The organism is Rhizobium sp. ARZ01, assembly GCF_014851675.1.
GTDB lineage: Bacteria > Pseudomonadota > Alphaproteobacteria > Rhizobiales > Rhizobiaceae > Mycoplana.
Map to the genome: position 1 here is coordinate 225,868 of NZ_JACVAE010000002.1, position 115,343 is coordinate 341,210.

Annotated in this window: 101 protein-coding genes, 2 tRNA genes, 2 pseudogenes and 1 riboswitch (2 of these 106 only partly in view); of the genes and pseudogenes, 42 read left to right on the forward strand and 63 right to left on the reverse strand. The window is 61.3% G+C overall.

Annotation, left to right across the window (positions count from 1 at the left end; genetic code table 11):
* The 3 genes in view from IB238_RS15240 to IB238_RS15250 are tightly spaced (at most 16 nt apart) and all read left to right on the forward strand, a layout consistent with a single transcriptional unit that may run on beyond the window.
* On the forward strand, nt 1–108 hold the 3' end of the coding sequence (locus tag IB238_RS15240) for a helix-turn-helix transcriptional regulator (RefSeq protein WP_192248427.1). It extends 558 nt beyond the left edge of the window; 108 of the gene's 666 nt are visible here — the last part of the coding sequence; the start codon falls outside the window, past its left edge; it ends in the stop codon at nt 106–108.
* A gap of 16 nt (nt 109–124) precedes the next feature.
* Complete coding sequence (locus tag IB238_RS15245) at nt 125–919, forward strand: thermonuclease family protein (RefSeq protein ID WP_192248430.1); 795 nt, start codon at nt 125–127, stop codon at nt 917–919.
* A 9-nt stretch (nt 920–928) separates the two neighbouring features.
* Complete coding sequence (locus IB238_RS15250; protein ID WP_192248433.1) at nt 929–1,342, forward strand: tellurite resistance TerB family protein; 414 nt, start codon at nt 929–931, stop codon at nt 1,340–1,342.
* Between the two features lie 42 nt (nt 1,343–1,384).
* On the opposite strand, the gene IB238_RS15255 is transcribed toward IB238_RS15250, so the two are convergent.
* Complete coding sequence (locus tag IB238_RS15255) at nt 1,385–2,245, reverse strand: transporter substrate-binding domain-containing protein (RefSeq protein WP_348648263.1); 861 nt, start codon at nt 2,243–2,245, stop codon at nt 1,385–1,387.
* Between the two features lie 74 nt (nt 2,246–2,319).
* On the opposite strand from IB238_RS15255, the gene IB238_RS15260 reads away from it, so the two are divergent.
* The 3 genes from IB238_RS15260 (at nt 2,320) to IB238_RS15270 (ending at nt 9,713) form a co-directional block, all read left to right on the forward strand.
* Nucleotides 2,320–4,239, forward strand: a complete 1,920-nt coding sequence (locus IB238_RS15260) for a glycosyltransferase (RefSeq protein WP_192248438.1) — start codon at nt 2,320–2,322, stop codon at nt 4,237–4,239.
* 408 nt (nt 4,240–4,647) lie between these two features.
* The gene (locus IB238_RS15265; protein WP_192248441.1) at nt 4,648–8,295 is read left to right on the forward strand and encodes a CDP-glycerol glycerophosphotransferase family protein; all 3,648 of its coding nucleotides are present in this window, start codon (nt 4,648–4,650) and stop codon (nt 8,293–8,295) included.
* 428 nt (nt 8,296–8,723) lie between these two features.
* On the forward strand, nt 8,724–9,713 hold the full coding sequence (locus tag IB238_RS15270) for a GSCFA domain-containing protein (RefSeq protein ID WP_192248444.1): 990 nt from the start codon (nt 8,724–8,726) through the stop codon (nt 9,711–9,713).
* A gap of 125 nt (nt 9,714–9,838) precedes the next feature.
* Here IB238_RS15270 and IB238_RS25055 read toward each other — a convergent pair whose 3' ends face one another.
* The 3 genes from IB238_RS25055 to IB238_RS15285 all read right to left on the reverse strand — a co-directional run bounded on the left by IB238_RS25055 (nt 9,839) and on the right by IB238_RS15285 (nt 14,622).
* Nucleotides 9,839–12,046 carry an FkbM family methyltransferase gene (locus IB238_RS25055; RefSeq protein WP_192248447.1) on the reverse strand — a complete coding sequence of 736 codons (2,208 nt, stop codon included), beginning with the start codon at nt 12,044–12,046 and terminating at the stop codon, nt 9,839–9,841.
* 240 nt (nt 12,047–12,286) lie between these two features.
* A complete protein-coding gene (locus tag IB238_RS15280) occupies nt 12,287–13,591 on the reverse strand; it encodes a polysaccharide pyruvyl transferase family protein (RefSeq protein WP_192248451.1) in 1,305 nt (434 codons plus the stop codon).
* A gap of 957 nt (nt 13,592–14,548) precedes the next feature.
* Nucleotides 14,549–14,622 (reverse strand) — tRNA-Gly (locus tag IB238_RS15285).
* A 123-nt stretch (nt 14,623–14,745) separates the two neighbouring features.
* On the opposite strand from IB238_RS15285, the pseudogene IB238_RS15290 reads away from it, so the two are divergent.
* Together IB238_RS15290 and IB238_RS15300 are read left to right on the forward strand one after the other, a co-directional pair.
* Nucleotides 14,746–14,919 (forward strand): annotated as a pseudogene (locus IB238_RS15290) (integrase core domain-containing protein); the annotation flags it as partial.
* A gap of 874 nt (nt 14,920–15,793) precedes the next feature.
* Nucleotides 15,794–16,441, forward strand: a complete 648-nt coding sequence (locus tag IB238_RS15300) for a hypothetical protein (protein ID WP_192248457.1) — start codon at nt 15,794–15,796, stop codon at nt 16,439–16,441.
* A gap of 820 nt (nt 16,442–17,261) precedes the next feature.
* On the opposite strand, the gene IB238_RS24980 is transcribed toward IB238_RS15300, so the two are convergent.
* The 3 genes from IB238_RS24980 to IB238_RS15315 all read right to left on the reverse strand — a co-directional run bounded on the left by IB238_RS24980 (nt 17,262) and on the right by IB238_RS15315 (nt 24,037).
* Entirely contained in the window at nt 17,262–19,664 is a 2,403-nt protein-coding gene (locus IB238_RS24980) for a methyl-accepting chemotaxis protein (protein WP_281414470.1), read from the reverse strand.
* A gap of 879 nt (nt 19,665–20,543) precedes the next feature.
* Nucleotides 20,544–22,739 (reverse strand): calcium-binding protein, encoded by a 2,196-nt coding sequence (locus IB238_RS15310; protein ID WP_192248460.1) that lies wholly within the window; start codon nt 22,737–22,739, stop codon nt 20,544–20,546.
* Nucleotides 22,740–22,939: 200 nt separating this feature from the next.
* Nucleotides 22,940–24,037, reverse strand: coding sequence for a 2'-deoxycytidine 5'-triphosphate deaminase (locus IB238_RS15315; protein WP_192248463.1), 1,098 nt, complete (start codon nt 24,035–24,037; stop codon nt 22,940–22,942).
* Nucleotides 24,038–24,110: 73 nt separating this feature from the next.
* A riboswitch (SAM riboswitch) is annotated at nt 24,111–24,189 on the forward strand.
* Between the two features lie 43 nt (nt 24,190–24,232).
* Between IB238_RS15315 and IB238_RS15320 the strand changes: the two genes are divergently transcribed.
* Together IB238_RS15320 and apaG are read left to right on the forward strand one after the other, a co-directional pair.
* Complete coding sequence (locus tag IB238_RS15320; protein ID WP_192248466.1) at nt 24,233–25,417, forward strand: O-succinylhomoserine sulfhydrylase; 1,185 nt, start codon at nt 24,233–24,235, stop codon at nt 25,415–25,417.
* Between the two features lie 267 nt (nt 25,418–25,684).
* Nucleotides 25,685–26,077, forward strand: a complete 393-nt coding sequence (apaG, locus tag IB238_RS15325; RefSeq protein ID WP_192248469.1) for a Co2+/Mg2+ efflux protein ApaG — start codon at nt 25,685–25,687, stop codon at nt 26,075–26,077.
* Nucleotides 26,078–26,134: 57 nt separating this feature from the next.
* On the opposite strand, the gene IB238_RS15330 is transcribed toward apaG, so the two are convergent.
* The 4 genes from IB238_RS15330 to IB238_RS15345 all read right to left on the reverse strand — a co-directional run bounded on the left by IB238_RS15330 (nt 26,135) and on the right by IB238_RS15345 (nt 30,062).
* A complete protein-coding gene (locus tag IB238_RS15330; RefSeq protein ID WP_192248489.1) occupies nt 26,135–26,596 on the reverse strand; it encodes an SgcJ/EcaC family oxidoreductase in 462 nt (153 codons plus the stop codon).
* Nucleotides 26,597–26,729: 133 nt separating this feature from the next.
* On the reverse strand, nt 26,730–27,719 hold the full coding sequence (locus IB238_RS15335; RefSeq protein WP_192248492.1) for an Hsp33 family molecular chaperone: 990 nt from the start codon (nt 27,717–27,719) through the stop codon (nt 26,730–26,732).
* A 202-nt stretch (nt 27,720–27,921) separates the two neighbouring features.
* The gene (gene argF / locus IB238_RS15340; RefSeq protein WP_192248495.1) at nt 27,922–28,833 is read right to left on the reverse strand and encodes an ornithine carbamoyltransferase; all 912 of its coding nucleotides are present in this window, start codon (nt 28,831–28,833) and stop codon (nt 27,922–27,924) included.
* Nucleotides 28,834–28,868: 35 nt separating this feature from the next.
* Nucleotides 28,869–30,062: an aspartate aminotransferase family protein gene (locus IB238_RS15345; RefSeq protein ID WP_192248498.1), complete on the reverse strand. Its 1,194-nt coding sequence runs from the start codon at nt 30,060–30,062 to the stop codon at nt 28,869–28,871.
* A gap of 426 nt (nt 30,063–30,488) precedes the next feature.
* On the opposite strand from IB238_RS15345, the gene IB238_RS15350 reads away from it, so the two are divergent.
* The gene (locus IB238_RS15350; RefSeq protein ID WP_192248501.1) at nt 30,489–31,007 is read left to right on the forward strand and encodes a GcrA family cell cycle regulator; all 519 of its coding nucleotides are present in this window, start codon (nt 30,489–30,491) and stop codon (nt 31,005–31,007) included.
* A gap of 97 nt (nt 31,008–31,104) precedes the next feature.
* Here the strand turns inward: IB238_RS15350 and phoB are convergent, their stop codons facing one another.
* The 7 genes from phoB to phoR form a co-directional block, all read right to left on the reverse strand.
* Complete coding sequence (gene phoB / locus IB238_RS15355; protein ID WP_192248505.1) at nt 31,105–31,788, reverse strand: phosphate regulon transcriptional regulator PhoB; 684 nt, start codon at nt 31,786–31,788, stop codon at nt 31,105–31,107.
* A gap of 46 nt (nt 31,789–31,834) precedes the next feature.
* Nucleotides 31,835–32,548, reverse strand: coding sequence for a phosphate signaling complex protein PhoU (phoU, locus tag IB238_RS15360; protein ID WP_192248508.1), 714 nt, complete (start codon nt 32,546–32,548; stop codon nt 31,835–31,837).
* A 56-nt stretch (nt 32,549–32,604) separates the two neighbouring features.
* Nucleotides 32,605–33,420 (reverse strand): phosphate ABC transporter ATP-binding protein PstB, encoded by an 816-nt coding sequence (pstB, locus tag IB238_RS15365; RefSeq protein WP_192248511.1) that lies wholly within the window; start codon nt 33,418–33,420, stop codon nt 32,605–32,607.
* 14 nt (nt 33,421–33,434) lie between these two features.
* Entirely contained in the window at nt 33,435–34,757 is a 1,323-nt protein-coding gene (gene pstA, locus IB238_RS15370; protein ID WP_192248514.1) for a phosphate ABC transporter permease PstA, read from the reverse strand.
* Entirely contained in the window at nt 34,754–36,235 is a 1,482-nt protein-coding gene (pstC, locus tag IB238_RS15375; RefSeq protein WP_192248517.1) for a phosphate ABC transporter permease subunit PstC, read from the reverse strand. Before pstC ends, pstA begins: the two co-directional genes overlap by 4 nt.
* Nucleotides 36,236–36,314: 79 nt before the next feature.
* Nucleotides 36,315–37,349: a substrate-binding domain-containing protein gene (locus IB238_RS15380; protein WP_192248519.1), complete on the reverse strand. Its 1,035-nt coding sequence runs from the start codon at nt 37,347–37,349 to the stop codon at nt 36,315–36,317.
* A 192-nt stretch (nt 37,350–37,541) separates the two neighbouring features.
* Nucleotides 37,542–38,828, reverse strand: coding sequence for a phosphate regulon sensor histidine kinase PhoR (phoR, locus tag IB238_RS15385; protein ID WP_192248522.1), 1,287 nt, complete (start codon nt 38,826–38,828; stop codon nt 37,542–37,544).
* Nucleotides 38,829–38,959: 131 nt separating this feature from the next.
* On the opposite strand from phoR, the gene ppk2 reads away from it, so the two are divergent.
* Nucleotides 38,960–39,841: a polyphosphate kinase 2 gene (gene ppk2, locus IB238_RS15390; protein WP_192248525.1), complete on the forward strand. Its 882-nt coding sequence runs from the start codon at nt 38,960–38,962 to the stop codon at nt 39,839–39,841.
* Between the two features lie 52 nt (nt 39,842–39,893).
* On the opposite strand, the gene IB238_RS15395 is transcribed toward ppk2, so the two are convergent.
* Nucleotides 39,894–41,048 carry a biotin transporter BioY gene (locus IB238_RS15395; RefSeq protein WP_192248528.1) on the reverse strand — a complete coding sequence of 385 codons (1,155 nt, stop codon included), beginning with the start codon at nt 41,046–41,048 and terminating at the stop codon, nt 39,894–39,896.
* A gap of 292 nt (nt 41,049–41,340) precedes the next feature.
* Between IB238_RS15395 and IB238_RS15400 the strand changes: the two genes are divergently transcribed.
* The 3 genes from IB238_RS15400 to IB238_RS15410 all read left to right on the forward strand — a co-directional run bounded on the left by IB238_RS15400 (nt 41,341) and on the right by IB238_RS15410 (nt 43,852).
* Entirely contained in the window at nt 41,341–42,303 is a 963-nt protein-coding gene (locus IB238_RS15400) for a nitronate monooxygenase family protein (protein ID WP_192248531.1), read from the forward strand.
* 125 nt (nt 42,304–42,428) lie between these two features.
* Nucleotides 42,429–42,504: transfer RNA gene (locus IB238_RS15405), tRNA-Thr, on the forward strand.
* Nucleotides 42,505–42,673: 169 nt separating this feature from the next.
* A complete protein-coding gene (locus tag IB238_RS15410; RefSeq protein WP_192248534.1) occupies nt 42,674–43,852 on the forward strand; it encodes a hypothetical protein in 1,179 nt (392 codons plus the stop codon).
* Between the two features lie 210 nt (nt 43,853–44,062).
* Here IB238_RS15410 and IB238_RS15415 read toward each other — a convergent pair whose 3' ends face one another.
* Nucleotides 44,063–45,199 (reverse strand): AI-2E family transporter, encoded by a 1,137-nt coding sequence (locus IB238_RS15415; RefSeq protein ID WP_192249681.1) that lies wholly within the window; start codon nt 45,197–45,199, stop codon nt 44,063–44,065.
* A gap of 345 nt (nt 45,200–45,544) precedes the next feature.
* Between IB238_RS15415 and IB238_RS15420 the strand changes: the two genes are divergently transcribed.
* Nucleotides 45,545–46,129 (forward strand): 5-formyltetrahydrofolate cyclo-ligase, encoded by a 585-nt coding sequence (locus tag IB238_RS15420; protein ID WP_348648255.1) that lies wholly within the window; start codon nt 45,545–45,547, stop codon nt 46,127–46,129.
* Between the two features lie 164 nt (nt 46,130–46,293).
* Here IB238_RS15420 and IB238_RS15425 read toward each other — a convergent pair whose 3' ends face one another.
* From IB238_RS15425 to IB238_RS15445, 5 genes are all read right to left on the reverse strand, one after another.
* Nucleotides 46,294–46,494 (reverse strand): hypothetical protein, encoded by a 201-nt coding sequence (locus tag IB238_RS15425; protein ID WP_192248540.1) that lies wholly within the window; start codon nt 46,492–46,494, stop codon nt 46,294–46,296.
* Nucleotides 46,495–46,536: 42 nt separating this feature from the next.
* Nucleotides 46,537–46,779 carry a 30S ribosomal protein S21 gene (gene rpsU, locus IB238_RS15430; RefSeq protein WP_192248542.1) on the reverse strand — a complete coding sequence of 81 codons (243 nt, stop codon included), beginning with the start codon at nt 46,777–46,779 and terminating at the stop codon, nt 46,537–46,539.
* Between the two features lie 26 nt (nt 46,780–46,805).
* Nucleotides 46,806–47,105 carry a cold-shock protein gene (locus IB238_RS15435; protein WP_192248545.1) on the reverse strand — a complete coding sequence of 100 codons (300 nt, stop codon included), beginning with the start codon at nt 47,103–47,105 and terminating at the stop codon, nt 46,806–46,808.
* 108 nt (nt 47,106–47,213) lie between these two features.
* A complete protein-coding gene (locus tag IB238_RS15440; protein WP_192248548.1) occupies nt 47,214–47,423 on the reverse strand; it encodes a cold-shock protein in 210 nt (69 codons plus the stop codon).
* Between the two features lie 417 nt (nt 47,424–47,840).
* Nucleotides 47,841–48,284, reverse strand: coding sequence for a BA14K family protein (locus IB238_RS15445; protein WP_192248551.1), 444 nt, complete (start codon nt 48,282–48,284; stop codon nt 47,841–47,843).
* Nucleotides 48,285–48,574: 290 nt separating this feature from the next.
* Here IB238_RS15445 and IB238_RS15450 point away from each other — a divergent pair, with 290 nt between their 5' ends.
* Together IB238_RS15450 and pgi are read left to right on the forward strand one after the other, a co-directional pair.
* On the forward strand, nt 48,575–50,275 hold the full coding sequence (locus IB238_RS15450; RefSeq protein WP_192248554.1) for a long-chain-fatty-acid--CoA ligase: 1,701 nt from the start codon (nt 48,575–48,577) through the stop codon (nt 50,273–50,275).
* Between the two features lie 147 nt (nt 50,276–50,422).
* The gene (gene pgi / locus IB238_RS15455) at nt 50,423–52,048 is read left to right on the forward strand and encodes a glucose-6-phosphate isomerase (protein ID WP_192248558.1); all 1,626 of its coding nucleotides are present in this window, start codon (nt 50,423–50,425) and stop codon (nt 52,046–52,048) included.
* An 89-nt stretch (nt 52,049–52,137) separates the two neighbouring features.
* Here the strand turns inward: pgi and IB238_RS15460 are convergent, their stop codons facing one another.
* The 3 genes from IB238_RS15460 to IB238_RS15470 all read right to left on the reverse strand — a co-directional run bounded on the left by IB238_RS15460 (nt 52,138) and on the right by IB238_RS15470 (nt 54,421).
* Nucleotides 52,138–53,064, reverse strand: a complete 927-nt coding sequence (locus IB238_RS15460; RefSeq protein ID WP_192248561.1) for a carbohydrate kinase — start codon at nt 53,062–53,064, stop codon at nt 52,138–52,140.
* Between the two features lie 67 nt (nt 53,065–53,131).
* Nucleotides 53,132–53,830 (reverse strand): orotate phosphoribosyltransferase, encoded by a 699-nt coding sequence (locus IB238_RS15465; RefSeq protein WP_192248564.1) that lies wholly within the window; start codon nt 53,828–53,830, stop codon nt 53,132–53,134.
* A 147-nt stretch (nt 53,831–53,977) separates the two neighbouring features.
* Nucleotides 53,978–54,421 (reverse strand): DoxX family protein, encoded by a 444-nt coding sequence (locus IB238_RS15470; protein ID WP_192248567.1) that lies wholly within the window; start codon nt 54,419–54,421, stop codon nt 53,978–53,980.
* A gap of 250 nt (nt 54,422–54,671) precedes the next feature.
* Here IB238_RS15470 and IB238_RS15475 point away from each other — a divergent pair, with 250 nt between their 5' ends.
* Both IB238_RS15475 and IB238_RS15480 read left to right on the forward strand, forming a co-directional pair.
* Nucleotides 54,672–55,376, forward strand: a complete 705-nt coding sequence (locus tag IB238_RS15475) for a Crp/Fnr family transcriptional regulator (protein WP_192248570.1) — start codon at nt 54,672–54,674, stop codon at nt 55,374–55,376.
* Nucleotides 55,377–55,381: 5 nt separating this feature from the next.
* Nucleotides 55,382–57,241, forward strand: a complete 1,860-nt coding sequence (locus IB238_RS15480; protein WP_210333588.1) for a CHASE2 domain-containing protein — start codon at nt 55,382–55,384, stop codon at nt 57,239–57,241.
* A 48-nt stretch (nt 57,242–57,289) separates the two neighbouring features.
* Here IB238_RS15480 and IB238_RS15485 read toward each other — a convergent pair whose 3' ends face one another.
* The 4 genes from IB238_RS15485 to pxpB form a co-directional block, all read right to left on the reverse strand.
* Nucleotides 57,290–57,865 (reverse strand): FecR family protein, encoded by a 576-nt coding sequence (locus tag IB238_RS15485; protein ID WP_192249687.1) that lies wholly within the window; start codon nt 57,863–57,865, stop codon nt 57,290–57,292.
* A gap of 240 nt (nt 57,866–58,105) precedes the next feature.
* On the reverse strand, nt 58,106–59,140 hold the full coding sequence (locus tag IB238_RS15490) for a proline racemase family protein (RefSeq protein WP_192248573.1): 1,035 nt from the start codon (nt 59,138–59,140) through the stop codon (nt 58,106–58,108).
* 4 nt (nt 59,141–59,144) lie between these two features.
* A complete protein-coding gene (locus IB238_RS15495; protein WP_192248576.1) occupies nt 59,145–60,161 on the reverse strand; it encodes a biotin-dependent carboxyltransferase family protein in 1,017 nt (338 codons plus the stop codon).
* The gene (pxpB, locus tag IB238_RS15500) at nt 60,158–60,826 is read right to left on the reverse strand and encodes a 5-oxoprolinase subunit PxpB (RefSeq protein ID WP_246723679.1); all 669 of its coding nucleotides are present in this window, start codon (nt 60,824–60,826) and stop codon (nt 60,158–60,160) included. Before pxpB ends, IB238_RS15495 begins: the two co-directional genes overlap by 4 nt.
* 180 nt (nt 60,827–61,006) lie before the next feature.
* Between pxpB and IB238_RS15505 the strand changes: the two genes are divergently transcribed.
* The 6 genes from IB238_RS15505 (at nt 61,007) to IB238_RS15530 (ending at nt 65,696) form a co-directional block, all read left to right on the forward strand.
* A complete protein-coding gene (locus IB238_RS15505) occupies nt 61,007–61,780 on the forward strand; it encodes a 5-oxoprolinase subunit PxpA (RefSeq protein WP_192248579.1) in 774 nt (257 codons plus the stop codon).
* A gap of 12 nt (nt 61,781–61,792) precedes the next feature.
* Nucleotides 61,793–62,236, forward strand: coding sequence for an acetyl-CoA carboxylase biotin carboxyl carrier protein (gene accB / locus IB238_RS15510; RefSeq protein WP_192248582.1), 444 nt, complete (start codon nt 61,793–61,795; stop codon nt 62,234–62,236).
* A 43-nt stretch (nt 62,237–62,279) separates the two neighbouring features.
* Nucleotides 62,280–63,656 (forward strand): acetyl-CoA carboxylase biotin carboxylase subunit, encoded by a 1,377-nt coding sequence (gene accC, locus IB238_RS15515; protein WP_192248585.1) that lies wholly within the window; start codon nt 62,280–62,282, stop codon nt 63,654–63,656.
* The gene (locus tag IB238_RS15520; RefSeq protein ID WP_192248588.1) at nt 63,653–64,066 is read left to right on the forward strand and encodes a hypothetical protein; all 414 of its coding nucleotides are present in this window, start codon (nt 63,653–63,655) and stop codon (nt 64,064–64,066) included. The genes accC and IB238_RS15520 overlap by 4 nt, the downstream gene beginning before the upstream one ends.
* An 87-nt stretch (nt 64,067–64,153) precedes the next feature.
* Complete coding sequence (locus IB238_RS15525) at nt 64,154–64,957, forward strand: phosphodiesterase (RefSeq protein WP_192248591.1); 804 nt, start codon at nt 64,154–64,156, stop codon at nt 64,955–64,957.
* A 100-nt stretch (nt 64,958–65,057) separates the two neighbouring features.
* The gene (locus tag IB238_RS15530) at nt 65,058–65,696 is read left to right on the forward strand and encodes a DUF1236 domain-containing protein (protein WP_192248594.1); all 639 of its coding nucleotides are present in this window, start codon (nt 65,058–65,060) and stop codon (nt 65,694–65,696) included.
* A 47-nt stretch (nt 65,697–65,743) separates the two neighbouring features.
* Here IB238_RS15530 and IB238_RS15535 read toward each other — a convergent pair whose 3' ends face one another.
* Nucleotides 65,744–66,412, reverse strand: coding sequence for a phosphoribosyltransferase family protein (locus tag IB238_RS15535; protein WP_192248597.1), 669 nt, complete (start codon nt 66,410–66,412; stop codon nt 65,744–65,746).
* A 229-nt stretch (nt 66,413–66,641) separates the two neighbouring features.
* Between IB238_RS15535 and IB238_RS15540 the strand changes: the two genes are divergently transcribed.
* Nucleotides 66,642–68,969, forward strand: coding sequence for a methyl-accepting chemotaxis protein (locus IB238_RS15540; RefSeq protein ID WP_192248600.1), 2,328 nt, complete (start codon nt 66,642–66,644; stop codon nt 68,967–68,969).
* 119 nt (nt 68,970–69,088) lie between these two features.
* On the opposite strand, the gene IB238_RS15545 is transcribed toward IB238_RS15540, so the two are convergent.
* Nucleotides 69,089–70,033 carry a nucleoside hydrolase gene (locus IB238_RS15545; protein ID WP_192248603.1) on the reverse strand — a complete coding sequence of 315 codons (945 nt, stop codon included), beginning with the start codon at nt 70,031–70,033 and terminating at the stop codon, nt 69,089–69,091.
* A gap of 179 nt (nt 70,034–70,212) precedes the next feature.
* Between IB238_RS15545 and IB238_RS15550 the strand changes: the two genes are divergently transcribed.
* Entirely contained in the window at nt 70,213–70,644 is a 432-nt protein-coding gene (locus IB238_RS15550) for an Hsp20 family protein (RefSeq protein WP_192248606.1), read from the forward strand.
* Between the two features lie 138 nt (nt 70,645–70,782).
* A complete protein-coding gene (locus IB238_RS15555; protein ID WP_192248609.1) occupies nt 70,783–71,040 on the forward strand; it encodes a DUF1150 family protein in 258 nt (85 codons plus the stop codon).
* 42 nt (nt 71,041–71,082) lie between these two features.
* Here the strand turns inward: IB238_RS15555 and IB238_RS15560 are convergent, their stop codons facing one another.
* From IB238_RS15560 to trpS, 15 genes are all read right to left on the reverse strand, one after another.
* Nucleotides 71,083–71,784: a tRNA (guanosine(46)-N(7))-methyltransferase TrmB gene (locus IB238_RS15560; protein WP_192248612.1), complete on the reverse strand. Its 702-nt coding sequence runs from the start codon at nt 71,782–71,784 to the stop codon at nt 71,083–71,085.
* Between the two features lie 84 nt (nt 71,785–71,868).
* The gene (gene metK / locus IB238_RS15565; RefSeq protein WP_192248615.1) at nt 71,869–73,125 is read right to left on the reverse strand and encodes a methionine adenosyltransferase; all 1,257 of its coding nucleotides are present in this window, start codon (nt 73,123–73,125) and stop codon (nt 71,869–71,871) included.
* A 177-nt stretch (nt 73,126–73,302) separates the two neighbouring features.
* On the reverse strand, nt 73,303–73,719 hold the full coding sequence (locus tag IB238_RS15570) for a helix-turn-helix transcriptional regulator (RefSeq protein ID WP_192248618.1): 417 nt from the start codon (nt 73,717–73,719) through the stop codon (nt 73,303–73,305).
* A 145-nt stretch (nt 73,720–73,864) separates the two neighbouring features.
* On the reverse strand, nt 73,865–75,451 hold the full coding sequence (lnt, locus tag IB238_RS15575) for an apolipoprotein N-acyltransferase (RefSeq protein WP_192248621.1): 1,587 nt from the start codon (nt 75,449–75,451) through the stop codon (nt 73,865–73,867).
* Nucleotides 75,452–75,668: 217 nt separating this feature from the next.
* Nucleotides 75,669–76,826: a hemolysin family protein gene (locus tag IB238_RS15580; RefSeq protein WP_192248624.1), complete on the reverse strand. Its 1,158-nt coding sequence runs from the start codon at nt 76,824–76,826 to the stop codon at nt 75,669–75,671.
* 9 nt (nt 76,827–76,835) lie between these two features.
* Nucleotides 76,836–77,342: an rRNA maturation RNase YbeY gene (gene ybeY, locus IB238_RS15585; RefSeq protein ID WP_192248627.1), complete on the reverse strand. Its 507-nt coding sequence runs from the start codon at nt 77,340–77,342 to the stop codon at nt 76,836–76,838.
* A 16-nt stretch (nt 77,343–77,358) separates the two neighbouring features.
* Complete coding sequence (locus IB238_RS15590; protein WP_192248630.1) at nt 77,359–78,414, reverse strand: PhoH family protein; 1,056 nt, start codon at nt 78,412–78,414, stop codon at nt 77,359–77,361.
* 28 nt (nt 78,415–78,442) lie between these two features.
* Entirely contained in the window at nt 78,443–79,843 is a 1,401-nt protein-coding gene (gene miaB, locus IB238_RS15595; protein ID WP_192248633.1) for a tRNA (N6-isopentenyl adenosine(37)-C2)-methylthiotransferase MiaB, read from the reverse strand.
* Between the two features lie 41 nt (nt 79,844–79,884).
* The gene (locus IB238_RS15600) at nt 79,885–80,673 is read right to left on the reverse strand and encodes a 1-acyl-sn-glycerol-3-phosphate acyltransferase (RefSeq protein ID WP_192248635.1); all 789 of its coding nucleotides are present in this window, start codon (nt 80,671–80,673) and stop codon (nt 79,885–79,887) included.
* A 41-nt stretch (nt 80,674–80,714) separates the two neighbouring features.
* Nucleotides 80,715–81,143 (reverse strand): Fur family transcriptional regulator, encoded by a 429-nt coding sequence (locus tag IB238_RS15605; RefSeq protein WP_192248638.1) that lies wholly within the window; start codon nt 81,141–81,143, stop codon nt 80,715–80,717.
* A gap of 68 nt (nt 81,144–81,211) precedes the next feature.
* Complete coding sequence (locus IB238_RS15610) at nt 81,212–81,706, reverse strand: GNAT family N-acetyltransferase (protein ID WP_192248641.1); 495 nt, start codon at nt 81,704–81,706, stop codon at nt 81,212–81,214.
* Between the two features lie 5 nt (nt 81,707–81,711).
* A complete protein-coding gene (gene tsaB, locus IB238_RS15615) occupies nt 81,712–82,371 on the reverse strand; it encodes a tRNA (adenosine(37)-N6)-threonylcarbamoyltransferase complex dimerization subunit type 1 TsaB (RefSeq protein WP_192248644.1) in 660 nt (219 codons plus the stop codon).
* Between the two features lie 30 nt (nt 82,372–82,401).
* Complete coding sequence (locus IB238_RS15620) at nt 82,402–82,971, reverse strand: NifU family protein (protein ID WP_192248647.1); 570 nt, start codon at nt 82,969–82,971, stop codon at nt 82,402–82,404.
* A 132-nt stretch (nt 82,972–83,103) separates the two neighbouring features.
* Entirely contained in the window at nt 83,104–83,595 is a 492-nt protein-coding gene (locus tag IB238_RS15625; RefSeq protein ID WP_192248650.1) for a universal stress protein, read from the reverse strand.
* Nucleotides 83,596–83,771: 176 nt separating this feature from the next.
* Entirely contained in the window at nt 83,772–84,836 is a 1,065-nt protein-coding gene (gene trpS, locus IB238_RS15630; protein WP_192248654.1) for a tryptophan--tRNA ligase, read from the reverse strand.
* Between the two features lie 291 nt (nt 84,837–85,127).
* Here trpS and IB238_RS15635 point away from each other — a divergent pair, with 291 nt between their 5' ends.
* Nucleotides 85,128–85,625 carry a DUF882 domain-containing protein gene (locus IB238_RS15635; RefSeq protein WP_192248657.1) on the forward strand — a complete coding sequence of 166 codons (498 nt, stop codon included), beginning with the start codon at nt 85,128–85,130 and terminating at the stop codon, nt 85,623–85,625.
* Nucleotides 85,626–85,632: 7 nt separating this feature from the next.
* On the opposite strand, the gene murJ is transcribed toward IB238_RS15635, so the two are convergent.
* Both murJ and IB238_RS15645 read right to left on the reverse strand, forming a co-directional pair.
* Nucleotides 85,633–87,228, reverse strand: a complete 1,596-nt coding sequence (gene murJ / locus IB238_RS15640) for a murein biosynthesis integral membrane protein MurJ (protein ID WP_192248660.1) — start codon at nt 87,226–87,228, stop codon at nt 85,633–85,635.
* A complete protein-coding gene (locus tag IB238_RS15645; protein WP_192249697.1) occupies nt 87,225–90,062 on the reverse strand; it encodes a [protein-PII] uridylyltransferase in 2,838 nt (945 codons plus the stop codon). Before IB238_RS15645 ends, murJ begins: the two co-directional genes overlap by 4 nt.
* 236 nt (nt 90,063–90,298) lie before the next feature.
* Between IB238_RS15645 and IB238_RS15650 the strand changes: the two genes are divergently transcribed.
* Nucleotides 90,299–90,883, forward strand: coding sequence for a class I SAM-dependent methyltransferase (locus IB238_RS15650; RefSeq protein ID WP_192248663.1), 585 nt, complete (start codon nt 90,299–90,301; stop codon nt 90,881–90,883).
* A gap of 58 nt (nt 90,884–90,941) precedes the next feature.
* On the opposite strand, the gene mutS is transcribed toward IB238_RS15650, so the two are convergent.
* Nucleotides 90,942–93,704: a DNA mismatch repair protein MutS gene (gene mutS / locus IB238_RS15655; protein ID WP_192248666.1), complete on the reverse strand. Its 2,763-nt coding sequence runs from the start codon at nt 93,702–93,704 to the stop codon at nt 90,942–90,944.
* 110 nt (nt 93,705–93,814) lie between these two features.
* Here mutS and IB238_RS15660 point away from each other — a divergent pair, with 110 nt between their 5' ends.
* Entirely contained in the window at nt 93,815–96,100 is a 2,286-nt protein-coding gene (locus IB238_RS15660; RefSeq protein WP_192248669.1) for an NADP-dependent malic enzyme, read from the forward strand.
* A 101-nt stretch (nt 96,101–96,201) separates the two neighbouring features.
* Here the strand turns inward: IB238_RS15660 and IB238_RS15665 are convergent, their stop codons facing one another.
* The 5 genes from IB238_RS15665 to IB238_RS15685 form a co-directional block, all read right to left on the reverse strand.
* Nucleotides 96,202–97,080, reverse strand: coding sequence for a GNAT family N-acetyltransferase (locus IB238_RS15665; protein WP_192248672.1), 879 nt, complete (start codon nt 97,078–97,080; stop codon nt 96,202–96,204).
* 135 nt (nt 97,081–97,215) lie between these two features.
* Nucleotides 97,216–99,477, reverse strand: coding sequence for an ATP-binding protein (locus IB238_RS15670; RefSeq protein ID WP_192248675.1), 2,262 nt, complete (start codon nt 99,475–99,477; stop codon nt 97,216–97,218).
* Nucleotides 99,478–99,540: 63 nt separating this feature from the next.
* Nucleotides 99,541–100,038, reverse strand: coding sequence for a signal peptidase II (gene lspA, locus IB238_RS15675; RefSeq protein WP_192248678.1), 498 nt, complete (start codon nt 100,036–100,038; stop codon nt 99,541–99,543).
* Nucleotides 100,035–100,898 (reverse strand): RNA methyltransferase, encoded by an 864-nt coding sequence (locus tag IB238_RS15680; RefSeq protein ID WP_192248681.1) that lies wholly within the window; start codon nt 100,896–100,898, stop codon nt 100,035–100,037. Before IB238_RS15680 ends, lspA begins: the two co-directional genes overlap by 4 nt.
* Nucleotides 100,895–102,082, reverse strand: coding sequence for a class I SAM-dependent methyltransferase (locus IB238_RS15685; protein ID WP_348648256.1), 1,188 nt, complete (start codon nt 102,080–102,082; stop codon nt 100,895–100,897). Before IB238_RS15685 ends, IB238_RS15680 begins: the two co-directional genes overlap by 4 nt.
* Nucleotides 102,083–102,240: 158 nt before the next feature.
* Here IB238_RS15685 and IB238_RS15690 point away from each other — a divergent pair, with 158 nt between their 5' ends.
* The gene (locus IB238_RS15690; protein ID WP_192248684.1) at nt 102,241–102,693 is read left to right on the forward strand and encodes a carbon monoxide dehydrogenase subunit G; all 453 of its coding nucleotides are present in this window, start codon (nt 102,241–102,243) and stop codon (nt 102,691–102,693) included.
* A gap of 20 nt (nt 102,694–102,713) precedes the next feature.
* Here the strand turns inward: IB238_RS15690 and IB238_RS15695 are convergent, their stop codons facing one another.
* From IB238_RS15695 to sppA, 3 genes are read right to left on the reverse strand one after another with little or no spacing between them, the layout of a single operon-like run.
* Nucleotides 102,714–103,055, reverse strand: a complete 342-nt coding sequence (locus tag IB238_RS15695) for a DUF1049 domain-containing protein (protein WP_192248687.1) — start codon at nt 103,053–103,055, stop codon at nt 102,714–102,716.
* Nucleotides 103,056–103,104: 49 nt separating this feature from the next.
* On the reverse strand, nt 103,105–103,407 hold the full coding sequence (locus IB238_RS15700; protein WP_192248690.1) for an integration host factor subunit beta: 303 nt from the start codon (nt 103,405–103,407) through the stop codon (nt 103,105–103,107).
* A gap of 27 nt (nt 103,408–103,434) precedes the next feature.
* Entirely contained in the window at nt 103,435–104,385 is a 951-nt protein-coding gene (gene sppA / locus IB238_RS15705) for a signal peptide peptidase SppA (RefSeq protein WP_192248693.1), read from the reverse strand.
* A gap of 239 nt (nt 104,386–104,624) precedes the next feature.
* On the opposite strand from sppA, the gene lptC reads away from it, so the two are divergent.
* The 6 genes and pseudogenes from lptC (at nt 104,625) to ptsN (ending at nt 109,896) form a co-directional block, all read left to right on the forward strand.
* Nucleotides 104,625–105,293: an LPS export ABC transporter periplasmic protein LptC gene (lptC, locus tag IB238_RS15710; protein ID WP_192248695.1), complete on the forward strand. Its 669-nt coding sequence runs from the start codon at nt 104,625–104,627 to the stop codon at nt 105,291–105,293.
* Between the two features lie 7 nt (nt 105,294–105,300).
* On the forward strand, nt 105,301–105,864 hold the full coding sequence (locus IB238_RS15715) for an LptA/OstA family protein (protein ID WP_192248698.1): 564 nt from the start codon (nt 105,301–105,303) through the stop codon (nt 105,862–105,864).
* 71 nt (nt 105,865–105,935) lie between these two features.
* Nucleotides 105,936–106,682: pseudogene (gene lptB, locus IB238_RS15720) on the forward strand (LPS export ABC transporter ATP-binding protein); the annotation flags it as partial.
* A 294-nt stretch (nt 106,683–106,976) separates the two neighbouring features.
* On the forward strand, nt 106,977–108,548 hold the full coding sequence (gene rpoN, locus IB238_RS15725; protein ID WP_192248701.1) for an RNA polymerase factor sigma-54: 1,572 nt from the start codon (nt 106,977–106,979) through the stop codon (nt 108,546–108,548).
* A 240-nt stretch (nt 108,549–108,788) separates the two neighbouring features.
* Nucleotides 108,789–109,355 carry a ribosome-associated translation inhibitor RaiA gene (gene raiA / locus IB238_RS15730; RefSeq protein WP_192248704.1) on the forward strand — a complete coding sequence of 189 codons (567 nt, stop codon included), beginning with the start codon at nt 108,789–108,791 and terminating at the stop codon, nt 109,353–109,355.
* Nucleotides 109,356–109,431: 76 nt separating this feature from the next.
* A complete protein-coding gene (ptsN, locus tag IB238_RS15735; protein ID WP_192248707.1) occupies nt 109,432–109,896 on the forward strand; it encodes a PTS IIA-like nitrogen regulatory protein PtsN in 465 nt (154 codons plus the stop codon).
* 34 nt (nt 109,897–109,930) lie between these two features.
* Here ptsN and IB238_RS15740 read toward each other — a convergent pair whose 3' ends face one another.
* The 3 genes from IB238_RS15740 to hrcA form a co-directional block, all read right to left on the reverse strand.
* The gene (locus IB238_RS15740; protein WP_192249705.1) at nt 109,931–111,526 is read right to left on the reverse strand and encodes a bifunctional aspartate transaminase/aspartate 4-decarboxylase; all 1,596 of its coding nucleotides are present in this window, start codon (nt 111,524–111,526) and stop codon (nt 109,931–109,933) included.
* A gap of 197 nt (nt 111,527–111,723) precedes the next feature.
* Nucleotides 111,724–112,338: a nucleotide exchange factor GrpE gene (grpE, locus tag IB238_RS15745; RefSeq protein WP_192248710.1), complete on the reverse strand. Its 615-nt coding sequence runs from the start codon at nt 112,336–112,338 to the stop codon at nt 111,724–111,726.
* A 242-nt stretch (nt 112,339–112,580) separates the two neighbouring features.
* Nucleotides 112,581–113,660: a heat-inducible transcriptional repressor HrcA gene (gene hrcA, locus IB238_RS15750; protein WP_192248713.1), complete on the reverse strand. Its 1,080-nt coding sequence runs from the start codon at nt 113,658–113,660 to the stop codon at nt 112,581–112,583.
* A 188-nt stretch (nt 113,661–113,848) separates the two neighbouring features.
* Between hrcA and rph the strand changes: the two genes are divergently transcribed.
* From rph to rdgB, 3 genes are all read left to right on the forward strand, one after another.
* A complete protein-coding gene (gene rph / locus IB238_RS15755) occupies nt 113,849–114,565 on the forward strand; it encodes a ribonuclease PH (protein WP_192249708.1) in 717 nt (238 codons plus the stop codon).
* Between the two features lie 78 nt (nt 114,566–114,643).
* Nucleotides 114,644–115,069, forward strand: coding sequence for a VOC family protein (locus IB238_RS15760; protein WP_192248715.1), 426 nt, complete (start codon nt 114,644–114,646; stop codon nt 115,067–115,069).
* 11 nt (nt 115,070–115,080) lie between these two features.
* Nucleotides 115,081–115,343: the start of an RdgB/HAM1 family non-canonical purine NTP pyrophosphatase gene (rdgB, locus tag IB238_RS15765; RefSeq protein WP_192248717.1), read on the forward strand. The gene runs 382 nt beyond the window's last position; the window shows 263 of its 645 coding nt (coding positions 1–263); the start codon lies at nt 115,081–115,083; its stop codon lies beyond the right edge, outside the window.

The following is a 115,343-nucleotide window of genomic DNA, read 5'->3' on the forward strand; positions in this document are numbered from 1 at the left end:
AGCCCGCGTTCGATCGAGTTGTTGTCGCTCAATCCAGAGCACTCCAACCGAACCTTTGATATCCGGGAAGTCGACTGGATCGCCCGGATCATTTGGGCAAGCCAATGACACGGAGGCTTCCGTCGTGACTTCGTTTGCCTCAGCGTGGCAAGGCCGTGCAGCTCTCGGCGGGGTCGTCTGCATCGGCCTGACGGCGGTCATCGTCATTCTCGGCGCCGGCCAGATTCGCGGTCGCGAAGCCGCAGGCGGCACCGATTTCACCCTCGAGGTGCCCGACGCCAGTATCATCCCGCCAGCGGACGGCGAGGACGATATTCCCAAGCCGCTGCCCTCCGAAAAAGACGGCGAGGCAAGCAACTCGCCGGTAGACACGCAATCTGACGGTGTGGCGCAAGCCGCGCCGCCAGGCGCGCCAGCCGATACACAACCCGATATCCCAAGCGAGCCATCCAACGCGCCACCCACGGCCGCCGAGCCGGTAGCCTTGGCCCGGCCGATCGTACTCGCCGCCGGCCGCTTCAGCATTGGCGGCAAGGTCCTGGAACTCGACGGCATCGTCCCGATCGCTGTGAACCGGCAATGCACGGACACGTCGGGAGAGGCCTGGCCGTGCGGGCGGATGGCGCGTACGGCATTCGCCAATCTCGTGCGCGGACGCACGATCGACTGTGACGTGCCATCGGCGGAATGGAGTGGCACCGCCATCGCGCACTGCACGCTCGCGGGAAGGGATCTTTCACAGTGGCTTGCGGAAAACGGCTGGGCCGAAGTCCGACCTGGCTTTCCCCTCGCCGCCATCGCCGAAGCAGCACGGCAAGCAGGGCGCGGGCTCTACAGTCCGGATCCGCGCCGCAAGGCCAAGTCACAGGACGGGGCCGGAAATGGCGCGCCCATGGACACCCAACAGCAGCAACCTTGAAAGAGCCCCATGACTGAACGTCACGAATTGCAGGAAGCCCTCGTCCACGTGATGGTGATTATGTCGGCCGTCGACAATGCGATGACCGACGCGGAACTGGCCCGCATCGGCCGATTGGCGCGCGTCCTGCCCGTCTTTGACGGTTTCGATGATGCGCATATCCTCCACATCGCCCGCGAGTGCACCGCATTGCTTGCCGCGCCGGAGGGCCTCGATATCACGCTTGAGGTGATCCGCGAGCGCATTCCCGCCCGGCTTGCGGACACGGCCTATGCGCTCGCCGTCGAGATCGCGGCAGCCGACCAACGCATCCGCAACGAGGAGATCCGCCTGCTGCAGATGTTGCGCGATCGGCTTGGGCTCGACAAACTCACCTGCGCAGCTATTGAGCGCGCCGCAATAGCCCGCTTCCGCGGAATCTGATGGAAAAATGACGCCCTATGGCTCGGGTAGCGTGGCCGGCCGTCAGTAGATGCCGACCGGGAAATAGCGCAGGTAGATTTCTTCCAGCCGCCCGCTGCGGGAAAGCGACAGAAGTGCATGATCGATGGCTTCACTGATCACAGGCTCATCCTTGCCCGTCATGATGGTCAGGCCCTCGCCAAGAAAGGCTTCGGAAAAGTAGGGGCCATCGAATAGCCGGCAGCAATTTTCGGCGCGTGGGCCGGCGATCCAGAAGGCCATTTGCAGACCATCACCGAAGGCGGCATCAACCTTGCCCGCCGTCAGGGCTGTCTGCAAGTCGGCCTGGGTGGTGAACAGCATGGGATTTAGCGTCGGGAAATAGGCCTTCAGCATCGCTTCGTGCACACTTCCCGTCACGACGCCGATCGGTCGCTGCACCAAATCCGCCACATTGCCTCCTGCAGGAACTGCGGCGGTGCGCACCGTGAAGCGGGCCGGCAGCCGGAGGTAGGGACGCGAAAAGGTGAAATCACGCCGCAGACCTGTGGTTACCGCCATTCCGGCCATGACCGCCTCGCCGGCATCCTCCTCCAGGCTCTTCCGCAACTCCCCGAAGGGCAGCGCCTGAATCTGGCATTTTGCGACAATGTCCAGATCCTTGCAGATCTCACGTGCCAGATCGACGTGAAATCCGGCGAGCTTGCCGGTCTGATCGATGAAATTTAATGGCGGAAAATCGACTGTCGTCAGAAACCGCAGCCGCGCGATGGCAGACAGGTCCGGTTTCGGTATCCGCTCCCGACTGTCGAAGCCTGTCGGAAAATCGTCCGGCCTGATCGTCTCCGCCGCCTCTGCCTTGCCGAGACCAATGGCGAAAAACACGCATAGCGCGATTGCTTCGCAGATTTTTCTTGAAGAAATTCCGACTTTCCGCATTATCTCAACTTGGGGTTTAGAGGGGACGTCGCATCATGAGGACGCGACGCACAAGTCGCATGCGTTTGGCAGACTATCCCGATCAGACGTCGGTTTCCACCGCAATCCCTTTTGCCGTGGAGCGGCCTTCCTCGCCCCCGCCGGCAACCGGGGTATGCCCGGACCATTTGGCCGAGGCCAGGATCCTCCAGCAGCTCGGCATCGGCAAGCCGCTAATCGCCCAGCTTCTCCTGCGGGCAACACGCAACGACACGTCGATCGAAACTGAGTTGCTGGCCTCCGGGGCGGTACGGGCAGAAATCTACTACGAGGCGCTCGCCGAAAGGCTCGGCCTCCCGTTCCTGCGCGATATCGACCCTGCCCGTGTCACCGACATGGGGGGCATCGACACCCAGCTCGTACGCCCACAAATGGTGCGCATCAACTTCTCCGACCGACCGCCGCTGACCGCGATCGTGCCGTCGGCAGGTCGGATCCTGTCAATGCAGGCCACTCTCGAACAATCGCCGACGCTACGCGCGCGCCTAGCGGTCACGACCCCGCAGGCGATACGCGGTGCTGTTTGGCGTGTTGGCGCGGCAAGGCGCTCTCGCACTACCATCGGTCGGCTGTTCGACGAGGTACCGGAGCACAGCGCCCGGGTGACCTTCTGGGGGCGTCAGGGGTTTTATACAGGCGCGATTGTCTCAGCGGCGCTGTTTACCACGGTACTTGTGCCACGAATTGTCATCGTCGTGCTGCACCTGATCCTGTCCCTGCTCTTCCTTTCCGCCTTATTCATCCGACTGTCTGCCCTTTTCAGGGCTGACAGAGACTGTTCGCAGCAAACTGACCTTCCCTCCGTGCCGCACCCGGTCTACTCGGTCTTTGTCGCGCTCTATCGGGAAGCCGATGTTGTCGCGCAACTTGTCAGTATGCTCGACAGGCTCGATTGGCCGCGATCCCGCCTCGACATCAAGCTGATCTGCGAAGCAGACGACGCCGCGACCCTCGACGCATTGCGAAGTCTCCCGCTTGGGCCGCAATACGAAATCGTTGAAGTGCCCCCGAGCCTGCCACGCACGAAACCGAAGGCACTCTCCTATGCACTGCCTGCGGCGCGCGGCGAATATCTCGTCATCTACGACGCCGAAGACCGCCCCCACCCACAACAACTCGCCGAGGCATGGGCAAGATTTCACGCTGCACCGGCCGAGCTTGCCTGCCTGCAGGCCCCACTGGTCATATCAAACGCAGGCGCCTCGTGGATCAGCGCCCTTTTCTCGCTGGAATATGCTGCACTCTTCCGCCGGCTGTTGCCGCTCCTTGCCGCCAAGCGCCTTCCGATGCCGCTTGGCGGAACATCCAACCATTTCCGCACGGCGGCACTAAGGAACTGCGGCGGCTGGGATCCCCACAACGTGACCGAGGACGCCGACCTTGGCCTGCGCCTTTATCGCATGGGCTACACCTGCGCGACGCTGAACTTGCCGACGCTTGAGGATGCTCCGGAAGACATCCATTCCTGGCTCGGCCAACGCACCCGCTGGTTCAAGGGATGGCTGCAGACATGGCTCGTCTTGATGCGCCGGCCGACCCTCCTCGTCAGTGAAATGGGCGCCATTCCGTTTACCGTGTTCCAGGTCCTGATTGGTGGCTTGCTCCTGTCGTCGCTCGCCCATCCGCTACTCATCGCTTATGTCGGCCATGCCGTCTGGCAGATGACGAGCGACGGTCCGTTCACCGCGAATGGTCTGCTCCTCTGGCTCTTTCTCATCGACGTTGCCAACATCTTTGGTAGCTACGCCGTCTTCATAGCCCTTGGCCGAGCGCCGATGAAACAGCGCGAGCGTGCGGCGGTGGGGTGGCGCTGGATCCTGGTCCCCTTCTATTGGATGTTCGTCTCGGTCGCTGCCTGGCGGGCATTGGGGGAATTGCGCGGCAACCCCTTTTTCTGGAACAAGACCACGCATCGTCCAGTTGGCACCCGGTATGGGTGAGCGCGATATGCCGGGCTTGACCTAGGACTCCCACGTTTTGCGAAAGGAGGGAGTGGAGCGGGCAGCGGGAATCGAACCCGCACGTTCAGGTTGGGAAGCTAGCGACCTTGCTATACGGCCAACGGCTTGGCTATGAAACTTGCCGAAATCCAACCAAACGATATCAATGCCTTATCTGCCGCCTGTAAAACTCGTTTGCCTCTCGCCACCCCTCAACGGCGACCGCCAGCCGGTGGCGAGTCGGCCACGCGACTGCATTTCGCGCTACACGCGGCGCAACGCCCACCCTTCTTCTTGTCAACTCGTGCGTGAAGCCGCCGTCCACCTAAGCAGTCGAGACTTGAACTGACGATGCAGGACGGGCTAAACGAGCCTTGGGACATACTCTAGAAACTTGGGTAGCGAAGCATGTTGAAACCGATTGCCGCTAGGTTGAAAGAGTTCTACCTGCGGAACAAAAACACGCAGGCGGGCCAGGCAGTTACAAAGTCTGCCAAGATTGCCGCTCAATTTGTCGACAAGCTCCACGCTCCGTTCGTGACGATCTTCCCAAGCAGCGCGGCAGTCCATCATAGCCGGGGTCGTTGGCAGGCGAGGCTTTGGCAAACAGCAGCCGCGGTCAGCGCACTTGAAAAGGCATCGCAACTCAACGCAAACGATGCTCAAGTTTGGGAGCTATTGGCGAGGCTTTATGACAAGCAACGAAGGCCATGGCTTCAACTGCAGGCAATGCAGAACGCCGTAGCCTCGGGCAAAGCCACGGCATATAGGCTACACCGCCTTGCTGTTGTCGCTCAGAAAATGAACCGCCCGGAAGAAGCGATCGAAGCATACGAAGCCGCCTTAAGCAAGCTACCAGGCAAATCGGTTTGGCGCTGCGAGTTTGGTTTGCTTTTGGCGTCTGTCGGCAAATTCGACGCCGCCATTGAGCAATACCGCCTTGCCGAAAAGGAGTCCGACGACAGCAATGTTCGACGGTTCGGCGTTGGCCACTTGCACCAGAAAGCGCAACGGTGGAGCGATGCTGCCTCAGCCTACAGGGAACGGGCGCTCACATCCAAGCCAGATGCCGAACTCTACTATCGCACGGGCCAAGCGTATGACTACAGCTATCAATGGGACGACGCTGCCCACTGGTATCACAAAGCCATTGAGCTAGAGAGCGAGCCGCACTGGCCGGCTCGACTTGGGTACATCAATGAGCGCCGACAAAATTTTGAAGAGGCTGCAACCTTCTACCGCAAAGCACTAGAACTACGCGACGACAGTGGCTGGCGTTTTCGCCTGGGCGTGGTCCTCGCCGCTCAAAGTGATTGGATTGGAGCTGCAACTGAGCTCCTTAAATCACTGCATTGCAATACGCTACCGAACTGGTTTACCGCCCCCTCGAATGCCATTCCCCCCAAAGTGCTGCACGACTTTTCGGTTTCCGGATTGCAGGCAACTGGCTCGTCCGCGATAACAAAAGAGGATTGGCCGACCGCCGTGGCGGCGTATCGCTATCTCATCGACAGATCCAATGGCCACGATGTCAACAATTACGCGACGCTGGGCTATGCCTTGATTCGAAGCGGCGACTTGCCTTCCGGTGTTGGCGCTCTGATCGAAGCTCGGGTAGATGCTGAAAACTATGGCATGGACCATGCGATTTTCCGCAGATCCAAAGACCGCCATGAATTGGAAGACTATTCTTACATGCGGTCATCACTGCCAATTCAAGCCAAAACCATTGTCTATGAATCTTTCGGTGGCTCCTCGATGAGCTGTAATCCGCTGGCCATCTTCAAGTATGTTCTTGGGAATCTGGCATTTGCGGATTGGAAGCATGTGTGGGCTGTAAATGACGCAACTGCCGTGCCACAGGAATTTCGAAACAGGTGCAACGTCATCATTGTCGAGAAGGAAAGCGACGCCTATCGTCGGTATCTAGCCACTGCGAGCCACCTCATCAACAACAGCACGTTCCCGTACTGGTTTACACGTCGACCGGACCAAAAGTATCTCAATACCTGGCACGGCACACCATTGAAGACGCTTGGGATCAAGATGAATGGCCGTTTCTTGGAGCACGCCAACGGCGCGAGGAATTTCCTTCAAGCCAGCCATCTGATTACTCCCAACAGTCACACCACAGCTAGTACCAGAGATGACTTCGGCGTTAAGGGACTTGTCGAACACAAGCTTCGCGAGAGCGGATATCCGCGAGCAGACCTGACGTTGAGCGCCTCGATCGAGCAGAAGGCATTGACGCGGAAGTTACTCAACGTGGAAGGCGACAAGCCGATACTCTTCTATGCGCCAACATGGAGAGGCACGCATAAGAAAATTAAGGTTGACCTGGCGAGGATCAAGCGCGATCTGGCTGCGTTGAAAGATTGCGGCTATGCGATTGTGTTTCGTGGCCACTCGATGATGCAGAAAGCGCTTTCCGATAAGGAACTCGGCGTTACGATCGCTCCAGCAAGCTTGGATACGAACGAAATTCTCGCCGTGACGGACGTTTTGGTCACCGACTATTCTTCTGTTTTCTTCGAGTTTATCCCATTACGCAAACCGATATTCTACTACGCCTACGACTATGAAGAATACACGAGGGACCGAGGCTTCTACCTGGATATCCACGACATGCCAGGGCAAGTCGTACACACTGTCGAGGAGCTGACATCGTCTGTGAAGGCTTTGGGTAGCGGAAAAGACTTCTACGAGGCAAACAAGGCAGCATACGAAAAAGCGATCGCCGCATATTGCGCGGATGATGATGGGCATGCGAGCGAGCGCGTCGCCGAGTTCTTTTTCAAGGAGTCGCCAGACCCCATCGCAACCAAGCGGACACTATTTTACGCGGGCCCGTTCATGGCCAACGGAATCACGTCGTCGTTTATCAATCTGGCGGAAGCGCTAAATCTACCGGGAAGTGTCAACTACCTCGCGCTTGATCCCGGATCAGTCGCTCGAGAGCAGAAGCGGTTGGATGAAGTCACGAAGCTGCCGGGCAACGTGCAGATCTTGGGACGAGTGGGCATTATGCCCATGTCCCCCGAGGAAAGGTGGCTCGTAAACAAGGCGCTAACGATGGAGACCATCACCAGCCCTCGTATTTCTTCGATTGTGAACAGGGCACATTCAAACGAATTTCAGCGTATTTTCGGCGACACCCAGTTTGAAACCGTAGTTCACTTTGAGGGCTACAACTACTTCTGGTCCATGCTGCTGGCGAATTCTGGCGCGGCCAAGAAGATCGCCTATTTGCACAACGATATGTATCAGGAATGGTACACGAAGAACCCTCCGCTTCGTTACCTGTTCAGAAGCTACAAAGACTTTGACGCTATCGTATCCGTTAGCGACACACTGCGCGATCACAACCGTTCGGTGATGTCGCCTGCCTTTGATCTCGATCCCGACAAGTTCGTCGCCTCCCCCAACCTGGTCTCATCCGAAAAGATTGTCGCTAGAAGTAACGCGCCATTGGACGAAGATCTTCGTCCGTGGTTTGAGTGTGGTATCGTTCTGACGACGGTCGGGCGGCTCTCGCCCGAAAAGGACCATCTCAAGCTGGTCAGCGCTTTCTCGCGGATTGCGGGAGAATTTCCAGACGCCAAACTCGTGATTATAGGCGACGGACCGCTGCGAAGTACGCTGGATCACGCCGTTTCCGACGCGCGCATGGCTGACCGAATCCTACTGGCCGGTCATAGGCAGAACGCCTTTCCGGCGATGAAGCAATCGACGTGCTTCGTCCTCCCCTCCAATCACGAAGGGCAACCCATGGTGCTGCTGGAGGCAATGGTTCTCAACATCCCCATCGTAGCGACAGATATTCCCGGCAACCGCGGAGTTCTTCACGAAGACTATGGGCTGATCGTGCCAAATAGCGAGGAGGGCTTGGTGGAAGGCCTGAGAAAAGTCCTGACAAAAGAGATCGACGCAAAGGGCAACTTCGACCCCGTAGCCTACCGCGATGACGCAATCGGAAGGTTCACGACGCTGACAAAAGCGCATGGCCGCGCCGAACCACCAGCTGGTGGGCTAGCCGTTTCTGCCGATCGGAAGTGAATGATCGGCGCCTTTGAGCGACTGGTTCTCTTTGGCAAGGTCGATCAGTGCGGCACTGGAGCCGAACCGCTCCGTCCAGCCTTTCTGCGCGTCGACCACCTCGCCATAGTTTTCGACCTGAGAGGCTCTTGTAGCTTGTCCAGGTTGTGGTCGTAGATGACGCCGTAGCATTCTGGTGGCTGCCGGCTCGTTTCCGTCTCATAGCCGAATGCAAGCACGCCGCGCCTGGAGCAACGGTTCTATCCATCTGACTCCCCTTTAGGTTGGAACTAGTGCTCTGGGCTGGGCGACGGGAAGAGTTTCCCGGGCCATTGGTTTTCCTCGATTTGTGAGTGCCTGTTAGGCGCGCGTGAATACAAGTCCACGTTGAGACGTTGTCGTGATGGTCGTTGGGCCGCTGTCAACTCTGGCCTCAAACGGGGGTATCGATGTCGTTTTCGAAAATTAGTTTTAAGGAAGCCCAGAAACTCACCAGGGGGAACAAGTTTCCCTATTTCGCTAAGATCGGCGACGGCCGAGGCGGCGCCGAGCGGATCGAGATGGACTTTCCGAGCATCCACGTCGATCCCAAGTTCCAACTGGAAAAGTCGGACGTCTTCTTCACCATCGGGTCTTGCTTCGCGCGTAACCTTGAGAGGGAACTTTCAAAGATTGACGTCACGAATCTGACTTCGAATTGCGTGTTCGATGGAGATCTGTATGGGATGCGGGGCAGCGCTCGGAACGGCGCACTGAATGCCTACACGCCGAAATCCATGCTGGACCTTCTGCGCCTGCACAAGCGCAGCGATGCGATGACTGCCGGGATCATCCAGACCGGCGACAACGAATTCTTCGACATGATGACTTCGGGCCTTCGCGCGCTTACGGCCGATGAGTCCGAGGCTGTGAGGTCCAAGCTTCTCGAGACCTACCGCTCGCTCAAGGATGCGGATGTCGTGGTCGTCACACTCGGCTTCACTGAAACTTGGGTTGATGAGCAGGACAACATCCACATCAACCGTTCTCCGGGTGGCGAAAAGAAGCTGGTACGCTCCACGGAGCGGTACGCTTTCTTCAATGAATCCCCCGCCTCTACCATGGAGACGGTCGAGGCGATCGTACATGAGATCAAGGAACAGACAGGCGGTCGCGCGAAAGTTGTCATTACGACATCTCCGGTTCCACTGCACCGTACCTGGCTCTCACGCGATATCGTCTCAGCGAACCTCTATTCCAAGTCAACGCTGCTAAGCGCCGCCACACATGCAGCGGCGCAGTATGATTTCGTCGACTATTTCCCGAGCTATGAAATGGTGACGTTTTCGCCTCGCTCCATCGCGTGGAAGGAAGACGGCATGCATGTTCACCCCGAAGTCGTTGAGAAGATTATCCGCAGATTTTCTGATCTCTACTTCGCCAGCAAACTGGCGGATTGATTGGACGAAAAAAGTCGCGAAGCGAAAACCTTTGCACGTTGCTTGGCACCTTCGCAAGATATTGTCATATCCAAAGCGAGCTACCCGCGCCCTGAGGCGGGTAGCTAGCTAGTCGGCACCTCCCATCAATTCACGCGCATGAATGACACAACCACGCCGATAGACGTTGAGGCGTCGTAGGTGAACCCATGCTTCGACATGTCGTCGAAGATCGATTTGATGCCGGCTGGACCGACGATCTTTGGGTGGATCTCCAAAATGATCCGATCCAGGCAAGAAATATCCACGTCGGTTAGTAAGCCGACCTCCGCTCCCTCAATGTCAGCGATGAGAACTTGTGGCTTCTGCTCTTCCATGAACTTGGCAATTGAGACGGTTGGCACCTGGGCGACACCATCTGTATTGCGAATGTTGGTAATCGAGGATGCCAAGAAATTTTTACCGAGATTGAATTCATAATACCCTCGCTCCAAAGCATCCTTATCCGAAGTCGCGATGCAATGATGAACGCGGGCAGACCCTACGCCGTTGAGTTCGTGGGTGTCCTTGATGACCGGTATCATCCGCGGGCTTGCCTCGACTACATCGTACGATGACGGGTTACGATGCTTGCAGACCACGGTCGACACATAACCGATGCCTCCGCCGAGCTCCAGCACGCGTTCACCGCCCTTCAGGCAATTGAGAATCGCCTTAATCTCTTTGCGCTCGTACTTTCCAGCTTTGATGATTTCTGCCTGTTCAGCGGTCATGTACTCGGTATTGAACCTGACCTTAACCCCCTGAACCCTATCGACGATGATCGGCGCATGCGAGCGATTGTCGGCATGAGCCCCGACTTTGCTTCGCAGGTGCGTGCCATTGTGGCTGGGAACAGGAGCCTCGATGATTTCGCGCCAAGACGCCTGATACTTCTCGGCTGTGAATCTCGCAGCGGAAGCCAAGGCAGCTTGAGCCATTTCGGTGACCTTCTTCTTATCCGCCAGCAACTCGATCACCCGATCTGCCATTCCCGAGATGTCGCCTTCGCGGACCAGATAGCCATTCACTCCGTTCTCAATCGCGTAGGCGGGCCCGTATTTGATGTCGTACGACACTATCGGTGTTCCGACCGAGAGGTTTTCCAGGAGAGCGAGTGGCAAACCCTCGTGCCGCGAGGTCATTAGCGTGAGTTGCGCCTTAGCCAAATATTCAAGCGGATTGGGGACGTATTCGTTTATTGAAACGATTCCGGCCAGCCCGAGCTCATCCCGCAACTTTTCGAGCTCCTCCCTGTCCTCACCTTGGCCAAATATATCAGCACGCATTGCTGGATTGGCGGCGTGAACTCGCTCTAGAACCCTAAGGGTATCCTGCAGGCGCTTCTGGTGAACAAAGCGCGCCGCAACCACGATGTAGTCGTCCCGCTTGCTTGCTAACTTCGCCGCCGGCTCAATTGAGATGTTTGGCAGCACCTTCATTCGAGCCGTTGAAAAGCCCATCGTGGCTGCATCGTCGATTTGCTGCGGTGTCAACATCGCCACCGTATCGACTCTGCTTTCCTGAAACAGCGCATTATAGTTTTTCGTCACAGCGCCAATGTCGGAATAGGGTGGCTCCAAGTGGTTCATGTGAACCACTGCTACCCGGTTTATCTTCTGCTTTAGGCCAGCAAGGATGGGATCGTAGGTGCGGTGGTCGTCAATGACGACGTCGCCATCGGCGAGATGGGTCTCGACCCACCTTTGTTGCAAAGCTTCCAGGCTTTCAAAACGAGCGCCGCCTTGCTGGTCCCAAGTGGCGACTGAAATCGAATTGCCTTTCTTGTCGTATTCCACCGAAATGCGAGGTGCCCCCCCCTTGTCAAAGTGGGTTTCCTGAGCGATCGTCTTGCCATCAACGAAATACACCAAGGATCTCTTCTTAATGGGCCAATCCCAGAAGGAGGACGTTTGGGTATGCCGACCAACCTCGTCATAGTACTCCGCCCTGGCCGGTCGCTTCCCATGCATTACATAGGTGAAGCACCGCCGTCCCTCGCGGAAATAGTCTACCGTGTTCCCGTTCTCGATTTTCTGCAGGGCAGCGAGGTCGGGCTTTTCCGGTTTCACTGAAGAAGAAGTGGTGCCCGAAACTGCGTCTGCCCAAAAATTCTTTATAACGACTTTGCCGTCGACGGCCTTCTGAGCACGCAGCTTCTTGATGATGTTGTCATAGTTTGACTGATACTTCAGAGTGAGAAGGGTAACAGGATAGCCCATCTTCACAAACTCGTTGGCCCTCAACATCACCGCCTTGGTGACGCCGCCGCGGTTTACATTCAAAGATGCGGACAGAAAGAAAATACGCTTCACGTGGGTACCCCTCTCGTAGAGGCGACGGGTCTACCATGGGAGGAGCGTTACAGACAACTGCGACAAGTGTGGCTAGAAGCCTGTCATGAAAAACGACGACAGCGACATCATAGAGCCTCATATGTTCAGGCGCATTGAGCTGACGCCATCGCCATCCTTCAGGTTCAGCAACTCGGTCAAAGACACCGTCGAAACAACCGACCTCTAGATGAACCAAGTGGCAAACAATGCCATGTCGCCCTAGACGCCAGCATTTTCTGCAATCTTGGCCAACTTGGCCTCAACCTTCAACAGGCGGGCATTGATTCGATCGACACGAGCGTCACACCGTGCGTGGATCTCAACGACCCGCTGCTTAAACCTGTCCGATGATGTGATGGCGTCAATGGGTGCGGGAAACTGGATGTTCGAAACCTTCTCATCGAAGGCAGCGGCATCCTTTGGATTCTTGTAAACATGCTTCAAACCGTTCTTTTCCAAGAACGACTTGTATTTGGCGAACCGGGCGGGGTGTCCCTTCATCATCGGTCCATAGTCAGCCATTTCATAAAGATCGTTGGCTGACATCTTCTCGGTAATCTGGTCCCCTCTCAGATGAGGGATATCGTAGTACTGCGAGAGCTCAAGCGTCCTGGAATCGTGCGCGATGACGAACCCCGGGGTCCCGGCAAGGATTGAGAACACGTTCCCATGGATGCGGGTGCCAACACTGAAATGCATATCCCCCATATAGGACTTCCAGGTAGGGACATCGGTAAAGAAGCGCGCTGCTCCATTATCAATGAACGGGTTATCGAGATCGGCGGGAATAAAGTCGCCTGTTCCAGCTTCCTTGCGTGGCTTGCCCCACAAGAGAAGCTTGGCATCTTCGATGTCCTGGGCGATGTAGGCGGTCTTCGGGTGTGCCTTCAACACACGGTAAAAGAACGACCCAACCGCTGGCTTCTGTTTGTTTGTGATGTTCACCGTGACAAGGCTGTCTTTGTCGAGATGCCTCACCTTCTTTTCAACAACCAGCCTTTCGCCATTCAGATACATCGACGGGCAGCCGATCGTTTCCACCGCTCCGAAGCCAAGCTTGTTGAGGTATTCACGCGTAACGTCGCCGCGGACACCGATAACAGCCGATCTCTCCAAAACAGCCGCGGCAAATTCCTTCACCGACTCGTCAATCGAGGAGCCCTTCAACTGCGAAAAGGACAAGTCTGTTTGCGCGCCCACCCCGATAACAACGCATGGAATTTTCAGCTTCTTGATAAGTGCAGTATAGCTTTTGAGTTGCTTTTCAAAGCTTCCGCGAAACGCATTCGCGAATGGCAACACGAAAAAATCGTACTTCTCGCTGATCTCATCCGCCATGGCCGAGTCTGGTGGCTTGTACCCCGCCACATCTATCTCTACATTTGGCACCGACAAACTCTTGAATACCGACTGTGCAAAGAGCAGGTTGCCGCTGTTGTTGGCGATCAGGTTATCATCGATTGTGACAACCGGATCGATTACTTCGAAGGGCGATTTCCCCCCGCGCATTAGTATTCTAGTCATATGCCCTCCAAAAGCGACACGCCGGCATAGCGTATCTGCAGGAGGCGGGTCAACGCGGATCCTTGCGCCCACCGCGCCTCAGCTAGGCGCCGAGTAATTTCAGTCATCCTTCTCAAGCGCTTTCATGCGTTGCCCCAGTTCGTCTGGCAAGGCCATAACGCCCTGAACGCACCGCGCGACCACCGTCATCAGCTTTGAGTAATCCACCCGCCATGGCTGATAGTCGCCTTCCGTCAGATCCGGCGTCGCCAGTTGTCAGATCGATAAAACCTCCCGGCGTTACTGCACGCGGGCTCGACCTCTGACCCCCGTGCCACCAATTTAACCAGCCGTCGCTTGTCTGCTAACCGTGGGATTGTCTAGAACGGGGCCGCCATGAACAACGCTGAAACGGCACTCAGCGCCTCTCATCAACCCGTTCCGTATTCTAAATGAAGACGAAGCCTCCGACATGTCTCAATTTGGATCGGGAGGCCTGCGTCCCGACCAAATGACCGGGACTCGGACGCTCTGACTCGGTGGCTAGACGCCTAAAATTCCCAGGCGCGCTTGTGTGGTGGTTCCGTCGATTGCTCCGCCACCTGAGCCGTACCGTGCCCACACCTCGTAATAGGCCACGGCGTTGAACGCATCAGGGAGAAGGAAACCCTTCCAATAGCAGGACGACCACCGGTCCGTCAAAAAAGCGATCCGTTCTGATAGATGAACAGTTCGACTTCCTGTCCGCTCGCCAGACCGGTAAACGGGACGTTGGCACAAAGCCGAAGAACCTGACCTGTTCGTGGATTGAACCGCTCATTCGTCAGATCAAAGTCAATACCGTTCGAAGCGGTCACATCGTCCCATGTGATTTTGTTGCCTGTTGGCCGTCAACGTTTGACTATTCCCCGCCGTCGTCGCGGCAAGACGAACCTTTTTCGATGGCATGAGTGCGCCCGCAACACTGGAAAATCAGGCTGGAGCGGGTAGCGGGAATCGAACCCGCGCGTTCAGCTTGGGAAGCTGACAGGCTACCATTACATCATACCCGCTAATGGCTTGGCGCAGTCATCGGCGAGATTGGGCGGTGTGTCAAGGGTCGGGGTGCGCAGGTTGGAATGCGCCTGCCCGTGAATACGCCAATGCCCTATCGATAAATGGCTCGGTGTCAGCGGAAGCTGATGGAATGGACCGAAGAACAGTGCATTGCCTTGAGGCACATCCAGCCTGGCAAGCCGCAGCAGAGGACCTATATCGAGCGCTACAATCGCACAGTCAGGCATGAATGGTTCGACCAGCAAATCATCGAAAGCACCGACGAGGCACTGAACTTCGTCACGCAGTGGCTATAGACTTGCAACAACGAATGACCCAATATGGGTATCAGCGGCATCACACCCGTAGAAAGTGAAATGACTGTTTGCGTAGAGGCCCCTGTTAAAGTGGGGAGATTACCCATCCATTTCATAGTTGAATAAATTTCGACGTCCGGCATGACTGTTCAACTTATAGATCGGCTTCCGCAGCTTTTGCAGTCTTTGAAAGCGTCATTTGCGGAGGGTGCATGCGACACCCGCCCCCATGAGAATATAGCTGTACCAGATCCAGTACGCCTACAATCAATTTTGGCCTCCGTTCGAAGCCCGCTCGCGGATGCCCAATCGAATGGCTTTCTGGCCGACCCTTTCCATGCTCTAAAACTTGGCCGTGACGAAGTGAGGAATGCTCATCTGCTGGCATGGTTCTTACTTTGGCGGAGCCATCACGGGCTAGGGCCGCGCCTTCTCGATAGCCTGATCGGTATAGTAGCGCGCGAGCTTGGAATTCCTCCCATCACGTCCTCAAAGCACTGCGTTGTCACAACCGAAGCGCTCGCAGACGGAGGCCGTGAGAACCGTGTCGATATTCTAATCAACGACCCAAGCATCTTTGCAATCATAGAAGTAAAGATCGATGCGAAAGAGCAGGCTTCTCAACTAGACAGATACTGTGAGATTGCCAAGCGACGATCAGGGGGCGGCCGTGGGCGGTTGTCTATCTCACACCAGATGGCCGAGCTGGGACCACGGGTTCCGTCTCGCCCGAAAAAATCGTTCAACTCTCCTGGATTGATATCGCTAGGCTTGCCAGGGCTACTCTCCGAGAAGTGGACGGACAGAGAGTGACCGCGTTTCTGGTCAATTCATTCGTTTGCCATATTGAAAAGAAAATCGGAGGAACTGCATGCAAGGTGAAAACCAGGGCCGAGAGGCTGGCGCTCTAATTCTCGACGACTTAGAGGTTTTCAACCAGTCGAAGCTCTGCTTCGAGAAAGAAGTTCAGACGGAAGTTTGGCGCCAGATCATGGCGTATCTCGAGGCATGGACCAATTCAAACAGACTATCAGGTGAGGCCGAAGCACCGACGTATTTCTTTTTTTGCCCTCCGTCCTGGAACTTAGGTGACGACCTTGGACACGTCGCGTGGTTCGAGTTTCAGCGAGAGGGGGAGGAGGACTCTTATAATGTCGCGGACCTTTGTGGTGTCGGCACAGGACGCGTGGGGCTGAGATTCAAATTCGCAACGAAATTGTTCGGCGGCCGAAGAAATTGGCTGATGATCACCAAACGGGACGAGTTTGTACAATTCATTGAGCGACTGAACTTCGCGGGCTTCGTGAGTGATACGATCGGGGAGTTGTACATGCAGGTAATAATACCACCATCAGATATCGCCGCAGCATGGAGAAGCCGGGATTGGAAGACTGCGCTTATTCCTCTTGGCGAGTCTCTCGAACTTGTTAAAGCTAATCTCGATCTCTTCATCGAGTTTGTTGATTGGGCGAGGTCGGTCTCAGGTCAACCAGATCTAGGCTCGCCAGCAGTGACTTGATAACGACTGCCGACATCCTCAAGAGGGTCAGACTGAACCTCGTGACCTTGGCCCCCAGCTTTATCCATCGACGAGCAAGGGAATGAATTTGTTCGTGGAAGAAATGGACATGGTTCAACATTTCCCAGACTTTGGAGAGATTCCTTGTCCGCTCTCTGGAATTTCGAGCACTCGAAGCCAAACTTGATATCTTCTGCCCTTTTGAGGCGCTCGGTGTCGTCGGCGCAGGCAGCGATACGGGCAGGCAGGATTTGATAGACGCGCTGGCACCCGTGCGAAAACGAAAGGGCAACCCCAAGCCTTGGTCAAAGATCTCTCAACGGGACTTGCTGACAGCAAACGATTTGGAATTGACGGACACCGTAGCGTTGGCGGGGAACGTCATCGATCCGGTAGTAAGGGGCCAGCAATGACATCAGATTCCGAAAATCGACCCGACAATTGAACATCGTGACCGCTTCACCAAAGTTCATCAAGCAGATTGCTCGCGGTCGCCAACCTTTAACGCCATTAAATCGAGTTCGCGCCGGGAGACCATTTGTTGACCTGTTCAAGCCTGCAAGACGTAGTCGCGCCTTGTTGGGGGCACGGCGGGTACGACAGCCAGCTTGACGTCGTCGACGTGAGGTGGGTGGAGTACCACCCACCGTACCCTCAAATGTGCAGCGAGGGCGACGTCGTCAATCACTACCTTCCAAGGATCGACCGGGAATTTTTTGACCGGCCTTCCCGATGAACCCAGCTTGATGTACCGCCCCCCGCGAGCCATCACAGGGTGATGACCGGTGTCGCGGGGTTGGGGGATCACTGCGAAATCGGATCAGAACTCCTCCCAGTTTTCGCGCGGGGCGACCGCAGCATTTCCGCTGCGGCCTACGGAACCTGCAACCCGCTGGATCAATGCGCGCACTGGGGAGGGGGAGCGCTCAACAGGAGCAGACTGCCGCGCCGGCTCGCGAATCTCACCGAACCGGAACTTGGCGAGCAGTTCGTTGAGTGCCGCCGCTTCAGACGCGAGGCCGTGGCTGGCCGCCGAGGACTGCTCCACCATTGCCGCATTCTGCTGCGCGCTTTGGTCCATGAGGTTCACAGCCGTGTTGATTTCTCCGAGGCCAACCGATTGCTCCCGGGCTGCATCGACAATCGCCGTGACGTGATGGCTTATCTCCTGGACTTCCGCTGCAATCGTCCTTAGCGCATTGCCGGTCTCATCGACGAGCGAGACACCGGTATTGACCTGCTCTGCCGAGCTCGTGATGAGCGACTTTATCTCCTGAGCGGCCTTCGCCGAACGCTGGGCGAGTTCGCGGACCTCCTGCGCCACGACGGCAAAGCCCTTCCCGGCGTCACCGGCACGGGCCGCTTCCACGCCAGCGTTCAGCGCAAGCAGGTTCGTCTGGAAGGCGATGTTGTCGATCACCACGATGATATTGTTGATCTCCCGAGAGGAGGCTTCAATCGCGCCCATCGCAGCGACCGTCTTTTCGACAATGACGCTGGAACGTTCGGCCTGATCACGTGCCCGTGCGACCAGGCCGCCGGCCTCGCTCGCTCTCTGGCTGGTATCCCTCACGGCTGTCGTGATCTGCTCTATTGCAGCGGCCGTCTCTTCAACCGAGGCGGCCTGCATTTCCGTTCGCTTGGAAAGATCATCAGCCGCCGCCCGGATTTGCTCCGATCCTGAATGGATGGCTGCAGCATTGTGACCGACCGACCGCAGCGCCTCCTCCAGTTTGCTTGCTGACTGATTGAAGTCAGTCCGCAGGCGGTCCAACGATTCTGCGAATACTGTCTCGATCCGATGGCCGACATTGCCTTCGGCCAGTTGGCCGAGGCCCGTACCAAGTGCGTCAACGGCCTCCTGCATTTTCCGCGCCTCGACGGCCTTTTGCGCGTCACGTTCGCGCCGCTCGCGCTCGGTCAATTCGCGTCCCTCGTTGGCTTCGGCTTCGAGGCGGCGATTGTTTAGGCCTGCTTCGCGGAACACTTCCACTGCACGCGCCATTTCACCGATCTCGTCTGTGCGCTCGACCGAAGGTATAGCGGCATCGAGATCACCTTCAGCCAGCCGGGACATTGTTTCCGTAAGCGACTGGATCGGGCGTGTGACCCGGGTCATGACAATCCAGAACGCGAAGGCGCCGAGAAGCACTGCCGCAACCAGGACTGCGGAACTGGCCATGAAGCCATTGCGCCCGCTATCCTCGATTTGTTGCGTATAGGCACCGGCGGTTTCACCGATCGCGGTTGACAGCGCCAGCAGACCGTCGATGGCCCGGGTGGCTGCGGTCATCCATTCGTCACCTGTTATCGGATAGGCGCGCACCTCTGCGCTGGCGGCGTAGACACTTTTGCGAACATCCTCGAACGTGCCAAAGAATTCGGAACGCACAGCAGCGATTGCAGGAAGGACCGACGGATCGGCGAAATCTCGGCCTGCGTAGCTCTCGATGGTCGCCCAGGATTGTTCGAGCCGTCCGCGATACTCGGAAAGGGTCGCAAGGGTGGCGTTGTCCAATTGGCTGCCGCGCGCGATTGCGCTACCGATTGCCGCACGCTCCCTCCCGGCGAATTCGCTGACGACCCACATGGCTTGCCGCAGGTCGAGGACGATCTGCGTGCGGGCAAGTGCCGTGGACGGAACGACCTGTGCCGCGATGCGCAACTGCTGGGACGACATGATCAAGGCCGTCGCTGTCGGCACCCATTGCTTAAGAACAGCCGGATTTCGCGTCGCTGCCGGCAAGGCGAGCTGCCCGTCGACTTCGCGCCGAAGCGCCGTCAATGCGCCATGGTCCTTTTGAACCTTCGAAATCAGTGCTTCCTTGTCCTTGAAGTCGGCAGAACTGCGCAGTTGTTCGAGCGCCGCGTTGAGTGCCCCATCAGCCCGCTGACGGTGCTCTTGGATCTTCGCAATCGTTTCCGGCGCCGCGCTGGCCGAGTTGGCGAACGCCGTGTTTGTCGCACCTCGCTCACTGGCAAACGCTCCTGCGCTCGCCAAGAAGAGATTTCCGATTTCATTGTTGGCGCGCATGGCCTGCGCACTGCGCATGCTTTCCCACGTCGAGACCATGTTCATACCGGCAAGGAAAAGCAGTGCTGCAATGAATGCCGACAAGATAAAAAGCAATGTGGACTGGATCGTGATTGAGATCCAACCGCCGGCATTTGTAGGACCACGCCCTGCGGTAAAATTGCCCCCGGAAATACTTGCATTCGCCATAGGAAGTCCTCTCCCACAAATCGTGGTACCTTCGAAATATTACTCAACGTGCCGTGAAGTAGTATCCTCCCGCTCTACATGAACGGTCGCCCAGGTCATGGCCAGGCGCATCCACACGGCCCTCATGCCGCATGGCTGACTACGGGCTCAGCCCGCACGCTCCTACGGTTCGGAGCCAATTGGCCGCCGCGAGTAGAACGCTTGCCCAGGAAACATCTCCTCCACCCACGGCCATCCCCGAACCGGGACCGAACCTTCAACAGACACGCAGCAATGGACGTGGCGGCCGGAGCAATGAACGGTATCGTACCGTCGCAAAGTTCGGTTAATTATTGATTACGGCGGCGCGGCAAGAAAGATTGCCTTGAATTGAGGAAAGCAAATGTCCCTCAACGCCAAGCTCAAAGCAATTGGAAGCTAAAGCACGGCGCACTTCTTTCCAATTCCACTTCGGATCGCTTGGAGGCGCCGAGCGCCCACGTACGTCGTTTGGCACCGCATGCTGTCTCGAAGTGGAACTGCCACGGGCTGGCCGGCAGCTCTCTCGGGTCATCGTCGGTCCATTTTCGCACTCAATCTGCCTGGCTCGGCACGAAGCCTAGCCAACTCCAAGGTGGTGCTTTGCCGCCATCAGACGGGACCACGGGACTTTCGTCTTTCTATCCGTAAGTGACAGGAACCACCGGGGCACCGGGGCACCGGGGCAGACCAAAGCGTGATGTCTGCCCATGCGCTTATTGATGAGTGAAAGCGCCAGGCAGGCACACTCGATCTGCTTGGACTCGACAGCGCCATTCGGGAGCCTTGATTGGCGCGAGCCCGAGCCGCCGTAGATGGCCATTCCCCGCCTCCCGGAACTGAGGCGGGGAAAGCTGGTCCTCAGATGATGAAGAAGTCGCTGTAGGCGATACCGGCGGCCTTCAGGTTCGGTGACAACACCGCGAACTGCACGGCCTTGTATGCCGAGCCGGAGCCGTCGCGGTCGAAGGACAGCGCCCCCGTCGCATCGTTGTAGATGATGCGATCGCTGGCGTCCGCCGCGGCGGTTCCGATCCGGAAGGCGCCTGCCGCCAACGCACCCGCCTTCAAGCCAAGGAAGATCGCGTCGTCCAGATGGATGAGGTCGGCCTTCGTGTCGAAGTCGCTGATCTTGTCGACATTCTTGCTACCCAGGCCGGAGTTGAAAACGAACGTGTCGCTGCCGCGCCCGCCGGTCAAGGTGTCTGCGCCCGCCCCTCCGTTCAGAACATTCTTTCCAGCATTGCCGAGCAGCACGTTGTTGAGCGAATTGCCGGTGCCACCGATATTACTGGTACCGGTCAGCATCAGGTTTTCGAGGTATGCACCGAGGGTGACGGTCGCGGAGCTTTTGACGAGGTCAATGCCGCCCTTGGCGTCCTCCTTGATCGTGTCACCACCGTCGGTGATGTAAGTGTCGTTGCCGGCCCCGCCGATCAACGTATCCTTGCCTGTCCCGCCATTCAGGACATTCCTGCCGGAATTGCCGGTCAGCGTGTTGGCGAGCGCATTACCCGTACCGTTCAGCGCTGCGGATCCGCCCAGAACGAGGTTTTCGACATTTGCCGCCAGTACAAGGCTGACGGTGGATTTCACCGTGTCCGTCCCCGCGTTGGCGTCTTCCACGACGACGTCCTTGGCGTTGTCGACGATGTAGGTGTCGTTGCCGGCACCACCCACCAGCCTGTCGGCACCCACACCACCGTTGAGTATGTTTGCGCCGACATTTCCCGTGAGCACGTTGGAGAGGGTGTTCCCGGCCCCGTTGATCGTGCCGTTACCGGTCAGTGTCAGATTTTCAACGTTTGCAGCCAGCATATAGCTCACTGACGACTTAGCGTGATCAATGCCTGCTCCCGCGCCCTCAAAGACGACATCCTGCGCGTTGTCGACGATGTAGGTATCATTGCCGAGACCGCCTTCGAGCCGGTCGGCTCCCTTGCCGCCATCGAGCACGTCGTCGCCCTCGTAGCCGAACAGCCGGTTGGAGGCGATGTTTCCGGTCAGCGTGTTGGCAAGCGTGTTGCCGTGCCCGTCGACGCCCGCGTTGCCAGCAAGAACCAGATTCTCGAAGTTGTCGTCCAGATACCAGGTGGCGCGGGTTTCGACGGTATCGACACCTTGATCGATGAACTCGGTCAGTACAACGTCAGCGTTGCCGACAAAGTAATAGTCGTCGCCCAGACCGCCGTAGACCCTACCGGCCACGGATCCACCATTCAAAGCAAGGCGGTCGCTGCCGCCCCCCATGCGAACGTCGCCATCGATGACGCCACCCACATTGAGGGTCAACCCGTCGTCACCGTCCTCGAGCAATACCGCACCGATGACGTAACCCGCGTTGGAGAAGTTGTCCCCTCCCCCGCCGAGCCGGATATTGCCGCGGATCGTACCGGTGTTGACCACCAGTTCGGTGGCAAGACCGCCGCCTACCGCGTCCTGGCTGCCCCCCAGCTTGTCGTGCGCGGCAATGGTGCCGGTATTCAAGATCGTGTTGACCTGGGCCGCGTGCGTAAGCACCTCGAGCCGACCATTGATGGTGCCGGTGTTGTTGATCGCAGCCTTGCCGGCGGCGTTCCCATAGGCCGCTACGAGACCATTCATAACCCCATTGTTGACGATATAAGTGAAGTTCGATCTGGCAACTACAGCGCTAAAGCCTCCCCCAATCGTCCCGTTGTTGGTCAGGTCGAATTGCGTCAGGAGGACATAGATGCCTTCCTGCGACCCGTAGATCTCTCCATCGTTCTCAAGTCTCAGTGTGGCCTCCACCCCTGGTGCCCAGGCCATCATCGCCGTCGACGAGCTCATGACCGAACCTGTGTCCCCGACCACAATCTTGGTATCAGTCCCCTCGCCCAGATAAACGCCGACCCCGTCCGCGAAGACGTTCCCTTCCACGATGAACTTGCGGCTGTTCGCTTTAGCGCTTGCGTCGATTGCGCCGTACACGGGTGACGTTGCAAGCGTGACACCCTCCTGTATCAGCCAGGTATCGAAGGCGGCCGAGGCTGTAATGGGTGTAGCCGAATCTTCCTTTGTAATGTGGATCGCCATTTGAGCTTCCTGCATCAACGGTTTAACCAATGCCGCAGAAGCGGCCTGCTCCGGTTGTTAGCGCGGAGCCGGGCATCGGGTTGTCACCAAGGAAACAGTCAACGGAAAATTGCGGTCGCGTGAACGCACGGCGGCGGCGACACCGCGGCCGGGTGTGTGCCGTAACTCATTCGAGCGGCATCGCGTGTCGGACGTCCAGCTTAGCTGGTGCGAAAATGCTTCGACAGTTTCAGGCCCTGGGCCTGGTAGTTGGAGCCCAGTCCGGCGCCGTAGAGGCTTTCGGGGAGTTCGAGCATACGCTCGTAGACGAGGCGACCGACGATCTGGCCGTGTTCGAGGATGAAGGGCACCTCGTGGCTGCGAACTTCGAGCACCGCGCGGCTGCCCGAACCGCCTGCGGCCGCGTGGCCGAAGCCGGGATCGAAGAAGCCGGCATAGTGGACGCGAAACTCACCGACGAGCGGATCGAACGGGGTCATCTCGGCCGCGTAGAGCGGCGGCACATGCACCGCCTCGCGCGAGACGAGGATATAGAACTCGTCCGGATCGAGGATCAGTTCGTTGCGGCCACGGCTGAAAAGCGGCTCCCAGAAATCGAACACGTCGTGCTGGTTCTTCTTGTCGACGTCGACGACCGCCGTGTGATGCTTGCCGCGATAGCCTACCAGCCCTTCCGGACCGGTTCCCACCAGGTCGATCGACAGCGCGATACCGCCGCCCGAGACGTTCGGCGTGTCGCTTGCAACAAGCGTGTCGGATGCGTGCAGGGCCAGAAGCTCGGCATCCGTCAGCAATGCATTACCGCTGCGAAAGCGGATCTGCGACAGGCGCGAGCCGCGCCGCACGACGATCGGGAAGGTGCGCGGCGATATCTCGAGGTAAAGCGGCCCCTTGTATCCGGCCGGGATCTTGTCGAATTCCTGCGCCCGATCGGTGATAACGCGCGTGAAAATGTCGAGGCGGCCGGTCGAGCTCTTCGGATTGGTCGAGGCCGACAGATCGTTCGGTAGGTCGAGGCTTTCCATCAAGGGCACGATGTAGACGCAGCCTGTCTCCAGGACCGCGCCTTCCGACAGGTCGATCACATGCAGCTTGAGCCGGTCAAGCTTGTCGGCGACAAGGTGCGAGGGGCCGGGCAAGAAGCTCGCACGAACGCGAAAAGCCTTCGAGCCAAGCCGCAGGTCAAGGCTTGCAGGCTGGATCTGATCGTCATCCAGCGCCGCCTCGCTTACGAGCCTACCGCTGTCGAACAGCCCCTTAATGGCGCGATCCGCCAGAATTCCCGTTGCACGTACCATTGACCTATCCTTTAAACTGGCCGACAAAACCAAATGCCGGCAATTGACGCAAGCACCGCCAGGCAGTATGGACCGGATATCCCGTGGTGATTTGGCCGGTCGGCTTGCAGCCACGTTAAACAAGTAGCTAAAAAGGCCGGGTGTCCAACCGGCCTGCTTTTGCGGCCGGTTTTTTTGTTTGGAAGGCTATATCACATGAGCAAGTCCTGGCGCCCGGCAACTCAACTCGTCCATGGCGGCACCACCCGTTCGCAGCATGCTGAAACCTCCGAGGCGATTTTCCTGACGCAGGGCTTCGTCTACGAAACCTCGGAAGCCGCCGAAGCCCGCTTCAAGGGCGAGACGGAAGGCTTTATCTACGCCCGCTACGGTAGCCCGACCAACGACATGTTCGAGCGACGCATGTGCCTTCTCGAAGGGGCCGAGGAAGGTCGCGCCATGGCTTCCGGCATGGCGGCGGTCGCAGCTGCGATCCTTTGCCAGGTCAAGGCCGGCGATCACATCGTTGCCGCCCGCGCCCTGTTCGGCTCCTGCCGATGGGTGGTCGAGACGCTGGCGCCGAAATACGGCGTAGAGTGTACGCTCGTCGACGGGCGCGATCTCGCCAACTGGGAAAAGGCGATCCAGAAGAACACCAAGGTCTTCTTCCTCGAAAGCCCGACGAACCCGACACTCGAGGTGGTCGACATCGCCGGCGTGGCAAAGCTCGCAAACCACATCGGCGCCAAGGTCGTGGTCGACAACGTCTTTGCAACCCCGCTGTTCCAGAAGCCGCTCGAACTCGGTGCGCATGTGGTCGTCTACTCGGCCACCAAGCACATCGATGGTCAGGGCCGCTGCCTCGGCGGCATCGTGCTGTCCGACAAGCAGTGGGTGGAGGAGAACCTGCAGGAATACTTCCGCCACACCGGCCCGGCCATGTCGCCGTTCAATGCCTGGACGCTGCTGAAGGGGATCGAGACGCTGCCACTGCGCGTCCGGCAGCAGACGGAGAACGCGTCGCGCATCGCCGATTTCCTTGCCGATCATCCGAAGGTCGCCCGTGTCATCTATCCCGGCCGCAAGGATCACCCCCAGGCCGACATCATCGCCAAGCAGATGACTGGCGGTTCGACGCTGATCTGCATTGAGCTGAAGGGCGGCAAGGAAGCGGCATTCGCGCTGCAGAACGCACTCGAGATCGTCGAGATCTCCAACAATCTCGGCGACGCCAAGAGCCTGATCACCCATCCGGGCACGACGACGCACAAGAACCTGACCGATGAGGCCCGCGCGGAGCTCGGCATTTCGCCCGGCACGATCCGCTTCTCAGCCGGCATCGAAGACAGCGAGGATCTGCTCGCTGACTTCGCTCAGGCGCTGGAGAAGGTAAAGGCCTGACAGCGCGCATCACCGCCTGCCCGGCAGGCGCTGGATCTCAAGCCGGATCAACAAGAGCGACGGACGTTCGAATGGACCCCATTTGGACGCCCGTCACTGCAAGTTTGCTTGACGATAGACAATTGTCTTGATCCGATTGCACAGGACGTGCCAACGAAAGGTCGGAGCGTCAACGTTCGACAGCACCATCAACTACGCAGGCGCAGTCGGACGCATCAGCCAGCATCAAACCAGCAGCAGCAACCCCTCAGAGCTCAAGGCGTTGGAATGTACAGAGCGCTTACCCGCGACATAGAGGTGACCGTCGAGCCCTACTTCCTGGAGGAGCAATCCGATCCGGACGACAGCCGCTACGTCTGGGGATACCGCATCGTGATTGCCAACCATTCGGATATCTCGGTCAAGCTGATAACCCGCTACTGGAACATCACCGACCAGAACGGGATCGTGGACGAAGTCAGCGGCCCCGGCGTCGTCGGCGAGCAGCCGGTACTTGGGCCGGGAGATACCTACGAGTACTCCTCCGGCTGTCCGCTCGATACACCATCCGGCGTCATGTTCGGCCACTACCAGATGGAAACACCGGCGGGGGAAGCGTTCGACGTCGCCATTCCTGCCTTTTCGCTTGATGCGCCGGGACAGACGCGCACGCTGAACTGAATTTGCCGACGCCCCGACGCAAGAGCCCGCTACCGGTCACCTTCCGGTGAGTGACTGCTACATTGCGCTGTCGCTGTTAAAGATATCGGCCATGACCCTCCAGTTGTCGCCCGCCTTTTTCCAAACGACGACGTATTTTCCCTTATCGTGGACGGGCTTGTCGGTCGTGAATCCGAGCTCGTAGGTTCCGATCTCATAGGCAATGTCACCCGATTGGGCGACTTCGACAAGGGAAGGGGAAAAGATGAGCGAAAAATCCTTCATGCCGACGAGGCCCTTCCAGGCCGCCTCAACAGCACTTCGTCCCTTGGCGATCGGCATGCCCGGTGCCAAGACCGCCCCGTCTTCGGCATAGAACTCGGCAATGGCCTTCGGGTCTTTGGTCGCGACGGCCTTCAGCCACGTCTCGTCAATCTTCATAATCTGCTGCCTGTTGTCGTCCGAACTGGCGACCGGCATATCAGCCGCCATCACGACGCCGACGGTCAGCGGCACGAGAAAGGCAATTGCGCGTATCATGGCCTCCTCCTCGACGAGCGCGGCGGCCACAGAAAGCGGTCACCGCGATCGTACTGTCCATCATGCGCGCGACTCTAACATAAAAGCGGACGCCGGGGCAGGCGTCCGCTTCTGCAAATCGGGACGGAGTGCGTCAGACGGCGGCGACCTCGCCGATCTCGAACCGATAGGTCGTCGAGCAGAATTCGCAGGTGGCGGAAATCTGGCCGTCCGTCGCAGCGTGCTCGATCTCCTCGGCCGAAAGCCCAGAAAGAACGGCCTTGAGCTTTTCGCGCGAACAGGCGCAGCGATCGAATACCTGCTGTGGCGAGTAGACCCGCACACCGCGCTCATGGAAAAGCCGGTACAACAGGCGCTCGGTTCCGACATTCGGGTCCGTCAACTCGTCGGCATCGATCGTCTCGACCAGTGACCGGGCTTCCGCCCACTTGTCGTCTTCGCCGATCTTGTGACCAATTTCATCACCATCGCCACCGGGCAAGTCCGCCTGGCGCATACGCTCAGGCGACTCCGGGAGGAACTGCGCCACCATGCCGCCCGCACGCCAGCGGTGACGCGAATTGCCGTTACCATCACGATCGAAGAGCTCGGCAACGCCCAGACGCACGCGGGTTGGAATCTGCTCAGACTGGCGGAAATAGACGCCGGCGATCTCCTCTAGTGTGTGGCCGTCCAGCGCCACGATACCCTGATAGCGCTGAGTATAGGCGCCCTGGTCTATGGTGAAAGCGAGTATGCCCTTGCCGAGCAGTTCATGCGGGGCGGCCTTGCCGGCTTTCACCGCGGCTTCCAGCGCGTCGGCATCGTAGCGGGCATAAGCGCGCACGTTCTCGGGGCTGGAAAAATCCGCCACGAGCAGATCGACAGGACCATCGCTCTTCGTTTGCAGGATTAGCTTGCCATCGAACTTCAGCGACGTGCCAAGCAGGACCGTCAGGACGATCGCTTCGGCCAGAAGGCGCGCGACGGGCTGCGGGTAATCGTGCCGCTCGAGAATCGCGTCAAGCATCGGCCCGAGCTGGACCGCACGGCCACGCACGTCGAGGCCTTCCACCTGGAACGGCACGACGTGATCGTCGCCGGCAAAATCGAGTTCGCCAAGTTTAGGGGCTGGCTGGGCCATTATCTGCTCCTTCAACGCCAAAACCCGCCTCAGGCGGATGCTGCTCACATCTGCCTGCGGCGAGTGCGTTCTTCAGTGATACTGCGCATGACCGCCGGGATGATCCGGCGGGGCGACGCCAACCACAGGCGCCGCGGCGATATCGGGTTCGCGCCATAGATCGTGGCACTTGCAGGCGTTTTCAATAGGCGCGAACCACCGGTCAAATGACGTTCAGGCACCAGGCAAGGATGGACTTCTGCGCGTGCAGGCGGTTTTCCGCCTCATCGAAAACGACAGACTGCGGTCCGTCGATGACCTCGTTGGTGACTTCCTCACCGCGGTGCGCCGGCAGGCAGTGCATGAAGAGCGCGTCCTTGTCGGCCTTCGCCATCAGCGCCTCGTTCACCTGGAACGGCTGGAAAACGTTGTGGCCACGGGCGCGATGCTCCTGGTTCATCGACACCCAGCAGTCGGTGACCACGCAATCGGCACCGGCGACGGCCTGGTCGGCATCATGGCTAAGCACGATATCGCCGCCATTGTTGCGTGCCCAGTTGAGGATCTTGTCTTCCGGCTCGGAGCCGAGCGGCACGGCCATATTCATTCGGTAGCCGAAGCGGGCAGCCCCCTCCACAAATGAATGGAGCACGTTGTTGCCGTCGCCCGTCCAGGCGATCGTCCGCCCCTTCACCGGCCCGCGATGTTCCTCGAAGGTCATGATGTCGGCCATAATCTGGCAGGGATGCGTCAGGTCCGTCAGCGCGTTGATCACCGGCACGGTCGCGTATTCTGCAAGCTCGAGCAGGCGGGAATGGTCCGTCGTACGGATCATGATCGCATCGACATAGCGCGAAAGTACCTTCGCCGTGTCGCCGATCGTCTCGGCGCGGCCAAGCTGCATTTCGGTACCCGACAGGAACAGTGTCTCGCCGCCGAGCTGGCGCATGCCCACGTCGAACGATACGCGCGTGCGTGTCGAGGGCTTTTCGAAGATCATCGCGAGCATCTTGCCGGCGAGCGGCTTGTCGGCCGTTCCGGCCTTGGTCGCTGCCTTTCGCACCTTGGCGTCATCCATGATCGTGCGAAGGTTCTCAGCCGTCATCGCAGAGAGGTCGAGGAAGTGTCTGGCCATGCTGTCAGTCCTGCTGTTTTACCCTCGGCGTCGCCTCAGGCCTGCTTTTTCTCGGCACTCAATTTTTCCGCCGCCCGTTCGATCCGCGCCAGGCCCTCGCGAGCCTCCTCGGCCGTCGTGATCAGCGGCGGCAGCAGCCGCAACACGTTGTCGCCGGCCGGAACGAGCAGCATATGCTCGGCGCGAACCGCCTTCAGCAAATCCGCCGATGGAACCTTGGCCTTGATGCCGAGCATCAGGCCCTCGCCGCGGATATCCTCGATGATATCCGGAAAACGGTCCTTCAACGAGGCCAGTCCCTGGCGGAGCACCAGCGCGACGTCACGAACATGGGCGAGGAACCCCTCTTCCAGCACGACATCAAGGACGGCGTTGCCCACGGCCATTGCCAGCGGGTTACCGCCATATGTCGAACCGTGGGTGCCGGCCACCATGCCGGAAGCCGCTTCCGCGGTCGCAAGGCATGCGCCGAGCGGAAAGCCACCGCCAATACCCTTGGCAACGGCCATGATATCAGGTGTGATCCCTGCCCATTCATGGGCGAAGAACTTGCCCGTGCGGCCGACGCCGCTCTGCACTTCGTCGAGGATCAGGAGCAGGCCGAACTCGTCGCAAAGCGCCCGCAACTCCCGCAGGAATTCGTTCGACACGACGCGGATGCCGCCCTCGCCCTGCACCGGCTCGATCAGGATCGCCGCAGTTTCTTCGGTTATCGCGTTCTTGACGGCAGCGATATCGCCGAAAGGCACCTGGTAGAAACCGGGCGCCTTCGGCCCGAAGCCTTCGAGATATTTCTCCTGGCCGCCGGCGGCAATCGTCGCAAGCGTACGGCCATGGAAGGCACCCTCGAAGGTGATGACATGGAACTTGCCGGGATGACCCTTGGCGAAATGATAGCGCCGTGCCGTCTTGATCGCGCATTCCAGCGCCTCGGCGCCGGAATTGGTGAAGAACACCTTATCGGCAAAGGTCGCCTCCGTCAGCCGCTTGCCGAGCGTTTCCTGTCCAGGAACCTCGTACAGGTTCGACAGATGCCAGACCTTGTCGGCCTGTGCCTTCAGGCTCTCGACCAGATGAGGATGGGCATGCCCCAGCGAATTGACCGCGACGCCGGCTGCAAAATCGAGATAGCGCGAACCATCCTCCGCGATCAGCCAGACGCCCTCGCCGCGCTCGAAACGCAGCGGCGCACGCAGATAGGTCTCGTAAAGCGGCGTGGCATCAGCCATGGCGCGTATCTCCTTCGCAGCGGATGCGGAATACAGTTCCCGGGCTTGTCTTTTCCTCACGGGAAAAATCGAAAATGCCGCCTTTCGGCGGCGGCCGCACTATCTGCATTTCAGGGGCCGATGTCAACAAAAGGACGCAACGTCAATCGGCCTTAACATACCGCTGCGTGACGATTCACAACACTCGATGGAAGTGTCGCAAGTGAGTCACACCTTACGAGCAAGTTGGGGAAAACTGGAAAATCGAATCGGCCGGATTCCCGCGACTCTTGTCACAGAGTCCCCCTGTCAGTAGGTTAAAAGTCAATTGCTAGACTGCATGCGGCGGAACTAGTCACCAACAGTATCAGAGCGTTCCGTGCTCCGGAGCCATCCGGGGCGCTGGAGAGGGATTCCCGGTAGCGAACGCTGGAACGGAGGCGGTAGATGAACTGGACAGACGAGAGGGTCGAGAAGCTCAAGAAGCTCTGGTCCGAAGGACTGAGTGCCAGCCAGATCGCAGCACAACTCGGCGGCGTCAGTCGCAACGCGGTGATCGGCAAAGTCCATCGGCTCGCGCTGCCCGGCCGCGCCAAGGCGGGCGGCACGCCGACTGCGACCCGCGCCAAGCGACCGGCGTCTGCGCCGCGCCCTGCAAACTTCGCGCCCCGCGTGGCAACCCGCACGGTTGTCCGCCCGGCAGGCGCAACCGTCATCAAGGAAGAGGTCGCCTTTGAGTATGACGACCTGCCAGCTACCCGGGTCGTCACCAACGTGGTCCTGCCGATGTCGCGTCGGCTGGAACTGACGGAGCTGACCGAGCGCACCTGCAAGTGGCCGAACGGCGATCCGCTGACGGAAGAATTTCATTTCTGCGGCAACGAGTCCCCGGACAACTCGCCGTACTGCCTCTATCATCAGCGACTGGCCTATCAGCCGTCAGCCGAACGTCGCCGGATGCGTTGATCGGGCACCGCCCTTTCCTAGCGAACAAGCAGCGAGACAAATGCAAACGGGCCCCTCAAGGCCCGTTTTCGTTTCCGATTGTCGCGTCGCGACGCTCTTACGCCTCCAGCGAATACCCCGCCCCGCGCACTGTGCGTATGACGTCCTGCATGTTGGAGAAATTCAGCGCCTTGCGCAGCCGGCCGACATGGACATCCACAGTACGCTCATCGACGTAGATGTCGTGGCCCCAGACACCATCGAGCAACTGCGAACGCGAGTAGACGCGGCCGGGGGATGCCATGAGGAATTCGAGCAGCCGGAACTCGGTCGGGCCGAGGCGAACTTCCCGCGTCCGGCGATGGACACGATGGGTCTCACGGTCGAGTTCGATGTCGCCGCACTTCAGAAGTGTCGAGACCACTTCGGGCCGCGCGCGCCGGAGCATCGCTTTGACCCGCGCCATCAGCTCGGGCGTCGAGAAGGGCTTCACCACATAGTCGTCGGCACCGGTGGCAAGGCCACGGACTCGTTCGTTTTCTTCGCCACGTGCCGTCAGCATGATGATCGGCAGGCGCTCAGTCTCGGAGCGCTGGCGCAGGCGCCGGCAAAGCTCGATGCCGGAGACACCGGGCAGCATCCAGTCGAGGATCAGAAGATCCGGCTGGCGTTCCTGCAGCCGTATCTCCGCTTCGTCGCCGCGCAGGATCGTGTCGACCTCGAAGCCCTCAGCCTCAAGGTTATAGCGCAGGAGGACGCTCAGCGCCTCCTCGTCTTCGACCACGGTTATCTTGGGAACCATACCTTGGGAACTCCCGGGGATCTAATGTTCAGAGGCTTCGAGGCGATCATTCCTTGACCGCGCCGACCGAGGTGGTGTGATCGTCCTTCGGGCGCTCGCCTTCCGGCGGCGCACCTGTCGCCATGTAGAAGATCGTCTCGGCAATGTTTGTGGCGTGGTCGCCGATACGCTCGATGTTCTTGGCGCAGAACAGGAGATGCGTGCAGGGCGTGATGTTGCGCGGGTCTTCCATCATGTAGGTCAGGAGTTCACGGAACAGCGAGGTGTAGATCGCATCGATCTCATCGTCGCGCTCGCGGATCTCCTTGGCCTTCTCGATGTTGCGCGAGGCGTAAACGTCGAGAACCTCCTTCAGCTGCATCAGCGCCAGTTCGGCGAGATGCTCCAGCCCGCGAGCCAGCTTGCGCGGCATGCCCGAACTCTGCACGGCGATGACGCGCTTGGCGTTGTTCTTGCCGAGGTCGCCGACGCGTTCGAGTTCGGCGGCAATACGGATCGCGCCCATGATCTCGCGCAGGTCCGCCGCCATCGGCTGCCGCTTGGCGATCGTCAGGATCGCCTTCTCGTTGATCTGCCGCTCGGCATTGTCGAGGACAACGTCCTCGGAAATCACCTTCTGGGCAAGTGCCGTGTCGGTGTTGACCAGCGCACGTACGCTGTCGCCCACCATCTGTTCAGCAGTGCCACCCATCTCGGAAATGCGGCGGGTGAGATACTTTAGTTCTTCGTCGTAGATCGAAACGATATGGGTCGATGACATGGTCTTTCCTCAACGGGCGCAGATGCGCCGGGTCTTCATCCGGGACCGGGCTCGCGTCAACCGAAGCGGCCCATGATGTAGTCCTGCGTGCGCTGGTCATCCGGATTGGTGAACATCTTGTCGGTCTCGTTCTCCTCGACGAGATTACCGAGGTGAAACATGGCGGTGCGCTGCGACACGCGGGCCGCCTGCTGCATCGAGTGCGTGACGATGACGATGGTGAAGTTCGCTCGCAGTTCGTGGATCAATTCCTCGACCTTGGCGGTCGCGATCGGGTCGAGCGCCGAGCAGGGCTCGTCCATCAGGATCACCTCGGGGCTGACGGCGACGGCGCGGGCGATGCAAAGACGCTGCTGCTGGCCGCCGGAGAGACCGGTGCCGCCCTCATGCAGCCGGTCCTTCACCTCGTTCCAGAGCCCCGCTTTCTGCAAGCTGTGTTCGACGACCTGATCCAGGTCGGCCTTGGACTTCGCCAGACCGTGAATGCGCGGCCCATAGGCGACGTTTTCGTAGATCGACTTCGGAAACGGGTTCGGCTTCTGGAACACCATGCCGACGCGGGCGCGAAGCTCCACCACATCGATCGATGGATCGTAGATGTTGTCCCCGTCGAGCGTGATCGTGCCGGTGACGCGGCAGCTATCGATCGTGTCGTTCATACGGTTGAGCGTGCGCAGGAAGGTGGACTTGCCGCAGCCCGACGGGCCGATCAAAGCCGTCACCGTGTTCTCGCGAACCTTCAGATTCACGTCGTAAAGGGCACGCTTGTCGCCATAGTAAACGGAGACATCCTTGCCAATCATCTTGTAGGGTATTGCGTCCATCTTCTTTTCCAGCACTTCCTCGGCTGTGGCTTCGGTCATGATGTTCATCTTCTTTTACCCCACTACCAGCGGCGTTCGAAACGGCGCCGCAATAGAATTGCGCCAAGGTTCATGATGATTAGGAACACAAGCAGCACGATGATTGCGCCCGACGTGCGTTCCACGAAGGCGCGCTCGGCCTCGTTCGCCCACATGTAGATCTGCACCGGCAGTGCCGTCGACGGGTCAAGCGGGGTCGTCGGCACGTTGGCGACAAAGGCGACCATGCCAATGAGCAGCAGCGGCGCAGTCTCGCCGAGCGCATGCGCCAGGCCGATGATCGTGCCGGTGAGGATGCCGGGCATGGCGAGCGGCAGCACATGATGGAAGGTCGTCTGCATCTTCGAGGCGCCAAGCCCGAGTGCTGCGGCGCGGATCGATGGCGGCACGGCGCGAAGCGCCGCGCGCGTGGCGATGATGATCGTCGGCAGCGTCATCAACGTCAGCACCAGGCCACCGACCAGCGGCGCTGAACGCGGCAGCCCTGCGAAGTTGATGAAGACCGCAAGCCCGAGAAGGCCGTAGACGATCGAGGGAACGGCCGCGAGGTTGTTGATGTTGACCTCGATCAGGTCGGTCAGCCGGTTCTTCGGCGCAAACTCTTCCAGATAGATCGAGGCAGCCACGCCAATCGGCAGCGACAGCACCAGCACAATGCCCATCAAATAGAGCGACCCCACAAGCGCAACGCCAAGACCTGCACCTTCGGGTCGGCTCGAATTGCCGTTGACGAAGAGGCCGGTGTTGAAGCCCTTGGCCAGCACGCCCTCCTCCGCAAGCTGGTTCATCCAGGCGACCTGCTTGTCGGAGACCTTGCGGTTCTTCTCATCCACGGTGAGGTCGAACTGCCCCTTGAACGCGGTATCGATGTTGGCGCTGGCGAGAACGGTGACCGGCACGGTCTTGCCGATGATCGAAGGATCGGCGGCGACCATGTCGCGAAGCGTCACGCGCGCGCTTTCCGAGACCATCGCCGCTACCTGCTTCAGGGCCGGCCTGTCGCTCGATGCGACGCCGAGCTTTTCCGCAAGCGCGTTACGCACCAGCAGCGGATAGTTGGCGGCAACCAGCACCTTCGGGTCGCTCGCGCGCTTGTTGCTCGGGTCGATCACCTTCTCGGAGAATTCGACCGGCAGGGTGATCTCCGTCTGCTGAAAGGCGGTGTAGCCCTTGCCGACGACCGACCACAGCAGCACGAACAGGAAGACCAGACCGAAGACGATCGCAGCCAGGCCATAGAGGCGGAAGCGGCGCTCGGCGGCATAGCGCCGGCGGATGCCGATGTCGCGGCGCGGCGGCGCCTTCGATACGAGATCGCCGGAAACCGGTGAGAGGAGATCGGTCATTCGTACTGCTCCCGGTACTTGCGGACGATATAGAGCGCGTAAATGTTGAGTGCCAACGTGATGCAGAAAAGCGTGATGCCGAGTGCGAAGGCCACCAGCGTCTGCGGCGAGGTGAATTCCAGGTCGCCGGTCAACTGATTGACGATCTTCACCGTCACCGTCGTCATCGGCTCGAACGGGTTAAGCTGCATGCGTGCGGCGACGCCGGCGGCCAGCACGACGATCATCGTCTCGCCGATGGCGCGCGAGGCCGTCATCAGCAGCGCGCCGACGATGCCCGGAAGAGCGGCCGGAAGGATCACCCGCTTGATAGTCTCGGAGCGGGTCGCACCGAGCCCGAGCGAACCGTCACGCAGCGCCCGCGGCACCGCGGTAATGATGTCGTCAGAGAGCGAAGAGACGTAGGGGATCAGCATGATGCCCATGACGATGCCGGCCGTCAGAACGCTCTGCGCCTGGATGAAGTTGGCATAGTTGCCGGTGACGAGGCCATTGAGGCTGGCGGAAATGTCGCGAAGGAACGGGCCGACGGTGACGAGCGCAAAGAAGCCGTAGACGATGGTCGGGATGCCGGCCAGCACTTCGAGCAGCGGCTTTGCCATCGAACGCATGCGTGGAGAGGCATACTCGGCCATGTAGATGGCGGCGAACAGCCCGACCGGGACGGCGACGAGCATCGCGACGAAGCCGATGTAGAGCGTGCCTGCGAGCAGCGGAATCAAACCGAACTGACCGGACGAACTTGTGCCCGCCCCGGCGAAGCGCGGATCCCAGACGGTGCCGAAAAAGAACTCGGATGCCGGCACAGTACGGAAGAAGAGGACCGCTTCGCTCAGCATCGAGACGGCAATTCCGATTGTCGTCAGAATGGCAATCGACGAGGCGACAATGAGCGTCCAGAGCATGACGCGCTCGACCTTATTGCGCGCCCGCATGCGCGGCGCGATGGTGCGGAGTGCGAGGAACGCACCGGCCAATGAGATGGCGATCGAGATGGTGGCAAGCGCCATCCGGCTGGTCTGCGACATCGAATTGAGTGTCGCTGCCGAACCCAGCATGTAGGGCTGCGCCTCGGCGGCGACCGCAACTCCCTTGCCGGCGAAAACTGATTGCAGGGTCGAGGGATCGTTCGTTACGGCATCCAGCTCCTGTGCCGACAGCATCGGAAGGCCCCGGGCGATGGTGGCAACCATACCGAAGGCAAGGCTCTGCTGCGCCGGCGACTGCGCCGTGACCTCATCGGGAAAGCTGTCGCGGACGGAGGAATTGATGATGAACGGGCTGATCGTCAGCCAGAGGGCGACGAGGATCAGCGGCGGCAGGAATGCCGCGAGCGCCACATAGGCGCCGTAGTAGGTCGGCCGGGAATGGAGTGCCGATGACTTTCCACCTGACAGGGCATTTGCCCGCATGCGGCCCAGAACGTAGGCGACCGCGGCGATGGCCAGCAGAATGGCGAGAAGTAGCGTCGTGCTCATGCGGGTGTCCCAGCCGCTTCATGCGAAAAGTGAGAATGAGCGGGACCGGCGCAGCCTGGCTGCGCCGGTCTCCTCAAGATTACATGCTCTTGCCGGCTTCGACCGCCGTGCGGATTTCTTCACGCTCGGCATCCGGAGCGGAAACGAGACCGTACTCGGCGAGCGGGCCGTCCGGGCCGATCATCTGGTCGGAGACGAAGAACTCGACATATTCCTTCAGGCCCGGAACCACGCCGACATGAGCCTTCTTGACGTAGAAGAACAGCGGGCGGGAGACCGGGTATTCACCGGAGGAGATCGTCTCGACCGACGGGGTGACGCCACTGACGGTCGCAACCTTCAGCTTGTCGGCGTTGTTCTCGTAGAAGGACAGGCCGAAGACGCCGACGCCGGTCTTGTTGGCGGCGATACGGGCGAGCGTCTCGGAGTAGTCACCGTCGATGTCGACGGCAAGGCCGTCCTTGCGGACTGCGACGCACTTCTTGTGCGCTTCCTTCTCGTCGGCGATCGCCGCCTTGATCACGTCGGGCGCCCCGACTTCCTTGCAGCCTGCTGCCAGAACCTTCTCTTCGAAGACTTCGCGCGTGCCGTGCTTTTCACCCGGAATGTAGGCAGCGATCTCGACATCCGGCAGCGCCGGGTTCACTTCGGACCACTTCTTGTAGGGGTTGGCGACGAGCTTGCCGTCGACCACAACTTCGGCGGCGAGCGCCTTGTAGATGTCGGCCGGAACGAAGGCGATATCCGGGTTGCTGGAGTCCGTCGCGAAGACGATGCCGTCATAGCCGATCTTCACTTCCTGGATGTCCGTCACGCCGGCTGCCTTGCAGGCCTCAAGCTCGGAGTCCTTGATCTGGCGCGAGGCGTTGGCGATGTCGATGGTAGCCTCACCGACGCCCTTGCAGAATTCCTTCAGGCCTGCGCCTGTGCCGCCGGATTCGACGACCGGCGTCTTGAAGTCGCCAAACGTCTCGCCGAACGTTTCCGCCACAATCTTCGAATAGGGCAGGACGGTCGAGGAGCCGGCAATTTGGACCTGATCGCGTGCGACGGCGACGCCGGCGAACGCGGCAGAGGCAACCAGAGCGGCTACGGTGAGTTGAAGAGATTTCATCTGAAGTTCTCCCAGTATGGGCTTGTGTGGGTACGCCGGCGGTCGGCTCTTGCCTGCCGTCGATCAGCGGCCCCTGTCTAGCGCCGGATCGCCATTGCTTTTATGTCACTTTGACGAAACATTTGTGACACATTAAGCGACTGAAATTGCTTAATTAAATCAGATGGCTCACAGTTCGCGGCTGACTATATGTCAGAATTTGACGGTAAATGTCGTACCCTTACCGACTTCGGACTTCACGACGAGGCGGGCGCGATGGCGCGTGAGGATGTGCTTGGCGATCGCAAGACCAAGACCCGTACCCTTTTTTGAGCGGCTTGCTTCTACATTGACGCGATAGAAGCGCTCGGTGATGCGCGGGACATGCTCGGGTGGGATACCCGGGCCGTAATCCGTGACAGCCACTTCGGGATGCTCGGCGTCGGCGACCAAAAACCGTACGTCGACCCGCTTGCCCTCCTGGCCGTATTTGCAGGCGTTCTCGATCAGGTTCTCGAATACCTCGATCAGTTCGTCCCGATCGCCGGTGACCTCGACGGCCCGGTCCGGCAGGTCGAGCGCAATCTCCACACCCAGCTCTGCAGCAAACGGCTGGAGGCTGTCACGCACATGGCCGAGCAGCGGTCCAAGATCGACCGTCTGGTCCGGCGCAATGTTCGACTTCAACTCCAGCCGGGACAGGGAGAGGAGATCATCGACGAGGCGGCTCATCCGCGTCGCCTGCTCATGCATGATGCCGAGGAAGCGTTCCTGCGCCTTCTCGTCGCCCTTTGCCGGCCCCTGCAAGGTTTCAATGAAGCCACGCAACGAAGCGAGCGGCGTGCGCAGTTCGTGGCTGGCATTGGCAACGAAATCGGATCGCATACGGTCGATCCGTCGCGCCTGCGAGACATCGCGAAACGAAATCAGGAAGTAGCGCCCGCCACCAAGGCGCGGACCGAGCGCCTGCATGGGGGCGGCACGCACGATGTAGACCGTTTCGGAGGGCAGCCGTTCCGAATGCTCGATCTCCTTCGCCTGCCCGGTCGCGATCACCTCGCGCGCCATGTCCAGGATTCCGGGCGCGCGGATGCGGCCTGCGAGATCGGCGTTGCGCGGAATCGGGCCGAAGAGGACCGTGGCGGCCCGGTTCTGCAATCTGACCGTCTCGTCGGCCGTAACGACCAGCACGGGCATATCCAGTGCATCGATCAGGGCGGCAATCGCCGATAGACTGTCGGCGGCGTCTGCGTCCAGACGCGCAGCACTTGCAGGTACGGCAGTGGTGCGCCCTTCGAGCCGTTCGGCCCGCGCGAACCCGGCGAGTACCAGCAGTACGGATGCAAAGACCACCCAGCCAGCCGGCACACCGCCCATCCACATCAGGGAAGCAGTGAAAAGGACCGCAGCGAGAAGCACGCGCTCGTCCCACAGCTGCGCCAACAGCCACCGGATCGTGGATCCGCGCTCCTCCACCAGAATTCCCTTCCTCACCTTCATTGCCATGCTCCCCAATTGCCTCTGCAACGGGTAGCGATAGCGTGATTTCATGACATGTTTTTCACGGTGCGCTTGAAATCGCAATGCGGATATGGCCTCCTCGCCTTTCCACCGAGCAGAGGACCCGCGGCATGGTGACATTTCCCGACATCAAGCCTGCGGAGATCGCGATCGGCGGCAAGAAGCGCTCGTTCGACGTGGATGACTCGAAGCTTCCAGACTGGGTCGATGAGAACGCCCTGTCATCCGGCGGCTATCCCTATGAAAAGAAACTCGACAAGGACGAATACAACGACGCCTTGGAGAAGCTGCAGATCGAACTCGTCAAGGTGCAGTATTGGCTGCAGGCGACGGGTAAACGCGTGATCGCTGTCTACGAAGGGCGCGACGCCGCCGGCAAGGGTGGCACCATCTTCGTCACCCGCGCCTACATGAACCCGCGTTCGGCACGCGTGGTGGCGCTCGCCAAGCCGACCGAGAGCGAACAGGGTCAATGGTATTACCAGCGCTACGTGACGCAATTTCCGACAGCTGGCGAGTTCGTCCTGTTCGACCGCTCATGGTACAATCGCGCCGGCGTCGAACCAGTTATGGGCTTCTGCACGCCCGCGCAATATGAAACGTTCCTCGAAGAGACCCCACATTTCGAGCGGATGGTGCTCAATGACCGCATCTTTTTCTTCAAGTTCTGGCTCGACATCGGCCGGGAGATGCAGATCAAGCGTTTCCACGACCGCCGCCATGACCCGCTGAAGACTTGGAAACTCTCGGCGATGGACATCGCGGCCCTGAACAAGTGGGACGACTACACCGAAAAGCGCGACCGGATGCTGAACAAGACCCACACCGAGCGCGCGCCCTGGACCGTGGTGCGGGCGAACGACAAGCGGCGCGCCCACCTCAACGCCATCCGCCACATTCTCGATCGGATCGACTACGACGGGAAGGACCGCAAGGCGATCGGTGAGATCGACACCAAGATCCTCGGCAGTGGGCCGAAGTTCTTAAAATAGGTGCACCCGACCAATTCTGCGTCGTGTCCGAAGGCTCAGCCCCGAGCGTTGATCATTCGCCCGGCAGGACGCGAATGGCGAAGAGATTGACCCCTGCCCCGCCGCCGGCAACATCGCTGTTGATAAACAGGCGGCCTGCCTCGTTCGGCGAGAGGGTGCGGTCGAAGGTCACCTGGAACAGCAGGTCGGTGCGATCCGAAACGGCGAAGCGATGACGATCGCAATCGCCGAGTGCCGCGAAGTCGCATTCGACTGAAACCTGGACTGGATTGCCGCTTTCGGGTTCGACCGTCAGGGCAATGGTCGAGGTCTTGCCCGCCATGGCCCGCAGCACGTCGGGCTCGACCGAAACCGCCACGGCGCCGTTACGATCCGCAACCTGCGAGACGAGCCGGACCGCCGGTCCCTCATCCGTGCTGACGGGCTCAAACCGGCCCTTGGCCCCGGCGGAGAGCGCGCTTGTCTTGCCCGGATTGAAAACCTCCCGCCAGTCGGCGGAAAAGGTGTTTTGCGTGTCGAGCGCTTCCTTGATCGGATCGCTCCCGGAAAAATCCTCTCCGCGCACGGTCTGCGGCGGATTGGCGACGCTGCCGTCGCGCTCGGAGCGCGGCAGCAGTAGGCCGCTGCTTTGCACCCACCAGGCGGCCGTGCCGACCGCGGCAACAAGCGTCGTCACAACAAGCAGGAAGGAAAGCAGCCAACCGCGCCGCTTGGGTGCCTTGGCCATTCGGGGGGAGGCTGCAACGATAGAATCCGCCTGCATGGCGGGTTCGCCGGCTTCGGGCCGAGTCCCTTTGGCGACTGCCCCGAAACCCTCTCCGCGATCCGGCCTGATCTCATCGAGCGTGGGCACCGCGCGGGCCGCCGCAGACGGCTTTCCGCTCGCCAGGCGCGGTTCCGGGCGCACCTGCGGATCCACCGTCCCTGCCCTGTACTCGTTCATCGGCTTTTCGGGCTCGACCGGCGCGCGTTCGATCGGCGGCCGCTGCGCCTTGAGGGCGGCACGCTGCTCGGCTTCGATCTGGCGTATGGTCATTTCCAGGCGATGCCGTTGCGCGGCGATCGCCTCCGGATCATTGATCTCCTGCTTTCGCAGGCCCGCTTCGAGCGCATTGCGCGCCGACTGATAGATCCGCGCACGCGTCTCGGGGTTGTTGGTTTCGGCACGCGCCAACGCGTTCCTGATGGCCTGTTCCAGTCCGCTCACATTGCCTCCTCAGGCGGCTTCGCGCAGATCCATCCACGCGGCCCAAACGCGGTCAAGGCGTCTTCGTTTACCGTTGTTAAGAATTCGGTAAACGTTGGCGCCGCGTTCCGCAAGTCTCGGAGCGACCTGCGCGAATCGCGATGGGGAAAACAACTGGCAAGACTCCCATGATCCAGAACCGGGATTTCCCATCCGCTCTAGACAAAAACGATGCCTCGTCGCCTTTTCAAGGCGCGCGAACATTGCTAGGCTTCTTACGTTTTCGTAAACGTTAATGAATTTGGGACCGACCATGACCTTGCCCGCCGTCCTGCGCGACAATCTGCGACTGCCCGTCGTCGCTTCGCCGCTCTTCATCATATCGCATCCCGCGCTAACCCTGGCGCAATGCAAGGCTGGCGTGGTCGGCACGTTCCCAGCACTGAACGCGCGACCGGAATCGCAGCTGGACGAGTGGCTTGCCGAGATTACCGAAGGCCTGCGAGACCATGATGCGAAGCATCCGGACCGCCGCGCGGCGCCGTTTGCCGTCAACCAGATCGTCCACAAGTCCAACAGGCGGCTCGAGCACGACCTGATGATGTGCGTGAAATACAAGGTCCCGATCGTCATCTCGTCGCTGGGGGCAGTGCCGGAGGTCAACGCTGCGATCCACTCCTATGGCGGCATCGTGCTGCACGACGTGATCAACAACCGCCACGCCAATTCCGCCATCCGCAAGGGAGCGGACGGCCTGGTCGCGGTCGCCGCCGGTGCCGGCGGACATGCCGGCACGCTGTCGCCCTTCGCGCTCGTCCAGGAGATCCGCGCGTGGTTCGACGGACCACTGCTGCTGTCGGGCGCTATCGCGACCGGTGGCGCGATCCTCGCCGCCCAGGCTATGGGCGCAGACATGGCCTATATAGGCTCTCCATTTATCGCCACGGCCGAGGCCCGCGCCAGCGACGCCTACAAGCAGGCCATCGTCGACGGCAGCGCGGCAGATATCGTCTATTCGAACTACTTCACCGGCGTCCACGGCAACTACCTCAGGTCATCGATCCGGGCCGCCGGACTGGATCCGGACAACCTGCCCGAGGCAGACCTGAGCAAGATGGATTTCGAGAAGACGGAAAACGGCGCGAAGGCCTGGAAGGACATCTGGGGTTGCGGCCAAGGCATCGGCGCAGTGAAGGAAATTACCACGACTGAAGCACTTGTCGCGCGCCTGGAAGGCGAATACCGGGCCGCCCACGCCCGCCTCGCCGCACTTTGACAGGACCTAAAACCCTACTCGGTTCGAAAAAGCGCCAAATAGCAAACAGATGACTTGAAATCTCCGCGCAATGCGGTTATCAGCCCCACACATTCCGGCCCGCGACACTTCGAGGGCCGATGCGGGCCGCTTTAGCTCAGTCGGTAGAGCACATCATTCGTAATGATGGGGTCACGTGTTCGAGTCACGTAAGCGGCACCATAAAATCAAGCATTTAGCCTGGTTCTTGAATACACACTGAAATCACTAGCAATCAGCCTAGCGGCGGAAATCACGCCCCTGTTTCAGCGCATTTTGATTAGGTTGCGAAAACTAATTACATCTAATACGCTTGCCATGCGAGTTCTACAACCAACTCAGGGGCAGAAGCATGGCACTTCGAGTTTTCGGCACGACGGACGTCGCCAGCGGCGTCCGTGGTAATCTCGGCACGACAGATGACGCAATTGTAGCAGTTGGTGTCGTCGTCGGTTCGACTGACACCGACGCGATAAATGCCACTGGATCCGACCACTCGGTCGTGGTCAACGGGATGGTAACAGGATCCCGCGCTATCGACATTTCATCAATTACAGGCACAAGCACATCCAACAATCACGTGGTCATCAACTCGACGGGCAGCGCCTATGGGTTTGGCTTGGGACGCGCTGCAATTGCCATCGGCGGCACAAATGCCAAGCTCGATAACAGAGGAACAATCTGGGGTGAGGACTTTGGCGTCTTTATCGGTTTCGGGACCGCCGGAGCTACCAAGTCGGTCGTCTTCAATCGTGGAACCATCGAAGCTGATCAGATCGCAATTCTGCGAAGCCCTGGTGGATCGGAAACTCTCGAGATTTTGAACACCGGGCTCATTACATCCGAGGATCGAGCGCTGAAAGGCAGTAATTCGACGGGGATCGTCACCATTACCAACACGGGACGCATTGTTGGCGATATCGATTTCACGGAAGCCGCCGACAGCTACAATGGCACGAGCGGCCGGTTGACGGGAACTATTTTCGGCCGCGCAGGCAGCGACACGCTGCGCGGCGGCATCGACAACGACAAATTCAACGGCGGCACCGATCACGACAAGCTCTATGGCGGCAAAGGCAATGACACGTTGAACGGCGATGCCGGCAACGATTTTCTCCAAGGCGACGACGGCAACGATATTATCGCCGCGGGAGATGGTTTCGACACGATTTATGGCGGCCTTGGGAAGGATACGCTTTCGGGTGGGACCGGCAAGGACACGTTCGTCTTCAAAGGCATCAAGGACAGTACGGTCGATTCATTGGGCCGCGATGTCATCAAGGACTTCTCGCGGGTGGCCGGGGACAGGATCGACCTGAAATCGATTGATTCCAGCATCAAGGCCGGCGGCGATCAGGCTTTCAAATTCATCGGCACGCAGGCGTTCCACAAAACGGCCGGCGAGCTTCGCTATGAGATCAAATCCGGCGACACCTACGTCTCCGGTGACATCAACGGCGACGGCAAAGCCGATTTTTCCATCGTGCTAGACCTAAGCCTTGCGATGAAAGCAACCGATTTCATTCTTTAACACCCCGACGTCGCAGGGTTCGTCGATCGGAAGCCAGAGGCGCGGCGCTTTAGTACCGCGCCCGGCAGCGACGCCCCCGCTCTCCTGAGTATGGTCACCTGGAAGCATGCGGGTCGACCGTCGTTGTTTGCGGTGCAAAAGCTGTCCGCCGGTTCCCTTTGGGCCACTCCCTGAACGTTCGGCGCTTTTCGCGGCCGACCGTGATCGCCCTTACTCGGCCGCTCGCTTCTCGACAACCGGAGCGTTCTCGTCGGTCAGCTCCACCTCGCGTACCCATTCGCGCCAGATGGCGACCAGGAGCGCCATCAACACGGGGCCGATGAAGAGCCCGAGGAAACCCATCGTCTTGACGCCGCCGATCAGGCCGAAGAAGGTCGGAAGGAACGGCAACTTGATCGGGCCACCGACCAGCTTCGGACGCAGCGTCTTGTCGACGATGAAAAGTTCGACTGATCCCCAGAGGAAGAGGGCGACACCGGCAAACGGCGAGCCGCTGGAGATCAGGTAGATCGAGACCAGTGTGAACGAGAGCGGCGCGCCTCCGGGAAAGAGCGCCATCAGGCCGGTCAGAACGCCGAGCGTGACCGCGGAGGGAACGCCGGCGATCCAATAGGCGATGCCGAGCACGATACCCTCGCCGATGGCGATCAGCGTCATACCGGTGACGGTCGAACTGATCGTTGCTGGCACGATGCGGGAGATGCGCCCCCAGCGCATCGGCAGAATGCGCTCGCCGATCCCGTCCACTTGCGCCATGAACGTCTCGCCGTCGCGATAGATGAAGAACAGCGCAATCAGCATGAACAACATCGTTAGCAACAGGTGAAATGCCGCCCCGCTCGCGGCAAGCGCCACGCGGTAGATGTTGCCGATGTTCGCGCCGCTGATGATCTGGGTCAGTTCGCCGATCGCGCCTGGGTGATCCAGGAGGTCCGTCCACTGTTTCGCCATCCACTCACCGACAACCGGAAGGGCGCGGATCCAGTCCGGCACCGGTGCGCCTGTCTTGTTGGTTGCTACCGCCCAGCCGATCCATTCGCGCACCTCCTGGAAGGCGTAGGTAATCGCATACATGAGCGGCACGACGATGAAGCCGAGGATCAGGAGAATGGCGATCGCAGCTGCCAGCGTCCGGCTGTCGCCGATGGCTTGCCGGAGACGGCAGAAGAGCGGCCAGCTCGCCGTGGCGATCACGAGCGCAGCAAGCACCGGAACGACGAAGCCATGGAAGAAATAGATGCCGGCGATGATGATGAGGAAAAGCAGCCAGCGGGCGGCCGAGATCGGGGAGATCAGCGCGACGCTGGTCGGCCGTGCAGATCCGAGCAACCGGGGCTCGGAGCGCATATTGCGCAGTTCGGGCTGATGCACCTATTCCTCCTTGCCGATGCCGCTCGCTGTTTCTTGCGCATTTAGAGCCGCATCGCCTGAATACCGTGATAACAGCGTCTTGTGTCAGGGCAAACAAAACCTTGCGTGCCCGCTATTTTTTTTGCTCCTCTTGCGGTGCAGCCCTCTTGCCGATGCGAACCAATGGAACCACTGATTGCGACCGCTCTTGCCGCACATAGGGGGGATTGCAGGGTTCGTGTCCGGCACAATGGCCGCAGTGCTCATCGGGAGACCGCGATGCATGACAGGGAAAGCAGCCACGTTGGTGCAGCTTCATCAACGCCGTCCGGAGTCGATGCTGTGCCGGAGACAGATATAGCCCCGCCGTTCGGCGGCGTCGTCGGCTGGAGGAAACAGGAGCGGGAAAGGCTGATCGCACAGCGGCTCGCCCATTCGGCTGAAAGTCGCACACGAGCGGCGGCGAGCATCCTTGAGCGACTGCGCGAAGTGGTCGGCGATGTTCGCGGCCGACGTATCAGCCTTTACTGGCCCTTCCGCGGCGAGCCGGATCTGCGGCCCTGGATCGAGGAAATCTGGGCGGGTGGCGGCATGGCGCTGCTGCCGATCGTTGTCGAGAAACGGCAGCCACTGCTTTTCCGCAGTTGGCGACCCGGCGAACGACTGGAACGCGGCGTCTGGAATATCCCGATGCCCGTGGATGGAATTGCGGCCGACCCGGATATCGTGATCGCCCCGGTGGTCGGGTTCGACCCTGCCCGCTACCGACTCGGCTACGGCGGCGGCTTCTTCGATCGCACGCTTGCCGCCTTGCGCGAAAAGCCGTTGGCTATCGGGGTCGGCTACGGCTCGCAGGCGATCGCCACGATCCATCCCCAGCCGCACGACGTTCCCATGGACCAGATCATCACGGCAGATATCCGCTGAGCGGGGCGACAGCACCATGGGCCGGTGGCAGATAGCCTTGCGCAGAACACATGGTCCACTTCGCGCCGCCAAAGCGATCATCGGCGCAGAGCAGACCGATCCGCACTTATGGGCCTTTGTGGAAGTCAGGGCGGCACTTTCAAAACCGCAGTGAAATACCCGCTCTAAACCCGCTTCTTTGAACCATGCTGGCTTGGAGCGTTCAACAGTTGGGCGAGGCGAAGCGCGCGAAGCCTTTCGGTCTTCTTTGCTCGTGCGGCAGCTTCGGCGGCAACGATGCTCTGGGCAACTGTATGTGTTTGTGCGGCCTTGTCTTGTGCCGAGGCCTTAGCTGGCTTGAAAAACTGCTCCTTTGTCACCGCCATGCTTTCCTCCCTATTCTGTATGCACTGGTCGCGGCGCCATCTTCAGCGCGGCCTCACTGCCACTTTCCTTTTAGGGGCAGGCAACAAACCTTCGCGCTGTGCCTTCTTACGCGCGAGCTTGCGGGAACGCCGGATTCCTTCCGCCTTTTCACGCGCGCGCTTTTCGGAGGGTTTTTCATAGGTGCTGCGCGCACGCATTTCCCGGAATAGCCCTTCACGCTGCATCAACTTCTTCAAGACGCGAATGGCCTGTTCGATATTATTGTCCCTGACGATTACTTGCAAAGCTTCTCCTGACGCAGCCGGAACTGCTATTTCCTGATCCTGATTGCATTTGGATTGATCCAGCTATCTGGATTGATCCAGCTCGGTTCACCATCTGACGACGACGCGATGTGTGCATCACCGGCGCGTTCCGGCGACATAGCAGGATCGATTTCATCCTGGCTCATGCTTCGTGCGAAATTCTCATTCTGAAACCGGACTCTGTATCGGACCGATCCGTGCGTTTCGGGCAGTTCGGACACAATTCGTCCCGAGCCTTCCGGCTGGGCGCTTCCAAGCACCCGAGCTTTCAAGGTGTCCCCTGGTTGATAACGGTATTTAGGCATGAGAGCTCCCATGACCATAAAAACAAAAGGCCGGGCGTGAACCCGACCTCTACAGTCACTCATCTCTGCTGCCAGTACATCCGTGGTCAGCGAGAGCGAACGACAAATTCACACCGCCTGAAGGTTGTCGGCGGAGCTTTTGCCCGACTTCCGGTCCTGCACAATGTCGTACCGGACCTTCTGGCCATCGTTCAGCGAACGCATGCCTGCGCGCTCAACGGCGGAGATATGAACGAAAACGTCCGTGCTGCCGTCGTCCGGCTGAATGAAGCCAAAGCCCTTGGTTGCATTGAACCACTTCACGGTTCCAGAATTCATAACGATTTCCTTTCGAAGCAATCGTTGTGGTTCCCGCGATACCTTGCGGGATGAGATCGATTTTTGAGAGGAAATCCGTCGGGAGCGTACTCGCTCAGGAACGACGTCACAAGCAATGGTCGATTGAGGAAATATAGGCGCAATTTCTAATTTGGCAATGGAGCGAACCAGCCTCTGAGCTTTCTTGCCTGAAAACAGCCGGTAAGAACCTGCTTTCGCATGGAAGTTTATTTTCCGCCAAATACGACTTCACGCCTTTTCGCCCTACGATGAGGCTTCGAATAGCTCACATCGCGCCTGTACAAGGGACGAAATAACTCAAGTCCGCGACCCTGGGTTTGGAACAGAAGCTGTCATCGGACATTCGTTGATGCGCCACTGCGGCGGAACCTTTATGGAAACCGGCCATGAGCATGCCTATTGCGGCATGCACTGGACGCGCGGACCGCCGGTTCTTGGCAGATAGGTATTGTCCGAGAGACGGTAGCTCCGATAGCGGTTTGCACACCATTGCTCCGCAGTCATGCCGTAGACGGGTGCGCCCGGCCCCACCGTCACATCGCCAAGCAATTCTCCCGTGCTGAACGCAGACCGCGGGTACCAATAGCCATCCCTGTAGCGAAAGTACCCATCCCGGTAGAAACGACTGCCAAGAAAACCGCGATGGTATCGCGAACCGCCGCGCAGCGTGTCGATGGGATCGCCCCCCCGATTGAACACGTCCACCGGGTCCCCACCCCCGAGAAGGGTGGCGTCGTTGGGTGACCGTAGCGCATCGATCGCCAAAGCTGGCACCGGCCCGGCAGAGGACAGGCACGCGCCGAGTAGGACTGATGACAAGATGACGAGCAGTTTCCTCATCGCTTTCTCCTTCGCCCTCTCTTAGGTCATTCTTTCACGCATGCCGAAGCTTTTCCAGTTTCTCCGCCTACGACGCTTTTCCTTCAGCGCTTGCAATGCCGCGGTCTGGACAGCATCTGGCTCGCTGCGAATACGATGTTGACGTTTACGTCAATGTAAGCTAGCGATTGTGCTTGAAGCCAAAGTTCAAAGGCAGCATGCTTGCCGCGCCGGTAGGTTGGGAGGACCGATTCTGGCGCATGTTTTGGGGCAGCAGATGCAAGCGAAAAGACGAGGGAGGAAGCGCGAATATGTCAGCAACCGTCAAGGACCAGACCGCCACCTCCCCAAACAGGGTCTGGCTCGACTCCTACCCACCAGGAACACCCTTTGAAATTCCGCCGCTGGCCTACGAATCGATCGGCGCGGCCCTGATACACTATTGCGAGAAGCATGCCGACCGCCCGGCCTTCACCAGCATGGGCAAGTCGATGACGTTCCGTGAACTCGGCGCGCAATCGGCAAAGATCGGGGCTTGGCTGCAGTCGCGCGGCCTGACGAAGGGCGATCGCGTCGCTGTCATGATGCCGAACATTCTGCAGAACCCGGTCGTGGTCTACGGCATCCTGCGAGCAGGTTTCACCGTTGTGAACGTCAACCCGCTCTATACGCCGCGCGAACTGGAGCACCAGCTGAACGATTCCGGCGCCAAGGCGCTGTTCGTCCTGGAGAATTTTGCCTGCACGGTTCAGCAAGTGGTCGCCCGCACCCATGTCAAGGACGTCGTCGTCTGCAGCATGGGCGACATGCTGGGCTTGAAGGGGCTCATCGTCAATTTCGTCGTGCGCAAGGTGAAGAAGCTCGTCCCGACCTGGTCGCTGCCCGGCCATCACGCCTTCAACACCGTGCTCGCAAAAGGCGGGGCGACCAAGCTGACCGACCCGAAGGTCGTGCGAAGCGACATCGCCTTCCTGCAATATACCGGCGGCACGACAGGCGTTTCCAAGGGTGCCATGCTTACCCATTCGAACCTCTTGTCGAACATGGAGCAGATGGGTATCTGGCTGGAGACCGCCTTCCTGGGCAAGCACCGACCGGAGCGACTGGTCTTCCTCTGTGCGCTGCCGCTCTATCATATCTTCGCGCTGACGGTGAATTCGCTGGCCGGGTTGCTGGCAGGGGCCAACAACGTCCTGATTGCGAACCCGCGCGACATCCCCTCGCTCGTGAAAGACATGGCGACTTACAAGCCCAATGTCTTTCCCGGCCTCAACACGCTGTTCAACGCGCTGATGAACAATGCTGATTTTCGGAAGCTCGACTTCTCGAACCTGGCGCTGACTTTCGGCGGTGGCATGTCCGTGCAGCGGCCGGTCGCCGAGCGCTGGCAGAAGATGACCGGCTGCCCGATCGCCGAGGGCTATGGGCTTTCGGAGACCTCCCCGGTCGCGACCGCAAACCGGCTGGACACAACAGAATTCACCGGCACGATCGGCATGCCGATCCCTTCCACCGATGTCGACATCCGCGACGACGCGGGCAATCCGCTGCCGCTCGGCGAGATCGGCGAGATCTGCATCCGCGGCCCCCAGGTGATGGCCGGCTATTGGCAACGGCCAGAGGAGACCGCCAAGGTCATGACATCGGACGGCTACTTCCGCACCGGTGACGTCGGCTTCATGAACGACAAGGGGCTGATCAAGATCGTCGACCGCAAGAAGGACATGATCCTCGTCTCCGGCTTCAACGTTTTCCCCAACGAAGTCGAAGAGGTGGCAATGACGCACCCGGGCATCGTCGAATGCGCCGCGATCGGCGTGCCGGACGAGCATTCGGGCGAGGCAGTGAAGCTGTTCGTCGTCAAGAGAGACCCGGAGCTGACGGAAGCAGACGTGAAGGCTCACTGCGCGGCCAACCTCACCAACTACAAGCGGCCGCGTTATATCGAATTCCGTAGCGAGTTACCGAAATCGAACGTGGGCAAGATCCTGCGAAAGGATTTGCGAGCATAGTGGTCACAATTTCAAAATAAATCGATTTAATCTCTCCACTGAAAAGCAGCATCTTTCGCCTGAAAGCGGTGCGGCGCCCTTGATTCGCGTGCTCCAAAACGACTAGCTAATGGCCACCAGCCATATAGCGGATGCAGGGAGCCCTCCATGAACGCGCTTGTCGAAACGCTGAAAGCCACCGTCACCGACACTGATGCCACGAATATCCGTGCTGCCTTCGCCGCGGACCCGTACCGCTTCTCCCGCTTCAGCGTCACGCTGGAGAACTTCCTCTTCGACTACTCCAAATGCGCGATCAACGATCGCGTGCTCGACGGACTGGAGGCGTTGGCAAGGCAAGCAGGCGTGGAAAAGAAGCGCGACGCGATGTTTGCCGGCGAGAAGATCAACATCACCGAGGATCGCGCCGTCCTGCATACAGCCCTTCGCAACCGCGCCAATGCGCCTATTGTGGTGGACGGCAGCGACGTCATGCCGGATATCAACGCGGTGCTCGAGGCGATGGGCGCCTTTGCCGAAGATATCCGCTCCAGCGCGTTGGCCGGCGCGACCGGCAAGAAATTTACCGATGTCGTCAACATCGGCATCGGCGGCTCCGATCTCGGCCCGGTCATGGCGACGCTGGCGCTCGCCCCCTATCACGACGGGCCGCGCCTGCATTTCGTCTCCAATATCGACGGCGCGCATATCGCCGACACGCTGAAGAACCTCGACGCCGAAACGACGCTCTTCATCGTCGCCTCGAAGACCTTCACCACAATCGAAACGATGACCAATGCCGAGACGGCGCGAAAATTCATCGCCGGCAAACTCGGTGAAGCAGCCGTCGGCCACCATTTCTGCGCGGTCTCCACCGCACTCGACAAGGTCGCTGCCTTCGGTATCGCCGAGGACCGCGTCTTCGGCTTCTGGGACTGGGTCGGCGGACGCTATTCGATCTGGTCGGCCATCGGCCTGCCGCTGATGATCGCGATCGGCAGTGAGGATTTCGCCAATTTCCTCGCGGGCGGCCATGCGATCGACCATCACTTCTGTAACGCACCGATCCGCAAGAACATTCCGATGCTGCTCGGGCTGATCGGCTACTACCACCGCAACGTGTTGGGCTATCCGTCGCGCGCGATCCTGCCCTACGACCAGCGGCTTTCGCGCTTTCCGGCCTACCTGCAGCAGCTCGACATGGAATCGAACGGCAAATCGGTGACGATGGAAAGCAAACCGGTCGAGGGCGCGACGGGACCTGTTGTCTGGGGCGAGCCCGGGACCAACGGCCAGCATGCGTTCTACCAGCTGATCCATCAGGGTACAGACATCATCCCGGCCGAATTCATGATCGCCGCCAATGGCCATGAGCCGGAGCTCCGGCACCAGCACCAGCTGCTGATAGCGAACTGCCTGGCGCAGTCCGAGGCGCTGATGAAGGGGCGCACGCTTGCCGAAGCAAAGGCGCAACTGACGTCAAAGGGCATGGACGAGGCGAAAGCCGACAAGATCGCCCCGCACCGCGTCTTCCCCGGCAATCGTCCGTCGATCACCATGGTCTATGACGAGCTGACCCCGTTTGCCTTGGGCCGCCTGATCGCGCTCTACGAGCACCGCGTCTTCGTCGAAGGCGTGCTGTTCAACATCAACTCCTTCGACCAGTGGGGCGTGGAGCTCGGCAAGGAACTGGCGACGGGACTGCTGCCGGTGATCGAGGGCAAGGAGAGCGCAGCCGCGCACGATTCGTCCACGGCCGGACTTGTGGCAACCCTGCTGAAGGCGGCGAAGTAAGAGGCCATCGGGTTGTTTCTGCCCTGATTGGCTTACTGGGCCCTTTTCCCGCTCCCAGTCAGAAGCCGAAGGCGAGGGTAGGCGGTAGTTTACAGCCCGATTTCCTTCGCCCAGGGTGGATTGGCGCCGGCGCGGGAGACTGTGACAGCGGCCGCCTTGGCGGCAAGCGCGAGTGCATCGCGCAGTGCCGCCTGGGAGAGCGAAGCCACCTTTGCTTTTGTCAGCAGATCATTGCGCTTCAGCGATGCTAGGATGCCGGCGTCGAACGTGTCGCCGGCGCCGATCGTATCTACGACCGTCACCTTCTCGCCGAGAACGGAAATTTTGCAATCCTTTGTATAGCCGTCGGCACCGTCTGCGCCCTTGGTGATGACCACCACCTTCGGCCCGCGCTTCAGCCACTCGGCCGCAAGTTCCTCATGGGTGCCGTGCATCCCGAACCAGTCGAGATCCTCGTCGGAAAACTTGATGATGTCAGACTGCGCGGCCATGCGATTGATCCGCTGCAGATGGCCCTGCTTGTCCTTGATGAAGCCCGGGCGGATGTTCGGGTCCAGCGAGATCACCCGCGTCTCGTGCTCGCGTGCCAGCAGCGCCTCATAGGTCGTTCCGCACGGCTCGGGAATGAGGCTGATGGCGCCGAAATGCAGCGCCTCGCAATAATCGCCAAGTACCGGCAGGTTCTCCGTTGTGATCATGCGTCCCGCGGTGTTTTCGTCATAGAAGGCATAGGTCGCCTGGCCGTTGACGAGCTTGACGAAGGCGACCGTCGTCGGCCGCGAGAGGGTTGCACAGGGGCTGTAGTCCACGTTGCTGGCGGACAGCGTCTTCCGCAGCACGTCACCCAGCATATCGTCGGAGAGACCCGTGAAAAAGGCGGTCGGCACGCCGAGACGACCGAGTGCAATGGCCGTATTGAAGATCGCCCCGCCCGCGTAGGGCGCATACGCTTCCTCTCCCAGCGTCGACGTGCGCGGCAGCATGTCGATCAGCGCCTCTCCACAGCACAGGATCATGAGCTTCCTCCGATTGAACTTTCAATCGATTTAATCGACGGCAGCGAAAAACGCCAGCGCCATTTTATCAGGCGGTCGGAAGCGCGCTCACCCCACCGTGGTCAGCCGACCACAGAAGCGGCGCATTGAGAAAGGCCTCGACCGAGGCAAGCGTCGCCTCGTCGAAGAGTTTTTCGGAGCGAGCGGCGGCGAGCACGTGGCGCCAGGTGGCAATGTGATGCAGCTTCACCTTGCCATTGGCAAACCGTGCCTCGGCCTCGGGGAAGATCCCGTAGTAGAACAGCGCCATGCCATGATTGACCACGCCACCGGCTTCGCGGATGGCGTCGATGAAGGTGAACATCGAGCCGCCGGCCGTCGTCAGGTCCTCGATCACCAATACGCGCGCGCCTTCAGGCATGTGCCCCTCGATCTGGGCGTTGCGGCCATGACCCTTCGGCTTCTTGCGGACATAGATCATCGGTAGACCCAGCCTGTCGGCAAGCAGGGCGGCGAAGGGGATACCGGCCGTCTCGCCGCCGGCAACGACGTCGAACTGCTCGAAGCCCGCGCCGCGCAGCACCGTGGCCGCGGCAAAATCCATCACCGCCGAGCGGATGCGTGGATAGGAGATCAGCTTACGGCAGTCGATATAGACCGGGCTCGCCATGCCGGAGGCCAACTTGTAGGGCTCCTCGGGCCGGAAATGAACCGCCTTGATCTCCCAGAGCATGCGGGCGAGAAGCTCCGCCATGGTGTCGCGATCCGGAAACGAATTGGAAAACATGGCGTCTCTCCCTGTCTGGTGGTTTCCGAGCGCATAGCAGCAAGACGCGGCTGACGCCAGATAATCCGGCTATCGCAAGCCTGCAGAAACAAAAAACCTCCCCGGAAAACCAGGGAGGCAGGGTCAGGACTGGAGGGAGGAGAAGCGTCAGGCCCTGACTGCGTCAGTTACGCCGAGACGGGCATCGACCGAGAGAGCGCCGGGGCCGAAGGCTGCCAGCACGAGGAAACCGCCGCCAATCGTCAGGTTCTTCATCATCATCAGGCCGTTGAACATCGTCAGCAGGTTATTTGCACCTTCCGGGAAATCCGGAACGGCGATCGAACCGCTATGGAAGACAAGCGCGGTGAAAATGCTGAAGGCGGCAAGCAGGTAGGCCGCGATCTTCGTCTGGAACCCGACGAGGATGAAAATGCCGGCGACGAGCTCAAACAGGCCGGCAAGGTAAGCGAGCAGGGTAGCGGCCGGAATGCCGGCATTGGCGATCATGCCAGCGGTGCCCGAGGGATCGAGCAGCTTGGGATAGCCGGCGAGTATGAACATGGCGGAAAGCAGGATGCGTCCGATGAGGACAACGACGTTCTGAGACATGAAGGGCTCCTGGCTGGTTGCAGCGGATTTGCGTTGCGGCAATTTTTACCAGAACGGTTCGTTTACACAAGCCCGGCAGGAAGTGGACACATCGTTCAATTTTTGTGCACAATGACAGGGAAAAGTTTGAGTAATTCAGCCGATACAACTGCTGACTTTTCTATTGCAACCCACTACGCAGTGCGGGAAGAATTCCTTAAGATTACCAAAAATAGGCGGCAGTTACGGCCACAAGCGGGGGGCACAGCACATGAACGAGATCAGCAGGAGCCCGGCGTTCTGGCGCTCGTTTCCGATCTTCGAAGGCTTCAGCAAGGAGACGATCGCAGACGTCGCCTCGATCGCGAGCTATCGCAAATGGAATGCGGGCACCGTACTGTTCCAGCGTGGCGACGAAGGCAGCTACCTCATCGTCGTCGTTTCCGGCCGCATCAAGATCTCGCTGATCACCCCGCAGGGCAAGGAACTGACGCTGCGCCACCTGGAGGCGGGCTCGATCTTCGGCGAAATGGCAATCCTCGACGGCCAGCCGCGATCGGCCGACGCCACGGCCATGACAGGAACTGAAGGCTACGTCATCAGCAAGCGCGATTTCCTTGAGGTATTGGCGCGCAATCCGCAGGCCTATCAGGCCATCATCCACTATCTTTGCACCAAGCTGCGCGAAACGACGGAGCAACTAGAAACCATTGCGCTCTACGACCTCGACGCACGTGTGGCCCGCTTCTTCCTGGCGACGCTTCGCAACATCCACGGAAGCGAGCTGCCGGAAAGCGCCAACCTGCAGCTTTCGCTGAGCCAGGCGGAGATCGCCAGCATCGTCGGCGCAAGCCGGCCGAAGATCAACCGATCCATCCTGACGCTCGAGGAGGCAGGAGCGATCCGTCGTACGGACGGCATCATCTTCTGCCATATCGGCCGGCTACTCGGCATTGCCGAGCCGCTAGACGAGTAGCAACCTTGGCCCTTGAATTCCGACCGATCCGCGCCAAGCCGCTTTTCGCCGGAATTCTGACAAGCCTGCTCGGTGCCCTGCTGATCCTCACGCTGGCGGAAAAAGCGCTTGAAAGGCCGCGAGAACTCTTCTTCGATGCGTTGACCCAGGCTGTTCCGCCCCCGGAGAGCGAGAAGCTTCTCGTCATCGACATCGATCGTCGGTCATTCCAGGCGGCACCCGGCGAGGACTGGCGTCGGGCGCAAACCGCTCAGTTGATTGCGACGCTCGCTGCGGCGAAGCCTCTCGCCATCGCGCTCGATTTCGTCTTCAGCAGGAATTGCGACACGACCGATCCCGCAAACCGCGCATTGGCCGAGGCAATCGGAAAGGTTCCGACTGTTCTGGGCTTTCTGATCGGCGACCGGCCTGTTCCGGCGCCGAACCCGGTGCCGGCGCTTGCCGTGCAGCGACCCGTAGCGGTTCCGGAGCTCTGGTTTATCGAGGGAGCGGAGACCTCCTGCCCCATGTTCCAGGACCGCGCCGCAGCAGCAGCCTCGGCCTTTCTCGTCGGCGACGCGGACGCGCGGGTGCGCCGGGTGCAGGTCTATTCCATCATCAGGAATGCTGCCTACCCGACCCTGGGCGTAGAGGCAGCACGACGCGCGGCAGGCGCGGGGACGCCAGTGCTCGGTGGCGCGCCCGCGTGGCTACGGCAGGACACACGTGTCCTTCCGCTGGACGAGAGCGGAAGCCTGCGTTTCGTCGCTGCGGACGCCGCACACATCGCACGCCGCACGCTGTCTGCCATCGACGTGATGAGCGGCACCGTGGCACCAGAACGTGTCCATGGCAGGGTTGTGCTGATTGGCAGCAGCATGCCGACTCTCGGCGGCTTGAGGGCCAGCGCCTCCATGCCGCTGGAGCCTTCCGTGCAGATCCATGCTGACCTCGCCAACGCGATTCTGACCAACTTCATTCCGACAAGGGATCGGCGCTTCATTGCTGTGGAGACCGGCTTCGCCTTGATGGCCGGAATCGGTATTGCGCTTGCCGTCACACGGCTGCGGCCTACAAGAGCGGCCATCCTTGGCCTTGTCGCTATGTTGGCCAACATCGCCGGTGCTGCGCTGATCTACTGGCAGACGGGACTTCTCGTCGACGCCGTCAGTATTGTGCTGGCGCTGGCTTCTGTGTTGCTGGTAACGGGCGTTCTGCAATTCTCACGGGTCCGCCGCGCCGAGCAGACAGCCCGCCAGCGCTTCGCCCAGTATCTGCCGGAGCAGGTGGTCTCGCGCTACATCGACAATCCGGGCCTGGAACGCATGGCCGGCGAGGAGCGGCAGGTGACTGCCGTCTTCACCGACATCGAAGGGTTCTCCACCCTCTCCCATCGTATCGGTCCGCAGCGGCTCGTTCCGCTGCTGGACGTCTATTTCCGCGAGGTCAACGCGCTCGTCGAGCGGCACGGCGGCATGGTCAACAAGATCGTCGGCGACGCCGTGAACGCGCTGTTCAACGCCCCTGATGACCTCGAGCACCACGTCGACAGGGCGATCGATTGTGCGCTCGAGATCCACGCCCTGACGGAAGAAATCCGGCGGCGGCCGGAATTTGCCGCCGAAGCCTTCGGCCGCACGCGGATCGGCATCGAAACAGGCCTGGTCGTGCTGGGCGAGGTCGGGACCGGGGGCCGGCTCGATTACACTGCTCATGGCGAAGCGATGAACCTTGCGGCGCGACTGCAGGAGGCTAACAAGGTGTTTGGCACCGACATCTGCATCGGCCCTTCCGCCGCGGTGGAAACGGCCCGCCATCTGCGGTCACTCGGCATTCACGAGATCCGCGGCATCGGCTCCATGGAACTGTTCACGCCCGTTCGCTAACGTTGGACAGTCATCGAGAGGCTCGGCTGCCGTTTAGCTCAGACCGCCTTAGCGAACGCCGACACTTTCATAGGCTTCCCGGATGCGCGCCTCGCCCCATCGCCGCACCTCGCTAGGTGCTGCGCCGGGTGCCGAAATGTCGATGCCCTCACCGGCGCCGACCCGGCGTGTCACGCCGCCGCCCGTGACCTCGACGGCCCCATGCTCGACGAAAATGGCAAAGGCTCCACGGTTTGGCCCGGCAAAGAATTTGGTGCCCCGCACGCCGATCATTCCGAAGGCGGTGCGCAAGGAGACGTCGATCTTCGGCGCCCCCTCCGGCCGATCGAAGATCATGCGGCCCGTGCCCAGCTCGATCGTGCCACCCTGGCCGGCGATGAAACTGTCGACCAGGAGTTCGGTCTGGCTGCCAAGCAGGAGCTTGGTGTCGCTGCCAAGCGTGAGCGCTGCGAAACTCTCTTTACCCGTGACGATGAAATCCCGGTCCAGGATGTCGGCGCCGGCGCGGATCGGCGCATTCCTGTCGTCGCTCTTGCGGCTGACCGTGCCGCGCACCTCATCGGCGGTTCCGATGACGGCATTGGCGGCAGCGCCGCTGGCGGCCACCGTCACAAGCGCCAGCATGCTTCCGGTGAGAAAAGCGCGACGGCCTAGCGGCAACCCGCCCGAAAGATCTCGTTCCCGCATCACCAGCCTCGTCCGTTTGGAGGTGCGCCCGCTCACTAGAGGCGACCATCTCCTCGGGAAACGGTTTGGCTGGTCCGTTTCTTCAGGTCGGCCGCAACCTTTACCAGTGAAAGGCAGCGGCCGACCATGCTTGTTGCACCCGAGGATGCCCCTCGGGCAGCACCCCGCAAGGAATCGTCAGACGATCTCGCCCGCCTGCGGTCCCCAGGTGTCGGTCATGGCAAAGCCGTTGGCCAACGGATCGGTCGGATCAAGCGCGACCTGATGCAGGCCGAAGGTCCAGCCACGACCGGTGATGGTCGGGATGATCGCCTTGCGGCCGGCGACTTCCGTCTCCGCCTGCAGGCCGACTTCGAATTCGGAGCCGATGATCGAGCGCGACTTGAAGGTGTCACCGACCTTGACCTTGCCGCGGGCGTGGAGCGTGGCGAGGTTCGCCGAATTGCCCGTGCCGCAGGGCGAGCGGTCGACGCGACCCGGCCACATGGTCGTTGCGGTGCGGATCGTGCCGTCTTCCTCGCGGTCGCGGAACATCACATAGGCGATACCGTTGATTTCAGGGATTTCCGGATGGACGACCGGCATCGCCTTGTTGATCAGGTCCTTCAGCACCATGCCGGCGTCGACCAGCTTGCGGGCGTTGGCCTTTTCGATCTTCGTGCCGATCTGGTCGACATCAACAAGCGCATAGAAGATGCCGCCATAGCTGATGTCGAAGCGCACGCGGCCCCAGTCGGGCGTGTCGATCTCCGCGTCGAGCTCGTGGGCGAAGGACGGCACCATCGTCAGCTTGACCTTCTCGCAGCGGCCGTCGCGGCAGGTCGCCGTCGCCCGGACGAGACCTGCGGCCGTATCGAGCGTGACGATCGTTTCCGGCTCCTTCATCTCGATTATGCCGCTTTCCAGCAGCGCCGTCGTGATGCAGATCGAGTTGGAGCCGGAGGAGGCGTGTGCCTGGTCGGCCTGCAGGATGATGAAGCCGGCATCGGCTTCCGGGCGCTTGGCCGGCAGCAGCAGGTTGACCGAACCGGTCGCAGCCGCGCGCGGCTCAAGGCACAGCCACCGCCGCAGGCTGTCATCGACCGTGTTGATGTAGTTGAGCTGCTCGGCGATCGTATTGCCGGGGATCTTCGGCACGCCGCCGATCGCGACCTTGCCGATCTCACCCTCGCAATGAACGTCCAGCAGCTGGATCGTACGTTTCCATCTCATCGTTTCATTCTCCACTCATGTGATATGTGGGGCGCCGCACGCTCGACCCGTCCTTGCGGGCAAGCGATGCGAGCGTTGCAATGTCGTCGAGTGCCCGCCGTTGGCGAACGATCGCCGCGACGGCTTCTGGCCTGTCGATCCGAACGAACTTCAAATGAGCACCGACCGGTGCCTGCGCCAGTCGCCACAAGTCGGCCTCGATGACATTGGCGATCTTCGGATAGCCGCCGCAGGTGTTGGCTTCGGCAAGCTGGATGATCGGCTGCCCCGATGGCGGCACCTGCACCGTGCCGGGCATGATGCCGTGCGAGAACAGCTCAAGCTTCCGCGTGAGTGCCAGTTCCGGTCCGATCAGGCGATAACCCATGCGGTTGGCCTCGTTGCTGACGCTCCACGCGGTCGAAAAGAACGCTTCCAGCGCTGCGTCGGTAAAGGTGAGGTACTCCGCCGAGGGCAGGACGCGCAGGGCGATCGGGCTCTCATTGGGCGCCGCCCCGTCGCGCAGGTCCTTTGGATCGATGCCGATGCCGCCTACGGGAAGCGCAACGGATCTACCGCCTTCCATAAGCGGAAGCGTGTCGCCGCGGTTAAGGCCGCGTCCCTGCAATCCGCCAAACCCGCTCTTCAGGTCGGTGGCGCGCGAACCAAGCACTTGCGGCACGTCCAGTCCCGCGCCGGCCGCGAGATAGGCGCGCGCACCGGCGCGCGGCAGCCCGAGCGTCAGCGTGTCGCCGGCGCGCGCCGCCTCGGCCCACCACGACGGTAGCGTCCGGTCGCCAAGTGTGACCGCACAGTCCGCACCGGTGACGGCGAAGGTCATGTCACACAGAAAGCGCAGGCGGAAGGGAAAGAGCGAGACTTCGATGCCGGCCGCGTTCGCCTCGTTGCCGATCAGGAGATTGGCCGCCGACAATGCCGGCGTGTCCATGGCACCCGACCAGCCGACGCCGACGTCGAGAAAGCCGGGCCGACCGAGGTCCTGCACACTGTTGACCGCGCCCGTCGAAAGAATCTCGATCACAGCTCGATCCTTTCTGCCCGGAAGCGGATCCGATCACCCGGACGGAAGGCGGCCGGCGGGTCGCGCAAGGGATCGAACAGCGCCATCTCCGTTCGCCCGATGATATGCCAGCCGGACGGTGCCGTTACCGGCATGATGCCTGCCTGCGCACCGCCGATGATCACCGACCCGATCTCCACTTTCATGCGCGGCACCGCCCGGCGCGGCATGGCAAGGCTGGGATCGAGCCCGGACAGATAAACAAAGCCCGGCATGGCGCCGACCGCAGCAACGGAATAGTGCCCTTCCGAATGCCGCCGCACCACCTCCTCGGGCGTCAGGCCGCAATGTTGCGCAAGAGCCGCGAGGTCCTCTCCGGTAGCGCCGCCATAGGTGACCGGCACCTCGATCTCGCGACCGGCGACAACATCGGGAACGATGTTGTGCCAGGCGGCGTCGAGCTTGCGTTCCAGCTTCTCCGGCGCAATCGCGACCGGATCGAAGACGACCATCAGGTTGTTCATGCCCGGGACGGTCTCGCGAACGCCGTCCACCCCGCGCAACGCCTTGGCCACCGCCCAGATCCGCTCTTGCGTCGCAGGCGAGAATACCGAATCCGCCGCATCGAGCAGCACGGCGCCCGCGCCCTCCATGCTGATTACCGGATTTTCGCTTTTGCTGATCAAACGAGGATCCAATCCGAACGGCGTTGCAGGATTGACGATGACGCTTCTGATATATCAGACCGATCCGCAATCCAACTGCTTTCATCATGCGTCGGCGGCCGCATCGCATCAACTGCGCTTTGGGCGGGACAGATGGACCAAATGCTCCTAAAACCATGGCGAGAGCGAGAGGAGACGAAAATGACCGACGAGCCCCTGAGCGTCGATCTCAATTCGGACATGGCCGAGGGTTTTGGCGCCTACCGGATGGGGGATGACGAGGCGATCCTGCGTGTCGTGACGTCAGCGAACATCGCCTGCGGCTTTCATGGCGGCGACCCCGAAATCATGGCAACGGCCTTCGCCCTTGCCCGCGAGCGGGGTGTCGCCGTCGGCGCGCATCCCGGCTTCCCGGACCTGTGGGGTTTCGGCCGCCGCAACATCCCCTTCTCCGCCGGCGAGATCGAACGGCTCGTCGCCTACCAGATCGGCGCCGCCCAGGCGCTTTCCGCCTATGCCGGCCATCCGATCACCCACGTGAAGGCCCATGGCGCGCTCGGCAACCTCACCCAGCAGGACGCCGAAGTCGCAATGGCGGTCAACCGGGCGATCAAGGCCGTCGATCCGAAGCTCGTCTGCCTCGTGATCGCGCTTGGCCACCAGCAGCGCCAGGCGAACGCGATGGGGCTGACAACAGCCTCGGAGATCTTCGCCGACCGGGCCTATACCGATGAAGGCCATCTCGTCCATCGCAGCCAGCCGGGTGCCGTCATTCATGACCCGTCTGAAGCTGCCGCGCGTGTCGTGCGCATGGTTCGGGCCGGCGCGATCGAGACCGTGACAGGCAAGTGGATCGACACGCCAATCGATTCGATCTGCGTCCACAGCGATACGCCGGCGGCCGTGACGATCGCCCGCACCGTCCGCGACGCGCTAGAGGCCGACGGCATCGCGGTGCGCAATTTCCTCAAGTAAGCGGAGACGAGGATGGATCTCGAAGTCATCGAACGGCTGATGCAGATGCTGTCGAGCTCGGATGTCGAGGAGTTGGATGTGACGGAGGGCAACTTGCGCATCCGGCTTGCGAAGCACGCGCGTGGCAGCGATACGCCGATAGCGAGCAGGCAAAACGCGCATTCGGCAATCCCGGCCCCTATCTCGGCGGAAGCCGTCGTCGGCAGCGACCTGCACACGATCGTGGCCGGCCTGCCGGGCACCTTCTACCGGGCGCCGGCACCCGGCGCTGCACCGTTCGTCGATGTCGGCGACGGCATCAGCGACGGCCAGCAGCTCGCGATCGTCGAGGCCATGAAGATGATGAACCCGGTGGAGGCCGATTGCGACGGCACGGTGCTGGAGATCCTGCTTGACGACGCCGCAGCCGTACAGCCCGGAACCCCTCTGTTCCGCATCGGCAAGATGGCCGGCTGACCATGCCCCAAACCATTCGCCCTGATCTCGGTTGGACCACGTCATGACAAGACGTTTCAGCACCGTCCTCATCGCCAATCGCGGCGAGATCGCGCTTCGCATTCTGCGAGCATGCCGGGAACTGGGCCTTGGAACCGTTGCCGTGCATTCGGAAGCCGACCGTACCTTGCGGCATGTAGAACTCGCCGACCATTCAATCTGTATCGGCCCCGCCCCATCGAGCGCAAGCTATCTCGACATGCACGCACTGCTGCTCGCCGCCCGGCATTCGGGCGCCGATGCCATCCATCCCGGCTATGGGTTTCTCTCTGAGAACGCGGCATTCGCGAAGATGGTGGAGGATGCCGGCCTTGTCTTCATCGGCCCGCCATCGCATGCGATCGCGCTGATGGGCGACAAGGTTTCGGCGAAGGCGGCGATGCGCGCGGCCGACGTGCCCTGCGTGCCCGGTTCCGACGGCACTCTTCCCGACGACCCGACCGAAATCCGGGCAATCGCCGAGGCCACCGGTTATCCGCTGATCGTCAAGGCGGCGGGCGGTGGCGGCGGGCGCGGCATGCGCGTCGTCCGCCGCCCGGACGATCTGGCGAACGCCGTAGCGGTGACCCGCGAGGAGGCCGGCCGCGCGTTCGGCAATCCGGCGCTCTATGTCGAACGCTTCCTGGAACACCCGCGCCACGTCGAGATCCAGGTCCTGGCCGACGCGCACGGCAATGCCGTCTATCTCGGCGAGCGCGACTGCTCGGCACAGCGGCGTCATCAAAAGGTCGTCGAGGAAGCCCCTGCGCCGGGCATCGGCCGTCAACTGATCGAAATGATCGGCAGGCGCTGCGCGCAGGCGTGCCTTGCCATCGGCTATCACGGCGCCGGCACCTTCGAATTTCTCTACCAGGATGGCGCGTTCTTCTTCATCGAGATGAACACCCGCGTCCAGGTCGAACACCCGGTCACCGAAATGGTGACGGGCATCGACATCGTGCAGGCGCAGCTTCGCATCGCGCAGGGCGAACCGCTGGGTTTCCGGCAGGAGGACATCCGCCTCACCGGCCACGCGATCGAATGCCGCATCAATGCGGAGGATCCGTTCCGCTTCACGCCATCGCCCGGAACGGTGGAACGCTACGTTCCGCCGGGCGGCTTCGGCATCCGCGCCGACAGCCACCTCTATTCCGGCTACGAGGTGCCGCCGCACTACGATTCCCTGATCGCCAAGATCATCGCCCACGGCGCGACCCGTGAGGAGGCGCTCCTCCGCATGCGGCGGGCGCTTTCTGAAACGACGATCGATAGCATCCGTACCAATATCCCGCTGCACCTGAAACTGCTCGACGAACCAGGCTTCGTTGCCGGCGGTTTCGATATCCACCATCTGGAACGGTTGCTCCAAGGTGACTCCTCGATTGGAGGTAAATCGCGATGACCGACGACATCGCCGCCCGGCTGGAAGACCTGATGGTGCGCTACGGCATTGCCGAACTCGACATCGAGGAAGGTGGCCTGCGGCTGTGCCTGCGACACCGCTCGTCTCATGTCCGGGCGCCCGGCGGCACGGCAACTGGGCCAGTGGCGGCCGCATCCACCCTCCGTGCCACGAGCTTCGGCACGCTGCATCTGTCGCATCCCGCCAGCTGCGCCGCCCCGCCACTCCTGCCCCGCAAGGTCCGGCGCGGCGAGATCATCGCATATGTCACGGTCGGTCCGCTCCTGCGCCCGATCCTCGCCGAGCGCGACGCCGTGCTTGTCACCCAATTGCGGGCGGAAGGGGAAGAGATCGGCTATGGCGATCCGCTGTTCGAGGTGAGGGAGGACCGGGCTCAGGCCTGTGCATAGGCGGTTCAGCATTCCCGTTGTCGACTCTTGACCGACGGGCCGCGACCGGAGAAATTCACGCGCGAATTTCTCTTTTCGGACCTTTCCATGACCAAGCTCATCGTCTTCACCGACCTTCACATGACGCCCGAGGGCACCACCATCATCGGGCTGGATCCGTATGATCGCCTGCGCAAGGGCATCGACCACGTCAACCTTCACCATCCAGATGCCGATCGCGTCATCTTCACCGGCGATCTGACACACCGAGCCGACCATGCCTCCTACCTGCGGCTGAAGGGTCTTCTCGCCACACTGTCTCCGCCGGCGGCGATCACCATCGGCAACCACGACAAGCGCGAGCGCTTCCTGGAAGTCTTCGATCACGTCATGCCGGATGAGGACGGTTTCGTGCAGCAGGTAATCGACTTTCCCGACTGCCGGGTGCTGCTGCTCGATACGCTGTTTGCCCCGCCCTATGACTATCCTGCAAGTCACTCCGGCCTTCTCTGCGACCGACGCCTCGCCTGGCTCGACCGCAAGCTGGCGAAGGCGGAAAAACCTGTTCTTCTCTTCATGCACCACCCGCCGCATCGCACCGGCTTCACCGGAATGGACGCGATCCGCCTGACCAACGAAGCCGCGTTCTACGAGCTGGTGCTGCGCCACGGAAACGTGCGACACATTTTCGCCGGCCACGTCCACCGCACCATTGGCGGCTCGCATCACGGCATACCGTTTTCGATCTTCAAGAGCCCTGTCCACCAGCAGCCGATGCCGTTCGACATGGCCAACGCCTCGCTGTCGGTCGATGAGCCCGGCGCCTACGGGATCGTGGTGCTGACGCCAGAGGGCCTGCAGGTACATAACGAGGACTACGAAATCGCCCGGCGCGACAGCGCCATCGCATAGCGATCCGCAGCTTCTCCATTTCGAAAGGCCGGAACCCTATCCGCCAGAGCGCGTTTGGCTTGGTGAAGGGACCGAAAGACCCAACCGGAAGGAGAAGGTTATGTACAGGATCCTCATGGCTGTCGTCGCACTTGCGTTGGCAGGTGCGACGACAGTCCACGCTGAAGAAAAGAAGAACAACCCCGGGCTCGGCGCCGCCACCGGCGGGGCGGCAGGCGCTTTGACCGGTGCGCTTGTTGGCGGGCCCATCGGCGCTGCGATCGGCGGTGTGGCCGGCGCGACCCTCGGTGCGGCCGCCTCCGTTCCGCCCGCAGCGCGCACCTACGTGATCGAGCACCCGGTCGAACCGGTCGTGCTCGCAGGTCAGCTCACAGCGGAAACACGCCTGCGGGAAGACGTCGTGCTGACGCCGATTCCCGATCATCCCGACCTTGCCTACGTTTATGTGGACAACCGGCCGGTAATCGTGCGCACCCGCGACCGAAAGGTCATCTATGCCCAGGCACCCGAGACGACGGGCAGCATCGTTCCGGCGGTGCCGGAGACGACGATCACTTATATCGAGCGCAACCCGGTCGGGCCGGTCGTGCTTGAAGGGCCTGTTGCAGCCGGCACCGTCATTCCGGACGATGTCGACCTTGTGCCAGTTCCTGACAGCCCCGACTACGGCTATATCTATGTGGAGGAGCGCCCGGTCCTGATCGAGCGCGGCACCCGTAGGGTCATCTGGCTGCGCTGACCGTCCCCGCTTCAAGGCCGACGGCCCGCGCTGCGGGCCGTTTGGCATTACGGGTTGTCGGGGTAGCCCGTAGCACGCGTCAGAGCGTCGATCACCTCACCGTCGGATACCTGCGCAAAATCGAGATAGTGCGGGCCCACGGCGCGAAAATCGTGCGGTCGCAGGAGGCAGACGACCCTGTCTGCAGACACGCTCAGCAGCTCGATAGCCTCCGGCGGAGCAACCGGTATCGCGAGGGTGATCGAGTGCACACGCTGCAGGCGCAACGCCTTCAGCCCGGCAGCGAGCGTGGCCCCGGTCGCCACGCCGTCATCCGTCACGATCACGTTGCGCCCTTCCAGCGCCACCGCCGACCTCCCGCCGAGATAGGCTATTCGCTGGCGATCGATCTCCGCGATCTGGAGCGCGACCTCCGTCTCGACGTAGGCCCGCGTGGCACCGCTGCAGGCAAGCAGGTCGCTGTTGAACACCGTCTGCGGCGCGCTGCAGCCCGCGACCGCGCCGATTGCGACCTCGTGGTTCCAGGGAGCACCGATCTTGCGAACAAAGAGGAGATCGAGTTCGGCACCGAGCCTCGCCGCGATCTCCGTTCCGACGGCAACGCCGCCGCGGGGAATGGCAAGGATCACCGGTCGCTCGACAGGCTCGCGCGCCAGCACGTCTGCGAGCCTGCGACCCGCATCCGCTCGATCGGCGAACTGATAGACCTCAGGCATTCGGCATTCCTCGCGACCAAGGAAGACGTATGAAATTGCGCCCCATATTAGCAAATTCGTTAATGTCTTGCAGATACTGAATGATGCAGATGGACAGACTCCGCAGGGTCAGGAGCTGCTCCCAGATGCCGGTTGGCATTTGCATTCTCCATGACGGAGCTCACTCCCCATTTCGATTTCGTCACGCCGCCGCGAAACATCGGCGAATGTCTCTGCTCGTGAGGATTCCATGTTCAACATACAGCCCAAGTCGCTCGCGACGAAGCTGATCGCAGTAACCGGGGGCACAATCGCCCTCGTTCTCCTGGCATCGAATTTCGTCCTGATTTCACAATCCGAAGATCGCGTCCAATCGCTGATCCTGAATGAGGCAAACAGCGAGGCGCGCGCAATTGCCAAAGATATCGCCGGAGCTGTCGGCGAACTGGCGAGCGCTGCTCGATCGACGATCGGCATTATCGGCAAGGGGCATGAGAACGGATACCTTGACCGGAAGAACGTCATCGACCTCCTGAAGGTCAATGTCGAGCGGAATGAATTTGCCTTCGGTAGCTGGTTCGCCGCGGAAAAAGACACGTTCGACGGCAAGGCAGCCGAATTTTCCGGGAACGCCGAGTTCGGCGGCGCCAAGGATGGAACATTCAATCCCTACTGGACCAAGGGCAAGGACGGCATCGCCTTCTCCACGTTCGAGTCCGAGTACGACAGCGAGTTCTACCTGCTCGCGGCAAAGAGCGGCAAAGGCGCGATGACCTCGCCCTATCTGGAAACAGGGACGGGTGAAGACATTTCCATCTCATCGATCGCCTATCCGGTCATGTCAAACGGCAAACTGATCGGCGTCGGCGGTGTCGACGTCAGGCTGACCACGCTTGCCGAACGCGTCTCTCAGCTCAAGCCTTTCGGCTCCGGTCGCGTCCTGGTCCTCACTCAATCCGGCAAATGGCTGGTCGCTCCGCGGCCGGAACTACTGATGAAGGACTATGAGGGCACCGGTAGCGAGGTGATCAAGGAGGCACTCGCCTCACAGAAGGCCGGCTTCATCCAGAACCTCTCCTTCGATAACAACGAAACCTTCGACCGCGTCGTCTATCCGGTTGCTTTGCCGGACGTAAATGCGACCTGGGTTGTTCTCGTCGACATCCCGCGCGCGGTAATCAACGCACCCGTCAAGGACCAGACCTTCATGATGGTCATCGGTGGTCTGATCGTGCTCGGCGCCGTGATGGCCGGTCTTCTGATCGCGGTTCGCCGCTTCGTGCAAAAACCGCTCACCGGACTCGTCAACGATGTCGAGAAGCTGAGCGGCGGTGACTACGCCGATCCTGTCTCCGGTCAGGAGCGCAGCGACGAGACCGGTGCCGTTGCAAAGGCTCTGGAAGGGTTCCGCCACCAGCTCGCCGACACCAAGCGCCTTGAGGCCGAGGCCGAAAGCCATCGCCAGATGAGCGAGGCCGAACGCAACCGTTCCGAGGAAGAGCGTCAGGCTTCCGGCGCCTTGCAGCGCGACATCGTCTCTCGCCTTGCCGACGGGCTTGCCCGCCTGTCCTCGGGCGAGCTCTCCTATCGCCTTTCCGGTGAGTTCCCCGGCGAGTACGCGAAGATCAAGACCGACTTCAACTCCGCCATGGTGAGCCTCGAAGAGACGATCCAGACGGTGAACGCCTCGGTCGCCAACATCGGCAACGGCACGGGCGAGATCTCCAATGGCGCCGCCGACCTGTCGCACCGCACGGAACAGCAGGCCGCAAGCCTCGAGGAGACCGCAGCCGCCCTCGACGAGCTGACCTCGCAGGTCAACTCGAGCGCGGAGAACGCCCGGGTTGCTGCCCAGTCGGTCGCGACTGCAAGCGACGACGCAGGCAAGTCGGGAGAGGTCGTGCAGAAGGCAATCGCTGCCATGAAGGGTATCGAGAAGTCTTCCAGCGAGATTTCCAACATCATCGGTGTCATCGACGAGATTGCCTTCCAGACGAACCTCCTTGCGCTCAACGCAGGCGTCGAGGCTGCTCGCGCTGGCGAAGCCGGCAAGGGCTTTGCCGTCGTCGCCCAGGAGGTCCGCGAGCTCGCCCAGCGGTCCGCCAACGCCGCCAAGGAGATCAAGAACCTCATCAATGCCTCTGAGACCCAGGTGCGCGAGGGCGTCGATCTCGTCGGAAAGGCCGGCAGCGCGCTCGAAAAGATCGCCGAGCAGGTCATGCAGATCAATGGCCTCATCCGCCAGATCTCAGGCTCGGCCTCCGAACAGGCCGTCGGCCTGAAGGAGATCAACTCGGCCGTCAACCAGATGGATCAGGTCACGCAGCAGAACGCGGCGATGGTGGAAGAGACCACCGCGGCCAGCGTCGCGCTGAACGAAGAAGCGAGAACGCTGCAATCGCTCGTCGCCCGCTTCCGCACGGGACAGGGCCAACAGGCGATGGCTGCGCAGCCGCAGCGCCAGGCCCAGCCGGTCCATGCGCCCGCGCCGGCGCGCCGCGCCGCTGCTCCGGCACGCCCGATCCCGCCGGTCGCTGGCAATACGGCACTAGCCCAGGACGACTGGGAAGAGTTCTGAGCGGAACGAAACCCTCTAAACGGAAACGGCGCCCTCGCGGCGCCGTTTTGCATTGTATGACCATTGGTTCGACCGCTGACAGACGGTGGTTGCAGGCGGCGGTAGGTGCCGCAATGGCCTCACAGCCGTGCCACGCGCTCCGTCAGCAGATCGAAGAACCCCTGTGCGTCGATGTCGCGCATCACTCGGGCGTTGGGCTTGCGCTCAGTCACCTGCCACCAGTCGACAACCGTCATACCGGCGGTCAGTTGCGAACCAGTCTCGATCTCGACATTGCAATCACGACCGCCAAAGAGTTCCGGACGCAGCAGGTAGGCGATCACGGTGGGGTCATGCAGCGGTCCGCCGTCGGAGCCGTATTTCTCGATGTCGAAGCGCTCGAAGAACTCCAGCATCTCGACCAGCGCGATCGCCGGCCGCGAACCGATCGCGCGGATTTTCTCAACCCGCGTCTTCAGCGTCAGCACCTTGTGGGTCACGTCGAGCGGCATCATCACGATCGGGATCCCGCCGCGGAAGACGAGGTCAGCGGCCTCCGGATCCACATAGATGTTGAACTCGGCCGCCGGCGTGATGTTGCCGCCTTCGAAGAAGCCACCGCCCATCATGACGATCTCGGCGATGCGCCCGGCAATTTCCGGCGCCCTCTGCAGGGCCAAAGCGACGTTGGTCAGCGGTCCGAGCGTGCACAGCGTCACCGAGCCCGCAGGTTCGGCACGCAGCGTGTCGATGATGAAATCGACGGCATGCTTGTCCTGCAGCGGCATGGTGGGCTCATCGAACTCGGGACCGTCGAGACCGGTCTTGCCATGCACGTGCTCGGCAGTCACGAGCGGACGCTTAAGCGGCGCATTGGCGCCAGCGAACACCATCATGTCAGTGCGCCCGCATAATTCGCAGAGAATGCGCGCGTTGCGCGTTGTCAGCGCCAACGGCACGTTGCCGGCGACCGTGGTGATGCCGAGAACGTCGAGTTCACTGGTGCTTCCGAGCGCCAACATGATTGCAGCGGCATCGTCCTGACCCGGATCGGTGTCTATGATTATCTTTTTTCGTTGCGACATGGGCCTTCACCTTCCCGAATCATCTTCAGCGCCGTCCCTCCGGCGACACGGGACTATATTTGCCGAACAGCGCGAGGCAAGCGCCTTGCGCCCCTGCAGAAGAGTACCCATATTGCGCTCATGCAGGGATGCTGAAATTCGGGTCCCGCTCCGGTCGCTTGAAAGCAAGGACTAACGAAATGAGCCGTATCACGCCTTTTGCCAGCCCTCTCCTTCTCGGTTTCGATGCCATGGAGAAAACGCTCGAGCGTATCGCCAAGGGCAATGATGGCTATCCCCCGTACAACATCGAGCGCGTTCGCCCTGACAGCACTTCAGGCGATCCCGAGCGGCTGCGCATCACGCTCGCCGTTGCCGGCTTTTCCGAAGAGGAGCTTGAGGTGACGACGGAGGAAAACCAGTTGATCGTCCGAGGCCGACAGGTCGATACGCTTGAACGCGACTATCTCTATCGGGGCATTGCCGCCCGGCAGTTCCAGCGTATGTTCGTCCTTGCTGACGGCATGCACGTGCTGGGCGCCGAGCTTCGCAACGGCCTTCTCTCGATCGATCTTGCGCGTCCTGAACCGGAACGCTTGGTAAAGAAAATTAACATTTTCGTACCAGACTAGGCCAAGCTCCGTTCCTGCGGGAACATCCGCCGGGACGCATCACGGAATAGTCGAATAACCGGGCGCACCGACGGGTCACTATGACAGCGGGCATCCGGCAGGCCGGTAATCAATCCGGCACATTGCCAGGAGGCAAACATGGGACTGAAAACGATTACCCCCCAAGTCACGAAGGCCGACCTTGCGCATCTGGGCGCAGGCGAAGTGGGCTATATCCGCAAGATGCGGGCTGACGAGGTTTCGCGCTGCTTCCCGGAAGCGCCGGATATCGATCCGAACCTCGACCTCTGGGCGCTATTCGGCGCCGATGGCACACCGATCCTTCTGACGGACAACCGTTCGAGCACTTTCTACAAGGCAGCAGAAGACGAACTGCGCACTGTCAGCCTGCACTGACCGCAAGCCGCGTCGCGGCCTTTCGGTAGACGTCCGGCGGGATCAGACCCGCCGGAAAGTAAGATAGGCCGAGCTTCGACCTTCGCGTCTTGCCTTGGCCTCGTAGCGTGTTCCCGGCCATCCTGCAAAAGGCGTCAGCCAGTCCCTGGCATTGTTTGCCGTCCATTCGAATTCGGGATGCGCCCCGCAGTGCAGCAGCGTCCAGTTGACATAGGTATCGATGTCCGACGTGAAGCAGAAATGCCCCCCAGACTTGAGAACCCGGGCGAACCGGTCGAGGTTGACCGCCGACACGAAGCGCCTCTTCCAGTGCTTCCGCTTCGGCCATGGGTCGGGGTAGAGCAAGTCGACCTGGTCGATCGATGCCGCCGGCAGCCAATCCAGAACCTCGGTTGCATCATCGTCATAGAGGCGGATGTTGCGTGCGCCAGTCTCCTCGATCCGGCCGACGAGTTTCGCCATGGAGTTGACGAAGGGTTCCACACCGATGAAACCCGTGTCCGGTTGCTCCAGAGCGCGATGCATCAGGTGCTCTCCGCCGCCAAAGCCGATTTCCAGCCGGAGGCGAGCCGGCGTAAACGCAAACAGGCCTTCGATGCGCTCTGGCGCCGGCTGCGAGAGGTCGAGCGCCAGCGTTGGCAGAACGTCATTCAACTGCCGCGCCTGTCGTTCGCGGAGCGGTTTGCCCTTACGTCGTCCGAAGAAGGCTTCCGTGGCGCGGCTTGGGCGCTGCTGTTCTGTCATGGGTTGGTCTTTCACGATAAAAGCGGGCGTCTCCCCGTGGAGACACCCGCTTTACAGTTTTCCGTAGCGATCCGTAAAGGCCGATCAGGCTGCCTTGAGTGCCTCGGTCCGCAGCGCTTCCTTGAGCGGCTTCACCAGATCCAGCTTCTCCCAGGAGAACGACCCGTCACGGCCGGCCTTGCGGCCGAAGTGGCCATACGCGGACGTCTTGGCATAGATCGGCTTGTTGAGATCAAGATGCCGGCGAATGCCTGAGGGCGAGAGGTCCATCACCTGGCGGATAGCGGCCTCGACCTGGTCTTCTGTCACTTTGCCGGTGCCATGCAGATCGACATATACGGACAGCGGCTGAGCGACGCCAATCGCGTAAGAGAGCTGGATTGTGCAACGATCAGCCAAGCTGGCCGCGACGACGTTCTTCGCCAGATAGCGCGCCGCATAGGCCGCAGAGCGGTCGACCTTCGTGGTGTCCTTTCCGGAGAACGCACCACCGCCATGCGGGGCCGCCCCGCCATAGGTGTCGACGATAATCTTGCGGCCCGTCAGGCCGGCGTCGCCGTCCGGTCCACCGATGACAAACTTGCCGGTGGGATTGATGTACCACTTGCAGTCGTCAGCGATCTTGATGTCATGCAGAGCCTCGCGGATGTAGGGCTCGACCACCTTGCGGACCTTCGCCGAATCCCAACTGTCGTCGAGATGCTGGGTCGACAGTACGATCGAGGCCACTTCCGACGGCTTGCCGTCGACATACTTTACCGTCACTTGGCTCTTGGCGTCGGGGCCGAGCCTAGCCACGTCTCCGTCGCCCTTTTTGCGGGCTTCGGCCAGAAGCTGGAGAATTCGGTGCGAGTAGTAGATTGGCGCCGGCATCAGCTCTTCGGTTTCGCGGCAGGCATAGCCGAACATGATGCCCTGGTCGCCGGCACCCTCGTCACCCTGCTGGTCCGCAGCACTATCGACGCCCTGGGCGATGTCGGCGGATTGCGCGTGAAGCAGCACATCGATCTTGGCGTTCTTCCAGTGGAAGCCGCTCTGCTCGTAACCGATGTCGCGGATTGCCTTGCGCGCCGCCGCCTTGAACTTGGCGGGATTGATGACGTCGTTGCCGTCCTTGTCCTTCTTCAGCAGGCTCGGCGGCAGCCGCACCTCGCCCGCGATGACAACGCGGTTGGTCGTCGCCAGCGTCTCGCAGGCAATGCGGACGATCCAGGGGTCGAATTTCGTCTTGTTTGCTTCGCGATAGACCAGGTCGACGATTTCGTCGGAGATCCGGTCGCAGACCTTGTCGGGATGCCCCTCGGCCACGGACTCGCTAGTGAAGAGATAGTTGCTGCGCATACGGGAGTTCCCTCAATGAAGATGCTCCGTCTTAGTCATTTTACCACCGGAAAACAAGCGCAGAACGACATAAGCATATGTTTATGTCAATTCCCTCTCCGGAATGGCAGCAAAAAGAAAACGGCCCCCAAAGGGCCGTTTTCTCGCGCACGAATCTTTCAGATAAGCGGGCTGTAGTTATTCCACTTCCGCCTCGGCTGCGAGCGCCTTGACGAGGTCGACGAGCTTGCGACGAACCTTGGGGTCGGCGATCTTGACGAAGGCACGGTTCAGTTGCAGCCCCTCCGATGAGGAGAGAAAATCCACTACGTAGTTCGAGCTGGAGGCCTCGGCCATGCCGGGTTGATTGCCGGAGTCGCCCGGCGCATCTTCGAAGAAGAAGGAAACCGGCACGTTGAGTATGCTGGAAATATTCTGCAGACGGCTCGCGCCGACGCGATTCGTGCCCTTTTCGTATTTCTGGATCTGCTGGAAAGTGATTCCCAGATTTTCGCCCAATTTCTCCTGGCTCATACCAAGCATTGTGCGGCGAAGGCGGATCCGGCTACCGACATGAATGTCGATCGGGTTCGGCTTCTTCTTGTTTTCTATCATTGCTGTATCCTAACGCGCGAAATGGCCCTGTTTGCCGGCATCGATCATCAGACCTAACGTCACGTTGTACCCGAATATTTTCTCGGACTTGATAATACGAAACTGATGCCGGTAAACTCCACTATGCAATTTTAGGGGTTTTTGGTCAATTCGCATCCCTTCTAAAACCAATGCGAGAAATCACCCCTGCTCCGAAAAAGATTGCAACTAAACACCAAAACCAGAAGTTTTGTGACACACTGTCATGAAACGCAGCGTTATTTCCCGGTATAGTTGCGTCCACAAATCCGACCATACCATAAGGAAGCCCTAATGTAACACGCCCCTTGGCGTCTACAACCGCCGAGATCCCACTGTTGGCGGCGCGCACGAGCGGCAAGCCGGTCTCGACTGCCCGTACCCGGGCCTGATGGAAATGCTGGTAGGGGCCGGGCGTATCGCCGAACCATGCGTCGTTGGTGATGTTGAGCAGCGCGTCGGTCGTATAGGCTGCCTGATCGATCTCACGGGGAAAAATCGCCTCGTAACAGATGAGCGGATAGAACGAGCGCTCGCCAGGCAGCGTGAGCACTTGATGCACGCGCGCGCCGGAGAAGCCGCCCGAGAAAGCGGCAACGGCATTGATACCCCACGAATTGAACAGTTCCTCAAATGGCATGTACTCGCCGAACGGAACAAGATGGACCTTGTCGGCGGCGCCGAGGATCTGCCCCCTGCCATCGATTGCGTATATCGAATTGTAGTAGCGTGGCGGCTTGCCCGCGCCCGTATCCTCCATCCGCACAGCTCCGGCGATCAGCACCTGGTCATCGTCGAGCACCGCGGCGATCCTTGCAAGTGCATCCGGGTTGTCGGTGAGAATGAAGGGAATCGACGTTTCGGGCCAGACGATGATACCAGGACGCTGTTCGCCCGAGGGCGGATCGGCGGTCAACGCTAGATGCTTTTCAAAGACTGCTGCGCGTTGCCCGTCGTCGAGCTTGGCGGACTGGTCGATCACCGGCTGCACCAAGCGGACCCTTACATCCGTATCAACCGCGTCCGGCAGAAAGTGCAGGACGTAGAAGCCATATCCCGCCTGCAGCGCCAGAAGAAGGACTGCAAGCGATAGACCCAGCCGCTTGCCGCGGCCGGTCCACAGGAGCGCAGGCGCGGCAAAGACGAAAACGGCCAGCACGTTCATGCCGGCGATACCGAAGATTCGCGCCGGCTGCATCATCATCGGCACCGGCATTGCGCCATAGCCCACCGCATTCCATGGAAATCCGGTGAACAGCCACGAGCGCAGCCACTCGGCAAACCCAAAGGCGGCGGCCAGCACGAGGATGCGCCCCAGCCCATCTGACCAGAAGAGCCGCGCAAGCGCGACCGCAAAGCCATAGAAGAAAGCGAGGAACGCTGGCAGGCCCAGCACCGCCAGCGGCAGTGCCCAGGCATATTCGTCCGCCTCGACCAAGAGCGCATTGCCGAGCCACCACAGGCCGCCAAGGAAATAGCCGAAACCGAAGCACCAACCGATACGAAAGGCCGGCACCAGCCGGCGCAGGAGACCAGCATCGGGGTCGCCGCTGGCACCGTCGATCAACCAGACCAGAACCGTGAAGGAGACGAACAGTGCAGCAATGAACCCATAGGGCTGCAGCGCCAACACTGCGAACAGGCCGGCCAGGAATGCCACCAACGCCCGCGTCCAACCGGACATCAGCATGACCTTGCCAGCCAGTCGCTCCATACCGCTCCTCTCGACTTCCGTGCGAATCAGCGCGGCAAGTCTTCCAAAAAAAAGTGCGCTTGTCGCCCGCCGTTGAATCGACGGTTAGGGAACGTGTCGAGGTACGATCTTTGGTGCCCGCAGACGCTGCCCCGTCTGCAGGCTACGGATCGTCCGTCACGGTGGCTTATTTGCTAGAGCGGATGACCAACCGGAAGCTGCGGCATACCTGGCACGGTCAGGCGTTGCCTTCGGGCTTGTCGCCCTCGGCGAGCAACTCCTGTGCGGCGATGGCGCCCTCCCCCTCCGGCCGCGCCTGTCGACGGCGCTGGGCCGGCGGACGCTTGCGGGTGATCCGCACCCGCTTGACGCGGCGAGGATCAGCATCGAGTACGTGGAACTCGAAGCCGGGCAAGGCCTGCAAGACTTCGCCGCGCACCGGGATACGGCCAAGCGAATTGAAGATGAGGCCACCAAGGGTATCGGCGTCCTCCAGTTGTTCCCGGATGTCGAAATCGTTGCCGATCGTCTCGGCCAGTTCCTCGAGTTCGGCGCGCGCGTCGGCAATGAAGACGTCGTCGGAGACAGGGGTGATCATCGCCTGGTCGTCGTCGTGCTCGTCCTCAATGTTACCGACGACCATCTCGACGATGTCTTCCAGCGAAGCGAGACCATCGGTTCCACCGTACTCGTCGATAACCAGCGCCATCTGCGTACGGGCTGCCTGCATGCGCCCCATCAGGTCGGAGGCGAGCATCGAGGGCGGCACGAAGAGCACCGGGCGGATGATGCCGGCCTCCAGCACCGTCTTGCCCAGATCGACTCGGGCGAGATCGAACTGCGCCTTTGGTGCCTTGGCAGGCTTTTCGCCAGTTGCAGACGTAGCCGTTGCTGCGGCACCGTTCTTGGCTCCCACACGCCGCTTGTTGCGCGCCTGCTTCGTCACGTAAGCAAGAAGGTCGCGGATGTGGACCATGCCGCGCGGGTCGTCGAGGCTATCGCAATAGACGGGCATGCGCGAATGCCCCGATTCCTCGAAGATCACCATCAGCTCGGCAATCGTAATGTCTTGCTCAACCGCCTCTATGTCGGCACGTGGCACCATCACGTCTTCGACCCGGATCTCACGGAATCGCAGAATGTTGTGCAGCATCGCCCGTTCTTCGGGTGAAAAAGCTTCATTACCCGCTGGATCCGAGGTCTTCAGCGCCTCGGCGAGATCACGCCGTAACGTCGAAGCGTCTTGGTTGCGGAAAAAGCGCGTGGCGCGCGCCCAAAAGGATCGTGCCGGTCTCGCTTGAGGTTCCGGCTTGGGCGTACTGCCCCCGTCGTCCTGTTCCGAGGCGCCCGCCTCATTTTTCTCAGCCGTAAGCGGCTGTGTTCTTAAATCGCTCATCGTTCCAAACTATTGAACCGGGTCGTCCCCGTAGGGGTCAGATAGGCCAAGCTCGCCCAAAATGCGAGTCTCCAGCCCTTCCATTTCTTCGGCCTCGTCGGTTTCCATATGATCATAACCGAAGAGGTGCAGAAATCCATGCACCAAAAGATGCGACAGATGCGCGTCGAAAGGCTTGCCCATTTCGGCCGCTTCGCGTTGCAAGGTCTCGTAAGCCAGGATGATGTCGCCGAGCATCGGGCCGGGCAGGTCGCCGGACTCGAGCGGAAAGGCCGGGAAGGACAGGACATTCGTCGGTTTGTCCTGTCCGCGCCATTCGGCGTTGATCGTCCGGATCGACGCGTCATCGGTAAACAGCAACGACAGTTCGGGTGGGGTGTCCGGAAATGGTTGCCCTTCTTCCCTGGCAAGATGGCGGGCAGCCGCGCCAAGCACGCGATCGCTCAAGGAAAGGAGCGCCTCTTCGTCGGGCCAGGGACCTTCCTCGACGCTGATCTGGATTTCGATTTCACTCATGGGGATTAGGACCGCCTCAGCGGTCCATATGCTCGCTTTCGTCCTGAACGGCATTCTGGCTTTCGTAGGCCCTGACGATCCGCGCCACCATTGGATGGCGCACCACGTCGACGTCCTTGAAGCGGACCACCGACACGCCCTCGACCCCTTGAAGAATGTGCAGCGCCTCGACCAGGCCTGACTTCACGCCGCGCGGCAGGTCGATCTGACTCGGATCGCCGGTGACGATCATGCGACCGTTCTCGCCCAGACGCGTGAGGAACATCTTCATCTGCATCGAGGTGGTGTTCTGCGCTTCATCGAGGATGACGGCCGCATTCGCAAGCGTACGGCCACGCATAAAGGCCAGCGGAGCGATCTCGATGACGCCGGCCGTAATCGCCCGCTCCACCTTGTCACCCGGCATCATGTCGTAGAGGGCATCATAGAGTGGCCGCAAATAGGGGTCGACCTTCTCCTTCATATCCCCCGGCAAGAAGCCGAGCCGCTCGCCGGCTTCCACGGCAGGGCGTGACAGGATAATCCGGTCGACGGCGCCACGCTCGAGAAGCTGGGCGGCGTAGGCGACGGCGAGGTAAGTTTTTCCCGTGCCCGCCGGCCCGACACCGAAGACGAGTTCGGAGCGCTCCATCGCACGGATGTAAGCGTCCTGCGTCGGCGTGCGGGCTGCGATCGTTTTCTTGCGGGTGGAAATCTGCGTCATGCTGAGCTTGGCCTTGCGCTCCATAGTCGGCAAGGAAAGCTGGTCGTCGGCTGCGACCGCCATGCGGATCGCGCCCTCGACGTCGGAAAGCTCCACCGAGCCGCCGCTCTGGAGCCGGCCGTAGAGATAGTCGAGCGCCCGGCGGGCCTGGTTGGTCGCCACCACGTCGCCGGTGATTACGACGGAGTTGCCGCGGGCCCGCGCGTCGACCTGCAGCCGCTGTTCCAGCAGCTTCAAGTTCTGATCGAACTGTCCGAAAAGCTCGCTTGCGTATCGATTGTTTTCGAAGGTTAGCACGAAGTGATTTGCGTCTGTCTCAGGCGGCTTCGACTGGCGCGGCGATGTCGTCATCAATTCGTGTCCGTTCAAGCGGCAAGGCTCCCTAGCTGTCCGCCCGTCAACCAATCGCCTCGGCGAATAGGCTGTTCGGGCCGGCACCGGTGATTCGTACCCTTATAATGTCACCGATTTCGGAACCTTTTGCATCAACATTAACAGGCTGCAGCCAGGGCGAGCGTCCGACGAGCTGGCCGGGCATCCGCCCCGGCTTCTCAAGCAGAAGATCGATATCCTTGCCGACGCAACCTGCGGCGAAGGCCGTCTGCTGTTCGAACAGCAGGGCCTGCAGTCTTTCTAAGCGTTCGGACTTTACACCTTCGGCAACATGTCCGTCCATCTCGGCGCCCGGCGTGCCGGGCCGGATCGAATACTTGAAGGAGAAGGCCTGCGCATAGCCGACCGTGCGCACGAGCGCCAGCGTCGCCTCGAAGTCCTCCTCTGTCTCGCCAGGGAAGCCGACGATGAAGTCGCCGGAAATGGCGAGATCCGGCTGAACGGCGCGGATGCGCTCGATCAGAGCGACATATTCCGCCGCGGTATGGCGACGGTTCATCGCCTTGAGAATGCGATCCGAGCCCGACTGCACCGGCAGATGCAGATAGGGCATGAGCTTCGGCAAATCGCGGTGAGCGGCGATCAACGCCTCGTCCATGTCGCGCGGATGGCTCGTCGTGTAGCGGATGCGGGCCAACCCCTCGATTGCGGAGAGCTGTGCGAGCAAGGCGCCGAGGCCCAGTTCGCCGCCATCAGGACCGGCACCGTGCCAGGCGTTGACGTTCTGGCCGAGCAGCGTGATCTCGCGAACACCGGCCTCGACCAGTCTCTCCGCCTCGGCGAGGATCTTGGCCATCGGGCGGGAGACCTCGGAGCCGCGCGTATAGGGCACCACGCAGAAAGTGCAGAACTTGTCGCACCCCTCCTGCACCGTCAGGAACGCCGTGACGCCGCGCGCGCGGGTCTGCGCCTTCTGCGGCGCCGGAAGATGGTCGAACTTGTCCTCGATCGCATAGTCGGTCTCGACCACGCGTTCACCCATTTTGGCGCGCTTCAGCGCTTCGGGCAGGCGATGATAGGTCTGCGGGCCGATGACGAGGTCAACCGCCGGGGCGCGGCGCAGGATCTCGTCCCCCTCGGCCTGGGCGACGCAGCCGGTGACGCCGATGACGAGTTCGCGGCCTTCCTTGGCGCGCGCCTTCTTCATGTCGCGCAGGCGGCCCAGCTGCGAATAGACCTTTTCCGCCGCCTTCTCGCGGATGTGGCAGGTGTTGAGGAGCACCAGGTCGGCGTCCTCGAGCGTGGTCGTCGCCTCGTAGCCGTCCTTCGACAGCGCATCCGTCATGCGTTCACTGTCGTAGACGTTCATCTGGCAGCCATAGGTCTTCACGAACACCTTGCGGGTGTTGGCGATTGCTGGCGCCTGCTGCTCGGCCGCCTCGGTTGCGGAAATCTGGTCGGTCATGGCGGCTCTTTAGTCGAAATGGCCCGGAAAATGAAGCCCTTTCACCGCCCGCGCAGGCGATCGCCGAGCATCTTGCGGATTCGCGCCTCCACCGCGCGGCTGACGACCTTGCGGTTGCTCGACGGGCCGTAGGCGATCATCTCGCCGAAATCGACATCCACGTCGAGCGCGCCCTCCTTCAGGATACCCATAAGGTGCGGCATCATCTCGATGTCACCGGGCCAGGCGGCGATCGGGCGATGGTAGCGCCCCATCGCCATGCCATGGACGCCGGTATAGGCAATCGAGACCGGCTGGATGAACACCGTGCTATCAGGTGCCGCAGATGCGGCGGTGGCGGCGGCACCGAACAAGGAGGTCTTGATCTCCAGCAGCCGGTTGCCGTCGGAGGTCGTCCCTTCCGGAAACAGGACGACGATTTCGCCGTCGGCAAGACGCCTCCCGATCTCGTTGACCTGCTCGCCGGTCTTTCGCTTCTCCTCGCGCACCACAAAGATGGAAGCCTGCAGGCGGGCGAGGAGACCGAAGACCGGCCAATCCCGCACCTCCGACTTGGCGATGTAGACGACGTCGGCGATCGCGCCAAGCACGAGGATGTCTTTCCAGGAAGCGTGGTTGGCGGCCAGCATCAGTGGTCGGCGCTTTTCCAATGTTCCGTGGACGCGCACGTGCAGGCCGATCATCCGGCAGGCCATACGGTGCCACAGCCGGGGGATGCGACGCCGGAGCGTCCAGTCGAAATGGAGCGAAACGAGCTGGACCGGCAGCAGCACCAGCGTTGCGGCCAGAAGACAGGAGAGGGAAAGAGCGATGCGGAGCCAGGAGATCAAGCAGGTCCTGCAAGCAGGCGGGCACGCCTCGGCCGACCGCCTTACTCGCCCTCCTTCTTCAGCGGCACGCCATAGAGTTCCAGCCGGTGGTCAACGAGCTTGAAGCCATGCTCGCGCGCGATCCTTTCCTGCAGCGCCTCGATCTCCGAAGAATGGAACTCGATCACCCTGCCGCTCTTCAGATCGATCAGGTGGTCATGGTGTTCCTCGGGAACCGTTTCGTAGCGCGAACGCCCGTCGCGGAAGTCATGGCGCTCGATGATGCCGGCGTCCTCGAACAGCTTCACGGTGCGGTAGACCGTGGAGATCGAAATGCCCGGGTCGACATCGGACGAGCGGCGATAGAGTTCCTCAACGTCGGGGTGGTCGGCCGAGTTCTCCAGCACCCGGGCAATGACGCGGCGCTGCTCGGTCATGCGCATGCCGCGCTCGACGCAAAGCTCTTCCAGCGTTTTCCCCAATTCCGTCATTTCGTCCAGTTTCCCTTTGCAAGCACGCCCGGATAGGCGTTGGAACGCTGCATCCTGTCACAAGGGGACTAGCGAAGAACGCGCCGCATGACAAGCGCCGTGGACCGTCCGCCGGCCCCTTCGTAATAGGCTTTTCGTTCACCGACCTTGGCAAAGCCGAGCTTGTCGTAGAGCTTGAGAGCGGCAATGTTGCCCTCATCCACTTCGAGAAAGATCTCGTCTGCGCCGCGCATGCGCGCCTCACGCAGCGCCGCCTGCATGAGGCGCCATCCAAGGCCGCCCCGCTCGAAACGTGCATCAACGCCAATCGTCAGGATTTCGGCCTCGCCCGCCGTCGCTCGCGCCAGCACGAAACCGCCGGCAGGGCGGCCCGTCAGGGCGTTCACCTGCCAGGCGACGAAGCCGAACACCGTGTCCTGGGCGAGCAGCGAATGGAATTCGCCATCGCTCCAGGCGCGGGCGAAACGCGCCTTGTGCAGGCTTGCCGCCACACCGCGATCGCCCGCCTCGATTGGGAAGATTTCGAACTCGGGTTTGCGAATGAAATAGTCAGTCAACGCCACGGCAATCAGGCCCTCGCTATGGCAAAACCGGCCTGGGGCTTGGCGTCCGGGCCGCGGAGATAGAGTGGCTTCGGCCGGTCGGCCGCAGGATCGGCAAGCGCGCCGAGACGCGCGACCACTTCGATGGAAAGTCCGTCGACCAGACTGGCCGGCTCGCCACCGGAAAGCAACGGCGCAGCCGAACCGACGACGGTGCCGCCGGCAAGCGCGGCTGCGGCCTTGGCGTCATCAAGAGAAAGAACGGCTGCCTCGCTGGCGGGCAGACCATCCGACGAAAAGGCCTGGCAATAGGCTTCACCGCGTTTGGCATCCATCGCGACGAATACCGGCGCGCCCGGATGATCGCGCAGATGCTGGCTGGCAAGGACTGCAAGCGTCGTGATGCCGACGGAGGGTATGCCGAGCGCCAGCGACAGGCCGCGCGTTGCCGCGACGCCGACGCGAATGCCGGTAAAAGAGCCTGGACCGATCGTGACGGCGATCCGCTCGATCTGCAGCAGGTCGACGCCAGCGTTTGCAAGCGCTTGATCGGTAAAGTCCATGAGGCGCTCGGCATGGCCGCGGCCTATTTCCTCGCCGCCAATGCCGAGCGTCCTGTCTGCATCGCTATCGTAGATGGCCACATAGCAGCCGCTGCCGGATGTATCGATTGCCAGCAGGATCATTGGTGGCACCCATGCAGCGGGTGCCGAAAATCACATGACAGCTTCAACTTCCTGCACTTCCGGTACGAAATGGTGCAACAGCTTCTGCACACCGTGCTTCAGCGTGGCTGTGGACGACGGGCAGCCTGAGCAGGCGCCCTTCATGTTGAGATAGACGCGGCCGTCGCGATAACCCTTGAATGTGATATCGCCGCCATCCTGCGCAACCGCCGGACGGACGCGGGTAGCAAGCAGTTCCTTGATCGTCGCGACGATTGCCTCGTCGCCTTCGTCGTAGAACTCGCCTTCCTCGTTCTCCTCGCTTGCCAACGCGCCACCGGCAAGAACCGGCTGCCCGGACATGAAGTGCTCCATGATCGTGCCGAGGATTGCCGGCTTCAGATGCTGCCAGTCCGCGTTGTCCTTGGTGACCGTGATGAAGTCATAGCCGAAGAAAACACCGGTGACGCCGGGCACGGCGAAGAGGCGGGCGGCAAGCGGCGATGCTGTCGCCGCATCCGTCTCGTCGCGAAACTCGGCCGTACCCTGCTCCAACACGACCTTGCCGGGCAGGAACTTCAGGGTCGCCGGGTTCGGCGTGGTTTCAGTCTGGATGAACATCGTCTCGTCTCCGTACTGCCAGGCTTCGGGCCCGCGGCAAACTGTTTAGAACCATTCAAAAGAAAAATAGACTTTTCCGACCGCCGCATCAAGGGACCAGCAATCAATCCTTCTCTGATTGTCGCGAGCCGATCAGCTCAGCGCATCGAGCTCCTCGTCCGTCAACTCCTGCGGTATGACTGTCACCGGAATCGGAAAGGCGGCACTGCGGCCGGCGAGCGACGAGACGAGCGGCCCCGGGCCTTCCTTCGCCGAGCCTGCCGCCAGCACTAAGATAGCGATGTCCTGATCTTCTTCGATCTGGGCGTTGATCTGCTCGGAGGCGTTTCCTTCGCGGATCACCGTTTCCGGTTCGATACCGAGCGTCTCGCGCAGCGACTGGGCGACCTTTGCAAGAATTGCCTCGGCTTCCTCGCGCGCCTCGGCCCGCATGATTTCCTCAACGCCGAGCCATTCACGAAAGTCGCCGGCGGGTATCACATAGAGCAGCACCACCGCGCCGCTGGAGTTCTTCGCCCGCGCCGCGGCGTAATGGGTAGCACGCTGACACTCGGGCGTTTCGTCGACGATCGCCAGAAACTTCCGGCGATGGCCTTCCAGGCGTGAAAGTCGTCGCGATACCATTGTGCATTCACCTTCCGGCCGATTCCATTTGAGCTTATACCAAATCGCTGCGATGGGAATTGGCAAGCGTCAACGTCGTGCAGCCATCCTGACTTACTAACCCCTCACGCAATCCTTTGGGACGGCATCAGAGGGCCATACCCCTCCCTCGGAAGAGAAAGGGGTATGCTGTGTTCTCAGCGCAAGAAGCCGATAATATCGGCCACTTCGCCCATCGTTTTCTCGGCCCGCTCCCGCGCACGCTCGCCGCCCTTGCGCAGGATGGCGTCGATGTGGCTGGTGTCCGTCATCAGGCGGCGCATTTCGTCGTTGATCGGCGAAAGCACGTTGACGGCGAGATCGACCAACGCAGGCTTGAAGGCGGAAAACTGCTGGCCGCCGAACTGGGCAAGCACATTAGCCTTCGACGTGTCGGCGAGTGCGGCATAGATGCCGACGAGATTCTCCGCCTCGGGCCGCCCCTTCAGCCCATCAACCTCGCTCGGCAATGCGTCCGGGTCGGTCTTGGCCTTGCGGATCTTCTTCGAGATCGTATCGGCATCATCCATCAGGTTGATGCGCGACAGGTCGGACGGGTCGGACTTCGACATTTTCTTCGTGCCGTCGCGCAAGGACATGACGCGTGGCGCCGGCCCCTCGATCATCGGCTCGACCATCGGGAAATAGGCATGCACCGGCTCTTCCCCGACCACGATGTCGACACCAGTACCGGTGCGGCGGATCTTATCCTTGAAGTCCAGATTGAACTTCATGGCGATGTCGCGCGCGAGCTCAAGATGCTGTTTCTGGTCGTCTCCGACCGGTACGTGGGTGGCGCGATAAACGAGGATGTCGGCTGCCATCAGGCTCGGATAGGCCAGCAGTCCCAGCGAAGCATTCTCGCGGTCCTTGCCGGCCTTGTCCTTGAACTGGGTCATGCGGTTCATCCAGCCGATGCGGGCGACGCAGTTAAAAACCCAGGCGAGCTCGGCGTGGTGCGGTACGGCCGACTGATTGAAAACAATATGCTTTTCCGGATCGATGCCGGACGCGATGAACGCCGCCGCGATTGAGCGGATCTGGCCGGGCAGGTCCTCGTGGACGAGCTGCGCAGTGATCGAGTGCAGGTCGACGACGCAATAGATGCAGTCGTTGTTTTCCTGCAATGCCACGAACTTGCGAATCGCGCCGAGGTAGTTTCCGAGATGGAGGTTGCCCGTCGGCTGGACGCCGGAAAAGACGAGCGGCTTGAAAGCGGTCATATTGTCCTCGTGAGGCTGGTGGAGGGCCCAAGCAGCGGCTGCTGCAACTGGTTTACGCGGCGCTTATGCACGGCAGGGAAATCACAATCAAGGGGCGATGCCGGGTGTGAGCAAGGGGCAGCGCGTGTAACCGGGCAAACCTGCCATCTGCGCCCACCCCTACACCATAAGTATTATCTAATATTAGCAATTTTATCCGCACAAAAGCCATTTTCCGGATTTCAATTCTCGTTGGGGCAGAAGGGGACCCCGCTCAGCACGTCTGACGGGCAAAAATAAGGGAGAGGTATCATGCGAAATGCCTGTTCCATCCTACTGGCCGGCCTGTTCACGCTCTCGTCACTCGTCATGGGCGAGGCGCAGGCCGGCGGCGAACTGAAGGCGCCGTTGCGGCCGCCGAAGGCCCGGGTCACGCTGGCCTATGCAACGCAGACCCCCCGTGTTCGGCACAGTTGTTTCCCGGGCAGACTGCAAGCCGTGCTGGCGCACATCGCCGCCCAGACGGGCCGGCGCCCGCTTGTCACGTCCGGACATCGATCCGGCGGTCGCCGCGGCTCCTATCACCGCAAATGCATGGCAGCCGACATCCGCGTTCCCGGTGTGTCGGTGCGCAAAATTGTCGCCGCGGCCAAGTCGGCCCCGGGCATCGGCGGCATCGGTACCTACTGTAACGGAATTGTCCATGTCGATGTCGGACCGAGTCGGCGCTGGCACTATTGCGGCGGCGGTCGGGGGCGCGGTCTCGCCAAGGTTAGCCGGTCGAAAGCGAAAGTCGTGGCAATGCGGTGAGCGGCGCTTATTCACCACCGTCGGCGGGGTCGGAGTTCACTGCTGCCTTGCGCTTGATGTTACGGCGGATCATGCCGAGATCAGCCCCGCCGATGAGGAATGCGACGCCAAAATAGATAACCATGGCGAGCGCGATCAGTGCGCCGAGCGCGCTTACCTGTTCCAGCAGCGGCGACGTCGGGGCCAGCCAGCCGGCAAGTGCCTCGGAGGCATAGTTGAGGCTGGCCGCCATGATCACTGTCGCAATCACCAGCCGCGCCACACGAGAGGCCAGCGCCTTGTCGAGCGGCCAATGGCCGCGCCGGATGAGCGTGACGAACAGGAAAATCGCCGTCAGCCAGCCAGAGGTCGCCTCTGCCGTGGCAATCCCGCGCTCGTAGAAGAACGGAAAGAGCGAGATGGCCAGCACGCAGTTGACGGCGACCGAAAGCATCGTGATGCGCATCGGCGTCTTCGTGTCCTCGCGGGCGAAAAAGCCCGGATTTAGCGCCTTGATCATCACGAAGCCCGGCAGCCCCAACCCGTAGATCGCAAGCGTCCCGGCAACGACGGATGTCGTTTCCGGCGAAAACGCACCACGCTCATAGAGGACACGCACGATCTCGTCCGAGATCACCCAAAGCGCACCGGCCGCCGGCAGCGTCAGAAACAGTACGAATTCCATCGAGCGATTCTGCAGGTTGCCGGCCTCCTTCTCGTGGCCCGCCTTCAGCGCCCGGGCCAGCTCCGGCAGAAGCACGACGCCGACGGCAATGCCGACGACGCCGAGCGGCAGTTGGTAAACACGGTCGGCATATTGCAGCACCGAGATCGCCCCGTCCTTGGTCGAGGCAATCATTTGGCCAATGATCTGGTTGATCTGGGTGATACCGCCCGTGACCGCCGCCGGCAATGCCAGCCACAGCAGGCGCTTGACGTTCGGCGTAATCCGCGGCCGGCGGAAACCGATCCGCATCCCGGCCTGGCGCACCCCCGCGTAGAGCACCGCCATCTGCAGGATGCCGGCAAGCAGCACGCCCCAGGAGAGATACCAGGCGGTATCGAGCGGCGAGGCACCGGTGTAGAGCGCAAGCCCCAACGCAGCGATCAGGACGACGTTGAGGAAGATGGGCGCGACGGCCGCAGCGAAATAGTGGTGCAATGAGTTCAACATGCCTGACAGCATCGCCGTCAGCGACATGCACATCAGGTAAGGGAACATGACGATGGCGAGTTCCACCGTCACGTCGAACTTCTCCGGATCGCCCACGAAGCCCGGCGCGATAATCCACGCCACGAGCAGCGGCATCGCCAGCTCCATGGCGACGGTTATGAACATCAGCACGGTGAAGAGGACGCCGAACACCTCTTCCGAAAAACGCTTCGCCCCGTCGATGCCGCCCGCCTCGATCTCCTTGGCGAAGAGCGGCACGAAGGCGGCATTGAACGCCCCTTCGGCGAAGAGCCGACGGAAGAGATTGGGAAAGCGGAAGGCCGCGTAGAACGCATCCGCCATCGGGCCGGTGCCTAAAGCCGCCGCCATCAGGGTTTCACGGGCGAACCCCATCACGCGGCTGCCGAGCGTTGCTCCGCCGACGGTCGCAAATTTCCTGACCAGACTCATTCCTTGGCTCTTGTCCCTGCTTGCGTGGCCACCGGCGCAAGGATGCCTGATGGCATCCGGTCGCGCGCTTCGTCCGCCTCTTCAGCCATCACAGCTTTTAGGCGGGCGACAATGTTGCCCTGCCGGTTCTCGTTGGTAATCTTGTGGCCGAGCAGATCGGTCACGTAGAAAGTGTCGATCACCTTCTCGCCGAAGGTGGTGATGTGTGCCGAAGCGATGTCGAGCGACAGGTCGGACAGCACAGCGGTCACTTCAGACAAAAGGCCTGGACGGTCAAGGCACTCGATCTCGATCACCGTGAACTTGTTGGACAACGTGTTGGAGATCGTCACCGCGGGCGGAATGGTGAAGGTCTTCGACCTCTTGCGGCCGCGCGTCCGCGTCGCGATAACCTCCGGCAGCCGCTTGCGGCCGGAAAGCACGTCCTCGATCATCTTGCCGATGCTTGCCGCGCGGCGCATCTCGTCGGCGTCGTTCGGAAATTCGCGATTGACCAGGATCGTGTCCAGCGCGCGCCCGTCCGAGGTGGTGAAGATTTGTGCATCGACGATGTTTGCGCCGGCAGCGGCACAGGCGCCGGCGATAACCGTCAGCAGCCTCGGATGGTCCGGCGACAGGACTGTGATTTCCGTGATCGCGTGGAAGGAATCCGTCCGCACCATGGTCGCGAGAGCCTGACCCGCCTTGTCGGCCCCGCGGATGAACTCGGCGTGGCGCACCTGATCCTCCAGCGGCACCGTCAGGAGGTAGGGGTCGTAGTGCAGATGAGTGTAGGCCTCGCGATCCTTCGGGCTCCAGTCGCCGAGCGCCTCGTGCAGCTTCTCGCGTGCAAACCGGGCGCGCTCCTTGCGGGAAACCTCGGAGAAGCCACCCGAAAGCAACAGTTCGGTCTCGTAATAGAGCGTGCGCAGCAGTTGCCCCTTCCAGCCGTTCCAGACACCCGGGCCGACCGCGCGGATGTCGCAGACCGTCAGCACCAAGAGCATCTTCAACCGCTCCATCGAGCGCACCTTGTCGGCGAAGTCGACGATGGTCTTGCGGTCGTTGAGGTCACGCGTCTGCGCCACCATCGACATGATGAGGTGCTCCTCGATCAGCCAGACGACCGTTTCGGTCTGCTTCGGCGAAAGCCCGAAGCGCTGGCAGAACTTGCGCGCCACTCGGGCGCCGGCGACGGAATGGTCCTCCGGCCGCCCCTTGGCAACGTCGTGCAGCAGCACCGCCACATAAAGCGAGACGCGATCCTCGATACCCGGCATGATCTGCGCGGTGAGCGGATGCGCCTCGGCCTCGCGCCCCTGATCGATCGCTGAAAGCACGCCGACCGAGCGGATCAGATGCTCGTCGACCGTATAGTGGTGATACATGTTGAACTGCATCATCGCGACAATCTTGCCGAAATCGGGGATGAAGCGGCCGAGCACGCCGGCCTCGTTCATGCGCCGGAGGATCAGCGCCGGATCGCGCGGCGACGTCAGGATCGACAGGAACAGCCGGTTGGCGTCGTCGTTCTCGCGCAAAGTGTTGTTGACCAGCCTCAGCGACCGCGTGACGAGCTTCAGCGCATCGGGGTGAAACTCGAGCTTGTTGATATCGGCAATGTGGAACAGGCGGATCAGGTTCACCGGATCGCGCCTGAAGACATCAGGATCGGCGACGGTGATGCGTCCCCTGTCCTCGACGAAGTCGAGCGAACCGGCGATCTTGCGGTTGCGGCGGGTAAAGCGGCTGATCGCCGCCGAGATCCCCGGCGCGTCCTTGGCCTGTTGGTCCTCGAGCGTGGCGCAGAAGATGCGCGTCAGGTCGCCGACGTCCTTGGCGACGAGGAAGTAGTGCTTCATGAAGCGCTCGACCGCCGAAAGGCCCGGATGCGGCTGGTACCCAAGGGATGCCGCGATCTCGGGCTGCACGTCGAAGGAAAGCCGCTCCTCGGCCTTGCCCATCAGGAAATGCAGGTGGCAGCGCACCGCCCAGAGAAAGTCGTCCGCCTTCTGGAACAGCTTGAACTCATGACGGGAGAGCACGCCGAGCTTCACCAGTTCCTCGGTGTCGTGGATACGATAGTAGTACTTGGCGATCCAGAAGAGCGTGTGCAGGTCGCGAAGCCCGCCCTTGCCCTCCTTGACGTTCGGCTCGACCAGATAGCGCGTGTCGCCCGCCTTGCGATGCCGCTCGTCCCGCTCGGTAAGCTTGGCGGCGATGAACTCCGGACCGGTGCCCCGCATGATCTCACGCTCGAAGCGGGCGCGCATCTCGTCGAACAGCGGGCGCGAGCCACAGAGATAGCGGGCCTCGAGGATCGCCGTGCGGATCGTCATGTCGCCCTTGGAGAGCTGGATGCACTCCTCGATGTTGCGCGTCGCATGGCCGACCTTGAACCCCATGTCCCACAAAATGTAGAGCATGAACTCGATCGCCGGCTCGCTCCACGGTGCCGGCTTGGCCGGCAGCAGGAAAAGAAGATCGATGTCCGATCCGGGCGCCAGCGTGCCGCGTCCGTAGCCGCCGACCGCGGTCACCGTGATGCGCGCAGCCTCGGGCGCCATGGCTGCGTTGAAGACGTGGTTCAGGGCAAAATCATGCAGCACCGTGATGATCTGGTCCTGCAGCCAGGAGAGACGCGCGGCGCAGGCAAGGCCACTGCCATCGACAAAGAGCAGTTCGCGCGCCTGTTCACGCCCCTCGGCATAGGCTTTCTTCAGTTCGGCAAGCAGCGCCCGGCGCATCTGGTCGCGAAATTCGGCATGCGCGCTCGCGATGAATTCGGAACGCGCCTTCAGGGCGGTCACATCGAGCAGGCCCGAATGGGCCGGAGCCGTAACCTTGCTGTCCATCGAATGCCGGCCGCCTGCCTTCTGTTGGTCCGTCGTCACGCTTGGGTGCTGATGGGCTATAGCCCTTTTTGGCCGCAAGCGACAGTCATAGGCTTGGGGGCAAACTTCGCGGAGCTATGCAGCGGATGCCACCAGCGTTTTGGAGTACGCCCTCGTCCGGATCGCGCCAGTTGCGGTAATTACGTTTTCATGGTTGCAGTACATGTTACATAGCACAACGAACGTAAGCACTTTCCGTGACCGACCTGACACTGGGCTTCTACAACACGAATGCGGAAGAATATGCTGCCGGTGAAGGGGCGCCCAATCCGAGACTATTCAGCTTTCTCGACCGTTGCAGGCCAGTAGGTAAAGTCTTGGAACTGGGGACTGGTGGCGGCGTCGATGCAGCCGCCATCATCGAAAGAGGCTTCGATCTTGACGCGACTGATGGCTCGTCCGAACTCGCCGTTATTGCCTCCCGTCGAATCGGACAGCCTGTCAGGACAATGCTATTTAACGAGTTGAATGCCGTGGCTATTTATGACGGCGTATATGCTTGCGCTTCATTGACCCACGTGCCCCGTTCGGAGCTTGCCGGTGTGATCGAGAAAATTCACCGGGCATTGACCGAAAACGGAGTTGTCTGGGCAAGTTTCAAGGCGGGAGATGGAGAGGGCTCAGACGCACTCGGTCGCTATTACAGCTATCTATCGCCAGACGAGTTGTTGGCGCTCTGGCGAACTTCAGCACCTTGGCGGAAGATTGAAAGTGAAGTCTGGTTGGGCGGCGCGTACGACCGGAAGCCAACCGAATGGGTGGCCATCACGGCCCTGAGGTGAAGTCCGCAATGGGCCAAAAGTCGCCATTGACGACACCGCTGCATGATGCCGCAAAGCCCTATCGTCCGGCGATTTCCTTCTTCAGCGCATAGAGCGCCTCCAGTGCCTCGCGCGGCGACATGTCGTCGGGGCTGAAGTCCTTCAGCATCTCCTCGACCTTCGAAGCGCCGATGCTTCTTGCGCCCTCCTGGCGGCGTACCGCCACCTGGAACAGCGGCAAGTCGTCGATCAGCTGGCTGGCCGGGTTCTTGCGGTCGGCGTCTTCGAGCTTCGCCAGCACGTCCTTCGCCCGCGCCACGACGGAGGCCGGCAGGCCGGCAAGCCGCGCCACCTGGATGCCGTAGGAGCGATCGGCCGCGCCCGGGCCGACCTCGTGCAGGAAGATCACCTCGCCGTCCCACTCCTTCACCCGCATCGTGGCATTGGAAAGGCGGGCGAGCTTTTCCGACAGCACCGTCAGCTCGTGGAAGTGCGTGGCGAACAGGCCGCGGCAGCGGTTGGCCTCATGCAGGTGCTCGACGGCAGCCCAGGCGATCGACAGGCCGTCGAAGGTCGCAGTCCCCCGACCGATCTCGTCGAGGATGACGAGCGAATGCTCCGTCGCCTGATTGAGGATCGCCGCCGTTTCGACCATCTCGACCATGAAGGTCGAGCGGCCGCGCGCCAGATCGTCGGACGCGCCGACGCGCGAAAACAGCCGGTCAACGACACCGATATGCGCGCTTTCGGCGGGAACATAGCAGCCCATCTGCGCCAGGATGGCGATGAGCGCGTTCTGGCGCAGGAAGGTCGACTTGCCGCCCATGTTCGGGCCGGTCAAAAGCCAGATCGCCCCATCGCCCCTGCCGTCTTGCCCGCCGTTCGGCGAAAGGTCGCAGGAATTGGCGACGAAGGGATTGCCCGCCTGCTTGCGCAGCGCCTGCTCGACCACCGGATGGCGGCCGCCGACAATGGCAAACATCTTGGAGCGATCAACGACCGGGCGGCAATAGGCCTGCTCTTCGGCTAGCACCGCCAGGCCTTGCGAGACGTCGACGACGGAGAGCGCCCGCGCTGCTGCCTTGATCGCGTCAGCTTGCGCAACGACCGCCTCACTCAGCGCATCGAAGGCGGCAAGCTCGATCGCCAGGGTCCGGTCGGCCGCGTTGGCGATCTTCGTTTCCAATTCCGACAGCACGGTCGTTGTGAAGCGCATCGCGCCCGCCATCGTCTGTCGATGGATGAAGCGGGCCTTCGCCTCATCGCCATCCGTCAGCGCCGAGGCGTTGCCGGCCGACACCTCGATGAAATAGCCGAGAACGTTGTTGTGCTTGATCTTCAGCGACTTGACGCCGGTTTCCTCGGCGTATTGCAGCTGCAGCCCGGCGATCACCCGGCGCGATTGGTCGCGCAATGCCCGCATTTCGTCGAGCTCTGCGTCCGCACCCTCGCGGATGAAGCCGCCGTCGCGCTTCAGGAGCGGCAACTCATCGCCGAGCATGCCCTCAAGTCTCTGCGCCAGCGCCGATGGCAGGGCACCGATATCCGCAAGTGCAGCCGCCAGCTCTCCATCCAGCCCCTGCGTCGACATCTGCCGCGCCACGGCGTCTGCGGCCCGCAAACCGTGCAGCAGGGCGCCGAGATCACGCGGTCCGCCGCGGCCGAGCGCCAGCCGAGAAAGCGCGCGTGGCATATCCGGTAGAAGCTTCAAAGCATCGCGCAAGTCCGAAGCGAAGGACGGCCGGTCAGCCAGCGCCGCAATCGAATCAAGCCGTTCGTTGATCGGCTCCGGATCGGTCAGCGGCGACATCAGCCGCTCGGCCAGAAGCCGGGCGCCACCACTGGTAACGGTGCGGTCGAGTGCCTTGAGCAGCGTGCCGTTCTTGTCGCCGGACAGCGTGCGCACCAGTTCCAGATTCGCCCGTGTCGCCGGATCGATGAAAAGGGTGGAGGCCGAGCTCTCCCGCTCCGGCGGCCCGAGTGGTGGCCGCTCGGAAATCTGCGTCTTCTCGACATAGGCGATGGCGGCCGAGGCCGCCGAAAGCTCGGCGCGCGAGAAGGTGCCGAAGCCGTCGAGCGTGCCGACGGCGAAGTAGCGGGCGATGCGGCCCTCGGCCGTGGCACTGTCGAACAGCACTGCCGGCTGGGGCACGGCGACCCGGCCGAGAACGTCGACCACGGGACGGAACTCCGGATCGTGGAACAGCGTGTCGGGCACGATCAGTTCACGCGGCTCGATGCGCAGGATGTCGGCGAGCAGCCGCTGCTGCGTCGTCTCCGCCAGCCGGAACACGCCAGTCGATATATCGATCCAGGCGAGCGCAAGGGTTGGGTCTCCGCCGCCGCGGATGCGCGAGAGCGTCATCAGGTAGTTGGCGTCCGACGGCGAGAGCAGTTTTTCCTCAGTTAGCGTGCCCGGCGTGACGAGGCGTACGACGTCGCGGCGAACGACCGACTTCGAGCCACGCTTCTTCGCCTCGGCCGGATCCTCCACCTGCTCGCAGACGGCGACGCGGAATCCGAGCGCGATCAGCTTCTGCAGGTAGTCGTCAGCGGCATGGATCGGGACACCGCACATGGGGATGTCCTGCCCCATGTGCTGGCCGCGCTTCGTAAGCGTAATCCCGAGCGCGCGCGCGGCGTCTACCGCGTCCTGGAAGAACAGCTCGTAGAAATCCCCCATGCGGTAGAACAGCAGGCTGTCGGGATTGTTCGCCTTGATCTCGATGAATTGCTCCATCATCGGCGTCGCCGATGCTCGGCTCGCATGGCTGGCGAGCTCGGCGGTCGTCAATATGTCGCTGTTGCGCACGATCTGGTCGTTCACGGAAAGACTGTTCATCCAAAAAAAGAAGTGTCACCCTAGCCGCGGGTCGCTATAGAAGACAACACCTGAGGGTGCCGCACAGTGCGCTTCCCACAGGAGCTTGACCAGAAATTATGGGGAGAACGATGGCGGAGACCGGCAAGACGAAGCGGGCGGTTGCGAGCGTGACTGATCAGGAAGCGCTGGATTTTCACGCCCACGGCCGGCCAGGTAAACTGGAAATCACACCGACGAAGCCGATGGCGACCCAGCGCGACCTGTCGCTTGCCTATTCCCCGGGAGTCGCCGTCCCCGTCAAGGCGATCGCCGAGGATCCGTCGCGCGCCTATGACTACACGGCGCGCGGCAACATGGTCGCCGTCATCTCCAACGGCACGGCAATCCTCGGGCTCGGCAATCTCGGGGCGCTCGCCTCCAAGCCGGTGATGGAAGGCAAGTCCGTCCTGTTCAAGCGCTTTGCCGATGTCGACTCGATCGATCTCGAGGTCGACACCGAAAACGTCGACGAGTTCATCAACTGCGTGCGTTATCTCGGCCCCTCCTTCGGCGGCATCAACCTCGAAGACATCAAGGCGCCCGACTGCTTCATCATCGAGCAGCGTTTGCGTGAGTTGATGGATATCCCCGTCTTCCACGACGACCAGCACGGCACCGCGATCATTGCCGCCGCCGGCCTGATCAATGCGCTGACGCTGACGGGGCGCGATTTCAAGACGACGAAGCTCGTCTGCAACGGCGCGGGTGCGGCGGCAATTGCCTGCATCGAACTCATCAAGGCGATGGGCTTCAATCCGGAAAACGTCATCCTCTGCGACACCAAGGGCGTGATCTACCAGGGTCGCGAGGAGGGCATGAACCAGTGGAAGTCGGCCCACGCCGTCAAGACCGACCGACGCAGCCTCAAGGACGCGCTGGCAGGTGCCGACGTCTTCTTCGGCCTTTCGGCCAAGGGCGCGCTGACGGCGGAGATGGTGAAGTCGATGGCACCGCACCCGATCATCTTTGCCATGGCCAACCCGGACCCGGAAATCACCCCGGAAGAGGTCGCCCGCATCCGCGACGACGCGATTGTCGCCACCGGCCGCTCCGACTATCCGAACCAGGTCAACAACGTCCTCGGCTTCCCCTATATCTTCCGTGGTGCGCTCGACGTGCGTGCCACCACCATCAACGACGCGATGAAAATCGCAGCCGCCGAAGCGCTGGCAAGCCTCGCCAAGCAGGACGTGCCCGACGACGTGGCCGCCGCCTATCAGGGCAACCGCCCGCGCTTCGGCGCGCAATACATCATCCCGGTTCCGTTCGACCCGCGCCTGATCTCGGCGATCCCCGTCGCCGTCGCCAAAGCTGCCATGGACACCGGCGTCGCCCGCCGGCCGCTGCTCGATCTCGACGCCTATGCACGCGAGCTGAAAGCCCGGCGCGACCCGATCGCCTCGACGCTGCAGAACATCTATGCGCGCGTGCGCCGCCATCCCAAGCGCGTCGTCTTCGCCGAGGGCGAGGAAGAGCAGATGATGCGCGCGGCCGTCTCCTACGCCAACCAGCAGCTCGGCACCGCCATCTTGCTTGGCCGCGAGGAGCGAATGCGCAGCGTTGCGGAAAAGGCCGGCATCGACCTCGACCGTTCGGGTATAGAACTGCTCAACGCCCGCATCTCCAAGCGCAACGACGCCTATACCGACTACCTCTATGCGCGCCTGCAACGGAAGGGCTATCTCTTCCGCGACGCCCAGCGCCTGATCAACAACGACCGCAACCACTTCGCCGCCTGCATGGTGGCGCTCGGCGATGCGGACGGGATGGTCACGGGGCTAACGCGCAACTATTCCACCGCGCTCGAAGACGTGCGTCGGTGCATCGATCCCAAGCCCGGCCACCGCGTCATCGGCGCGTCGCTGGCGCTCTGCCGCGGCCGCACCGTCCTGGTAGCGGACACGGCCGTGCATGACATGCCCTCGGCCGAAGAACTGGCCGACATCGCCGAGGAGGCCGCAGGGCTGGCCCGCAAGCTCGGCTACGAGCCGCGCGTCGCCATGCTCGCCTATTCCACCTTCGGCCACCCCACCGGCGAGCGCTCCGAGCGCGTGCGCGAAGCGGTGAAAATCCTCGACAAGCGCCGCGTCGACTTCGAATACGACGGCGAGATGGCCGCGGACGTGGCGCTGAACCCGAAGATCATGGAACAGTACCCGTTCTGCCGCCTCTCCGGGCCTGGCAACGTGCTTGTCATGCCGGCGTTCCACTCGGCGTCGATCTCGACGAAAATGCTGCAGGAACTTGGCGGCTCGACCGTGATCGGCCCGCTGCTCGTCGGCCTCGACAAGTCGGTGCAGATCGTCTCGATGGGCGCGAAGGATAGCGACATCGTCAACATGGCGGCGCTCGCGGCGTACAACGCCGGCGTCTGACAACGTGGCCCGACCGCCCTTCCCTCCTCAGGGAAGGGCCGGTCGAAACGGCAACAGAAATCTTCTCGGCCGGACAGGTACATCCGGTACGGCGAGTTGATTCAGCTCGCAAACCGGCCGGCATCGGCACCATAGTAGTTGATGTAGCGGCCAGAGATTTTGCCGATCGGGAGCACGATCAACACATCCGTCGTTCGGAACGCGTGGTCCACGACGGCGCCGTCGCCGATCATCGCGCCGAGCCTGAGGTAACCCTTGATCAACGGCGGCATCGCGGCAAGCGCCTTGCGCGCATTCACCGCTTCGCTCGGCATCAGGTCCATGGTGCGGTGACGATCGGCATGGGCGCGGACGCCCCACTCATCGCGCGCCAGCAGGTTCTGGTGCAGGAAGGAGAGCGCCAGCGCATGTTCCTCGGGCACGACGCCGCCGAACGAGCCGCAGCCGAACATGGCATCGACCCGATGCTTCAGCGCATAGGCCCAGGCCCCCTGCCAGAGCAACTCCACCGTCCGCTTGGTCCGGTATTGTGGCAGCACGCAGGAGCGGCCGAGCTCCATGAAGCGCTTTTCCGCTTGGCGCGCCAGCAGCGGTTCAAGGTCGAATTCGGACTGCGAATAAAAGCCGCCAGAACCCTTCGCAACGTCCTGTCGCAGCAGCCGGTAAGTACCGACGATCTGTTCCTCGGCGTCGCCTTCGATCGTGGTGTCGAGCACGAGCAGGTGGTCGCAGACCATGTCCCAGGCGTCGATGTCGCGCTTGCGTCGCATCGCATCGGGAGCGATCTGCGCACTCATCTCCTCGACGAATACGCGGTAGCGCACAGCCTGTGCCGCGTCGATCTCGGCATTGGTCCGCGCCAGCCGCGTCTCCAGATGGCCGATCCGGCCAAGGACATCCGCATCCTTGCGGGTGGAAACCTGGCACGTCGCCGGGGCGACTTCGACCAACACGTTTGGGTCTGCGAATTCGACAGTCATTGGCGACTTCCCGCTCAAGTTTACTGCGTGTCTTAAAGCACGAATCTGCAACAGGACAGTGACATTGGACTGACCGTACATAGAGCTCCGACACCTGGCCGACAAGAAGTTGTCGGGACGGAACATGAAGGGCGGTCAGGATCTCTTTTCTGTCCCGATCAACCGGGAGACTTCGGCGAGGAGCGCCTTCGGTTCGGCAGGCTTGACCAGGACGGCCGCCGCTCCGCACGAGATCAACTCCTCATGCAGGCCGCGCCGCCCCTCGGCCGTCAGGACGACGACCGGAACAGTCATCTCTTCGCAGGTTATTCGGCGCAACACATCGGCCCCTTCGCCACCCGGCATGGTCAGATCCGTGATGATCAGGTGCGGCCGCCCACCCGGCGCATCGAGAGCGGAAAGCAACAACGGGAAGCTATCGACGACGCTCACTTCGAAGCCTGCCTTCGCCAGCATCGAACGCACCAGCATGGCGTTCACCGGATCGTCTTCCGCAAGAAGAATCCGCCCCATTTTTCTCGGCTGCGAGACCGGTTCGACTGCCGGCGCACTTAACACCGGCCGGTTGTCGTTGATCGCGTCGCGGACCTCGATCCCCTTCATGCGACCCCGCAACACTTCAACCAGAGAACGCTCGCGCAACGGGCGGATGAGCCAGGCATCGTAGCCCTCGCCATTGCCCAGCGCCCGGCCGGTCCGCTCTTCCGGGTTGACGAGATAGACACGGCGGATGCGCCGGTCGCTAAGGGCGGGAAGATCGGCGAGCTCCCGCCGGAATTCGCCGGAAAGCCGGTTGTCGACGATGATGTCGGTCAACGTTGCGGCATCTCCCTTTGCGAACTCCAGCGCATCGGTGAGGGTTCCCACGTGCCTGCACGTGCCGCCAAGTGTCTCGATCGTGCGCTGCAGTGCCCTCGCTACAGGCCCGTCGGGCGCATACAGAAACACTGACGAGCCCCGCAGCGGCCCTGCCCTTCCGCCCGTTGCCGCGAGTGTCAATGCTGCCGGCATGCGGATCGTGAAGGTGGACCCGCGTCCGGGCCGGCTTTCAAGCGTCAGCGCTCCACCGGCCTCGCGCAGGATACGGGCGGAAATCGCTAGGCCGAGCCCTGCTCCTCCGCGACGCTGAGACGCTCCTCCCGCCTGTTCGAATGCCTCGAAGACACGCGCCTGCTCCTCGGCCGTCATCCCCGGGCCCGTATCGGTGACTTTGACGGCGAGATGGTCTGGTTCGATTGTCGTCTCGAGAAATACACCACCGGTTGCCGTGAACTTCACCGCATTGCCGATCACGTTGTAGAGGACTTGCCGCAGACGCGGTCCGTCGAAGAGGATCACTGGTGGGACTTCGGCCGAGACGAACGATCCGATCTCGATCCCCTTCTCGTGCGCGCGCGGCGACAGCATCTCGACGACGCCCTCCAGGAGCGGACGGATAGGCTCCTCGCTCGGGCGCAGTTGGAACCGCCCTGCCTCGATCGTAGAGAAGTCGAGCAAGTCGTCGACGAGCTGGACGAGCGCGTGACCGGACTGGCGGATGCCGGCGAGATAGTTCTTTTGCTCCGCCGTCAATCGTGTTTGCCCAATCAGATGCGACATTCCGAGGATACCCGACAGCGGTGTACGGATCTCGTGGCTGACAGTCGCAAGCAGCCTGGATTTCGCCTCGCTTTCAACCTCTGCCTTGCTGAGAGCGAGCTCGCGCTGGGTCTCGGCTTTGCGTTCCTCGGTAACGTCGCGGGCGATGCTGTGGATTGCCAGTTCGCCGGTCACCGGATCACGGACGGTGATGTCGTGCCATGCATAGATGCGCGTGCCGCCGGGCGCCGCGATCTTCACGTCGTAGTGATGCGGCAGGACCTCAGTGTGAATGTCGAGGCCGATCCGCGTGCAGGTCAGGCCGATCGGATCCGCGATACCGACGAGATCGCTGAGAACCGCATTGGCGCGGATGATCCGTCCGTCCAGCGAACGCACAAGGACGATATCGCGCAGGATGTCATGGATAGCCGCAGCAACCGCCGCCGTTTCGCTCTGTTCCCAGGCGCGATCGTGGTGGCGCTCGGCATGGTGCCTCACGCGCCGATCGGCGCTGCGGCCACTGCGCAAAAGAAGCAGCATTGCAGCCAGTCCGGCCACACCCAGGCTAAGCGCTGCGACATGAAACCCCTGTAGGATGCCGGTTGCCAGAACGAGGCCGGTTGACAGAAGGACGAGGCAAGCGACGGCCCCGGTCAGCATAGCGTGATGGTCCGCCCGAGCTATAGGGGAGGAAGTTGGCAGCAACGCATCGTCGACAGCCTCCGCCCCTCTGTCGTGGGACGGCTGTCCTTCGTCACCCGGCTCGTCAGCGAATTCCGCCTTGAGCCGGTCTTGAAGCTTCGCCGGTTCGCTCATGCGTGCCCGGATAGCACGACAGGCGTTCAGATCCGCTTCAGCAAACCGATCGGATTTTAACGATCAGGCCTTGTGCCGGCGCCCGCGCGACTGCAGCAACTCGTCCAGCAGGATGATGCCCGCGCCGATGGTGATGAAGCTGTCGGCGAGGTTGAACACGGCAAACGACCAGGTCGCGGTGTAGAACAGCACATAGTCGATCACATAGCCGAACAGGATGCGATCGACGAGGTTGCCGAGCGCGCCGGCGATGATCAGCGCGTAACCCGCGTGGGCCAGCCCCCGTTCCTTGGGCGTCTGCCGCCAGAGCCAGGTGACGAAGGCGACGACGACGAGCCTCAGGCCGACGATGAACCAGCCCTCCATGCCCGACAGCATCGAAAAGGCGACACCAAAATTGTAGGTCCGGTACAACGCCAGCATCGGAAGCACATGCACCGGCTGCTCCAACGGCAGCCATGCCTCCACGGCCATCTTGATGAACTGGTCGATGAGGACGGCGACGATGATGAACACGACGACCGGAACCGGCCGGGAGAAGAACGGTGCGCGCCCGGTCATTTCGGCTCGTCCAGCGACAGGAGGTGGCGACGTGCCTCAAACACCATGATGCCGGTGGCGATCGCCAGGTTGAGAGAATCGGCACGCCCCGCCTGGGGAATGCGCGCGAGCGCATCGGCTTCACGTGCCAGTTCCTCGGGAATGCCCGCCTGCTCGTTGCCCATCAGGAGCACGACCGGCTGCTTCCTGTAGTCGATCGTGCGGTAATCGACGGCCCCGGCAAGATGGGTGGCGACGACCTTGACGCCCGCCTCCTTCTTCCACCGCAGAAAGTCGCCGACCGAGGTTTTGGCGACGGGCATGGCAAACACCGACCCCATGGTCGCGCGCACCGTTTCCAGCGAGAACGGATCCGTCGTCTCGCCGACGAGGATCACGCCGGAGGCGCCTGCCGCGTCCGCCGTGCGGATGATCGTGCCCAGGTTGCCCGGGTCACGCACCCGGTCGAGCGCCACATAGGTCTCGCCCGCCTTCGGGCGGAAGTCCTTCAAGGAGGTATAGCGCTGCTCGAACACGCCGATCACCATCTGCGGATTGTCGCGCCGGGTGATCGTCGACATCACCTTCTCGCTGACTTCCAGCACCAGCCCGCCCTTGGCAAAGGTCTTTGCCGCGACCTGCTCGACCTGCGGCTTGCCCTTGGCGGCCTTCGCATAGACGAGCGTGCGGATCGTCCAGCCGAGCTCGAGCGCGTCGATCACGAGCTTCAGCCCTTCGGCGATGAAGGATTTCGTTTCGTCGCGCGCCTTCTTCTGCGCCAGCGCCTTGATGTCCTTGACGATCGGGTTGGCGAGGCTCGTGACCTCCTTCACCTGCCCCACGCGGTGGGGGCCCTGATCGCGGTGGTGATGTTCGCTCATGCGGAAGTCCAACGGCTGAAGAGGGATGTCGAAAGGGCACGGCCGACCGTTCTGCCGTCGGTGCCGCCCTCGCGGATGACAAGTTCGCCGGACTCGACCAGCCCGCCGCGGCCGCGCATCGTTTCGCGCATCAGTTCGTGAATGGAGTAGAAGCTCGCCCGGATCGAATAAGCGGTCAACACGAGGGCGGCCTCGTCCGGCGAAAGTATCTCGCGGCAGACGTCCAGCATCAGCGGAAGGTTGTCGAAGAGCTGCCACACCTCGCCGTTCGGACCGCGGCCGAATTTCGGGGGATCGGCGAGGATGATGTCGTAGCGGCTGCCGCGGCGCTCCTCGCGCAGGATGAACTTCATCGCATCCTCGCAGATCCAGCGGATCGGCAAGGTTTCTCCGCGCCCAAGCACCTGGTTTTCACGGGCCCAGCCGATCGCCTTCTTCGACGCGTCGACATGGGTCACTTCGGCACCGGCGCGGGCGGCGACGAGCGAAGCGACGCCGGTATAGCCGAACAGGTTCAAGACCTTCAGCGGCCGGTCGGCCGCCTCGATCCGCGCCTTCATCCAGCTCCAGTGCGCCAGCTGCTCCGGAAATACGCCAACATGGCGGAAAGCGGTGAAACGGCCGTGGAAATCGCAATCGAGCAGCCGCATCGGCCAGGTCTCGCCGAGGGCCGTCCCGGGAAAGCGCCAGCGGCCCATGCCGTCCTCGTCGGTGTCGCCGGTGAACACCGCATCCGCCTTCTCCCAGACATGCGCCGGCAGGCTGCGCGGCCATAGCGCCTGTGCCTCGGGGCGCACGATCCGATAGGGACCATACTGCTCGAGCTTCTCGCCGGCGCCGCTGTCGATGAGGCGGTAGTCGTTGGACCCGGCCGTCTCGAGGATGACCGGCACCCGTTCTGCCGGCTTCTCGCCGGTGCGGGCGATCAGCTTGCGCTGCTGTTCGGGGGGCTGGGATGCCGCCGGGCGCGCGGCCCGTTCGGGCACCGCCTTGGCGGCGTCAACACCGAAGTCTTGCCGCTTGGCCGGCTCGACGCGTGCGGCGCCTGCGTGCTTGGCAACCGCCTTGGCTTGCGGCTTGGCGCCCGCCGCACGAATCGGTGACGCCTGGCGAATGCGCTCGCCAGATCGCGCGGCGCCAGCCACGGCGGGGCCCTTCTTCTGCCGGCGGTTCTTGTCCTTCACGTCGCGGTCCGTTTTCGATCGATGAGATAGCGGACGGTGGTCCGCGGGAAAGCCAGACCAAATAGCACCACAGCCCCGCTTGGCAAAGTCCCACTTGGCAAAGCGCTTTGCGATCTGCGATAAATCGGCAAGGCCCGGCCAAGAGGAGGAGGAACGTCATGGACATGTCAGGTGAAGAGCGCATCGCCGCCCCCCGCGAAGCCGTGTGGGCCGCACTCAACGATCCCGAGACGTTGAAGGCCTGCATTCCGGGCTGCCAGTCGCTGACAATGAAGTCCCCAACCGAGCTCGAAGCCACCGTCAAGATCAAGATTGGCCCGGTCTCTGCGACCTTCAACGGCGAGGTCACGCTCTCCGAGCTCAACCCGCCGGAAAGCTACACGATCTCCGGCGAGGGCAAGGGCGGCATCGCGGGCTTTGCCAAGGGCGGCGCCGATGTGAAGCTCGCCGAAGATGGTAACGAGACGGTCCTGAGCTATACGGTGAACGCCCAGATCGGCGGCAAGCTGGCGCAACTCGGCTCGCGCCTGATCGATTCCACCTCGAAGAAGCTCGCCGCCCAATTCTTCGCAGACCTAGGCCAGCGGCTGAATGGCGGCGCCAACGCCTGATCCTTTCGGGCGCGAGCGGCCTACTTCGGCGCGGACAGCAGGTTTTGCGCGGCAAGCGTCTCGGCGCGCGCCTTCTGCTTGTCCGCCTCGGTCTGCCATTTTACCGCCTCGCTGGCCTCGGTGCGGGCGCGCTTGCGGTATTTGTGCTGACTGATCCAGGTTGCGGCTGCGCCGAGCACAATGCCGAGGATCAGCGCCAGGAAGAGATAGACGAAGAACGGTGCTGTCATCGATAGCACCGTGTCCTCCGGCCGGAACGGGTTGAGCGCTAGGCGCACCGGCTGGCGATTGGCGACCGACAGCACGATCAATATGATGCCGATCGGCGCCAGCACGACAATGTTGATGATTTTCTTGAGCATGGAGCCGCCTCCCGCAATCGGGCTGGTTGATGGGCGCGGCACGCCGACGTCAATCGGCGTCGTCGTCCGCATGATTGGGGTTCAGCCGTTCGCGCAGTTCCTTGCCGGTCTTGAAGAAGGGCACCCACTTCTCCTCGACAAACACGGCATCACCGGTGCGGGGATTGCGCCCCGAGCGTGAAGGGCGGTTTTTCACCGAGAAAGCACCGAAGCCGCGAAGCTCCACGCGGTTGCCGGCGGCGAGCGCATCGGTGATTTCGTCCAGCACCGCGTTGACGATGTTCTCGACGTCTCGATGATAAAGATGTGGATTGCGAGCGGCGACGATCTGTACCAATTCTGACTTGATCACGGCTGTCCCCTCAAAACGCTTGTCTTTTCAATCACGTCCAACCTGCCAAACGGAGACAAGACCGTCAAGAAACAACTTTTCGCCGCCGAGCTTTTCGAGCACCTCGGACGGGCCGAATCCGATACCGGAGAATCCTTTCAGCCAATCGGCCGCATCGAGACCGAGGCCGAACAGGCCGGAACGGCCGGGCGCCTCGTAATCGACCATAGGTAGACGCCGGTCAACCTTGCGCGTCTCCAGGTAGTCACGAATCTCGTTTTCCCCGCCGAGTCTGTCGACGAGCTTGGCTTGCAGCGCCTGCCGACCGGTATAGATGCTGCCATCGGCGAGCCGCAACACCTCCTCGCGCGGAAGCTTGCGACGATGCGCCACAAGATCGACGAACCAGGCATAGCTGTCGTCAACCATCCGGCGAATCATCGCCTTGGCGTCTTCGCTCGCGGGATGGAACGGCGAAGGCTCGGCCTTCAGCGGCGCCGACTTGATCTCGTCGAGCGAAACGCCAAGTTTGTCCATCAGCACCTTTAGCTGGGGATATTGGAAGATGACGCCGATCGAACCGGTAATCGAACTCTCGCCAGCGACGATCGTGTCGCCGGCGGCGGCGATCATGTAGCCAGCGGAAGCGGCGAGCGTGCGCACGTCTGCAACGACCGGCTTCTTCTCGGCAACCTTGCGCAAAGCCTTGAAGATCACCTCTCCACCATAGGTCGTTCCACCCGGCGAGGTGATCGATACCACCAGTGCCTTCGCTCGCTCGTTCTTGGCAATGCGGTCGAGCCGTTCGAGAAGCTCCTGGTCGTCCTTTATGATGCCGCTGATCGACACGCGGGCGACATGGTCCTCAATCGAGGTGGCGGGCCAGTTCCATGCGATGGCAGCAAAGACCGCGATCGCGGCAACAGTAATGGCGGCAACGCGCCAGAAGGTGAGCTTGCGGCGCAATTGCCTGCGGTCGGCTATGGCGGGCTGATCCATCTCGATTGTTCCCGTGCGATCAATTTCTGGAGGCAAACGACGATTGCGCCATTTGCCAAATGCCTCATCGATATGGCATTAGCCGGGCAAATAGCAAATCATCTCAGTCGTTTTTCGGGTTTCCATTGTTTGTTCAGGAATAATCTCCATATGGGGCCCGTTATCCTGTTCAGGACGAAAGCGGCTGATCCGACGCTGCGCGCTATGACAACAGACCTGAAAGCTGCGAACAAGGGCACATGCTGACCACTGCCGCTGACCTGCAAACCGCCGAGTACCGGACGGTCACGACGATGGAAGCCTACCGTCGCGCGGCCCGGCATTCCGCGCGCGTGCGCGTCCTGAAGATCGCTCTGCCGGCGCTGGGTCTTCTGATTGCCGCCATTTTCGCAGTCGTCTCGATCGTCGCCACCTACCTGCCCGATGAGATCGATGTCGAGAGCGCCACGATCGAAGATGGCAAGGTCGTGATGAAGAACCCGGCCATTTCCGGGCGCAACCGCGACGGCATCAGCTATTCGATGAAGGCCAATCGGGCGCTGCAGGACATGAAGAACCCCGACATCATTCAGCTTGAGAACATCCGGGCGAAAATGCCGGTCAACGAAAAGCTGGTCGCCCAGGTCGATGCCGTAACCGGCATCTACGACCGCGGCCGCAACATCCTCGACATGACCGCGCCGTTCACCATCCGTCTGAACACCGGTCTCGAGGCCGCCTTCCAGGACGCACATCTCGACATCAACGGCGGTCGCATGTCGACGCAGCAACCCGTATCCATCCAGTCAAAGGAAGCTTCGATTGTTGCGCAGTCGCTGCGAATGACGGATAAAGGGCGGACCGTCGTCTTCGAGGGAGACGTCGTCGTCAATGTCGATCCCGCCGCCATCCGCAACAGAGAGAAGTAGGGCCACGATGTCCGCATTTTCTGAACCCGCGCAAAGACATGCCATTCTCCCGCTGCTTGCCGCCGGCTTCGTGCTGGCCGCGACGGCTGCGGGAGCACAGGAAACGAAAAGCCAGCTGAAGGGGCTTCAGCTGTCTAACGACAAGCCGATCCAAATCCAGAGCGACAAGCTGGAAATCCAGCAGCAGTCGAACACCGCCCAGTTCACCGGCAACGTCAAGGTCGTTCAGGGCACGACGACGCTGCAGGCTGGCAGCATGGTCGTGCACTACAAGGCCGACGGTGGCGGCTCAATCTCGAGCGGCGATGCCGATATCGAGAAGATCGACGTCGCCGACAAGGTCTTCCTGCAGTCCGGCACACAAGAAGCCACCGCTGATACCGGCACGTTCAACCTCATTGACGAGGTCTTCGTGCTGAAGGGCGACAAGGTGGTGTTGTCGGAGGGCAAGAACGTCTTCGTCGGCTGCCAGTTGACGGTGTTGATGCGAACCGGCGAAGCCAAGCTCGACGCCTGCGGCGGTCGGGTCATGATCCAGCTCGACCCGAAATCCCGCAAAACCACGAACTGACTACGCCCGTGTCGCTTCTATCCCTTTCCCGCATGACGCGCCGTGCAAAAAGGCCTGCGCTGGAGATCCAGCGCAGCCTTGATGCATCCCGCTACGAAGGCACGCTGATCGCCCGCAACCTGACCAAGACCTATGGCGGCAGGCGGGTGGTCAACGGTGTGTCGCTCGTCGTGCGGCGGGGCGAGGCGGTCGGCCTGCTTGGCCCGAACGGTGCCGGCAAGACCACCTGCTTCTACATGATCACCGGGCTGGTACCGGTCGACGAAGGCTCCATCGAGCTCAACGGCAATGACGTGACGACGATGCCGATGTATCGCCGTGCCCGACTCGGCGTCGGCTACCTGCCGCAGGAGGCCTCGATCTTCCGCGGCCTGACGGTCGAACAGAACATCCGCGCCGTGCTCGAGGTTCACGACAGCAACAAAGCCCGCCGCGAGCGCAAGCTCGACAGCCTGCTTGACGAGTTCTCGATCTCGCACTTGCGCAAATCCGCAGCAATCGCGCTTTCCGGTGGCGAACGCCGGCGGTTGGAGATCGCCCGTGCACTTGCGACCGATCCGACCTTCATGCTGCTCGACGAACCGTTCGCAGGTGTCGATCCAATTTCGGTCGCCGACATCCAGGCACTCGTCCGCCACCTGACGTCGCGCGGCATCGGCGTCCTGATCACCGACCACAACGTACGCGAGACGCTCGGCCTGATCGACCGGGCCTACATCATCCATGCCGGCGAAGTCCTGACCCACGGCCGTGCCAACGACATCGTTGCCAATCCCGACGTGCGGCGCCTCTATCTCGGCGACAATTTCAGCCTTTAGGCCGCAGCGCCCAATCCTTGGGCGCCATCGCGGGCGAGTCTGGACCTGCCGGTCTGCCATAGGAAATTCGTCGCATCGCGCCGCGGTAGCTTGACCAGCTCGACCAAAAACGCAATTTTTGGGCCAATCTCGATTTCGGCACCCGGAGCCCTTGCTCGCGCTACGGATTCTTAGGCCCTGGCGTACTACTATAACCGCACGGAACCGGTCAGTTTTGCCGAAATTTGCAACGGATACGGTGTCATTGACGCGTCGCGAATGACGTGCAGCGACCTAGGGAGTTTGAACATCCGCATGGCACTCGCAGCCAGCCTTCTACTGCGCCAAAGCCAGTCGCTGGTGATGACACCGCAACTGATGCAGTCGATCCAGCTGTTGCAGATGACGCATCTGGAACTGACCCAGTTCATCGAGAACGAGGTGGAGAAGAATCCACTGCTCGAACTCGCCTCCGGCGATGACGGCTCACGCGCCGCCGGCGACGCTCCCTCAACGGAGGACGACTATTACTCTGTCAATGAGGAGCGCGCGGACAAACACGGCGAAGGTGCCGAAGCCGGGCTTTCCGGTGACCTCTATGAGACCGCGACTGCCGGCAGCGCCGGCGAAATGACCGAGCCCTTCGATTCCAGCCTGGAAAACGTGTTCCCCGATGATGCCGGGCCGCGGACGGCGGATGCGCCCGAACTGCTGGGCCAATGGAAGTCAATGCCCGGTGCCGGTGATGGCGAAGGCTACGATCTCGATGATTTTGTCGCCGCCCAAACGACGCTGCGAGACCATCTCTCCGCCCAGGTGCCGTTCTCCCTCACCTCGCCTGTCGACCGGCTGATTGCCAGCCACCTGATCGATCAACTCGATGAGTCCGCCTATCTGTCGGCGGATCTGACCGAAACGGCACTCAAGCTCGGCAAGCCACTTGCCGATGTCGAGCGCGTGCTCGATGCACTTCAGCAGTTCGACCCGCCCGGTGTTTTCGCCCGCACGCTGTCTGAATGCCTGGCGATACAGCTGCGTGCCCGTGACCGCTTCGACCCGGCCATGGCTGAACTGGTCGGCAATCTCGAACTCCTGGCGCGCCGGGATTTCGCGACGCTGAAGAAACTCTGCGGCGTCGACGAGGAAGATCTGCTCGACATGCTGGCGGAAATCCGCAAGCTCGACCCCAAGCCGGGAACGCGCTTCCAGCCCGGCGTATCCGAGTCCGTCGTCCCTGATATCGTCGTTCGCGCAGCACCCGACGGCACATGGCTCGTAGAGCTCAATGCCGAGACCCTGCCGCGCGTGCTGGTCAACCATGAGTACTATGCCTCGGTCTCCCGCCGCACAGAGCGGGCGAGTGACGACCAGGCGTTCCTGAGCGAGTGCCTGCAGAACGCCAACTGGCTGACCCGCAGCCTGGACCAGAGGGCAAAAACCATCATGAAGGTGGCGAGCGAGATCGTGCGCCAGCAGGACGCCTTCCTTCTCCATGGCGTCGATCACCTTCGGCCTCTCAATCTGAAAACTGTGGCCGAAGCCATCAAGATGCATGAATCGACCGTCAGCCGCGTGACCTCGAACAAGTACATGCTGACGCCGCGCGGTCTGTTCGAGCTGAAATATTTCTTCACCGTATCGATTGGCTCCTCCGAGGGCGGCGACAACCACTCCGCGGAATCCGTCCGCCACCGCATTCGATTGATAATCGCCCAGGAGACGCCGGAGGCAGTGCTTTCCGACGACGACATTGTCGACATGCTGAAGGAGGCCGGCGTCGACATTGCTCGGCGGACCGTGGCAAAATACCGCGAGGCGATGAACATTCCCTCCTCAGTGCAGCGGCGCAGGGAGAAGCGAGCCGTTGCCAGGGCCGCCGGTTTCTAAGCATCTGCCAAAGACGTACGTCCCCACTGAGCAACCCTACCACCGATGGAGCAGTTGACTCCGCGGCCAGGAACGGATAGATGCCCGCCCCAATTCCGAAGAGAAGACAGACCGGTTTACCATATCCCCGTTTTCCCCCGGTACCGCTGACGAAAGGGCGTTGCGCGCGCGAAGTGCTTGGATGACGGGTCCGGTTGGAATAGACTGTTACGCGCAAATCACAATGAGAGAGGAAACTCCATGAGTGTGCGTGTATCCGGCAAACATATGGACATCGGCGACGCGTTCCGGTTGCGAATTGAAGAACAGATCGGAGCGGCCGTAACCAAATATTTCGATGGAGGCTATTCGAGCCACGTCATCGTGGAAAAGTCCGGTTCGCGATTCAGCGCAGACTGCAAGGTTCACCTCGACACCGGTGCTGCCCTGCAGGCCAATGGCGAAGCGAACGATCCGATTATCGCATTCGACGCCGCGTCGGATCGGATCGAAAAGCGCCTTCGCCGATACAAGCGCAAGCTCAAGGACCACCACAACGGGAACGGCCAGGCGGAAGTCGCCTACACGGTCATGGATTCGGTTCCCGAGGATGCGGACGAAGTCCCGGCCGACTACGCGCCGACCATCGTGGCTGAAAGCACCAAGAAGCTCAAGACGATGTCCGTTGCCAGCGCCGTCATGGCGCTCGACATGACAGACGAGCCGGTTCTTCTCTTCCGCAGCGTCGGTCAGGAACAACTCAACATCGTCTATCGACGAAACGATGGCAATATTGGCTGGATAGATGCAGCCAATATCAAAGGCTAAAGTGGCAGGGGGATGCGCCCAGGGGCGCGGCGCATCCCGCTTCAATCCTTTCACTGCGGCTCACGAGGACAGAGGCATGGCATTGGCAGGTTTGCTGCAGCAGAGTGCGATTATCCCGGCCATGAAGGCCAGCTCGAAGAAGCAACTGCTTCAGGAGCTGGCGATAAAGGCGGCCAAGATCACCGGCCTTCCGGAACGCGAGATCTTCGATGTGATCCTCCAGCGCGAGCGTCTCGGCTCGACGGGGGTCGGCAACGGCATCGCAATTCCGCACGGGAAGCTAAAGGATCTCACTCAGATCACGGGCCTGTTTGCCCGTCTGGAAACGCCGGTGGACTTCGAAGCGCTGGACGACCAGCCGGTCGATCTCGTCTTCCTCCTGCTTGCGCCCGAGGGCGCGGGCGCCGATCACCTGAAGGCTCTTTCGCGCATCGCCCGCGTCCTGCGCGACCCGGCCATGGTGGCGAAGCTCCGCTCTTCGGATTCGGCAACGGCGATCTACGCCTGCCTGAGCGAGGAGCAGGCGTCGAACGCCGCCTGAGACCCATCCGGGTAGCAGAAGCGACCCACGAGCGCTACTTCTTCGGCCTTGCTTCTTTTTGGAACATTTCGTAGGTCTCTTCCGCCATTGTCCGTAGCGCACGGCCGATGGCGGCATACTCGTATTCGTCAAGGTTTGCGAGAGACGCCCGGCCGGCCGGATGCAACGTGCCAAAGCCGCTGCCTGGAAGCAACACGATTCCCGTCTCGTTGGCGATGCGGAACAAGAGCTCTGTCGGGGCAACGTTCTTCTTCACCCAGGCAGCAAATTCATCGCCGTAGAGCCGGCGTGCGATATCCTCCAGATCCAGCAGCGTGTAGTAGTCCACCTCGTTCGCATCGGTCCGTGCTGGAATACCCAGTTCGCGATAGAGAGCCGTCTCCCGCCGTCGAATGACCTTCTTCAATTGACCTTTGTAGACATCGTTTTCGTCCATCACGGCGAACAATGCGAACAACACCATTTGCACCTGCTGGGGCGTCGAGAGGCCGGCAGTGTGGTTGAGCGCAACGGTGCGGCTATCGGCGACCAGCCGATCGATGAATTTCAGCTTCGATACGTCAGGCACCAGAGAGGCGTAGCGGCCGGCCAGTTCGCTCTTGTCGGCCTGCGACAGATCCTTCAGCTTGGCGTCCACGACGTTGCTGCGATGCGTGGCGACGACACCCAGGCGCCAACCCGTCGCGCCGAAATATTTGGAGAAGGAATAGACCAGCAGAGTATTGTTGGGACACGTCGCAAAGAGCGATCTGAAGTCGTCGGCAAAGGTGCCGTAGACGTCGTCCGTGAGGATGATCAGGTCCGGTCGCTTCTCCTTGACGATGCCCGCAATGCGCTCGAGGCCACGCTCGTCCATCTTCACCGAAGGCGGATTGCTGGGATTGATCAGAAAGAAGACCTTCACCGCCTTGTCGAGCAGCTTGTCCAATTCCGCATCAGGATACTGCCAGTCCTGGTTCGGGTCGGCGTTGATGTGGACCTCCTTCAGACGATAATTGTTCAGTTCGGGGATCTCGATATAGGGCGTGAATGCCGGCAGGCCGATGGCGACCGTATCGCCTTCCTTGAGCACTTTGTTCTGCTTCAGTGAATCGAAGATATAGGTCATGGCGGCAGTGCCACCCTCGACCGCAAAGACGTCGAGATCGGACGGGCTCATGTATCCGCCGACCATTTCCCTGACGAGATAGTGTTTGACGATTTCCTCGCTGATGCGGAGCATTCGTGGCGGAACGGGATAGTTGCAGCCAAGGATGCCTTCGACGATCTCATGGAGATATTCGGACGCCGGAAGTCCCAGCTGGTCCCGAACGTAGGAAATCGATCGTCCGAGGAAACTGACGCCCGGCTGCTCCTGATGCTCGGCGACAAAACGCTGGAAACGCCCCTCGATGCCTTCGATCTTTGGCAGACCGCCGATGCCGTTCGACATGTAGGAGTAGGAAAGCTCGGCTTCCGCAGTGGCAAAAAGCCCGAGCCGGAAGAATGCCCGTCTCGGCGTCGTCGCCAAAAAATTCGGATTGCCGCGACCGGCATTGAGCATGGTGCGGTTGGCTTTTCCGGAGGCAACGCCAATCAGCGCGTCCTTGAGCTCGAAGGGGCTCAGCTTCGCATATTTGCTGTAGTCGATCTGCGGCGCTGACCGCCAGCACGTACATAGCGCGCACCACAGGAAGGCAAGACGACGGGACCGTTTTTCGGTTTTCCGAAAAGCCGCAGTAAAACCCTACGTGCGCAGCAGACGGCTGTGTGTATCAATGAACATGAAAAACCCGGCCGCAGCGAAGCGTGGCCGGGTCAACTCTTCAGATCCGCTTTGATCGTAGATCAGCCCTGCTGATCGCCGCCGTTCGCGGGCACCTTCGGCCCGCCCTTGGAAACACCGACCATGGCCGGGCGCAGCACGCGGTCGCCAATCTTGTAGCCGTCCTGCACGACCTGGAGGACGGTGCCATTCGGCACCTCTGTGTTCGGCACCTCGAACATCGCCTGGTGGAAATGCGGGTCGAACTTCTCGCCGATCGGCTCCAGCTTGCGAACGCCATGGCGCTCGAGCGCAGCCAGCATGGAGCGTTCGGTCATCTCGACGCCTTCGGCCAGTGCCTTCAGTCCTGCCTCGCCAGCCTCCAGCGCTTCGGCAGGGATCGCTTCCAGCCCGCGGCGCAGGTTATCCGAAACAGCCAGCATGTCGCGCGCGAAGCCCGCGACTGCATAGGACTTGGCGTCCTTGACATCGCGCTCGGTGCGGCGGCGGAGGTTGTCCATCTCGGCGGCAAGGCGCAGGTACTTGTCGCGCAGGTCGGCGTTTTCCGCCTGCAACAGCGCGATCGGATCGGCGTCTGCTGCCTGCGCTTCGGCTTCATTGCCCTCAGGCGACACAGCGGCGATCTCGGCCTCGTCATTTGCGGCTTCGGGTGCGTGTTTGCTGGTATCGTCGGTCATAGGTTTCTCCGGATTGAGAAATCGCGCGCGTCGCGTGGGCTGCCCACAGGCGACACACAGGGTTGAACGGCCAAGGCAGCCCTGCCCATCCCGGTGGGTGCACGGCGCTTGTTATTACTTCCCAACCACGCGCAAGACTTTCCAGTTACGCGAACGATGGGAGGGAGTTGAGGCGGATATCGAGCTTCGGATCGAAAAAATCAAGGCTTGTTCGACAATCTTAAAGAAACCGACCCGCGCCGTCAGCGGGAAAGTCGCGACATCAACTGCGCCGTATAGTCCACCATCGGCACGATCCGTGAATAATTCAGCCGCGTTGGCCCGATAACCCCCACAGCCCCGATGATCCGCTCCTCGCCGTCGCGGTAGGGTGCCACGATCAGCGACGAGCCCGAGAGCGAGAACAGCTTGTTCTCGGAGCCGATGAAGATGCGCACGCCCGAGCCGGCTTCCGCGAGGTTCAGAAGCTCAATCAGGCTGTCCTTCTTCTCCAGGTCGTCGAACAGCATCCTCAGCCGGTCTACATCCTCGGTACCGGCGAGCCCTTCGAGCAGATTTGCACGGCCACGCACGATCAGGCGCGTCGGCTTGGTCTCTTCGAAACCGCCTGACCACACCGCAAGCCCTCGCTCGACGAGATCCTGCGACAGAAGGTCCAATTCCTGACGCACCTCCGAGCGCAGCCGTTCCAACTGGGTGCGCGCTTCGTGAATCGTATTGCCGGCCAAGTGCGCGTTGAGGAAGTTTGCAGCCTCCGTCAATTGCGAATTGGTCGTGCCTGCCGGCAGCTCGATGATGCGGTTTTCGACCTGGTCATGCTCGCCGACCAGTACGACCAGTGCCTTGGTCGGCTCCAGCCGGATGAACTCGACGTGCTTGAGCACGGAATCGCTCTTCGTCGTGATCACGATACCCGCGCCGCGTGACATCCCAGAAAGCATCTGGCTTGCCTCGCCCATCATCGTCTCGACGCTCTGTCCGTGCACTGGTCGATGGACGTGCCGGGCGATCGAGGCCCGTTCCTCATCGGAAATGTTGCCTACCTGCATGAACGCATCGACGAAGAAGCGAAGTCCGAGTTGCGTCGGAAGACGGCCGGCACTGACATGGGGCGAATAGATCAGCCCCAGCGCCTCAAGGTCGCTCATGACATTGCGTATGGATGCGGGCGACAGCGACATCGGCAGGATCCGGGAGAGATTGCGCGATCCCAACGGTTCGCCGTTCTCCAGGTAACTCTCGACGATCCGGCGGAAGATCTCGCCGGATCGCTCGTCCAGCGCCTTGTGAATGTCTGTCTCCGCAGAGTTCCTCAATACCATGCCGATCAAACGTTTCCCTTTGGTCTGACTATACTAACCCCGCCCGCTCACGCACAAGGGCAAATGCGACCACCTGACCCGCCACCCGGCGGATGAAATTCCCGGAAATCGGCCAACTGGGCGATTTCCTCCCCCGGCGAAGTGGTCTAGAAGCATCGCCAGACAAAGACATGATCCAGGAGTTCGCGATGCGGCCGTCAGGCAGAAAAACCGACCAGATGCGCAAGGTTTCCTTCGAGCGCAATTTTTCCAAGCACGCGGAGGGCTCCTGCCTTGTGAGGTTTGGCGACACGCATGTGCTGTGCACCGCGAGCCTTGAGGAAAAGACGCCGCCGTGGCTGCGCAACAGCGGCAAGGGCTGGGTGACGGCCGAATACGGCATGCTGCCGCGTGCCACCGGCGAGCGGATGAAGCGGGAGGCCGCGGCCGGCAAGCAGGGCGGCCGCACCCAGGAGATCCAGCGCCTGATCGGCCGTTCTCTGCGCGCCGTCGTCGATCTGACTGCGCTCGGCGAAAAACAGATCACCATCGACTGTGACGTGATTCAGGCCGACGGCGGCACCCGCACCGCCTCCATTACCGGCGCCTGGATCGCGCTGTACGACTGCCTGAAGTGGATGGAAACCCGCGGCATGATCAAAGTAGAGAAGGTCTTGAAGGATCATGTCGCTGCGATCTCCTGCGGCATCTTCGCCAGCCAGTCGGTGATTGACCTCGACTATCTGGAAGACTCGGCCGCGGAGACGGACGCCAACTTCGTCATCACCGGCTCCGGCGGCATCGTCGAAATCCAGGGCACGGCCGAAGGCAAGCCTTTCACGGAGGAGGAGTTCGCCAGCCTGATGGCTCTTGCCAAGGGCGGGATTGCCGAACTCGTCGAGTTGCAGAAGCAGGCGATCGCCTGAGTCTGGATTGGCTTGCCCCGCATCGGCCCTTCGGGCACCTTGCCCTGATCGACATTGGGACGAACCGGGGCAAGCTTCATGCCTGAGACGAAACCGATCCTTCAGGGCGTGCTCGAGACTGCCCTTTATGCCGACGATCTCGACGCCGCAGAGACCTTCTACGGCGATCTTCTCTGCTTGGAGAAGATCGCCCGCCATGCGAACCGTCACGTCTTCTTCCGCTGCGGCCCCGGTGTCCTCCTCATCTTCAACCCCAAGGAAACGATCGTCCCGCCGCCGCCGCACGCCCTTCCCGTGCCGGTCCACGGAACCACTGGAAAGGGGCACGTCTGCTTTCGCGTTCCGGCCAGCGATCTTGATTTCTGGGCGGAAAAGCTCAAAGAAGCAGGAATCGCCATCGAAGCGGATTTCCGCTGGCCGACCGGCGCCCGCTCGATCTATTTCCGCGACCCCGCCGGAAACAGCCTCGAATGCGCCGAACCCGCCCTCTGGGGCCTGACCTGACAGGACACGACATGCGCAAGCTCGACACACGGACGATCGTCGTCGCCAGCCACAATGCCGGCAAGATCCGCGAGATCCGCGATCTGATCGGCCCGCTCGGCTTCGAGGCCAAATCCGCCGCCGATCTGAATTTCATCGAACCCGACGAGACCGGCACGACCTTCGAGGAAAACGCCGCGATCAAGGCGCTTGCCTCGGCGAAGGCGGCGGGCCTTCCCGCGCTCTCGGACGATTCCGGCCTGGTGATCGACGCGCTCGGCGGCGCGCCCGGCGT

Coding starts and splice junctions, on each gene's coding strand:
- IB238_RS15715 (WP_192248698.1), top strand. CDS start 105,301: ATGTCCGCATTTTCTGAACCCGCGCAAAGACATGCCATTCTCCCGCTG.
- ybeY (WP_192248627.1), bottom strand. CDS start 77,342: ATGAGTGAAATCGAAATCCAGATCAGCGTCGAGGAAGGTCCCTGGCCC.
- trpS (WP_192248654.1), bottom strand. CDS start 84,836: ATGACCGCTTTCAAGCCGCTCGTCTTTTCCGGCGTCCAGCCGACGGGC.
- IB238_RS15485 (WP_192249687.1), bottom strand. CDS start 57,865: ATGCTGGCGCTTGTGACGGTGGCCGCCAGCGGCGCTGCCGCCAATGCC.
- pstC (WP_192248517.1), bottom strand. CDS start 36,235: ATGAGCACGACGCTACTTCTCGCCATTCTGCTGGCCATCGCCGCGGTC.
- lnt (WP_192248621.1), bottom strand. CDS start 75,451: ATGGAGCGACTGGCTGGCAAGGTCATGCTGATGTCCGGTTGGACGCGG.
- IB238_RS15555 (WP_192248609.1), top strand. CDS start 70,783: ATGGGACTGAAAACGATTACCCCCCAAGTCACGAAGGCCGACCTTGCG.
- grpE (WP_192248710.1), bottom strand. CDS start 112,338: ATGACCGACGATACCAGCAAACACGCACCCGAAGCCGCAAATGACGAG.
- accC (WP_192248585.1), top strand. CDS start 62,280: ATGACAAGACGTTTCAGCACCGTCCTCATCGCCAATCGCGGCGAGATC.
- IB238_RS15535 (WP_192248597.1), bottom strand. CDS start 66,412: ATGCCTGAGGTCTATCAGTTCGCCGATCGAGCGGATGCGGGTCGCAGG.
- IB238_RS15330 (WP_192248489.1), bottom strand. CDS start 26,596: ATGATACGCGCAATTGCCTTTCTCGTGCCGCTGACCGTCGGCGTCGTG.
- IB238_RS15300 (WP_192248457.1), top strand. CDS start 15,794: ATGCAAGGTGAAAACCAGGGCCGAGAGGCTGGCGCTCTAATTCTCGAC.
- pstB (WP_192248511.1), bottom strand. CDS start 33,420: ATGAACATCATGACCGAAGCCACAGCCGAGGAAGTGCTGGAAAAGAAG.
- IB238_RS15280 (WP_192248451.1), bottom strand. CDS start 13,591: ATGACTAGAATACTAATGCGCGGGGGGAAATCGCCCTTCGAAGTAATC.
- hrcA (WP_192248713.1), bottom strand. CDS start 113,660: ATGGTATTGAGGAACTCTGCGGAGACAGACATTCACAAGGCGCTGGAC.
- apaG (WP_192248469.1), top strand. CDS start 25,685: ATGTACAGAGCGCTTACCCGCGACATAGAGGTGACCGTCGAGCCCTAC.
- IB238_RS15465 (WP_192248564.1), bottom strand. CDS start 53,830: ATGTTTTCCAATTCGTTTCCGGATCGCGACACCATGGCGGAGCTTCTC.
- IB238_RS15690 (WP_192248684.1), top strand. CDS start 102,241: ATGGACATGTCAGGTGAAGAGCGCATCGCCGCCCCCCGCGAAGCCGTG.
- argF (WP_192248495.1), bottom strand. CDS start 28,833: ATGGCCAGACACTTCCTCGACCTCTCTGCGATGACGGCTGAGAACCTT.
- IB238_RS15525 (WP_192248591.1), top strand. CDS start 64,154: ATGACCAAGCTCATCGTCTTCACCGACCTTCACATGACGCCCGAGGGC.
- IB238_RS15345 (WP_192248498.1), bottom strand. CDS start 30,062: ATGGCTGATGCCACGCCGCTTTACGAGACCTATCTGCGTGCGCCGCTG.
- IB238_RS15380 (WP_192248519.1), bottom strand. CDS start 37,349: ATGAAATCTCTTCAACTCACCGTAGCCGCTCTGGTTGCCTCTGCCGCG.
- IB238_RS15320 (WP_192248466.1), top strand. CDS start 24,233: ATGAGCAAGTCCTGGCGCCCGGCAACTCAACTCGTCCATGGCGGCACC.
- ptsN (WP_192248707.1), top strand. CDS start 109,432: ATGGCATTGGCAGGTTTGCTGCAGCAGAGTGCGATTATCCCGGCCATG.
- phoR (WP_192248522.1), bottom strand. CDS start 38,828: ATGAAGGTGAGGAAGGGAATTCTGGTGGAGGAGCGCGGATCCACGATC.
- IB238_RS15415 (WP_192249681.1), bottom strand. CDS start 45,199: ATGCGCTCCGAGCCCCGGTTGCTCGGATCTGCACGGCCGACCAGCGTC.
- mutS (WP_192248666.1), bottom strand. CDS start 93,704: ATGAACAGTCTTTCCGTGAACGACCAGATCGTGCGCAACAGCGACATA.
- murJ (WP_192248660.1), bottom strand. CDS start 87,228: ATGAGTCTGGTCAGGAAATTTGCGACCGTCGGCGGAGCAACGCTCGGC.
- IB238_RS15470 (WP_192248567.1), bottom strand. CDS start 54,421: ATGTCTCAGAACGTCGTTGTCCTCATCGGACGCATCCTGCTTTCCGCC.
- IB238_RS15695 (WP_192248687.1), bottom strand. CDS start 103,055: ATGCTCAAGAAAATCATCAACATTGTCGTGCTGGCGCCGATCGGCATC.
- IB238_RS15270 (WP_192248444.1), top strand. CDS start 8,724: ATGTCGTTTTCGAAAATTAGTTTTAAGGAAGCCCAGAAACTCACCAGG.
- IB238_RS15560 (WP_192248612.1), bottom strand. CDS start 71,784: ATGACAGAACAGCAGCGCCCAAGCCGCGCCACGGAAGCCTTCTTCGGA.
- IB238_RS15440 (WP_192248548.1), bottom strand. CDS start 47,423: ATGAATTCTGGAACCGTGAAGTGGTTCAATGCAACCAAGGGCTTTGGC.
- IB238_RS15260 (WP_192248438.1), top strand. CDS start 2,320: ATGCGTTTGGCAGACTATCCCGATCAGACGTCGGTTTCCACCGCAATC.
- IB238_RS15545 (WP_192248603.1), bottom strand. CDS start 70,033: ATGTCGCAACGAAAAAAGATAATCATAGACACCGATCCGGGTCAGGAC.
- raiA (WP_192248704.1), top strand. CDS start 108,789: ATGAGTGTGCGTGTATCCGGCAAACATATGGACATCGGCGACGCGTTC.
- IB238_RS15540 (WP_192248600.1), top strand. CDS start 66,642: ATGTTCAACATACAGCCCAAGTCGCTCGCGACGAAGCTGATCGCAGTA.
- IB238_RS15625 (WP_192248650.1), bottom strand. CDS start 83,595: ATGGTATCGCGACGACTTTCACGCCTGGAAGGCCATCGCCGGAAGTTT.
- IB238_RS15435 (WP_192248545.1), bottom strand. CDS start 47,105: ATGCCTAAATACCGTTATCAACCAGGGGACACCTTGAAAGCTCGGGTG.
- tsaB (WP_192248644.1), bottom strand. CDS start 82,371: ATGATCCTGCTGGCAATCGATACATCCGGCAGCGGCTGCTATGTGGCC.
- IB238_RS15550 (WP_192248606.1), top strand. CDS start 70,213: ATGAGCCGTATCACGCCTTTTGCCAGCCCTCTCCTTCTCGGTTTCGAT.
- IB238_RS15250 (WP_192248433.1), top strand. CDS start 929: ATGACTGAACGTCACGAATTGCAGGAAGCCCTCGTCCACGTGATGGTG.
- IB238_RS15450 (WP_192248554.1), top strand. CDS start 48,575: ATGTCAGCAACCGTCAAGGACCAGACCGCCACCTCCCCAAACAGGGTC.
- IB238_RS15335 (WP_192248492.1), bottom strand. CDS start 27,719: ATGGCCCAGCCAGCCCCTAAACTTGGCGAACTCGATTTTGCCGGCGAC.
- ppk2 (WP_192248525.1), top strand. CDS start 38,960: ATGGTGACATTTCCCGACATCAAGCCTGCGGAGATCGCGATCGGCGGC.
- IB238_RS15635 (WP_192248657.1), top strand. CDS start 85,128: ATGCGAAATGCCTGTTCCATCCTACTGGCCGGCCTGTTCACGCTCTCG.
- IB238_RS15520 (WP_192248588.1), top strand. CDS start 63,653: ATGACCGACGACATCGCCGCCCGGCTGGAAGACCTGATGGTGCGCTAC.
- rpoN (WP_192248701.1), top strand. CDS start 106,977: ATGGCACTCGCAGCCAGCCTTCTACTGCGCCAAAGCCAGTCGCTGGTG.
- pgi (WP_192248558.1), top strand. CDS start 50,423: ATGAACGCGCTTGTCGAAACGCTGAAAGCCACCGTCACCGACACTGAT.
- IB238_RS15310 (WP_192248460.1), bottom strand. CDS start 22,739: ATGGCGATCCACATTACAAAGGAAGATTCGGCTACACCCATTACAGCC.
- pstA (WP_192248514.1), bottom strand. CDS start 34,757: ATGACCGATCTCCTCTCACCGGTTTCCGGCGATCTCGTATCGAAGGCG.
- phoB (WP_192248505.1), bottom strand. CDS start 31,788: ATGGTTCCCAAGATAACCGTGGTCGAAGACGAGGAGGCGCTGAGCGTC.
- phoU (WP_192248508.1), bottom strand. CDS start 32,548: ATGTCATCGACCCATATCGTTTCGATCTACGACGAAGAACTAAAGTAT.
- IB238_RS15605 (WP_192248638.1), bottom strand. CDS start 81,143: ATGACGGAATTGGGGAAAACGCTGGAAGAGCTTTGCGTCGAGCGCGGC.
- sppA (WP_192248693.1), bottom strand. CDS start 104,385: ATGGATCAGCCCGCCATAGCCGACCGCAGGCAATTGCGCCGCAAGCTC.
- IB238_RS15490 (WP_192248573.1), bottom strand. CDS start 59,140: ATGAGATGGAAACGTACGATCCAGCTGCTGGACGTTCATTGCGAGGGT.
- IB238_RS15445 (WP_192248551.1), bottom strand. CDS start 48,284: ATGAGGAAACTGCTCGTCATCTTGTCATCAGTCCTACTCGGCGCGTGC.
- accB (WP_192248582.1), top strand. CDS start 61,793: ATGGATCTCGAAGTCATCGAACGGCTGATGCAGATGCTGTCGAGCTCG.
- IB238_RS15505 (WP_192248579.1), top strand. CDS start 61,007: ATGACCGACGAGCCCCTGAGCGTCGATCTCAATTCGGACATGGCCGAG.
- IB238_RS15620 (WP_192248647.1), bottom strand. CDS start 82,971: ATGTTCATCCAGACTGAAACCACGCCGAACCCGGCGACCCTGAAGTTC.
- IB238_RS15400 (WP_192248531.1), top strand. CDS start 41,341: ATGACCTTGCCCGCCGTCCTGCGCGACAATCTGCGACTGCCCGTCGTC.
- IB238_RS15645 (WP_192249697.1), bottom strand. CDS start 90,062: ATGGACAGCAAGGTTACGGCTCCGGCCCATTCGGGCCTGCTCGATGTG.
- IB238_RS15760 (WP_192248715.1), top strand. CDS start 114,644: ATGCCTGAGACGAAACCGATCCTTCAGGGCGTGCTCGAGACTGCCCTT.
- IB238_RS15680 (WP_192248681.1), bottom strand. CDS start 100,898: ATGAGCGAACATCACCACCGCGATCAGGGCCCCCACCGCGTGGGGCAG.
- IB238_RS15660 (WP_192248669.1), top strand. CDS start 93,815: ATGGCGGAGACCGGCAAGACGAAGCGGGCGGTTGCGAGCGTGACTGAT.
- IB238_RS15265 (WP_192248441.1), top strand. CDS start 4,648: ATGTTGAAACCGATTGCCGCTAGGTTGAAAGAGTTCTACCTGCGGAAC.
- IB238_RS15580 (WP_192248624.1), bottom strand. CDS start 76,826: ATGAGCGATTTAAGAACACAGCCGCTTACGGCTGAGAAAAATGAGGCG.
- miaB (WP_192248633.1), bottom strand. CDS start 79,843: ATGACCGACCAGATTTCCGCAACCGAGGCGGCCGAGCAGCAGGCGCCA.
- IB238_RS15475 (WP_192248570.1), top strand. CDS start 54,672: ATGAACGAGATCAGCAGGAGCCCGGCGTTCTGGCGCTCGTTTCCGATC.
- IB238_RS15570 (WP_192248618.1), bottom strand. CDS start 73,719: ATGATAGAAAACAAGAAGAAGCCGAACCCGATCGACATTCATGTCGGT.
- IB238_RS15425 (WP_192248540.1), bottom strand. CDS start 46,494: ATGGCGGTGACAAAGGAGCAGTTTTTCAAGCCAGCTAAGGCCTCGGCA.
- rph (WP_192249708.1), top strand. CDS start 113,849: ATGCGGCCGTCAGGCAGAAAAACCGACCAGATGCGCAAGGTTTCCTTC.
- lptC (WP_192248695.1), top strand. CDS start 104,625: ATGCTGACCACTGCCGCTGACCTGCAAACCGCCGAGTACCGGACGGTC.
- IB238_RS15665 (WP_192248672.1), bottom strand. CDS start 97,080: ATGACTGTCGAATTCGCAGACCCAAACGTGTTGGTCGAAGTCGCCCCG.
- IB238_RS15530 (WP_192248594.1), top strand. CDS start 65,058: ATGTACAGGATCCTCATGGCTGTCGTCGCACTTGCGTTGGCAGGTGCG.
- IB238_RS15460 (WP_192248561.1), bottom strand. CDS start 53,064: ATGATCCTGTGCTGTGGAGAGGCGCTGATCGACATGCTGCCGCGCACG.
- IB238_RS15410 (WP_192248534.1), top strand. CDS start 42,674: ATGGCACTTCGAGTTTTCGGCACGACGGACGTCGCCAGCGGCGTCCGT.
- IB238_RS15315 (WP_192248463.1), bottom strand. CDS start 24,037: ATGGTACGTGCAACGGGAATTCTGGCGGATCGCGCCATTAAGGGGCTG.
- metK (WP_192248615.1), bottom strand. CDS start 73,125: ATGCGCAGCAACTATCTCTTCACTAGCGAGTCCGTGGCCGAGGGGCAT.
- IB238_RS24980 (WP_281414470.1), bottom strand. CDS start 19,664: ATGGCGAATGCAAGTATTTCCGGGGGCAATTTTACCGCAGGGCGTGGT.
- lspA (WP_192248678.1), bottom strand. CDS start 100,038: ATGACCGGGCGCGCACCGTTCTTCTCCCGGCCGGTTCCGGTCGTCGTG.
- IB238_RS15670 (WP_192248675.1), bottom strand. CDS start 99,477: ATGAGCGAACCGGCGAAGCTTCAAGACCGGCTCAAGGCGGAATTCGCT.
- IB238_RS15350 (WP_192248501.1), top strand. CDS start 30,489: ATGAACTGGACAGACGAGAGGGTCGAGAAGCTCAAGAAGCTCTGGTCC.